This is a genomic window from Streptomyces clavifer (genome assembly GCF_036345975.1).
Classification (GTDB): Bacteria; Actinomycetota; Actinomycetes; order Streptomycetales; family Streptomycetaceae; genus Streptomyces; species Streptomyces clavifer.
In genome coordinates this window covers 115,344-229,277 of the sequence record NZ_CP107794.1, presented here as the reverse complement: position 1 = coordinate 229,277, position 113,934 = coordinate 115,344, and the positions used below count along the sequence as shown (strand labels likewise).

Genomic DNA, 113,934 nt, shown 5'->3' with positions numbered 1-113,934 from the left:
CCCAGTCATGAATGGCCTCGTCCCCGAGATCGCTCAGGTAGTAGATGTGGTCGGCCCCCGACAAGCGATCGAACACCTCCTGCTGCAGATCCGCCCCAAGCTTGGCGGGCACGTCCTCGAACTGGTTGCCCCACCCCCACAGGACGCTCGCGCTCTTGTTCCGACTGACGGTTTCGTAGGCGCCGGGGGTGACCAGCCTCAGCCAATACGGGCCGTGCCTAGATCCCTCCGGCAGAACTCCACCGCCCGCGTAGTCGTCCCGGAACTGTTCATGCCTGATGAGCGCCGCGAGCAGTTCGTGAGCTTCGGCGGGCTCAGCTGGGATCCGCAGATGCTTGATGTTGACCCATTTGTAGCCGTGAGACCTCGGATCCCGGAAGTTGTAGTTCCGGAAATTGATGAAGGCACTGGCCTCATGGGTGAGCTGGTTCTCCATAGCGCCACAGCTTAGGAGCCGGCCAAGGTCACTCCGCGGACCCATCGGACAGGACCTAAACTAGGGCATAAAGTGCAATACACCTAGATCAAATGCCCTCTGAGACCGTGACCCGATTCGGGCGATCGTCGACTACTGCTCGACCTGCATGCGACGGACCAGACGACCCTCGAACTCGTACACATGACGGACCTCCTCTCGAGCAAGAACGGAACCGCCCGGGTCGCGAGCCACCAGTCTGACCGCGACTTCGATCCGGCCGTCGCCCCGTTCCCGAAACTGCACAGGCGTGAGAGACAGTCGAAGCTGAGCCCACTGGCGAATCCAGTAGTCGCGGACCGACGCCCGTCCTTCGAGGTGCCCGCCTTCCCAGCCGTTGGGCCACTGGACATCGGCGGTCATGGCCGCGAGGACCCGATCGATCTCGCGGGCGTTGAACGCCTCGTACAGCTCGCGGAGCTCCCGCGATCGGGCGGACGTCGACGGCCTGTCGTCACTACGGGACACTGAATCATCCTCTCGCCAGAACACGCGTGCTGCGCTGGTGCTGCGGGCTCGACGTCGCCGACCTTCGCGATCGTCAGCGGCCGAGCGGGTCACAGTCCACCAGCCGCTCGGATGCTTGCTCCGGTGACATAGCTGGCCTCGGAGCCGAGCAGCCAGACGATGGCCGGAGCGATCTCGTCGGGCTCTCCGGCTCGGCCCAACGGGATGCGCGCAGCAGCGCGCCCGGCACGGTCCGGATCCCCGGCATCGGCGTGGATCCTCGTGTGCACCGTGCCCGGCGCCACGGCATTGACCCGGATCCCTTGATCGGCGACCTCCTTGGCGAGTCCCACGGTCATCGCTTCGACCCCGGCCTTGGCTGCGGCGTAGTGAACGTAGTCGTGTGCCGAGCCCAGCGTGGCTGCTGCCGAGGAGACATTGACGATTGCCCCACCGTGTCCGCCGCGGGTGGTGGACATTGCCCGGACCGCCTCACGCGCGCACAGCAGCGCGCCGACGAGGTTCACGTCGACGACCCGGCGCAGCACCGCGACCGGGGTGTCCGCCAAGTCTCCAAGATGTGCGGTCAGTCCGGCGTTGTTCACCAGTCCGGTGACGGCGCCCAGGTCCGCGGCAGCGGCGAACAGCTCGGCAACGTCATCCTCGTCGGTCACGTCGCCGGCCACGGCGACGGCTCTCACGCCGTGGTCCTGTGCTACCGCGGCAGCCCTCTTGGCCGAGGCGCGGTCGTCGCGGTAGCCGACGATCAGGTCGTGTCCTGCACGCGCCAGGTGCGCGACGGTGGCTGCGCCGATCCCTCGCGCCCCGCCGGTGACGATCGTAAGCGGACGGACTGCCGGTGGCACGGGTCCCGCGGGTCGGCTTCGTGTGTCACTCATGGTTGTCAGTCCTGTCGTGGCTGGTGTCTGCACTCCAGGTCTCCCAGAGGGCTGCGTAGGAGGTCGCGGTGGTGACGAGGTGGTCGTGGTGGCCGAGCTCGGTGATGCGGCCCCCTTCCATAATGGCGATGCGGTCAGCGTCTCGGGCAGTCTGGAGTCGGTGGGCCACGGCGATGATGGTGCGGCCCTGGAGGGTGGCGGCGAGGGCTTGTTCGGTGCGGCGAGCGGTCGTCGGGTCCAGCAGGGCGGTGGCCTCGTCTAGGACGAGGGTGTGGGGATTGGCGAGCAGGACTCGGGCGAGCGCGACGTGCTGGGCCTGGGCGCCGCCGAGCCGATGGGTGCCGAGGTCGGTGTCGAGCCCGTCGGGAAGGTCGTCGAACCAGTCTGCGCCGAGGACGTCGAGGGCATCGAGGAGCTCGGCGTCGGTGGCGTGAGGTGCCGCGATGGTGAGGTTGTCGCGCAGCGGGTCGGCGAACACGTGGTGCTCCTGGGTCACCAGGACGATGTGCTGGCGAAGCTGCTCGGGTGCGAGGTCGGCGACGTCCGCACCGCCCACGGTGACCCTTCCTGATCGGGGACGGTCGATGCCGGCAATGAGGCGACCCAGGGTGGTCTTGCCTGCTCCCGACGTCCCCACGACGGCGAGATGCTCGCCGGCCCGGACGTCGAGGTCGACACCGTGGAGGACGTCGGCCCCGTCATAGGCGTAGCGGACGTCGGTGACGACGATGTCCTGGTCGGTGGGGACGGCCGTGACGCCCTCGGCGCTGCGTCGTGGCGGTTCCGCTGACGAGGCGAGCCCCTCGGTGCGGGCGAACGAGGCGGCGCTGCTCTGCAAAGTCTCCACCCAGATCAGGATCGTGTCGATCGGGGTGGTGAGCTGGCGCAGGTAGAGGACGACCGCGACGACGGTGCCGAGGCTGAGCTGGTGGTCGAGGTAGAGCAGGCCGCCCACGCCGAACGCGGCGCCGACGGCAAGAGCGGTGGAGGCGTCGATGGTCGGGAAGAACACGCTCCGCAGGCGAAGGGTGCGCAGCTGGGCCGCTGTCGCGGCAGCGATCGCGGACGAGCAGTCGGCGGCCCGCCGCTCCTGCAGGCCCAGCGCTTCTACCGTCCGGGCGCCGGCGGCGGTGCCGGCCAGGACGTCGGCGACCTCGGCATGCGCGGCTGCCTGGGCCAGATAGGCCGACCGGGCGCGGCGCAGGTACCAGCGCAGGACCACGGGGATGGCGACGAGTGCGACCAGTCCGACGGAGCCCAGCACGGGGGAGAGCAGGACGACGGCGACGATGATGATCAGCGCCTGGGCAAGGGCGAACACCATCTCTGGCGCGGCGTCGCGCAGAGCGAACGACACCAGGCCGGCGTCGGTCGTGGCACGTGAGGTCAGGTCGCCGGTGCCGGCCCCTTCGACAGCTCGTGCAGGGATCCGCATGAGCCGGTCGGCCAGCTGCTCGCGCAGTCGGGCGGCGGTCCGTTCGCCGAACCGGTAGCCCAGGCGGCGGGCCTGGTGCCCGATCAGAAGCTGCGCGGCCGCGGCAAGCACCACGAGGAGGCCCAACCGGTCGATGGTCGCGACCCTAGCCCCGGCCTGCACCTCGTTGACGATCTGCCCGAGCAGCCACGGCCCGACCAGACCTGCGCCCGCCGCCGCGCAGTTGGCGAGCAGCGCGGCGATGAATGCTGCGCGGTCGGAGCGGATGAGCCGCCACGCAGCACGGCGGACCTCGCCGGGCTCTGCCACCGGCAACGGCTGCGCGCTCATGCCTGGATCTCGGGGTCGTGGGCGCTGGTGGCCGGTCGTCCGCGGTGGACCAGAGCGGCGTAGGCGGGGTTGGCCAGCAAGTCGGTGTGGGTGCCACTTGCGACCACCCGACCGTCGGCGAGCAGGTGCACTTCGTCGGCTCCTTGCAGCACGAGCGCGGACGTCGAGGTGACCAATGTGGTCTTGCCGCGACGGTGGTGGATGAGGCGGTCGACGATGGTGGCCTCCGTGGCGGCGTCGAGCGCCGAGGTCGGGTCCACCGCGAGCAGGACGGTCGGGTCGGCAATCGTCGCCCGAGCGAGCCGGACGCGTTGGCGTTGACCGCCTGAGAGGTTCCGTCCCCCGGAGTCGATCCTCGACCCGAGGCCCTCGGGCAGGCCCCGCACCACGTCGTCGGCGGTGGCTGTGTGCAGCGCGTCCAGGATCGCAGCCTCACCGAGACCGGTGACGTCGAGGCGACCGGCCACCACCTGGGCCAGTGACCCGGCGAACAGGGCGGCGTCGTTGTCGGCCACCAGTACCTGCTCGTGCAGTTGGGCGGGATCGAGCTCGGAGGTCGGCTGCCCGGCCCAGGTGGCACCTAGGCGGAAGCCGCCGAGCCGGTCGACGAGGGCTACGGCGTCGGAGTGCTGGGCGGTGGCGACCGCAGCGAACGTCCCCGGTGTGATCCGCAGCCCGGAGGCCTCGTCGATCAGGTCTCCACGCCCCGGGGGCACCGCCGTGCCGGTGCTGTCGGGGCGCACGTCAAGGAAGTCTGTCACCCGACGTGCGGCCACGAGAGCCTGGCTGAGGTCGAGCGCGCCCTCGATGAAGGAGGCCACCGGCACCGCCAGCACCGCGGCGTAGCCAGCGACCGCGACCAGTTCGCCCACCGTGATGCTGCCCTCGACCGCGAGCCGGGCGGCCAGCCACACCACCACTGCGGAGAACAGTGTCGGCAGCCCCAGACCGGCTGCCTGAATCACGCTCGTGACGCGGCCGACCCGATAGCCGTGCTGCAGCAGCCGCTGCGACTCGGCGCGGAAACGGTCGGCGTAGACCGCTTTGCCGCCCAAGCCGTTCAGGACGCCCAGCCCCGCGACGATGTCCACGATCCGACCCGTCACTCGGCCCTGCTGCTCGCGATACGGCGTACCGACCGTCCGGAGCCGGCGCGTCGCCGGGCCCACGACCAGGGCCAGGACCGGAACCCCCGCCAGCACGACCACAGCCAGTGCCACCGAGATCCGCAACAGCAGCACCGCGATCACCACGTAGGCGAGCACCGCACCGACTCCCGGCCCGGTCGCGGTGAGACTGCGCCCGATCGTCCACGCGTCCCCACCTCCGATGGCCACGACCTCCCCGGTGAGCGCGCGACGCGCCATCGTGTCTCCCAGACGGATGCCGTGGGCGTTCACCTCTGACACCGTCCGCAGCGCCGCATCCATGCGCACCCGGGTCATGGTGCGATGCCGCCAGATGCTCAGGCCCGCCAGGACGCCCCCGACCAGGAGCAGGACAGCCGTCCACCCCAGCACCACGTTCTGCTGGCTCTCCGCGAGGCTGTCGATCGCACGGGACAGCACGTACGGCGGTAGGGCGAGCCCCACCATCCAGGCGCTGCCGAGCACCGCTCCGAGCGTGACCCGGCCGCGCTGCCGAGACACGAGCCACGCCAAGTACGACCACGGGCCACGGGTGTGGGGGCGCGTCAGCGGCACGGTGCTCCGGCGCATGTGTCGGCGTCCCCATGCCTTGCCCGTCCGGACCACGACGACCAGCATCACGGCGAGAAGTGCGGCGGAGGTCGCCGGGACGAGGTCCAGGGCCAGCGTGTAGCTCATCACGACCCGAGCCGCAGCATCGATGAGGAAGGCCAGTCCGAAGCCCCAGGTCATGCCCCGCATCGCTCGCCGAAAGGTCTCGCTCGTCTCCCACGACCGGTGCCAGTCCTCGGCCGGCGCCGGGGGCATGAAACCGACGGTCGCCGTGAAGACGAGCGGTCGTGCCCGCAGCAGCGACAGCAGGACCCAAACTCCGACGAAGCCGGTCAGATAGCTCTCACGGGCCATCAGGAGCCGCGAGTCGGCAGTCATGAGGCCGATCGCAGTCCCGACGGTGATGAGCCCGAGAGCGAAGAGGCTAACCCCGGGGACGCGCCGCCGGAGGACCAGGCCGGCGCTCAGGCGGAGCATAGGCAGGGCGGCCCCGGCGAGGAGCGCTGTCCAGACGGATGCGCCCAGTGCGCGGAGCACGTAGTAGGACGCAAGCGGGACGACGAGGTCGATGAGGAGGAAGCCGGTGAAGGCGGCCGGACCGCTTCTCGAGGCCCTCATCGTGGCTCCGTGGCCTGCAGTGCACGTCGGACGATGGTGACCACGTGCTCGGCGTGGCCTCGTGCGTCAGCCGTCGGGTCGCAGGCGGCGCGGGCCGCGGCAGCGTCGATCGACGCCCGCATCGTCATGGCCAGCACCCCGGCGTCCACATCCGCGGCCTCACCCGTCGCCCGCCCTCGCTCGATCAGCTCTCGCAAGTGGGCGCTCAAGGGATCCTCGCCTCCCCGGGGGCCGTTCGCAGGTCGCATGTTCGCCGCCACCTCCATGACTGCGCGCACGTGCCTCGGATGGTCGGCGACGAAGGTGAGGGTGCTCCTGATGCAGGTCGCGAGCTCGCCGATCACCGAGTCGCGGTCGCCCGTCGCCTGGCCGATCTGCTCGCCGGCCTCGCGGTAGAGGGAGGTCACCACCTCGCTCAACAAGTCCTCCTTGGTCGGGAAGTGGTAGGTCACCACTCCTTTGCTGACGCATGCGTGGCGAGCGGACGTGCCCGCGAACCCCAGCTCGGACCAGCACGTCACCGCGCAGTCGAGCAGCTGGGCCTTTCGGGCCAGGCCGCCGAGCGACGGGGTGGGCGAAGCTGTCGTACGCACTTACGACCATTAGCGCGATCGCATGAATCCGACATCGCCGTCCTTGCAGGGTCGATGACCTCAGCGCGACGCCGGGGCGTTTCGGATGGCCTGCGCGGTCGCGCTCGGGTCGTAGTCCTGGGGAGCGCCGCCGACGAGGATGATGTCGCCCTGGATGTGCCGGGAGCGGAGGGGTGCGATCTCCCGGTAGGCGGGAGAGTCCCACCAGTCCCTGGCCTCGTTGATCCCGGGAAAGCCGATCACCACGACGTGTCCGGCCCACGTGCCCTCCTTCACCTCCGGTGGCGTGCCGTGCACGAGGAAGCGGCCCCCGAAGGGCTCGAACGTGCCGGCGATCCTCTCCATGTACTCGGCGACGTCCGGGTGCGGCTCGGCGTCGCGCAGATGGGCGATGGCGTAGGCAGTCACAGAAGGTTCCTATCTGGAGAGGGTCGGTTCTCGGGAGCGTCAGTCGAGCGGTCTGAGTTGGCGTGGCCGTGAAGCCGGTGGACAAGGAAGTCAAGGATCTCGTCGCGTGCCGTGGCGGTCGGTTCCCCTTCGCGATCGATGAGGTGAACAGTGACCACGCTGTGGGGATAGGGGACGTGAGCGGCGAAGAACGGCGGTGCGTCACTATTCGCGGCAGTGTCGGGGAGTTCGCGGCTGACGAAGGAGTCACCCAGGGCTTGCGCGTAGGCATCGAAGCGTGCCCTGGTGCAGACCTTGTCACCTTCGAATCGGTAGGCCAGGACCGTGAGACCGTCACGCTCGAGACGTTCCTTCACGGCGGTGAGCTCGGCGTCGCTGATCTCCAGGACACCCGGCTCATCCAACGGCAGGGACGGCTGGCAGGCCACCGGCGCGACGACGGCGCTCTCGAGCATCATGGTGATGGCGAAGTTGCCGGTGAAGCACATCCCGATCGCGCCCACACCTGTTCCCCCGCACTCACGGTGCGCCGAGCAAGCGAGGGCCATCAACCAGGTCGTGATGGGGCTCGACTCGCCACCGCCGAGTGCGCGGAACTCCTTCGCGACGCAGAGACGACGAAACACCTGTGCCCCGCTGTCGGCGTCGCCGAGGGCGCCGTCGGTGCCGAAGAGGGAAGGCAGGTAGACCGTCATGCCACGATCGCGGACCCATCGGGCGAAACGAGCGACGTGTGGGCTGATGCCGGGCATCTCGTGCATCACGATCACGCAGGGACCGTCGCCGCTGACATACACCCGACGCGCCTGACCGAGGAGCGAGATGGACCGGACGGTGAAGTCGGCGAGGTCGTCGTCTTGGGTCACGTCGTGATCCGTCATGAAGATCCCCCCTGCGATGGATCGTCGCGGAGTGCGGCCGATCTGGTGACTACGATGGATCACTATGAAGTCCTTGAGGGAGCGAGACCGGCCACATTTCGGGCGGTTCGAGACATGACCTCGGTCCGCGTACTGGATCTCGAGGGAGCGATGGCCACCTCCGTGGCCATCACGGTTGATGTCCTCGACACCGCGAACCGGTTAGCCCTCCGATCGGGACGGGCCAATCAGTTCGACGTCCAGCCCTGGCTCGCCAACGACTATGGAGACGCAACGGAACCGGTGGACCTCGTGGTCGTCCCTGGCCTCGGGATGAGAAACACCCAAGAGGTTCGCAGCCGACTCGCAGCGCCCGATGCCAGAGCGGGGGCGCACTACTTGAAGGAAGCCGCCGCAGCAGGTAGCGAGATCGCAGCCTCGTGCGCCGGAGTGTTCCTCCTCGCCGAAGCCGGCATCCTCGATCAGCGACGTGCGACTACCACCTGGTGGCTGGCGCCGCTGTTCGCCTGCAGGTACCCCGCAGTACGGTTGACACCTGCTGATCTCGTCGTCACCGACGGCCCGGTGACAACCGCAGGCGCAGCCTTGGCGCACCTGGACCTGATGCTGACGCTCGTAGGGCGTCACGCTGGGGAGGCGCTCGCCCGGGAGTGCGCCAGGTACCTCGCGGTTGACCGTCGTCGGTCGCAGTCTCCCTACGTGATGCCCGAGACGATCGAGGGCGCCGACAGCGATGTCGCAATCGCGCGGTCCTGGGCGCTCCAGCACCTCGGCACAAGCATAGGAGTGAGGGACCTGGCCGCCGCCGCACACCTCAGTCCGCGCACCTTCACCCGCAGAATCAGCGAAGCCACAGGAATGTCACCTGCTCGGTTCCTACGACGCCTGCGTGTCGAGCGAGCTGTCGAGCTTCTGCACAACACTGACCTCGCCGTCACCGGAGTCGCCCATGCAGTCGGGTACAGCGACCCGACGGCACTTCGACGGGCCATGGGCCAAGAACTCGGCATGAGCCCCCGGACAGTCCGCGGACAGCGCACCCGCGCCCACTGAATGACATCCGCGACCGGCGCGCCCCATCGCTTTGCACGAGAGCGTCCGAAGGCCGTCGGCACTCGGCTCGGCCGAAGTCCTTCAGCGGACCAAATGACCGGGGGGTGTCAGTCACCAGAGCAGGAATGTCATCCGCACGATCGGAGACGTCGCCTATGGTCGTCGCCCGAACGAGTCGAGCAGCCGGATCTGTGGTGACGCGTCAGCAGGCAGCGTTCCGCTCGGACCGGCGCCATACGCTCCGAAGGCAAGCATTTCGTCCAGATGCGGCTCGACCGTGTTCAGCACGCCGACAACAGTCTGCGGATCAAGGGTCTCGTCGAGACGCGCGGCACGCAGGAGGTCCCACGCATGCACTACCAGGTCGACGAGACGGAATCGCACGTAGGCGGCGACGGGAACATGTCCGTTCGGGCCCGCGACCTGTCTCTTGGGCGATGTCGCGAAGAAAGCCTGTGCTTGGCGCTGTGCGGACTCACTCACGTCAGCGACTGGGTCATCGCCGACCTGCCTGGCTGCGAGCATGGCGTGGGCCTCGTCGCGCCCAACGCCTGCCAGCAGAAGTGCGGTGAAGCGATTCCCCACCACCACGTGCTCAATCAATTCGCGTACCGAGATTCCCGACGGCGTCGGTTGCTCCGACGAGTCCGCGGGCAATTGGCGCACAACTCGTTCGAACTCTGCCGAAGCTGCCCTGATCAACTCCATGCGCTACAGGCTAGCGGCACGAGCCGCTCGTCCGGGAGGCGACCAACCCGACTTGCCTGGCGGGACCGGAGTGTCCAGGAAAGCAAAAAGGGGGACCAAGATTGTTATGTGACGAACAACCTGGACACCCTGTTGACCTCACTGTACGTGAAGATCGACGACGAACTGGCGACAGGCCGACGGATGGGCAGACCACCGCAGTTGACTGATGCGGAGCTCGTCACGCTCGCGGTCGCTCAGGCTCTGCTGGGCTTCGGTTCCGAGACGCGCTGGCTGCGCTACGCGAACTCGCACATGTCCTCGATGTTTCCGTATCTGGCGCAACCACACGACCGGCGCGCCGATCATGCGGTCGCTGGTCGCATTCGATCACTGAAGTCATCGGACTTGATCGTCTAGGAGCGGAGTCGGCGAAGGTGTCGCGGCCGGGAGCGGTATCCAGGCACTCGCACAGTTCCACGCTTTCCTGGGTGTCGTCCCGAGCCTTGTGCCGTCGTCCTGTCCGCTGTGGCCCCTCACGTCCCGCACGACGCCCCTGGTGGAGAGCTGGCTCCTGTGCGAGAGCTCGGCGCCGTACTTGGACATCGAGCTCTTGACCGGCATGAACCGGCGAGACGCCCGCCCGGTCGTGCGGGCGTCTCGTGTCGGAACGTCTGGCGAACGGCGCCTCCGCCCAGCTGCCTGGTCGTGCCGCCGCCGTCATGCGCGCGGACCGTTGCCGTCAGCTCGACGGCATGCTTCGCGCGACTCACGGGCCCGCCGTGCGGCAGTGGGGATACGGTCAGCCTCGTACCCGGTGCGTAACCGGCCTCGTGCCGCCTCGCGGCAGGTGGGGTGCCGGCCGCCGGTCACTTGGCGAGGAAGGCGAGGAGGGCGTCGGTGACTTCCTGGGCGTGGGTCCACAGCAGGCCGTGGGGGGCGCCGTCGATGACGACGTAGTCGGCCTGCGGGAGTGCCTGGTGGAAGCGTTCTCCGGTGGCCTCGATAGGCAGGATGCGGTCAGCGGTACCGTGCAGGATCAGTGTCGGCACGTCGATCTTGGGCAGGTCGGCACGGAAGTCGGTGGACCAGGTGGCCACGCAGGCCAGGGAGGCGTACGAGGAGGCGCCGGCGGCGACGTTCCAGCTGTTGCGGACGGCTTCCTCGCTGATGCGGGTGCCGAGGTTCTCGTCGAGGTTGTAGAAGTTCTTGTAGAACTCGGTGAAGTAGGCGTAGCGGTCGGCGGTGACGGCACCTTCGATGTCCTTGAAGATCGTGCCGTCGACGCCGCCGGGGTTGTCGTCGGTCTTCAGGAGGAAGGGTTCGAGGGAGGCGAGGAAGGCGGCCTTGGCGATCCGGTCGGAACCGTAGGTGCCCAGGTAACGGCCGACCTCGCCGGTGCCCATGGAGAAGCCCACCAGAACGGCGTCGCTGAGGTCGAGGGTCTCCAGGACCACGTTCAGGTCGGCGGCGAAGGTGTCGTAGTCGTAGCCGGTGGTGGGCTGGCTGGAGCGGCCGAAACCGCGCCGGTCGTACGTGATCACGCGGTAGCCGGCCGACAGGAGTGCGGCGGACTGCTTCTCCCAGGAGTGGCCGTCGAGCGGGTAGCCGTGGATCAGCACGACCGGCTGCCCCGTGCCGTGGTCCTCGTAGTACAGGTCGATGCTGGTGGAGTTTTCGTGGTCGACGGTGATGAACGCCATGGTGGTTATTGCCCTTCGGTGTGAATGCGTCTGAGGGTGAAGTGCCCGGTCGGGCACGGCTGTGCGGTGGGGTGCGCGCTGAGCGGCAGGGCGGGGCCGTCGGTCATCGGACCGTGCGGGCCGCCTGCTCGACGATGCGGGTGACGGCTTCGGGGCGGGATACGGATACGGCGTGTGACGCGTCGATGGTCGTGGTGCGGGCCTTGGCGCGGGCCGACATGAAGCGCTGGGCGGCCACGGGGATGTTGCGGTCCTCCGTGGTGACCAGCGACCAGGAGGGGATCGTCTTCCATGCGGCCTCGGTGGACTTTTCCTCCAGAGCAGCAGCGGCGACCGGACGCTGGCCGGCAGCCATGAGCGCGGCCTTGTCCGTCGGCACGTCCGCGGCGAACTGGTTGCGGAACTTCTCGGGCTTGATGTACACGTCCGCACCTTGACCGCCGTCGGGCAGGGAGTAGTTGACGGACTCGACGGCCTCGCCGAGGGTGCTGCCAGGGAACTTGTTCGTCAGTCCGATCGAGCTCTCGCCCGCGGTGGGCAGGAAAGCCGCGATGTAGACCAGAGCCTTCACCTTGTCCTCGAGGCCCGCGGCAGCCTGGCTGATGACGGTGCCGCCGTAGGAGTGGCCGACCAGGACCACCGGCCCGTCGATGTGGTCGAGGACGCTGCGCAGGTAGGCGGCATCGGTCGCCGGACCCCGCAAAGGGTTGGCGGCGGTCACAACCGGATAGCCGGCGCGCTGAAGCCGGGCGACGACACCGTCCCAGCTCGCCGCGTCGGCGAACGCTCCGTGTTCCAGCACGATCGTCGGACGTGGCGCGTGGTGGGGCGTCGCGCCGGCTGTACCGGGCAGGGTGACGGCGGCGACGGACAGGCCTACGGCCGTGGTGACACCGAGCAGCACGGATCGGCGGCTCGGACGGGCCAGGTGAGTGATGCGCATGCGTGAAAATCCTCTTGGTTGGTTGATGGTCTCGACGGACCGTGCGGACGAAGCAACCGGTGCGTCCGAGGAACAGGGCCCCGGGTCGCCTCGCCTGTGGCTGAGTTCGCGTACGTCCGACCGCGTTATGCGATCAGCACGGATCGGCCTGCTGGTGGCCGTCATCGGCAGCGGTACGGAGAGTGCGGCTGCGGGTCAGCGGCTCGAGTGGCCCTGAGGCATTGCCCTCGCCCGGTCGCCGGGAGTGGAGCGTCCTTCGTCTCATATGACGACCGGACGGCCGGACCGGTTCACCCGGAAATGGGCTGCTCGTTCGCGGTCGTCGCACGCACCCGGGAGGCCCTCGCGGCGATGCGGGCCCTGCTCGACACCGCCCGTTCCGCCCTGTGCCGACAGTTGCGGTACATGCGTCAGCGATCGGCGGGACTCTCGCCACCGATCCGCGGGGCCCGGTGTGGCCGCACACGGAGTCTGCTGCCGAGCCCGGGGGCCGGGCGCACGTCAGCCAGTGGATTCCAGGACTTCGTAGACCTGCTTAATGTAGTCGTGAGTGCGTTCCGAGCCGAGGATCCCGTCGCCCACCCGGTTCATCGTGTACGAGAATGTGACACCCCGGTCGAGGTCCATCACGACGATCGAACCGCCCCGGCCGACCCAGAAGCAGATTCTGCCGGTGGGCATGTGCGGCATCGTCCTCGAGTCGGCGAGTGCGTAGCCGATGCCCCAGCAGACGGGGACGCCCAGGAACAGGTCGACTCCGTCGGCCTGTACATCGAGCACCTTGTCCACCGTCTCCGCGGAGAGAAGTCGGAGGCCGTTGACATGGCCACGCCGTGAGATGATGGAGAGGGCACGGGCCAGACCTCGTGCGTTGCCGTGGCCGTTGACGGCTCCGAGTTCGGCGGAGCGCCACTGCGGGGTGTCCACGTGCTCGTCACGGGCGGGGCTTCCGGCCAATGTTTTAGTGAAGATCCCTTCGGGGTCGAGGCCGGTGGGTATCCCGGAAAGCTGCGACGGTGGCACCAGATCGGCGATGCGAGGCCAGTCGGCCTGACGCGCGCCGATCTGGACATCGGCTTGCGTCGGCTTGGCGATCTCGGTGTCAACAAACTCCGTCAACGTACGGCCACTGACCCGCCGGACAAGCTCTCCCACCAGTTGTCCTTGCGTCTGCACGTGGTAGCCCGAAGCGGTGCCCGGCTCCCACCACGGGGCCTGCGCAGCCAGCCGGGCGCTCGCGGTGGGCCAGTCGTACAGGTCTTCCATGGAGAAGGGCTGCTCCCAGCCGGAAAGTCCCGAGGTGTGGGACAGGACGTGCCGCACCTCGATGTGCTCCTTTCCCCGGGCGGCGAACTCGGGCCAGTAGTGCGCGACCGGGCGGTGCAGGTCCAGTGTCCCCCGGTCGACGAGGACGAGGGCTGCGAGGCTGGTGAGGGTCTTCGTGGTCGACCACACGCTCACCAAGGTGTCCCGGCGCCACGGAACGGTCCGCGCTTGGTCCGCGTGGCCACCCCACAGATCGACTTCCATGACCCCGTCCACATCGACGGCGATCGACGCTCCCAACTCCTCGCCGGCTTCGAGATGCGCTGCCAGCGCCGCTCGCACCGGTTCGAATCGGGCAGTGCTCGTTCCCTCGACGATCATGTTCTTCTCCACTCCGGACGACAACCTTTCGCTCACTCAACGGGCTGAACGTCGGGGCGGTTCACGTATCGCAGCAGGTCATGGCATCTGTTCGCATACCACTCCCGCGAGAGACGGATACGGAACCGTGTGCAGGCCCTCTCACTCCGCCGTACCGCCGCAGGGCTGACGCTTAGGTCGCGAGCCGTCGGACCCGGACGACGCAGATGCCGGTCTGCGGGGGTGGATGCGGACGATGTCGAGGTAGAGGAAGGAGAGAGAGTCGGCGACGCGGGGGAGCATGGCAACGGTGGGTGCGGCGAGTTCACGCCGGGCATTGCTGGCGGTGAGGGGAAGGCGGCCGGGTCAGCTTGGCCGGGGCACCTGGTACTTCTCGACGCCGACGACGGCCTAGACGAGTAGATCCGAAGTTTCGGCCCCTCAAAGGGGCGAGGGTGCCCAAGATCCGTGTGTGACGACAGACCTGAACACCCTCTTGACCGCACTTTATGTGAAGATCGATGACGAGATCGGGGGAACTCGGTGCTTCGGCCGACCGCCGTTGCTCAACGACTCCGAACTCATCTGCCTCGCGGTGGCCCAAGCCTTGCTCGGCTTCCACTCTGAAGCCCGCTGGATGCGCTACGCGCACAAGCACCTTCGCGGCATGTTCCCGTACCTGCCGCAGCGAGCGGGCTACAACAAGCGTCTCCGCGCGGCCCTGCATCTGGTCAGACGGCTGATCCGGGAGCTTGCGATGGACAGCGACTTCTGGTTCGACAACCACTGGATCGCCGACTCCACGCCGGTGCCGTGCGGGATGTCCCGCCCGACGGTGCAGCGCTCGGACCTGGCGGGATGGGCCGGCTACGGCTACTGCGCCTCCCACTCGCGGTTCTTCTGGGGCCTGCGCCTGTACCTGGTCTGCACCCCGACCGGGATGCCAATCACGTGGGCCCTGGCCAACCCGAAGATCGGTGAACGCGAGGTCCTGGCCGCGATGCTGGAGGTCGACGCAGACCTGGTCGCCGAGCGCGAGGGCATCCTGCTGATCTCGGACACGGGCTTCGCGTCCAAGGCCTTCGAAAAGGCCCTGGCCGAGCTTGGAATCGAACTGCTGCAGCCCTCCCGTAAACAGGAGAAGCAACGGTACGGCGAGCCGATGCTCAAGAAGGTCCGCCAGCTTATCGAGTCCGTCAACGACACCCTGAAAGGGCAGCTCGATCTGGAACGGCACAGCGGGCGGACCTTTGAGGGCGTCGCCGTCCGGGTCGCCCAGCGCGTGCTGGCGATGGCGGCCGGGATCTGGCATAACAACAGGATCGGTGCACCGGTTACCCGCTCACTGGTCGCCTACGATCACTGATCGCCACACGGCGGCCCTCCCGCCACTCATCGCGTCGGCATCCCTCCGTGGGGGCTGTTGACCACAATCGGCAGAGACCCTTCAACGAGGTAGGGATGCTCGGGGAAGTAGTCGATGTGGAGGTGGCCACCGCCCTCGCCGGTGGCCACGCTCTGGAGGTTGGCTGCGAGGATTGCCCTGGCTCCGGGATCGCCGCTGATCACCAGTACCCGCCGCGAGGCGTCCAGTTTGATCCGAACCCCGGGGCCGGAAGCCTTCCTGACTTCGACCCCTGCCAAGGTGTCACCGTCCAGCGGTGACGTGGAGCCGATGAATCCGTCGCCCTTGGCCACCGCGCTTGCCAAGCCGGCCAGTTCCTCCGCTGAAGCGGTGAGATCCACTTCGCCGAACACGGGATCGGAAACCAGTCGCACGGCGGCGCTCCTTCAAGGTCGGGGACCCCATGATGCCGTTGGAGGTCATCCGCCCTGCGCTCACCCCCGCAAGCCGACCAGACGCGACCAGGTACATCGGAGCCACTCGTCTAGGACGGGGACACGGTGTTCCTGCCCCCCGCCGCAACCTTCCACCTCGCCCGCTGCCCCAGGGCCGGCACCCGGACGGCGGGGGCGCCCCTGTCCAGGCGGCGCATCACGTAGCTGACGAAGGCTGCCGCCGGATGAGGCCCTGCTAATATCCTGTCCGATATGCGGGAAGCGGACAACGGAGTCCTCGTCACTCCTGGGCCCAGAGCCACCGCGACACGATTCCTGTGGGCGCCCGGTGGGTCGAGGCCCCAATCGATCACCGCGCGAACAGGTCGTCCACGTGCCGGGCCCCGGTCAGGTGTGCACCATGAGTGACGCCGTGAAGTGAGATTCGGCTGGGTACGGTGAGAGCTGTGGGGCAAGGCCTTGACTTCGGACTGCTGGGTCCGCTGGAGGTGCGGCGGGCGGGGACTGTGCTGGACCCGGGCCGACGCAGGCAGCGGCTGCTGCTGATTCGCCTGCTGCTCGCCGACGGCCGGGCGGTCTCGCCGCAGACGCTGTGCGAGGAACTGTGGCCACAGCAGCCGGGGCGGGCGCCGGGCACAGCGCTGGGCTCCCTGCACGCCCACATCAGCAAGATACGCGCGGTCCTGGAACCCCAGCATCTTCGCCGCCAGGGCGCCTTCGAGCTGCTGGTCACCGAACCCCTGGGCTACGCCCTGCGTGTGGCGCCCGAGAACCGTGACACCGTGCGCTTCGAGCGCTCCGTCGCCCAAGCAGTCCGGTTCATGGACCAAGGCAGACCTGATCGCGTCGTGGACGAGGCCCATAAGGCCCTGGACATGTGGCGCGGCGCGGCGTTCGCCGACGCCGCGCACCACCTGTTCGCCGCCCAGGAGACAACACGCCTGGAAGAGCTTCGGCAGACCACTCGCGAAGTCCGTGCCACTGGCCTGCTTCTGCGCGGCCGGATCACCGAAGCCCTGCACGCGGCGCAGGAGATGACCGCACAGCACCCCCTACGGGAAACCGGCTGGGCCCTGCTGCTGCGAGCCCTGTACCTGGCCGGACGACACCCCGAAGCGCTGCAACGCTATACCGACGTGCGCCGGCACCTGGCCGACGAGCTCGGCCTCGAACCGGGTCCGGCGCTGCGCGCCCTACACCAGGGCATCCTCCACCATGACCTGCCGTCCCTGCTCCCGGACGACCGGACGTACGACACGGTGCCCCAGGGCGGCCGCCACCTGAGCAGGACCATCACGACCGAGGCGCCGGACGGAGGCGAGTCGACCTCGCCGGCCGCCGACCGGTCCGACAACGCGGAAGCCGAGTCCGGCGCACGTGGTGCAGCCGTTGCGGACGGCGGGAGAACAGCGTCCCTCACTCTGCCCTCGGCACGTCCGGCGCAACTACCGCGCAGCCTGCCGGTGTTCGCGGGGCGGGCGGCTGAAGGTGCGTGGCTGTCCGCCGTCAGCGGTGCACCGGGCCGCCCCGGGCCCGTCACCGCTCCCGCCGTGGTCATCAGCGGTACACCCGGTGTCGGCAAAACAACCTTCGCCGTGCACCACGCACACCGTGTCGCCACCTCGTTCCCCGACGGGCAGCTCTTCGTCAACCTGCGCGGATTCCACCCGCACGCATCCGCCGTCGACCCCGGTAGCGCCCTGCACGGCTTCCTCACCGCTCTGGGCGTCCCCGCCCCGCGCATCCCCGAAGACACCGCCGACCGCAGCACACTCTTCCGCAGCATCGTCGCCGACAGGAAGATCCTCCTCGTCCTGGACAACGCCCGCGACGAGCAGCAGGTACGCCCTCTGCTTCCCGCAGGAGCGGGCTGCCTCACCCTGATCACCAGCCGCAACCAACTTCCCGGTCTCATCACCACCGACGGTGCCAAGCCCCTACGGCTCGCGCTGCCCTCACCTACCGAGGCGCACGAGGCCCTCGAACGACGTCTGGGAACCGAACGGCTCGCCGCCGAGCCCACCGCCGCAGCCGACATCATCCGTCTGTGCGGACGGCTTCCCCTGGCCATGGCCGTGGTCGCGGCCCGCGCGGAACTCGACCCCTCGCTCCCCCTCCACTCCGTGGTCGAGGACCTCCATCACACCCACGGCGGACTCGAAGCATTCACCGGCTTCGACACCACCACCGACGTGCGCACCGTCTTCTCCTGGTCCTACCAGTCGCTGGATGAGCACGCCGCCCGGCTCTTCCGCCTGCTGGCCCTGCACCCCGGCCCCCACATCACCGCCCCCGCCGCAGCCAGCCTCGCCGGCCTTCCCCTCTCCCGGACGCGCCGTGCACTCGCCGAACTGCTCAGCTCCTGCCTCGTGGAACAACCGCTGCCCGGTCGCTACAGCCTGCACGACCTCCTGCGCGGCTACGCCACCGAGCTCGCTCACACCCACGACACCGGCGAGGGGCGCCATCAGGCCACTCTCCGCGGCCTGGACCACTACATGTTCACCGCCTGCGAGGCGAACCGGTTCCTCAAGCAGGACATATCGCACGACCTCGAACTCGGTGCACCCCACTCGGGTGTCAGGCCGGAAGAACTCACCACCGCCACGCAGGCGACCCGATGGTTCACCGCCGAACAGGCCGTACTGACCGGAATGCTCCACACCGCCGTCAGCCAGAATCTCGACGATCACATCAGCGGGCTCGCCTGGTCGCTCAAGGAGCACCTCAACCGTCAGGAGTTCTGGCCCGAGGCCATCACCGCGCTGACGCCCGCCCTCGAAGTCGCCCGGCGTCGCAACGACTCCCTCGAAGAGGGCCGTTGCCTACGGCACCTGGGTGGCATCCACGGCTACCTCGGCTATCAGGAGCAAGCTCTGCATCAGCTTCGCCACGCGACAGCGATCTTCGAAAAGCTCGACGACATCGGTGAACTGGCACGAGCCCACTACGTCACGGCCTGTGCGCTGTTCCTGTTCGGGCGGACGGCGGAAGCTGTGGCAGCCTCCGAGCGGGGGCTGGAACTCTCCAGGGAGACAGGCGAAGAGTTGTGGCTGGCCGAGTGCCTCCTCGAGCTCGCCTGGTTCCACTCCAACCTGGGGAACCTCGAGAAGAGCCTTCTGTACAGCGAGGAGGGCATCGCCTTGTTCCACCGCCTCGACGCCCCCTGGCAGCTCGCCCAGGCGTGGGACATCCTGGGCCACAACCTCCGCCTGCTCGGCCGTTATAAGGACTCGGCAGCGACATACCGGCGGGCGTCGAAGGCGTTCGAGGAACTGGGAGACCACAGGAACGCCATCGGCACGCTGATGCGGCTCGGCGACACCCGGCTCTCCATGGGCGACCGGGAAGGCGCACGGGCGGACTGGGTCGACGCCCTCGAAGACGCCGAGGCGCGGAAGATGACACACAGCGCTCAGCAGGTCCGGGACCGGCTCACCGCCCTCGACATGGACGCGGACCCCACGCCCACCGTGCCGGAGAGAGCGGTCGGGAAGCACAAGCTCCCCGTTCCGCGGGGTAAGGGTCCTGCGGTCTGAGCCCTGGCACTGATCACAGACACTCCTCATCCGTTTCATCACGGGGGCATTCGCCGGGACGACAGCGGGTTCGGGCACTTTCGGAAGGCGTGGCGGGGCATCCGGCGCGGATCTGAGCGCCGTGATCACCGGGCGGGTGCCCCTCTGCTGTGAACGACCGCGACAGAGAACCGGTTCACCCGCGCGTGGGGAGACGCAGAGGGTGCCCGGGATCACCGAGAAGCACCTCGATGTCGCCGCTGACAGCGGTGAACACGGCGTGCGGCCGGGGGAGGTCGTTTCCTCCAGGCGATCCTGCTGACGACCGGTCGGTGCGTGCATGAACCGACCCTGCTGTGCACTCGTCCTCATCCGAGGAGAAGCCGTGCCGTCCGCCGTCCGGCCGTCGGCAACCGAGCAGCGCCTCCACCGTCTCGGCAAGGTGTGCGCTCGGGGCACAGGCCAGTCCTGGACCGCGGTGCCTTCACCCCAGTGGGCACCGAACGGAGTCCGGACATCCTGGGGCGGGAAGCCGCCGACGTCGTCCTGAGGCCCGTTCTCGGCGCCGCCAGCCTCTTCCGCGCCAGACGGCCGTACGCCCGCCCCCCTGCCCCGACCCCTGTTTCCTCGGACGAATGAGAGCGACGACGATGCCCCAGACGGACAGCCCCGACCCGACCGGCATCCCGGAGGGTAGCGGGACGGGATCCGCGCCCATGCCGTTGCCGGTCCGGAAGCCGTCGAAAAATCTGGCGAAGATGCCGGGCGGGCCCCGGACACCGGACGAGGCGCAACGCGCCGACGTCGCCCGGGCGCTGCGTGCCACACGCCGTGCGGCGTCCGGCACGCCGGTCCCCGCAGCTCACCCCTCCGGTGCCGGTGGCACACCTTCGCCACACAGCCACCCGCCCGAGGAGAATGCGACATCGACGTCCCGCCTTCCCCGCACACCGGTCCTCGTCGGGGCGATCGCCGGCGCTTCACTGCTTATCGGCGCGCTCCTGCTGGCCGGTCTCGGTGGCGACCCGGAAAGCCCCACCTCGTCCCCTCTCGCCGGCCGCACCCCGCGGGCCGGAAGTGCTCATTCCGGGTACGCCCCCTCCTACGAGGGCGCAAAGACCGGCACGGAGCCCGCGGAGGAGAGACGGAAGGCGGACAGCGAGGGGGAGGCTCCGCGGGAGGGGACGGATGAGGGCCGGGAGAAGGAGAAGGCCGCGAGCACCAGCGGGGCTGCCGCACCCGAGGACGTCGGCGAGGCCGTGTCCGGTCATGCGGGAACCGCCTCAGGAACCGATGCGCAGACATCCGGCGACTCGGTCGCCCCTGACCGCGAGGACGGGACGGTGACCGGGCAGACGCTGACCGGCCGGCAGTCGGGCAAGTGCCTCTCCGGAGGGATCGCGGGGACCCCGTTGACCATCCGGGCCTGTGAGGGGTCCGCCGATCAGCGGTGGGAGTTCCGCTCGGACGGGACGGTCCGTTCGCTGGGGCTGTGCATGGATCTCGTCGACGCCTCGAAGGGCAACGGCACCGTCGTCCGGGTGGCCTCCTGCACCGGCGCAGCCGCTCAGCAGTTCCATCTGAACGCGACCGACGACTTGGTGTCCCGCTTCGCCACCAAGTGCGTGGATGTCTACGACAGCCGGTCCGCCGACGGAACCCGAGCCATCCTGTGGCCTTGCACCGGTGCCGCGAACCAGACCTGGACCCGCTCATGACCCGCGGACGACCCAAGCGGTCTTCGCCCGGCACCAGGTGCGCGGGGCGAGGGTCGCCTCGCAGGAACTATCCGCGGGCCGCGTGCGGATGCCACGCCGGGCAGGCCCGGCTCGCGGGCGGTACGCCGGGTGGTCAGCCGCAGGACTGGTCAGGCTCGGTTCTCCGCCTGGAACATCCAGCTCTGCTTCTCCAGATCGGCCGTAAGTCCGATGAGGAGGTCCTCGGTGACGACGTCCACCGGGCCGATCTCGGCGAGGCGCTTACGCAGTCTCCCGGTCACCGCCGAGAGCGCGTGCGCCAGGGCCTCGACGGCGTCGCTGTCCTTGATCCATCCTGACGGAAAGGCGGTCACTCCACTGGTCCCCGCTATGGTCGCGGCCCGTCCGTCCGGGCTGATGCCCAAGGCGGCCGCACGCTCGGCCACCGTGTCGGCGTGGTTTCTAGCGATGATGGCGGCCTCGTCGAGCTGGACGTGAACCGAGCGGAAGCGCGGGCCGTACAGGTTCCAGTGAGCCTGCTTGGCCACCAGGGACAGGTCGAGAAGGTCGGTCAAAGTCGCCTGCAGCGCCGCACCCGCGGTCTCGCGGTCGCGCTTCGGCAGAGAGTTCTTGATGACCGGCATGGGAGTGCGGTCCTTTCGTGAGTGGCACCGGCGTCCTGAGCCAGGACGTCGGCGACTGCCGTTCGCAGAAACGTGCCGCAGCGCGCTTCTGTGGGACGTGATGAGCCCGAGGCTAGGAACGGCGTGAGCCCTCTGTGGGTTCAGTCGTCCGACACGTGACTCCGAATCGAGCATGAGGGGTTCTGCCGGTATCGGCTCGAGCCCATACGTCCATGCCTTCGTGATCGCAGCCAACTGCGTCCCGGCTCAGCCCTCGCCCCGTCACGAATCCCGACCACCCCTACCAAGTAGAGTTCCTCATGCAGTCGATACCGACAACCCGAGCCGCGGGCCCGTCCCGGCTGAGCGAAGAACGCCGATGCATCATCTTCACGGCGGTCCGGGAAGTGCTCAAGGACGTGGGCTTCGCAGCACTGACGATGGACATGGTCAGCGCGAAGGCGCGCACCAGCAAAGCTGGTCTCTACCGCCGGTGGCAGCACAAGACGCAGCTGGTGGCAGCGGCCCTCGAGCAGAGCGAACGTATCCGCATCGACACCGTCGACACCGGCACCCTCGCGGGAGACCAGGAAGAGGTCGCCGTGAAGGCGGGAGAAGACGGGGGCCACCGCCCGTCTACTCTCCTCGATAACGCACGCGATACGCGGCGACAGACACCTCGCGGAAGCACTGCACAGAAACGTCGTCGATGGGCACCTAGTGACCTGAGTCAGAGATTCGCTGGCAGTAGCTGGCGACCTTGTCGAGGATTTCGTCGGCGGTCTTGGTCCAGATGAAGGGCCGTGGGTGGTCGTTCCAGTCCGCGACCCAGGCCCGGATGTCGCGTTCCAGTGCTTGGACGGAACGATGGACGCCGCGTTTGAGCTTCTTCTGCGTGAGCTCGGCGAACCATCGTTCCACCAAGTTCAGCCAGGACGAGCTGGTGGGTGTGAAGTGCAGGTGGAATCGAGGGTGGGACAGCAGCCACTTCTTGACCGCCGGTGTCTTGTGGGTCGCGTAGTTGTCGAGGATCAGGTGCACCTCGAGGCCGGCTGGCACTTCCTTGTCGACCTTGGCCAGGAACTTCTTGAACTCAGCTGCCCGATGGCGCCGGTGCAATGAGCCGATGACTTTGCCGGTCGCCACCTCCAGAGCCGCGAACAGGGTGGTGGTGCCGGCACGGATGTAGTCGTGGCTTCGGCGTTCCGGGACGCCCGGCATCATCGGGAGCACGGGCTGGGACCGGTCCAGGGCCTGGATCTGCGACTTCTCGTCCACGCAGAGGACCAGCGCTCTTTCCGGTGGATCCAGGTAGAGGCCCACCACGTCGCGGACCTTGTCGATGAAGAACGGGTCCGTGGACAGCTTGAAGGTCTCAGACCGGTGCGGCGCGAGTGCGAACGCCCGCCAGATTCGGGAGATCGCCGACTGCGACATGCTCGTGGCGGCAGCCATCGATCTGGTCGACCAATGGGTGGCGTTCTTCGGCCTCTCCTCGAGTGTCTTGACGATGACCCGCTCGACGTCGGCGTCACTGATCTTCCTCGGGGCGCCGGGCCGCGGTTCGTCGGACAGGCCGTCGAGGCCACGTTCGATGAACCGCCGCCGCCAGGTGCGGACCGTGTCCGCGGCAACATTCAACCGGCGGGACACCTCCAGGATCGAATGCCCCTCGGCGCACTCCAGCACGATCCGCGAACGCTGAGCCAGAGCCTGGGCCGTCGAACGACGACGCACCCAACCCTCCAGCACAGCCCGCTGGGCATCAGTCACCGACAACGGCGGAATCTTCGGACCGGGACGACTCATGAACAACCAACGACGAACCTGCGACTCAGGTCACTAGAAGCACTGGGTCTGCTGCTGCGCCGCGCGGTGGAGAGGGGGAAAGTCTCCACGGGCTGTCCTGACATCGCCTACTTCCCGCAGTTGGTGCTCGGCGCGATGTCGTCACAGGAGGCAGTGACGGCAGCAGATCCCGACACGGCCCACCTACGCGCTTACTTCAGGTCCGTCGTGCTTCCAGCCTGGACTACAGGCCCCGATGACGACCGTGCGACCGGGGCCGCGCCATGGTCACACCCCCACGATTCCCTGCTTCTCCAGCGCCTTGCGCAACGCCCGCACGGCGTAGAAGGCGCGGCTTTTGACGGTGCCGGCCGGTATGCCGAGGTGCTCGGCCGCTTGGGCAACGCTGCATTCCAGGTAATACATGAGGCAGATGACGGATCGCTGCTGCTCGTTCAGCTCCGCCAAGGCCCGCGACACCGCATGGGAGTCGATCGCGGATGCCGTGCTGTCGCTCGAGACGTCCAGTTCCTCGACGGCCATGTGCTCCAACGGCCTCACACGGCGCGCCCGGTGATGGTCGATGACGAGATTCCTCGCCACGGTGAACAACCACGGGCGAATGCTCTCGTGGCGGGTGCCCAGGAACCGGGCGTGTTTCCAAGCGCGGGCCGCGGTCTCCTGGAAGATGTCCTCCCCCTTGTGCCAGTCACCATCCAGCAGGCGCGCGGCGTACCGGACGAGCAGAGAACCGTACTGGTCGTAGATGTCTCTGACGAAGGCCTCGCAGTCGACATCGGATGCGAGGTTCCGGTCATGCGACCAAGTCGGAGCGGAGGCAGTGGTCCGCAGTTCCATGATCTCGTTCATGCGTGGCGCTCGATCCTGTACGAGTGTTCCGGGGCGTGCTCAGCCGCCTACGCGACCGAACGGCTCACACACTCGTCTGAGGCCCTTGGCGAGACCTTGTCGAGTTCTTGCCGTTCCGTAAGGGCCGGAGTGCTGCGCCGCCCCCGGAAGGAGTGAGATAACTACTCGGGGTGGCCTTGCGCTGTGTCGGCACTGCGGGAATACCGTGGCCTGCGACAGCGGCTGAGAAGCCACGCTGCTCGGTAGGACGGTCCCGCCGAGAGTGTGTTGGATTTACCCGGATGCGGCCGCCCCCACGATGCGGGAGCACGACACCCGGCGTTCGCTGTGGCCGACGTTCCTGCCTGCCTGGATCGAGCGTGTGAACGGCTGAGGATGATCGCGACCGCCCCGAAGTAGAACGCTCAGTTGGTGAACGGGAGCGCCCTTTTCCACGTTGCGCTGATTGGACGTGCCTGCGTCCCTGCGATGCCGCCGTGCGCTGCGGCCCTCGGCGGCACCACACCACTATGGAAGGAACAACTCACCAGTGAAGCGATTCATCACACGCCTGGCGGTGGTCGCGGCTGCCGGGGCTATGGCCGTCGTGCTGCCTGCCTCGTCGGCGTCCGCCATCAACCGCACCGACTGCAATGGACTGGGTCTCCTGTCGCTTCACAACGCAGGCGGCTCCCTCTGCTTCGCCAACGCGGGCGTGCAGAGTGTGGCGATCTACGGCGTGGACCAGATCTGGACCGGAGACAACAAGGTCACCTTGGAGTACGTGCCCAGGCTGGGCGCGCCGGCGACCAGCGCGACCGTGGACAAGTGGCATTTCGGCAACGTCCCCGGCGAGCCTATCCACAAGATCACGAAGATCAGGATCTGGTAGTCCCCGCCAGCAGGAACGAGGTGGCTGCGGGTCCTCGTCAGCGATGACGTCGCCGCGATGGGTCCATTGAGCCTTTCCGGCATCGTCTCTCCAGGGCGGGCGCCGTGGCGGCGATGTCCATCCTTCGGCTCGGGCCGCGGCGGCTCCGGTAGAGAATCCGGTAGGGCTTCAGGCGGGCGACGCCTCGTTCGACAGTAGCGCGGGCCCGGGCGAGTGCCCGGTTCAACGTCCGTTCGGTCGGTGGCAGTTCGCCCCGGCGACGATCGGGGCGTCCGGGCGCTCGCGGATTCGGATGATGCGGTGGGTGCGCGCGACGATCAGTTCTGAGCGCGGCCCGGCAAGGCCTGCGAGATCCGCAGAAGGACGGCCTTGGGGATCGGTGACGATCCGCGCGTCCACGCCGTGGCGCCGGTGTCTGTGGGCGCAATCGGCGCGTCCGTCGCCCAGGCGGTCGCACTCTCTGAGGATGCCGTCCGCAGCACGTAGTCCTGGTCGTGCTCGCGCAGTGTTTGAGCAGGCCTGGCGTCCGATCGGCGGGGAGCCTCACTCCGGGCTTCGGCATGTCCGTGGGCGGTGCCCACGGACATGCCGAAGCCGGCGGCGCTCTGCGGGAGATCTGGGTGGTGGGGGCGAACCGGTGGCGCAACCCGGAGGACGACCTGCCCGCCGACTTCGAGGACAACCGGGACGTGCACTACGCCGCGCTGGGCCAGCCGCAGGACGCCAGGGAGTTCATCGCCGCCCTGCAAGGCAAGCTCCGCACTTCGCTGGACCGCTTCGACCGCGCGTTGGTGGAGGGCACGACGGGCGGGGTGGCGATCGTCAAGGAGCACGGCGAGCCGTGGATCAGGGTCTCCCCTCGGGCGAAGCAGGAGGAGCCGGAGAGCCTGGTGGCGGTCAAGGGCGAGATCGAGCGGCGCTGGGGCACCATCGACCTGCTGGACATCCTGAAGTACGCCGAGTTCGACACCGACTTCATCGCCGAGTTCACCTCGGTGGCCACCAGAGAGAACCTGTCGAAGGACGTGCTGCGGCGCCGCCTGCTGCTGGTGCTGTTCGGGCTGGGCACGAACATGGGCATCAAGCGGGTCGCGGTGACCGGCAAGCACGGCGAGAACGAAGCGACCCTGCGGCGGGTGCGGCACCTGTTCGTCAACCGCGCCAACATGCGTGCCGCCCTACGCAAGCTGGTGAACGCCACCTTCGCCGCCCGGGACGAGATGTGGTGGGGCACCGGCACCGCGTGCGCCTCCGACAGCCGCAAGTTCGGCGCCTGGTCCTCCAACCTGATGACCGAGTGGCACCAGCGCTACCGCGGCCCCGGCGTGATGATCTACTGGCACGTCGAGCGGAAGTCGGTGTGTATCTACTCCCAGCTCAAGTCGTGTTCGGCCTCCGAGGTCGCCTCGATGATCGAGGGCGTGCTGCGGCACTGCACCGACATGGAGGTGGACCGGCAGTACACCGACACCCACGGCGCGTCCATCGTCGGCTTCGCCTTCGCCCACATGCTCGACTTCAAGCTGATGCCGAGGCTGAAAAACATCGGCTCCGCGAAGCTGTACCGGCCGGCGGCCGGTCAGGACGAGAAGTGGCCGAACCTCGCGCCGGTGCTGTCCACCAAGACGATCAACTGGGATCTGATCACCCAGCAGTACAACCAGATCGTGAAGTACACCACCGCCCTGCGGCTGGGCACCGCCGAGGCCGAGCAGGTCCTGCGCCGGTTCACCCGGGGTGGTCCCAAACACCCCACGTACCAGGCCATCGAAGAACTCGGGCGGGCGGTACGGACCTCGTTCGTGTGCGACTACCTCGCCGACGTCGAGATGCGCCAGGAGATCCACGAAGGGCTCCAGGTCGTGGAGAACTGGAACTCCGCGAACAAGGACCTCTTCTACGGCAAGGACGGCGACCTGGCTGGCGCGGACAAGGAGTCCCAGGAGGTCAGCATGCTCGCGCTGCACCTGCTCCAGTCCGCGTTGGTGCACGTCAACACGCTGCTGATGCAGGAGGTCCTGGCCGATCCGAAGTGGGCGGACAGGCTCACCGACGCGGACCGCCGGGCGCTGTCGCCGCTGTTCTGGACCCACGTGAATCCGTACGGACGGTTCGAGCTGGACATGAACAGCCGCCTCGATCTGGACTTGTCCATCCGCGCGACGGTACCCGGCCCACGCACCCAGCAGGGAGAGGCTGCCGCAGCCCCGGCGTGACAGCCGGGCTCCGGGCCCACCCGGAGCCCGGGTGAAGACGATGTTGCCCGGGACGATGAAGCGACCTGGGCAACGTGCGTGGCGGCACCGTGCCGATGGCCATGACCCCAGGCACACGAGGATGGGGCCGGGCTCTCCTCGCTGACACATCAACTCCATGTGCCGCTACTGGTGCAACTTCGCGACCCGGGGGTCACGGAGGACGCCGACGACGACGCGTAGGCGCGGTTCTTTGTTTCCGCGGCTACCGGGGGTGCGCGCCCCTTGCCAGGTAGAGAAGAGGGCGTTGGTAGGTGTCGACGGACGGGTTCAGGCAGCTGCGCGCCGTATGTGCAGATGACCATCGAGAGGGTACGAGGGAGGAGCCGACGGCAGGATCCTGTCGAATTGGTAGGCGTTCTTCTCGGCGACGCGGCAGGATGCCAGGTTGTCGACCTGATGGAGGAGTTCGAGGCGCTCCAGACCATCTGCTTGGAAAGCATCGAAGGACCAGGCGGTGAGAGTATTCAGGGCTCGTGGGGCCACGCCTCGCCCGCGAGCCCGTGCTGCGGTCCAGTAACCGACCTCGGCGGAAGGCTTGCCGGATGCGACTTCCTTGATTACCACGTTGCCCACCAACTGCGGCGGCGCCGCGTCAAGGGCTGTTTCATGGACTGCGAAGGCGAACCGGTCGCCTGCCGCCCAACCCTGCTCCTGAGCCCGCACCCATCTCAGTCCATCGTCCTCGCTCTCCATACAAGAGTTCGTCCAACGCCGCAGCTCGGGGTCCCGGTATACCTCAACCAGCGCGGCAACGTCTTCCGCGCACCAGGGGCGAAGAACGAGAGCGGGAGCGGTCGGCGTCGCGGCAGCCTTGAGTATGACGGGAGCGTTCATTGCCGGATCATATGCAGCAGGGCTTTGATCTGAGATCGGCAATAGCTGGTCCATGCCGCCCCGCGGCCGCCCCATCATCCCTGCATCCGGGCCTGCAGGGCGTGGACGGACCAGTCGAGCACCGGCCGCAGGCTCTCCGGACCCGGCCAGCCATTGATCACCGCGAGCAGAGAGAAGTACCGCTCTCTGCGCGGATCGTTCACGCGTTCCAGCCGGGCCAGGAGCTGCCACGGGGACTCTGCATCGTCGCGGCAGTCGAGAAGATGTGCGCAGCGGGTCATGAGGACCGCGACGATCGGATCGGCCTGAAGTGAGGCTGGTTCGATGCCCGCTGCCACGGCCGGGGCGATCTGGTCACGGACGATCGCAGCCAAGTTGCTGTGCAGCATGGGTGGACCACCCTGGATGTACCCGGCCGTCTGCTCCTGGGCCATCTGCCGCACGAGGGCGCGAAAGTCTGGGTCCTGGGACAGCTCGGCCAGTTCCACCCACGCCTGGACCTGCTCCGTATCGGGGTTGTCCGGCAGTTCCGGAGTCATCGAGCGCATGATTCCCGTAAACATGGAGCCGGTACCCACACCACCGAACGCGGCGTCGAGGAAGTCACCGACCAGCTGTTGGCGTTCGACTTCAGAGAGCTTGGCCAGTTCGTGCATCAGATGTGTCTCCTCAGGGGTAGCCCCGCGCTTCGCCACGGCGGTCAGCACTGCACGCCGCAGCCGCAGGATTCGGATCTGCACGTCCAACGCGTCGGCATGTGCCGCGGCAACCTCCGACAGCGCGAGTTCCCGGTCCATGACCTTCCGGATGGACGCAAGGTCCACTCCCAGGTCGCGCAGGGTTCGCACAAGATCGAGGCGTGCGACGGCACCGTTGTCGTAAAGGCGATAGCCGGCCGGGCTGCGGTCAGCAGGCGGTATGAGTCCGCAGTCGGAGTAGAACCGGATGGTCTTCACCGTGGTACCAGTCCGCCGGGCCAGCTCGCCGATCGAGTAGAGCGTGTGGCCGTTCATGTCCCCACCCTCCGGTCTCCCCCTGCTGGAGACTCAAGCTCGTGAGCTCGCGACGGTCAGATTCTCACAAACGACCCTTTGCCCGAGCAAGATCAAAAAGGGCCGGACGAAGGCCATCAAGAAGCGGATCGACTCTCAGAACCCGTTCGCACGCAAAGGTGTCAGGAGGAGGGTTCTGAGACTTGCGTTGTGCGAAAATCCGGGTGCATGACGGCCCTTCAAGAACCCTCCGCCGGACCTGAGTCCGAAGCCGATCTCGTCGAGCGCCATCCGTGCCCGAAGTGGAAGGCCGCCCCCGGCTCACCGTGCCGCTCGCGCAGCGGGGCAGTCACGAGCGCCTACCACACCGGCCACTTCACCAAGGTGCCGAAGCTGGCGAAGGAGCTGCGGGTGCCGACCCCGGCCAACCGAGGGCCGGGGCAGCCCTGGCGGCCCGGCAAGTCGGTACCCGCAGCCGTCGATCCCAGTCTGCCGAGCGCGGACATCCGCATCGGTTATGCCCGTTGCTCGCACCTCAGCCAGGAGCTCGACTCGCAGCTGGACGCGCTCGCCAAACACGGCATCAGCAGGGACAAGATTTTCAGCGAGAAGATCAGCACCCGGATCAAGGTCCGCCCGCAGTTCGAGGAGGCGCTGAGGACCGCCCGGGAGGTCAAGGCGCATGCCCCGCACTGCCGGGTCATCTTCACCGTGTTCGAGATGAAAAGGCTCGGAGGGGACGCGGCAGAGCTCACCTCCCTCGCAGACCATCTGACCGAGCACGGCCTGGTGCTGGAGATGCTTGCCGGGCCGCTGCCCGGCATCTACGACCCCACCGGCCCCGGCAAGCTGCTGTTCGGCTTCTTCGCCGCAATGGCAGAGACAGAGCGGGAGAACATCCGCGAATCGACGCTGGAAGGGCTGGAGACCGCGGCCCGCAAGGGCAAGTACGGCGGCCGGCCCCCGGTCATCACCGACGACATGCTGCACACCGTGCTGCGGCGCAAGGCGCTCGGCGAGTCCGTCGAGCAGATCCAGCCCGACCTGATCATCCCCACCGGCAAGCGCAAGGGACAGAACCCCTCGGCCGCGAGCATCTACCGGGCGCTCGCCGAGCACGACAAGACCCAGGCGTACCCGGAGGCAGTCGAGACGGCACACGCCGACTTCGCCGCCCTTCAGCAGCGTGACCGCAGCCCCGTGTAGTCACTCAGCGCTACATGTCCGTTCGCCGTAGCTATACGAGAACAGGGCCGTGACCCTCGTCGAACCCGGCGCCGTCGCCACCGAACTGCCCACCCACATCACCCACGCAAAGACCAGGGCCATGGCCGAACAGATCTGGGCCGAGACCGCCATCAAGGCCAAAGACGTCGCCGAACTCATCGCCTTCGCGCTCTCGCGCCCCACAACGTCTCCCTCAGCGAGATCGTCATCCGGCCCACCGAACAGGCCATGAGAGCCCTCACCGGGCCACGCGCCCCGCCCGGTGACGCACCTGCACTACAGGCACCCCTGCGCGGCGGGAAGAGCGAAGCCGTTCAGACATCGCCCCAGCCCCACGCATAGGGGGCGCCTGGGCGTGAAGCCCTGGTCACAGCCGACCACCTCGCCGCGACCCGCGGACGCGGACAATGCACCACGCCAGCGTCCTGGACTCCGTACGGACCCCACCAGACCGGCGGCACCGCACCACACGGCGGCAGCCAATTCACCAATTTTACTCAAGACATTCGGAGGCAGTAGATGCAGGAGCAGCGTTCCGAGCGGCCGACTCCTGAGCAGTGGGAGGACGTGGTGAGCATGCTGATGGAGGTTCAGGCCACCCTGGTCGCTTCTATCGACTGCGGCGTCGTGGAGGATCACGATCACCACGTCCTGGGGCTGCCGTCAGGGCTTGCGGGAGCGACGCCGGGTGGTGCCCGGATCGAGGCTGCTCTTCACGCGGTGGTGGCCGTTCGGCATCTGGTGCAGCAGGCAGTACGCGGAACCGAGCTTCCCGGTAGGCCGGTCCTGGAGCGTGCGCAGCGGCACTTTGCCATCTCGGGCGGGTATGTCGCCGCCACCGGGGAGGCGGAGCTGCACCAGCGCATCGACCGTCACCGATAGGTCCAGGGATCGAAGGGCAGATCAGGAACGCGGGTCGTCATCACGGCCCCAGTAGGTGGGATCCTTGGTGCCCGGTTACATGCAGTTGGCGGTACGGGGTCTGTCTCTGGCCGGGTCTGTAGCGCCCCCAATCGTGGGAGCAGGCCGTTCCCACCGGCTGGCTTGTCTGCGCGCGGAAGCGGGCCGCCCGGATCTCGGGCAGGCAGGGCGGAAGCCGGCCTGTCAGGACAGCGTGGTCGGTCTGCGGGGCGGTGGTACCGCGCGCAGGAGTTCCCACAGGGGGCGGGGTCCTGCGGCCCAGGTGGCCAGGGTGTGGCGGTCGACGAGGTGCAGGCGTTGGGACTGGGCGAAGTCGGTGGCGGGTTTGGTGAAGCGGCCGTTGGTGACCAGGACGATGACGTCGCCCTTGTGGACGGGGCGGCCGGTGCCGTTGAGGACGTGCAGGTCGGGGGTGCCGACGGCGGCTCCGGCGAGGCCGGCGCGGCGGTGTTTGCACTGGATGACCCAGCGGCGGCCGAAGGGGTCGGTGGCTTTCACGTCCGCGCCGTTGTCGCCGGCGCCGCCGACCTGGACTGCGTCTTGGCAGCCGTCGCGGAGCATCAGGTCGCGTATCGCGTCCTCGAACTGGCGGTGGTGCAGCCGGTCCAGAAGCTCCAGCGGATACCGCAGCCCCGGCACCTGGGATTGCCACTGCCCCTGCTGTGCACGGAGCCGGAACCAGAAGAAGGCACCGGCCCCGGCCGCCAGCAAGGTGACGGGCAGGACCCAGGGGTGGGCGGCGAGCCAGTCCAGCAGCACAGAGACCAGCCACACGATGACGAAGACGCCGACCAGGACCTCGCCGCCGGTATAGGCCTGCTTACGCTTGCGCGACCGGGGCCGGCCGCCCCGCCGGGCCGGACGGCGGGCGGTCATCGGCTCCCCCGGTCCCACGGGATCGGGTACGACACCGTCGACCGCGGAACCGGCCGCGAGGGCGCCTTCCGCGTCTCGGGAAACCTGATCGGATAGGACACCGTGGGCTGAGGCCCCGGCCGGGCCGGCGCCTTGCCCGTCTCGGAGAACTTCCCCGGATACCCAGTGCTCGGCCCCGGGCGAGGTGACTTGCCCTGACCGCCGTCAGCCGAACTCGACGGATTACCCAGAACGATCACCACCAGCCCCACGATGACGACGACGGACATCTCCCGGCGCCCGCCCGCGGCCCACCGGGAATGGGCCTTCACCCTCGTCCCGTTCCTGCGCACGTACTCCCGCACCCACGGCACAACCAGCCCCCTCCCCCACACGCCACGCCCCCTTGCGCAACCGATCCATCAAACCAGCCACCACTGACAACACGTCACCGAAAGATCACTTCCAGTCACGGCTTGATCCGGACGCAAAACCCATGCCCTCCGACGGCGACACCCGTACGCGCGCATGAAAGAGCCCCGGCTGGTCGGGGGAGGCCAGCCGGGGCCGTAGAAGGGGGTGTGGGTATGGAGGGTGGTCGCCTCTCGGCGGAGGGCTCCACGGGGCTTCAGCCGAACGATCTTCCCCATGGGCTATAGGTGAGGCCCGGGGACACAGTCCCCTCCATACCCACACCCCCAACTGAACGCACCACCATCCAGGGACGTTCCAGCCCTCTTCACCGACGAACGGTGAGCCCGACCACGCTGTGCCGCAGCGGCTGCTCCAGGCCGGTGGCGGTTGCGCGTTCGATCCAGCTACCGGACGCCATCCCACCGTGGCACCGGCGCATCTCCCATCCAGGCCCCGTGCACCAAAGTACCAGGCCCCACCTTCCGTGGTCAGTACCCGACAAGCTCACCAGCACAGGCTCACCCCCACCTCGCGAAAGGCGCCCGCCCCGCTCCCACTGGTGAAGCGGCCGCGGTCCGTGTGAGACCTCTCGCACGGACCGGCGTGCCCTCGCTTCAGTAATTCGAACAGACGTACTATTCGGGTGTGGCTAAGTACGACTTCCCCCAAGACCTGCGCGACGCGCAGCTCGCCCTGCACCAGACCCGCGCAGCGTACGAGCAGTACGCCCGGACCCTGCCGTGGTCGGCCGTGCCGATGCCCGGCTGGGAAGGGGACAAGCAGCTGCACAGCGGATACCGGTCCGCGAAGCCCGACAGTCCCGGCTACACCGACGAGCAGCATCGGGAGGTGGCCCGGTTGCGGGCCGAGCTCCTCGAGCTGAGCACCGTGGTCGCGACGCATCCGTTCTGGGCGACGCTGGAGCGGGAGACGGTGGTGCGGGGGCGGATGATCCTCCAGCACAGCCACGACGCGCCGGCCGTCGTCGAGGCGGCCTGACTCCGGTGTCGGATCCCGGTGGGACATCCCGGCTCGAGAAATGGCGGGCCACGCGGGCGAGCAGCGCACGCATGGCCTCCTCGGCGGCGGACGGGTCCGCGTCGCGCACGGCGCGCAGGACGGGAAACAACCAACGACGAACCTGCGACTCAGGTCACTAGAAGGGTTCAGCCGCCCGCAGGAGGTACTGCGGCAGGTAAGGGGACTCCACGCGGATAGCCCAGCCGCGGCGGCGGGCGTGGCAGGCCAGCGCGAGGACGTCGAGGTTGACGGAGACCTCAGGATCGTCGGAGCGGTCGGCAACCTCGTAGTACGCGCGGTGGGCTTCGAGCGCGTCGGCCAAGGCCAGGTTGAAGCTCTCCTCGTCGCCCTCCACCAGCTGCGAGAGCAGCACGGCCGGCGGCATCGCGAAGCCCCAGTCCTTGGCCTTCTCGGCCTCTTGAAGCGCCCGCTGCGCGGCCGCCTCGGGATCAGTGCCCTTCAGGTAGGCGTGGAGAGCCTCGCGGTACGCCGTGAACGCGGAGCCGTCCGGGCGCGCGAAAGTGGGGCCGGTGAGGACCAGAGGGGCGAGGTCCTCGCATGCGCCGGTGATCAGGGCGAAGGTGGTGGCCGTCTGCCAGCGCCCGGCACCGGCATCCTCGCCGCGCTTGGCCCGATAGCGCAGCGTGCGGCCGTCGACGTTCACCTCGACCTCGGTGCCCGGCTCCGCCAGGGCGATACGGAACAGGGCCGCCCCCGCGCGAGAGGCCAGCCGAAGGGTGGCGAGCTGGGCATCCTCGGCGTCGCCGGGATTCCCCGCCCGCCACTGGAAGAGGCGCTCCTGATCGTCCATCACGCTACCGAGGGGCCAGACGGCGAGGGGCTCCCCGTCGGCGGGGGCGAACGCCTCCCGCCAGCGCTCCTCGTACATGGCCACGATCCGCGGGATGCCCTCGCGCTCACAGGCGGGCCGCTCCACCACCAACGGGCCGGCGGCGAGCGCGGCGACCGCGTCCGGCCGCCGGTTGCGGCCGAGCCCTCCGACCCGAGGGCCCCGGGTCTCGAAGCCGGTGACCAGCGCGTGCGGGAGGTAGTCGGTGTGAACGGCCGGTGCCCAGCCCAGCGTCCGGTACGCGATCGCGGCCAGGGCGAGGGGCACGAGCGGGAGCAGGCTGCTCGGGGAGGCCGCCTGCCCGTGCAGGGCGCTGTGCCGGACCAAGACCTCGGCCAGCGCGGCGTCGAAGCCCTCCCTGTCCCCGGCGGCCAGCGCCCGCAGCGTCTGCAGCGCCAGGCCGTCCGGCCGGTCCAGGAGGGGCTCGCCCGTCTCCGTCGCACGGGTACGGACCCGGTCCAGAGCCGCATCCAAGGCAGCCAGCTTGGCCTGCGCACTCGGCGGGTACTCCCCGTCGCCGGCGTCGTCCAGGGCCACGGCAGTCAATCCCGTGGCGAGTTCGCCGACAGGCGTGCCCTTCTCCTTCTCGGCGAACTTCTGCCGGGCGAAGGTGAACTCCTCGCCGTGCCACTTGGCCTTGTCTCTGAGGACCGACAGGCAGAGCGCGTCGATCCACTCCTTGGACGTCACGCTTTCCTCGGGTGCGTCATCACCCGGGTCGTAGCTCATGCCGAAGTTCACATACTCCAGGAAGACGTTGAAGCTACAGTGCGGGTGGTAAGCCGCGTACGCGATGGCGCCGGCCGCGGCCTCGGAGGCGTCCTTGAGGGCGGCCCTGGCCTCCGAGGTGTCGAGACCGGGCGTCTCGACGGACAGGGCGCCCAGGTAGTCGAGGAACTCGTCGGCGATCGACTGCCACTCGTAGGTGGCCATCCGGCCGCCCCGCGACATGGACCGCACCTGGCCCACGATTCGGTTGGTGAAGTCCTCGCGCGCTGCCGACACGGCCGCCTCGCCCACCTGGTGACGTTCTATTCGCACTGCCTGGCTCCTTGATCGATCTCTGCCACAGCCTAGGTGCGGGATCTGACAGGCCGGTCACTGCCATTCACTGGGTTTCATCCCGGACGAGCCGCGCCGCAGGCTCCTGGCAGGTCTGTCAACGCCGGGCAGTTGCCGCGGCCGGCCCGAGCCGACGGTGCCGCACCGGGATCCTGCGAGCCCTGGCGTGGCCGGACCCACTGCCCGCCGCCTCGGCCCAGGACAGGAGCCTCGACCACCACCCCTTGCCCGACTCCCGCGCTGCTCGTCGTCCTGAGCGGCGCTGCGGGCGGCGAGAGGAGCACGAAAGGCGTAGAAGTGGAAGCGTGCACCTCTCACCGCCGATCGAGCCGATGCTGGCCCGCCCCATCACAGCCTTACCGTCGCCCGGGGCGAAGCCCGTGCCGTTCGAGCCCAAGGCCGACGGGTTCCGTGTCCTGGTGTTCACCGGGCCGCAGCCGTACCTCCAGTCCAGGAGGGGTGCCGATCTGCGTGGGGCCTTTCCCGAGCTCGTCCGGTCTGCGGCCGAGCTCGGTGTCGAGGCGGTTCTCGATGCCGAGTTGGTGGTGTGGGGCGCGCAGGGGCTCGACTTTCCCGCGCTGCAGGAGCGGGCCGGCCCAGCGCCGGGGAGCCACCGCGCAGCGCGCGGCGCGGAAGCTGCCGGCCCATCCGATCGTCTTCGACGTGCTTGAGATGTCCGGTGATGTCTTGCTCGACGAGCCCTTGCGCCGTCGCAGGGCTGCGCTGGAGGACCTCTTCACCGCACGGCGGCTGGCAGCCCTGTGGGCGCTGTGCCCGCAGACTTCCGACCCGGCGACCGCCGCCGGCTGGCTGGACCCGGTGTGGGGGCGGCTGGAATCGAGGATGTGGTGATCAAGGATCCTCGCTCGCGCTACCGGCGCGGAGAGCGCGGGTGGCTGAAACTGCGGACCCGCATGACGACGGAGGGGATCACCGGTGCGGTCACCGGAACCGTTCACTCGCCGACCAGCCTCCTGCTCGGCCGGTTCGACCCTGCGGGCCAGCTGAAGCTGATCGCCCGTTCCACGCCGCTGTCCCGGCCTGCGGCGGCCGAGCTGGGCCCCGTCCTTCGTCCCGCTGGTCAGGAACCACCCACGCCCGTGACCAGTCGAGAGCACCGGTAAGCTGAAACGCCTGGTCAAGCTGGACATCCTCACCGAAGCTGGCGCTGGTAGCTTCACTACGAAGCAGGTGGCCGACCGAGCAATACGCCCGGCATCCCTGGCTTCAGTTGGCGAGTGAGCAGATGAGTTGGCGACGGCTGCGATCGCTCAGGCATACATGTCTGGTGTGCCGCGAACTGCATACGCTGGCAGGCGGGCTTCCTACAGGTAGGCCGGGGACAGCGAGAGCCCGAACCGCTGCTCAATGACGCCGAGGGTACGCCGGTAGGCATCCGTGTAGTGCTCAGTTTCGGGGGCGATGAGCGTTTTCCCGTCGGGCTGCAGCACGTGCCCGCTAATGAGGTCGGGAAGCAGCAGGTCAGGCTCCCGGCCCCAGCGCCATACTTCCTCGCGCAGCCCGAAGCCACATACTTCCACGCCGTCCCGAGCATAGAAAACTGTGGCCGGCGGATGCTCTTGCATCGGCACGTAGTGGACAGCTTCGATGCCCTTTTGAGAGATCTCTGCCAAACGGTCCCCGCCGGTAGAGTCCCCGTACTCCAGAGCGAACGCCCAGCCCTCCTGCTCTCCGACGCGTACGACCCCGTCACCGTCCTCGCCTGGTCGGTACCACTCACCGAGGACCCACGCTTCGGCGTCAGTGATCGGCTCGGTCGCGGCGTCCCGATCGCCTCCCATGCGTACCGCCAGTTCCTGCGCGGATATCCCGCGTGCGAACACCACGCTGGACATCCAGTGCTCCAGATCGACCAGCCACCGAATCCCGTCGCGCACACTGCGCCCCTCCCATAAGCAAGTGATCGTCGGGTGCACCCTACGCAGCGGCACCGACAAGGCGACCCGGCCGTGCAGCGCCAAGTGATCACGCCGTCAGCCAGGAAGCACTGGAACGGACATCAACTTACGAACTGCCCTCTCAAGTTGGTGACCACCAACACGCCCTGGAGCCCACCTGATACGAGGCTACTGAGCTCAGGCCGGCTCCAACCCGGATATCGAAATCGAGACCGCCGATCTCGACCTTGAGTCCCACATCACCTCGGTACTCGGCGATGGCTCCGACCCCTGTGACCACGGGATGAGATGCCAGGAGGTGAGCGATAAGGTCCCGAACTCCAGAGCAGCTGGGCCCGCTGCCGACTCGACGTGAGAGGTTCCACCTCGAGGTGACCGGCCCTCCGGGTGTTCGAGACCACGTGGCCTCGATCGGCAACGCACTGTTCGAACGATACGACTGACCGCGCACCAGCGGAGACCTCCACGTTTCTCGAAACGGACAAAACAGGGTTTCGAAACCAGTCCCGCTCAATAGCGCTGGCTTATCCGTTCCGTCAGACACCCGGTCACGACGTCGACGGGTCCCCGGGCTTGGCTCGCTGCGGAAGGACTGTCTCGCGCCGGACCAGCATCGCCACGCACTCGGCGATCTTCCGGGTGCGCGTCTCGGCCCGCTTGACGGCATTGACCCGGCTGATGAGGGCGAAGCGGTTGCTCTTGGTGAGCACCTCGAACATCGCCTGCGCCGCCGGGTCGGCGGCGATCGCGGCTCGTAGGTCGGCCGGCACCTCCGCTTCCGATGACGGCGCATAGGCGGCCGTCCACCGCCCGTCGGCCTTCGCAGCGTCCACAGCGGCCCGGCCGGCGGGCAGCATCAGGCCGGCCGCCTCCAACCGGGCCACGTTGGCAACGTTGCGCTGGGACCAGACGCTGCGGGGCCGGCGCGGGGTGAACCGCCGCCAGGAACTTCCCTCGTCGCGCTTGTGGGCCTGCCCGTCGATCCAGCCGAAGCACAGTGCCTCGTCGACCGCCTGCTGCCAGGTCAACGTGGTAACGAAGCCGCCCTTCCTGGTCAGGACAAGCCACACACCAGGAGAGGCGGTGTGGTTGTCCAGCAGCCACGCGCGCAGCGCCGCGCCGTCAGCAACGATCAACTCATCCAGCTCGGGTCCGGTCACCACCGCAGGTTAGTGCCGCAACCTGGTGTTGCGATCTGTCGGGACTCGTTGAGCCCGCAGCGTCGGTGCCGGCTTGACTCGCCCCCACCGAGGCCACCGTGGTGAACGGCTGCCTGCACATCGCCCCCAGCTCCCACGAAGTCGACTACCTATCGTGTGAACTGGAGGCCGAGCACAGACAGCGACGCGTCGCGCGGACCAAGCCGTCCTGGCCGAGGACGGGTTCAGGAACCGGTCAGGGGGCGGGGGTGTACGTGACGACGGTGTCCTCACAGGGGCCTTCTGCGAACACCTTCAGCGCCTCGTACTCGGCGACGTCCGCGGTCAGCTGCCAGCGCAGCTTCGTCGCCACCCACTCCCGCGTATACCGGCACTGCGCGTCCGGGGACGGCGGCAGCCACTCGGCCGGATCCTGATCCGATTTCTGACGGTTCGTACGGGCGGTCACCGCGACGAGCGACGCCGCCGCACCCTGGTCGTTCGCGTACGCCTCACGGCGGGCCGGTGTCCATGCGGAGGCACCGGAATCCCAGGCCTCGGCGAGAGGGACCATGTGGTCGATGTCCAGGGCACCGGGATCGGTGACCTCCTGACCGTCGTAGTACGACAGCCACGTACCCCCGGACAGCTTGCAGCCGGCCCCGACAGACGGCGCGACGATCGCTTCGGCGAGCAGCACCTCGTTGCGGGTGTTGCAGCCGTCTGTGAGGTCGCCGGAGTTCCAGTGGCGGAAGGCGGTGCGGACGTAGCCGGTACGGTCCTCGGTATCGACTTGGACCAGGCCGATGGCGTCGGCGAGCGTAGTCACTTCCGCAGCCCGCAGCCCTGGGGCGGTGTGTGCGGCCTGGGCCGGGACGGGAGCGAGGAGGGGAACGAGAGCGAGGGAGAGCGCGCCGAAACCGCGCAGAAGGTTCTTGATCATCACTCCGGCGTTCTACCGGTCGCTCCACATCCCGCGCGTAGGCCACACCCCTTGGTCACCCGCACGGACCAGGGCATTCACCGCAGGAACGTTTCGAGGCCCTTGCTCGCCGGCCGTCGGGCCGACCCGTGGCCAGTGATCGGGCAGCACATTGGCGGTCAGGTGGCGGAGACTTGCTGCCGGGCCGCTGCGATGAGTTCCGCGCGGGCTGCCGCCTCACCGGCCGTGGCCGGGTTCGCCACTCGGCGTGGACGTCGCTCACAGCGGCGCATACGTCGTGGACCTGCGCTTCGAGATGCGAGGAGAGCGCACCGTGTCCACCTGCGGGGTCAGCGGGGCCGGTAACCACGAGTGGTCCGTACAGGCCGTAGGTGACGTCCCGGCCCCGCCAGGCCCTGGCCAGCGCCCACGCGACGGCGTTGAACTGCAAGTCCTGGGCCGCGGCACCCATGCCGTGGATGTGGAGGACGGCCTGCCGGTGATACACGCCCGTGTCCGTAGGGCCGCCCACAAGGTAGGCGAGTTCCCGCTTCTGAGCGGCGTGGGTGTCCGACAGCTGTACAGCCTCGACTTCCCCCTGCTCCCAGATCCGCAATGCCCTGGTACTCATGCCCTCCCCGCTACGTCAGCTCTCCCTACGATCACGTCACGGTAGTAACGCGGCAACTGCATGCTCAACAACTATTTCCGGTCATGCCTCTTCTGCTTGGCTGGTGCCGGTGCTATGTGATCACGCGAGTACCCGGACCACTCCCCGAGACCGGGATCCCGCAGCGGCCCCGCCTTCCCGCTTCGGCATAGGGAGGGGCCTGCCGCCCCCTCCCTGCCTCCCCACGGGAGGGTCGCCGGACGCCCACCCCTTGTCAGATTCCGGCGGCCCGCATGTCGGCGAACGAGCCGACCTCCGCCTTCCATGCCCGCTGATGCAGTACAGAAGGTTTCAAGGTTGTGGATCGCGCTCTTGGCGGCCAGCAGCAACCCACTTGGTTGCAGCGGTGGGATGCCCGGCACCCTCTTCTCGTGGCTTTGTGTGCGGGCCCACCCTTCGCCCTCTTCTGTATGTCCTTGAGCCGGGCCAACCCGTATCGGGACCATCCCCGCGGGCGCGGGGAGCAGGCCGGTCTGCCGCAGTGGAAGGCGCAGAAGCTGGGACCATCCCCGCGGGCGCGGGGAGCAGGCTCGCGCCGACAGGTCGGCGTCGATCATCGCGGGACCATCCCCGCGGGCGCGGGGAGCAGCATCCGTCCTGCACCCACTTGTTGACGGTCCAGGGACCATCCCCGCGGGCGCGGGGAGCAGTCATGGCCACCATCCCGCTCGCCATCGTGGCCGGGACCATCCCCGCGGGCGCGGAGAGCAGCCCTCCAGACGAGTTGGAGGGGGGCCCGCTCTGAGACCATCCCCGCGGGCGCGGGGAGCAGGACACCGAACAGGTCTACGTCGTCGGCTCCCTGGGACCATCCCCGCGGGCGCGGGGAGCAGGTGGTGCCGCCGGACGGTGCGGCCTTCAGCTGGGGACCATCCCCGCGGGCGCGGGGAGCAGGAGCTGCGCTTGCAGGGCGTTGATCTTCTTGAGGGACCATCCCCGCGGGCGCGGGGAGCAGGCGCGGGTGGGGGTGATGAGGTCGGGGTGCTCGGGACCATCCCCGCGGGCGCGGGGAGCAGGGAGTCATGCGCCCCGGCCGGGACTTGTGGGGGGGACCATCCCCGCGGGCGCGGGGAGCAGGACAAGCTCTTCGAGGGCGAGGAGGTGTCGGAGGGACCATCCCCGCGGGCGCGGGGAGCAGCCGGTCACGCAGATCGGCACGGCGAGCGTGTCGGGACCATCCCCGCGGGCGCGGGGAGCAGGCTCCACTGTGCTTGACTCTGTTAGGCAAACAGGGACCATCCCCGCGGGCGCGGGGAGCAGATCCAGCGCCGCGAGATCGCCATCGAGGACGAGGGACCATCCCCGCGGGCGCGGGGAGCAGCGGTGGCCGGCCGTACTCCGGTGGCTCACCGGAGGACCATCCCCGCGGGCGCGGGGAGCAGCCGGTGCGGTGGACGATGTCCTGCTGGCTGAGGGGACCATCCCCGCGGGCGCGGGAAGCAGCGCAACGCGTCGCGCGGACCCTCGCAACGCACGGGACCATCCCCGCGGGCGCGGGAAGGAGGAGCTCACCGGCGGCGACGGTCTCACCGCACGGGGACCATCCCCGCGGGCGCGGGAAGCAGCCCACGCACAGGACGCACGGCGGCAACGGCCGGGGACCATCCCCGCGGGCGCGGGAAGCAGCCAGGGCGCATGGGCCTCATGTCCTACGCGTCGGGACCATCCCCGCGGGCGCGGGAAGCAGTTCGCACTGAGCAGCGCGAGCAGCTCCGTGCGGGGACCATCCCCGCGGGCGCGGGAAGCAGACGTTGTACGGGTGGCCCTTCGGGCAGCACTCGGGACCATCCCCGCGGGCGCGGGAAGCAGGCCCCGACCGCACCGGTCGGGGCCCTCGTCCCGGGACCATCCCCGCGGGCGCGGGAAGCAGTGCAGCGTGACGACCGACATGGACGTGATCGCGGGACCATCCCCGCGGGCGCGGGAAGCAGTCATCGGCAAGGACGGCCGCGTGTACCTCGTCGGGACCATCCCCGCGGGCGCGGGAAGCAGACTCAGTGACCTGCACGTCTATCCGTCCCTATGCCGATTCTCGAGCACTTTCACCGATTCGGTCATGCCGGGCATATTGGACCTCATCTCTTGCCGAATCGCCGACGCTTGGCTGCCGAACTCCAGCCCGGCTTTCCACTATTGCTCGGTGTGCTGGGGCTGACACTGGGACGCCGGATGAGAGTGAGGCCTTCGTGGTCGGTGGGGTGCCACGCATGGTCGTGCGTGCGGAAGGTGAAGCCTTGTTCGTTGTTGGTGGTGTGGGCGAGGAGTGCCCGCCCTTGGCCGGCGTACTGCTGGACCTCGGCCCACAGAGCGTCGCGAATCCGGGCTGAGGGGTTACCGATGAACACGCCTGCGGAGATTTCCAGGAGCCATCGTGTGAGGAACCCCCGGAGGCCGGCTGGGCAGTTGGTGAGGACGATCACGGTCACCAGAGGGCCGCTTCTTGCTCGTCCATTCCGTAATTCACCCCGGATGCGACCAACAGCCCTCGGTCGCTCTGGAGCGTCACCCGGTCCGGCGGCTCGGATGCTTCGCTGCCGGGCTCCGGTGCGTTGGGCAGGAGCAGACCCTTGATGTCGTTGACACAGCGCTCGAGAAGTCTCGTCTCGTTGATCTTGTCCCGGAGGGCCCTGCGGGTGCGTGAGCCGACGTCTTCTTCTGCTTCGGCTGCCACATCGAAGGCGAGCGGGATACCGATGTCAGTTTTGTAGAGATCGGCGATGTCCAGGACGAAGGAGAGTTCGTGGCCGGAGTGGACGAAGCCCAGTCCTGGGCTGCAGCCGAGGGAGGCGACGACGGCGTGCGCGACGCCGTACATGCATTGTGCGGCGGCGGTGATGCCCTGGTTGACGGGGTCACCGCTGGCGAAGTCTCCGGGGGTGTAGTTGCGTCCGTTCCACGGGACCCCGGTGCGGGCTGCCTGTGCGCGGTAACACTCCTTGACCCGGGTGCCTTCTCTGCCGAGGAGTTCGTGGCGGGTGAGGCGGGCGGGATCTTCGTCGGGGAACCGGATCCGGTACATGGCGCGGGCGACGGCGATGCGGCTGCGGACGTTGGCCCACTGGGTGGCCTGCGCTTCGACGAGTGCTGCGGAGCGGCTGAGGGCTCGGCCGCCGGCGTAGTAGCGGACGCCGTGTTCTCCGACCCAGGCGACGCAGGCCCCGGTTTCTCCGAGGACGCTCATCGCCTGGTGGGTGATGCGGGTGCCGGGGCCGAGGAGAAGGGTGCCGATGGTGGCGGAGGGGATGTGAGTGGTGCCGTCGGCGTCTTCGGCGGTGATGGCGTTGGCATCCCGGTGGATGGTGCAGCGCTCGAGGTAGATGAAGGAGAGGCGTTCTGCGGTGCGGGTGAGGTGGCGGGGGGTGAGGGCTGGGCGTTGACCGACGGTGCTCATGGCGTCAGCCCGGTGGGGACGGGAGCGAGGGTCATGAGTCCGCAGCCGTATGCCTTGGCCCGGCCGATTCCTTCGGTGAGGGTGCGGCGCAGTGCGTGGGGGTCGGTGACCGTGAGGTGGCCGTCGTAGGTGACGGTGACGACTTTCACTTGGTGGCGGGGTGTACGGGTGTTGCGGTTCTTGGCGAAGGAGAGGGTGCGTTCGTCACGGACGGTCAAGGTGTAGCGGTCACCGTGGTGGGGGTGCTGCTGGTGGGTGGTACCCGCGGGAAGGAGCCGCTGGTCGTGCGGCTTTTCGTTGATGTGGAAGCCGGCGCGCTCTTGGCGTTCGGGTTTCAGGAGCCAGCCCAGCTGGTGCGTGGGCGTGATGTGCGCGGTGGGTTTAGTGGGTTCGCCGTCTTTGCGGCGGATGTGGTGGACGGGGTTGGCGGTGAGGCGGAACGCCCAGGTGTCACCCGCGGTGAGGCTGTCGAGGAAGGGCGTGTAGGGGCGGGTGTGCCAGCCAGGGGTTTCGGGGTCGAGGGCGGCGGCGGGCCAGCCGGCTTGCTCGACGAGATGGGTCAGGTCGGGGAGGTCGGGGCTGACGATGTAGAGGAGCACTTCGGCACGTGCGTTGCTGTCGAGGCGCCACAGCACGCGGGGGCCTGAGGGGGTGTCGGTGGTGGGCAGGAGGTGAGGAAAAGAGGCCATGACCGCGGCGTGCAGGGCCTGGGGGGAGGCGAGCAGTCGGCGGGCGCCGGGGCGGGCAGTGTTCATGCGGAATCGGGTCAGGTGCATCAGGGGTTGTCCTCCAGCGAACCGAACGGGTCGTGGTGCGGTACGGGCTGCCGTTGGGCCGGCGGGCGGATCGCGGCGCGGGGGTTGGGGACGTCCACCGTTTCGCTGATGACGGTGCGCAGGGCGTGGCGGCGGTGTTCGGCGGCGAAGCTGAGGGGATGGTCGCGCAGGGTTTCGCCGTAGCCGTCGCCGGGGGCGGTGTCGCGAAGGACGACGAGGGGGACGGTGGGGGTGTTGCTGCGGTGGAGCTTCTGGTACCAGGGGGCAGCGTGCCAGGGCTCGTCGCTCAGGGCCCTGGTGAGGCTGATGTCGTGGACGGCCAGCTCGACGGGCCGGGCCGGCGGGCACGAGCGGCGGCCGAGGAAGGTGGGGTAGACGGGGGTGCGCAGGGCGTTGTGCAGGGTGGTCAGGAGGGTGTGGTCGCCTTCGAGGGCGGCGGTGAAGACCGCATCGGCCAGGTAGAAGCGTTCGGAGAGCGGCATCGATTTGCCGGTGACGCGGTGGTGGGCGGTCTGGAAGTCGCGGATCCGGGTGCCGGGCTGGTCGATGCGGACGCCGAAGCGCAGTGCCGCCAGTTCGGCGAGGCGGCTGTCGTCGCCGCGCTGGATGCCCTGGGCTGCGGCGAGGATGCCGAGGACGCCGCTCTTCGTCGGTGCGGCTTCGGTGGTGCGGCGGGTGAAGCGGGCGGAGGCCCCCCAGGACTGCAGGGGGCCGGCCAGCAGCAGGGTCAGGACGCTCATGCGGGCTTGTCCAGGTGTTCGGCGACGGCCTGGCCGACCCGGGAGACAAGGGAAGTCAGGTTGGTGGCCTCCTCGCCGATCCCGGAGAGCTTTTCCGTGTTCGGGCCAACGCGGAGGACCCAGGTCAGGGTCGATTCCTCGTCTCCATAAGCGCGTTCGATGTCGGGGATGTACTCGGCCAGCCGGGCGGACGCTTCCTTGACGTGACCGCTCTGGTGATCTGCGCGTACCGGTTCCTCGAACGCGGCGACGAAGCTGACCGGGCGGGTGGTGCGGAGTTTCACGATGACCGCGTCCGGCAGGGTGTGGTGACCGAACGTGTTGATCTTCCCGGTGGGCAGGGATGCGACGAAGCCGTGCACGAACGCCTCCACAGCCCGGCGCACCGGGGTGGTCAGCGGTTCGTCCTCGCGCAGTCCTTGGCCGAGGTTGTCGGCGAGCTGGTGGACGCCGAGCGCCGCGTAGCGGTAGAGGGTCGCGGAGTTGAAGTCGATCGTCCCGATCATTCCGGCGCCGGGCTCCGCGTCCGTGTTGTGGTCGTCGACAGCTGTGTAGTAGTCGGATTCGTTCTCGACACGGTGGACGCTGATCGCGTGGGCGACCTGGACGGCCGCGTCCACGTTGATGTCGGCGGAGTCGGCGACCATCCGCCCGAACAGGGCGATGTCGACGGAGTGCCGGGTGTCGGCGATCTCCTTCGCCCGCGCCTTGTTCGCCTTGTTGTCCTTGAAGTAGCCCTTGATGTCCTGGCCGCCTTCGATGGCGAGTGCGGCCAAATTGTCGAGCTGGCGGGCGCTGAGGAACATCAGGTACTTCGACTGCGGGGCTGGCTGCTCCTCGCCGTCCTTGGCGGCATCCGCGCTGCGCTTGGGTACTTCGATCTTCGATCCGGTGGCGTTCTCGATCACGACGGCCACGCGCTGCAGGGCATCGGGCCGCTCGAGAGCGGGGTCCAGGGCGGTGATGCGGTCTGCGAGGACCTCGGCGACCTTCTTCGTCCGTACGCCGAGCTCGCTGGGCTCCAGGAGGTGCTCGTCACTGAAGTAGGCGCGCGTGGCACGCTTCCACGCCTGGCTGGACACCCGGGCGCGGGGTACCCCGCCGTACACGGCGGACTTGGGGGCGCCGGTGTCGTCGCGGTTGAGGTTGCTGGGCGGCACGGTCTGCAGGGCGTGCACGTCAATGTAGATGCGGGTCACGGGGCGTCCTTGTCAGCAGTGTTGTCGTGTTCCGGGGAAACAGTGGGCGACGGGACACCCGCTTGAGGGGTGTGCTGCGCGCCGCGGTGGGCGTGGAAGGAACGGCCCCAGGCGCGACGGACCGTGTCGCGTCCGCCGGGGGCCTGCCACTGGTAGAGCTGCTCCGCGAGGAGCGCGTAGTCCAGGGGGATGTCCTGCCCGCGCAGCAGCAGGACGAGGTCGCGCAGGCGTTGCGCGAGCTGGGGGAGGTCGGGTGCGGTGCCGGCCCGGACGAGGCGTTTGCGGACGGGTTCGGCGATCTCGCCGGGCGGCATCAGCCGGCGTACTGCCGCTCCGAGTCCGTGGTGGGCGGGGTGGGTGCCGCTCTGGTGCATGCCGTGGCCTCGGGACTGCTGGTGCAGGGCCCACAGGGTCAGGGCGGTGTGTACGGCGTCCTCGGCGCGGGTGAGCTGTTCCTCGGTGAAGGGGCGGCCGCCGTCCTGGGGCCGGTCGTGAAGGGGACCGATGTCGATCAGGCCCCATAGGTCGGGGACTTGGGAGGTGTCCTTGCCCGCGCCGCGGCGCAGGCGGGCCAGGGCGGCGACGGCGTGTGGCCGGTCGCTGAGCAGGTCCCGCTGCAGCGGGCGGATGAGGCTGTCGGTGGTTTCCCGCACACGTTGCGGGGCGGTCAGCGGGAGCACGGTGGTCATGCGGTCACCTTCGGGAGAAGGGCGGAGGCATCGGCCGGGTCGGGCAGTGGACTGTCGTCTTGCGGAGTGCCGAGGGCATTGGCCAGGCGGGCCCGGAACCATGTGTCGGCGAGGCCGGAGTTCAGCCACTGGGTGCCCTGCTTCCCGGGCACGGTCCGCCCTGCCCACGCCGCGTCCCCAGCCCCGGCGAGGAGCTGACGGCCGAGCTGTCCGACGGTGCGGTGGACGTCGCGTTTCCACGCCTCACGCGCCAGGTAGGGGTCTGGGGCCCCGGCGAGGCCGGCGAGCCACGCACGGTAGGGGCCGTCCAGGGACCCGAATCCGCGGTCCCGTGCGGTGCTGCGTGGGCCGTCGGACTCGGCGCCGGCCGCGCGGGCCAGATCAGTGGCCAGGTCACCGAGCGCCATGACAGCCTTCTCGGCGTCGCCGACCGCGTCGATGGCCTGCATCGCGTATGCACGGTCGCGGTTGTGGAGCAGCACCACCCCCATGGAGAGGCTGTCATCCATAATCTCGTCGATAACGGACTGCTGTGTCCCGTACACCGGGCCGATCACCCGGGCACGGATCAGGAAGGTGCGCTCCAGCTCGCCCTCCGTGGCCAGCCGGGACACCCATTCCAGGATTCCGGGCCGCAGGTACGTTGCGGCCTGCGCCCCCTGACCGGACTCGGTGCGTTCCGCGATCAGTGAGGCGAGCCCCCGCCAGGCGGCACGCGCGGGGTCGTGCTCGCGGGGCAGGTACACCAGGGGTTCGCCGCGCTTCTTCTCCTGCGCCAGGCTACGGCGCCAGGCGGTCATGGGCTCGCGGGTGTGCATGTTGTGGGCACCCAGCGGATCGCCGTAGCCGAGGACGACACCGTGGACGCCGTCCTTGTCGAAGTGCAGCCGGAGCCGCCGCGTCTGCCACGTGTACAGATCGCGCAGCCCGGTCGGCTGCCGGTACTCCGAGACACCTGGTCCGTCGGGGGCGCGCCGCCATGCGGGACGGTCTCCGGCCTCGAAGCGGAGCCCGTTCGTGTCCGCGGCCACCAGGTTCAGCAGCAGCGTCTCGCGGAGTGTGTCGCCCTCGGCGAACACGCCGCCCAGGGTTCCGGCCCAGCCCACCCCGAGCGGGTAGACCTTGCCGCCCTTGACCCGGGTATCTCCCTCGGCGCCGCTCTTGATGCCCGAGGTGTCGAAGGCGTGCGCGTGCACGACCCACCGGGCTGCCTCGGCGAAGGAGAGATGGCTGACCCCCGGCATCCGTGAGGTGAAGAACGGATCCCCGTTCGGAACATCCGCGACGATCCGGTTGAGGGAAGCCACCTCGCCCTTGCCGGTGCGCAGATCGGCGACCTGGAAGAACGGGGTCCGGGCATCCAGCAGGTCCAACCGCTCCCGGTGCTCGTTCAGGTAGGCGTCGACCGGGGCGAAGCAGTCTTCCTCGGCCCACAGATCCGCCCAGTGCTCGATGTCCCTTGGGCCGTCCAGGGCGTCGTGTGCCACCGCGAGAAGCAGCCTCAGCAAGGCGAACTCCTGGGTGGGCAGATCCCCCACCAGCCGCCGCACCCGCCCGGCCTCCGCGAACACCGTGCGCAGCGACATCTCTTCCTGCACACCGTCGCAGCCAAGGACCCCGATCCAGGGACGGTCGGCCAGATCGAACGATAACGAACCGCCGCTGTCTGCCGGTTGTTCCGGCGGTGTCTCAGACACGGGTCACCTCAAGTCCATCACTTTCGCTGTAGTGGAGGGCAAAGCCTGCCAAACGGGTCTGACAGTCGGCATCGAGAACGAGGATCAACTGCCCCGCCAGCCAGTGACTGTCCTTCGACTGCCAGGCCGGCACGAAGAGCTTCTCGAGCTCATCGAGCGCCTGATCCATGACCTTCGGAGCGGAGAACTGAATGGGGAGACGCAGACCGCTGCTTGCCGCGGCCCGTGCAGCCGCAGGCGAGGGACACCGGTCCAGGGGAAGGTCCAGACCCCCACGTGCTCTCCCCCTGCCGTCCTTCGCCAGCCACGGCAGGGTGACGAGCCGGCCGTCGCCAAGCCTCTGCACCACCAGGACTTCCAGCGTCTCCTGGCTGTCACGGACCTGAGCACGGCCGGCCCGAGTATCGTCCGCGTCCCCCGCACCACCCGACACCCAGCCGATCAGCGGCCGCCCGTCCCGCCCCGCCGGATCGATCCGGAAACGTCCGGCCTGCTCCGCCTGGTCCGCACGGTGCTTCTCGTGCCGCACCAGAGCGAGGCCCCACGCTTCCTCCCACCCGGCGGGCACAGCCGTCTGCTGCCCGTAAGCCGCCTGCACCAGAACACTGATGTCCTGCGGCAGACGCACGTGCTGCCCGCCCTCCAGGTGCGGGCGCAGCACGGCGAGCGACCGGAGCAGGCTGTACTGCCCGTACACGGCAACAGACCCACGCACCGCAACAGGCACCGTCGCGGCCCAGTCCACCCCCGTCACCAGACACCGCGCCTCTCGCATCCCCGCCGGCCGGTCCGCCTGGCCCTCACCGCGCTGATGACGGTGAAGCCGGCCCATGCGCTGCAACAGGAGGTCGACCGGACACAAATCACTGACCATGAGATCGAAGTCCACATCCAGGGACTGCTCGGCAACCTGACTGGCCACCACGATGTGCGGCCCGGCCGGCCGTACGGCAGCCGACTTCTCCGGCGGCCCGAACCTGGCCAGAAGATCCGCGTCCTTCATGGCACGGTCCACATCGACGAACCTCGAGTGCGCCACCGTCACACAGTCCTGACCGAAGCGCTCACGGAGAGCCTTCGCAGTGTCCAGGACCCGCTGGACCGTGTTACGGATCACCAGCACACAACCGCCGCCCCCAAGCTCCGCACCGAGACGGTCCACCAGCACGTCCAGCCCGTCCTCCAGCACCTCCAGGAGCACTCGGCCGCCCCGCCCCGACATTGCAGAATGCTCAACGACCGGCGCCTCACCCGGCGCCACACACGTCACCAGCGGATATCCGCCGGCTTCCTCCACCTCCGCGAAACCCTCCGCACCCGGCCCGGCCCCCGCATAGGCCTCCGCCAGCTCACGGCGCCGTCCCGCCGGCAACGTCGCCGACAGCACCACCACCGGAACCCCGTAAGCCCCCAGCCACTCCAGCACCCGGTCCAGGTAGGCACCCATGTACGTGTCGTAGGCGTGCGCCTCATCGATCACGACGACCTTGCCCGCCACCGCAAGGTGACGCAACGCCAGGTGACGGCTCTTCAGCCCGGCGAACAACAGCTGGTCCACCGTCCCCACGACGAACGACGACAACATCGCCTTCTTCCGCCCACGCAACCACGCATGCGCCACCAGCACCGCCGGAGCCACCCGCCCAGGATCCGCAGGACGCCATGAGGGAACGTCCTCGTCGACATCCACCGCCGTGACCGGCTGCCGACTCTCACGCATCAGCTCGGCGAAGTCATCGTTCAGAGCAGCCTTCGAATGCGCCAGCAACACCGACATCCGGGCCCCGCCCTCAGACGGCAGCCGATCCAGCCAGTCCAGCAACCGAGGGAACATCGCGTTCCCCGTAGCCATCGTCGGCAAAGCGAAGAACACACCGCCAGCCCCCGAACGCGCCGCGAAGATCTCCGCGGCCGCCAACGCCGCCTCGGTCTTCCCCTCCCCCATCGGCGCCTCGACCACCATCAGCCCCACCACCGGCACCGCATGCGCCAGCCGCACCACAGCCTCCTGCACCGGCCGCACCACAGCCCCATCGGGAAGATCGAACCGAGAAGCGAACAACTCCCCCGCGTCCACCGGCGGCATGTACGACTGCCACCACGGCGGCAGACTCAGCCCGCGCCACGCAGCAGCCACCCGCTCCTCACCGGAACGCGGTACCTCCTGCGGAAAGTACGGAAACAGCTCCGGGTTACTCGCGATCCAGTCCGCGACAATCACAACCGCACTCAGCAACACCTGCACCGGCTGCGGCAGCCTCACCGACCGCCACGCACCCAGCCGTTCCCGGACACCGAACACGTCGGCACATCCATCAAGCAACTCCTCCTGGACCCGGCGCCACACCTCCTGGGCCGGACCAGGCGTACGCAGAAGATGCGGCCGGTCATACAGCGCCTTGATCTGCCCGTGCTCCGGCGGCACACCGTGATGGCCACCCACCACGACCGCGAACTGACCTGACTGCCTCCCGGCCCAGCCGTGCCGCTCCTCCAGCCATTCCTGGAGCAGCAGCTGACCCGCGAGGCCGTGCGGCGCGAGCTTCCGGTCCGGCCCGAACTGCGTCTGGGTCCGCATCTGGAGACCCACATCCCGCATCCGGTCGGCCAGCTGGTCAACCTGACACGCGAACGCCGGCGTCGCCTTGCCGACGTCATGCACGCCGGCCAGCCACACCACCAGACGCCGCCCGTCCACCCAACCCTCAGGCAACGAACCCGCGATCACATCCCGGATCTGTCCCGGCAGCCATTCATCCCACAACAGCCCCGCCACAGCGGCAGTGTCCTCCAGGTGCCGCCACAACGGCAGCCACCCCTCGGCATCCCGGTCATGCTTCGCCCACACCCGCCGGACAGCGCCTTCAAGCCGTCCCCCGAGGCCAGAGCCGACCCCACCCTCATCAGCCATGTCAGATAAATACAGGCAAACACCTGAACAACACGCCCGGTTGAGAAAATCAGCAGCTATGCGACCAAGATCGGCATGTCCGCACGAAAGTAGCCGTAGAATGCGCCGACCATGCCCCTCATTACGAACCCGCGAGCGCCCAGGAAAGAACACTGTGGGCGATATGCGCGTTTCAATGAAAGTGCTCAAGAAACACACCGTCCCGCTGTAAAGCACCAGGTCGGGCAGACTGCTCCCCGCACCCGCGGGGATGGCCCCCGGCCCGACATGGCGCTGGACGTGCTCCGCGACTGCTCCCCGCACCCGCGGGGATGGCCCCACCAACCAGGGGGACCAGCCCATGAACCAACACTGCTCCCCGCACCCGCGGGGATGGCCCCGGCCAAGTTCTGCCCCATGCTGGCGAACCCTGCTGCTCCCCGCACCCGCGGGGATGGCCCCTGCGGAGCGGCTCGAGCGGGAGCGGCTCGACCCTGCTCCCCGCACCCGCGGGGATGGCCCCTGGAAGGGCGTCACGTTGCCGTGCCTGCCTTCCTGCTCCCCGCACCCGCGGGGATGGCCCCGCTGACCGGCTCCCAGCTCGAGCCGGAGGACGCTGCTCCCCGCACCCGCGGGGATGGCCCGCAGGCCGACGCCTGATGGGCAAGCCGCTGCCGCTGCTCCCCGCACCCGCGGGGATGGCCCCGAATCTTCTCGGCGGGCACACCCCGCTCGACGCTGCTCCCCGCACCCGCGGGATGGCCCCAACGCCAGGAACAGGCCGCCGGGCTTCATGGTCTGCTCCCCGCACCCGCGGGGATGGCCCCGACATGGCGAAGGCCCTGCGCGGACTGGCCGCCTGCTCCCCGCACCCGCGGGGATGGCCCCTGTCGCTCTGGCCGGGCTCGGAGTTTCCCGTCCTGCTCCCCGCACCCGCGGGGATGGCCCCATCACCAATGTGGACACCGGAGGTGCCTCGGACCGCTCCCTGCACCCGCGGGGATGGTCCCTGCCAGGAACCGCTAGGAACACCTTTCGGACTCTGCTCCCCGCACCCGCGGGGATGGTCCCGGGGCGAAGGCCTTCGTGGGCAAGGCCTGACACTGCTCCCCGCACCCGCGGGGACGGTCCCCACACCGCCGTGACCGGCGCCGGCGCGACCGGCTGCTCTCCGCACCCGCATGGATGGTCCCCGGCCGGTCACACGGACCGTGGGAACCTGCGGGTTTAACCAGGTATTTCGAAGTGGCGTCCAAATCACCTCACCTCCACGGATTCCTCCATCGCGAGATGGATCTTCAGACGGGGCGGCGGCTCAGCATCTCGACGAAACGGGCTCCGACGCAAGGAATGTTGCAGAAGTCGAAAATGCATGAGCGGAATTCACCAATATCCTTCAGATTCTCATACTCAACACGGAGGGCATGGCAGACCTGCTTAGCTCTGCCCCAGGATGAAGCTCCCCGCGCACGCGGGGATGGTCCCACGGAGGGCATCGCAAGTACCTGCTCCCTGCGCACGCAGGGGTACTCCACAACCAGAACCGTTCCAGCATCGCTGGCATGCCTGCACGACGGTCCGCATACGGGCATGATGCTGCGTAGCTCAGTCGCTGAGATGAACGGAATCGGGACTTCATGACGAGTGCGCCGGACTACAGCCAAGGAATCGACGTCGAACGCGCTCTGAAGTTCGCCGTGCAACATATTCGCGGAGACCGCGTTCAGATCGTCGAGGGGATCATCGAGACCGTGTCACCGACCTGGGACCACGAGCGTGCCGCCAAACTCGTGCGCCGGCAGATCGAGGATCGGGTTGACGAACTCGGGTGCGTCGAAGGCTCAGGGAATCTGGATCTACCCGGGTCGTCAAACTGGTATGTTCCTGACATTGCGGTCGTCCCTGAGGCCCTCGCGAAGGGTGGTGGCGCCCTGCGGCCGGATCAAACGCTACTGATCGTCGAAGTGACTTCAGAGTCAAATGCTGAAACGGATCGAGAGGTAAAGCGCGGCAGGTACGCAGAGTACGGTGCCCCTCTCTACCTCCTCGTCGACCGCATCGAAGGCAGCCTGACCTTGTTCTCAGAACCCGGACGGCTTGGCTACACACGGGTCGACGGACCGCACCCCTTCGGAACATCCGTGCACCTCCCCGCACCATTCGCCGTAGACCTCAATACGGAGGGTTTCTAAGCGATTTAGACGACCGCCAGCCGCCAGGGCAGCGTTGGGTAGCTCAGTCCGGTTGACAACACCAATAGTTGGCCGCCTGACGGCAGCGCCACCACCGCCGGTCCCATTGCTTGCCCTGGGCGAGGTCGATCTGCTGTCGGCACCCACGGGGGTGGCCCCCGGTGTACGGCCCTGGGCGAGGAGGCCTACCCATGAACGGTCAGACGGATCAGCGGACGGTACTGCTCGCGCTCCAGCCAGATTCTCGCGGGCCTCGCCGGTGGCCAGGCGGACCGCACCTGTGACAAGCGGATCCGCGAACTGGTACGGCCCGACGTGCTCGGAAGCACGAAGGGGGGACTATCCCCGCGGGTGCGGGGAGCAGATCGCCCGTGCGACGCCGAGCCGGCTGCGGATGGGACCATCCCCGCGGGTGCGGGGAGCAGGTGGATCCCGTGGTGGCGGTGTACGTCTAGAAGGGACCATCCCCGCGGGTGCGGGGAGCAGATGTTCGACTCTGGGAAGGATGCTGGGAGGGGGGACCATCCCCGCGGGTGCGGGGAGCAGCAGCCTGACCCGCCGACCCCGGAGCGGCGCGCGGGACCATCCCCGCGGGTGCAGGGAGCAGTCGCGCCCACTCGCGCTGATCTCCCTGGTGGACGGACCATCCCCGCGGGTGCAGGGAGCAGTGCTCGTCCGCCGCCATCCAGGCCCGGACCTTGGGACCATCCCCGCGGGTGCAGGGAGCAGACTCCGTGACCTGCAGGTTTACCCGTCCCTACGTCGATTCTCAAGCACTTTCACCGATTCAGACATAGGGAATAAATTGGCCGTCACCTCTTCCCGAATCGCCTGCTCACTCAGGAACTCACCCCAGCCTGACGGACGTCGGCTCAGTCGCTGACCGCGAGCCGGATGTTACCGATCCGCCCGATCCGGACGACGGCGCTCCCGGTCGGCAGATCAACGATCAGCCGGTCGCCTTCCACGCGCCGCGACACCCCGTGGTGCTCGAAGTACCCCGCGACGGCCTGTCGCGGCGAACGCCCGATGAGTGAGACCCCGGCCATGAGCACACGCAGCAGGTCGACCGGATCGAGCTGGGCCTGCGCGGCCGGGAAGATGTCCATTTCTCTGCATGATGACGCCACTCAGCGGGCTCTCAGGCCGTGAGGTCCAGGACCCGGACCGGTTCGCCGGCCCATCGGCCCGGTGCGGTGGTTGCGACAATCGCCCCGTCGGGGCGATCCGGGGTCGGCTGCGCCGCGTAGCGGCTGTGGGCTGCTGCCCAGGTTTCCTGCCGTGCCACGGCCAGCGCTGCGGCCAGGTCCAGGTCCAGGACCGTGATCCCTGGCAGGGATACCAGGTGCTCCGCCGTACCAGGCCGTGCACGGTCGGCCTCAACGAGCGCGCACGCCGGAACGTAGAGGAACCAGCCCGGCTCCGCGTGAGCGCGATGGATGAGCCGGGAGGCCAGGACGTTGCCTGCGCCGGCCGCGGCCATCGCCGTGTCGTCCAGGACGATGTGCATGGCGTCACTCACCGGCCGGTCACCTGCGCCAGACGACGGTCCAGTTCAAGGTCCAGGTCATCCTGTTCCGAAGGAGTCGGGGCGTACCCGCTCCACTCCTTCAACGCCGCCCGAGCCTGCTCCGCACGCTCGGCGCGCTCCGCCGGAGTCAGCAGCGTCTCCGCCAGCCGTGCCAGATAGGCACGCAGCGACAGACCCTCCGCAGCCGCGATCGCGGCGAGCCGGTCCTTGGCCTCTTCAGGGATACGGACATTGGCATCAGACATCATCGTGCTCCTTCCCATCCCCCAAGGGTACGGGTACGGGTACGTACCCGTACCCCTACCAGCTGGTGCGAGGAGAATCTCCCCGCGCGCGGAGCATCTTCACGGCCCGGGTCCGGTCGGGCCGGCGGCGGTCGGCGCAGGTCGTGCGGTGCCGTTCGGGTCAGTGTGCCGGAGCGCCGTAGTTGTCACTGAGCGCGGCGGCCGTGCTGGGTGAATCCGCGGGATGAAGGACAATGGTTGTCATTATCTGCTCGGGCTGCTTGTCACCTGCGGTAGATGATCGATCTTCTCGTCACCTGCTGTTTTGTTGAAGATCAGCTATCGGCGGCGTCCGACGGCTGGCTCGATGGCGTGCGTGGTCGACCCGGCGGACGACTCGGCTGGCGGTGGCCTGCGCCCGCTGCGGGACCCGGACGCGGGTGGGTCTTGACGCCGAGGATGCCGAGGGGCAGGACAGCGCCGGGGAGCGCAAGGGCGGGAGTCAGGGAGGCAGCAGCGGTCCGAAGGTCTGCGCGGCGAGCTTCTCCACGTCCTGCTGACGGACGGTCCGGCCGGGAACTGAGGGATGAGCCTTCACTCAGGTGCGGGCGGTGGCGTCGCTAGTGAAGAAGTTCAGTGCATCGCAGCAGGTGGTCGCGGGGCCTCCGCCGGGACGCTGTCCGACGAACACCACGGCGCCCGCCCGCTCCCAGCCCATCAGTCGCCGCCAGCGGATGGGGGACCATCCCCGCAGACGCGGGGACCAGACCAACCCTGGGGTGTCGCGAGGCGCGGTCACGGGGCCATCCCCGCGGGTGCGGGGAGCAACTGGGAGGCCACCAGGGAGAAGCTGCAGCGCCGGGACCATCCCCGCAGGTGCGGGGAGCAGGTTGAATGCGGTCACGCCACACTCGCGATCTTCGGACCATCCCCGCAGGTGCGGGGAGCAGTTCAGGACCCGGGCGAGGTCACGTTCGAAAGCGGGACCATCCCCGCGGGTGCGGGGAGCAGCTCGTCGTGGGCGCGTTCGATCGGTGTGCTTCGGTTGGCGAGGTCCAATGTGTGGCTGGTGCCGTTGAGGCGGAAGGCGAGCTCGTTGCCGACCGCGCGCATCCGCAGCCCGGTGCGCTGGTAGTCAGCGCAGGCCATCTCAATGCCGATGGCGGTCGCCACATCGACTGGCGCGGCCGTGGAGAACGCCGGGCGAAGCCGGGTGTCGATCGTGGTGCCGACGGTGCCGGCCTCGGTTCCGACGCCGGGCAGTGGGGCCAGAACGTGATCGGCGCGGTACTGGGCGCGGTAGCTGTCGCGCAAGGGCTTGGGGCCGGCGGACAGCTCGCGGTCCAGGAACAGGCGCAGTGGGGAGCGCGGGTTGTCGACGGCGTTCTTCAGGCTCATGCAGGGCCGGCCTTCCATGACGGAGAAGTGATGGTCATGGCGGGGACGGTAGGAAGCAGGACTGACAACGTGTCGCCCATAGGGAGTAGCCAGCAGTATCCGCAGCCCGATGGTTCACCGGATCGGGTGAATCGGGCCCGTGACCGTCGTCGTCCTTTCCTGACTTCCTCCTCCTTAACGGCGCCGGGCCTCGCTGTCCGTTCGTTCGAGCGGGCAAGCCCGCAGCACACCGCGCCGCGCTCGCCACGCGGGCGGACGCTCGCCCCCCAGAGCCTGCTAAGTCCGCCTCCCAGCTCCCATCTGAACACGTCCACCAGGGGGAAGCCGGCGGGGCGGCCACCCCACGGTCAGATCAGATGCGACTCAATTCCAAACTGGTTAATCAGGCCTGAAGCAAGGGACTGCGCAGCAGCACGCAGTTCTGCAATGCCTGCGAGGGGGGCGAGTTCGTACGGTGTCTGGCGCACCGCGACGGGGCATCGGCCGCCCTTGGGAACGCGGAAGAACCCACGCTGCTCCTCCAGGACAGCCATGAAGCCGGGGAACCTGCGCCCAGGCAGGTCTCTGTGAGAGTCGCTGTCACAGACGATGGCGGCCACGAGATCAGACGAGGAGCTCAGATGCCGAGTGCGTGCCGACTCGTGGGCCAGGGCGACGGCGTCACAGATTCCGTTCTGTGCAACGCTCACCTCGACGGGGACATGCAAGGCGACAGGCACCTTGTTCCTGTACGCCTGGCTTGAGACATCGACCGCGTATACGACGGTGCCATCGTGGTGGAGCTCCACCATGGCAAGGCGCCCAAGGTGCGGCCCTCTTGCGACGGTAAGGAAGTTTCCGTCGACCCAACGCCGCAGGCCGACGCGAGTACTGCCCGTCAACGCTTCACGCATGGGGCTGGTTCCTCCGAAGTCGCCCCGGATCTTGGCCACCGTGGACAGGGCTTCGTTCATAGCGAAGGCGGCCTCGTGACTCTGGGGGGCGGGAACCAGCAGCGGAGCTGGGCGAGAGGGGCGGGAGACCACGATCAGCCATGCTGCGGTGCCGTCGCCTTCCCCGAGAACTACCTCACTCGTCTCGGCCACGTGCCGATCCAGTGCCTTGCCAGCATCTTCCTGGCGTGCGAACCGGTCTCGGTAGGCGCGCTCTATTTCGTGCTCCGACAACCAGGTGGTGTGATCCGTGAAGCGGGCAGGAACGGCGAATGCCTGCTGCGCTTTATCGCGGGACGATGTTCCCAGTACAAAGTGCGGGGCCATGCCGCTTGCCGGGACATCGACAACGAGGACTGACTTCGCCTTCTCAGGGGACTCCAGGGGGTAAATGTCTACCCCTCCGACGAACGGCTGGGTGTGGGCACGAAGCCACTTGTACAGGTGCTCCGTAGGTACGTCCTCGGGGTTCACCCCGACGATGGCTCGGTCGTTGCGGACGCCGTGGACGAGGAGGCCGCCGCGGGCGTTGGCCATGGCGGCGACATCCTTGGCGAACTCCGACCAGAGGCCCTCCTCAGGCTTCTTCGGCAGGTCACGCTTCCAGTCGAGATCGTCCCGCTCTCCATCGATCTCTTTCGCTGCCCGTGCGATCATCTCGAAGGTCAAAGAGCCTGGCGGGAGGCTGAGTTCTTGGTGGATACGGGTCCATGAGCTGGCCATTACCCCAGCATATGAATGCTGATCGGCCCACCGCTCCTATTTTCGCTTCCCTACGGTGTGAAGGCGTGGCAGGGCTCATCGTCACCACCTCTGCCGCACGACGAAGGACGTACTGGATCTCCCGGCAGGGCGGTCTGGAACTACCCACGCCGAAGTACACCAACTGAGCCCACCGAGGTCTGCCGATCTCAGCAGGCCGCGGGCTCACAGGTTGAGTGCCTCGTCATGAACGGTGTGCAGGCGCTGGCGCAGCGTGGGATCGGTGATCAGGGCCAGTGCGCGGGTGTGGTCCTCGGCCGTGGCGGCGAGTAGACCACGCTGCTGTTCCAGGTAGGCGGCCAGGAAGTCGTGGGTGGGGCCGTCGGTGTCCGGAAGGACGCGGGTGGTGTAGATCATGGTGAGGGGGAAGGCCCAGCAGGCGTGGAGGAAGCCGAACGCCGGGCGCCTCGTCTTCCTCCACGGGGAGTAGAACGTCGTCTCTTCGCTGATATTGCGGGCAGTGGCGGTCAGGGCGTCATTGAACCAGTTGTGCCCGGCCTCATGAATGAGGTCCCGGCCCAGTACGGCGGGCTCGCCGACGTGGTCGCAGAAGACGGTGCCCGGAAGCCTGGTGACGGACCAGCTGATGAGGGTGTCACCGAGGTTCTTGCGCCGCAGCAGGCAGGCGACGACGGCGTGGTCGGCCAGGAGACCGGCGAACCCGGCCCGGGCGCCCATGTCGTACGCGGCGGAAGCCAGTTCGCGTTCCTCTCCCGGGGCGGCTGCGGTGTCGGGCCCCAGGAGGTAATACGGGGTCTCGGAGAGCGGGGAGCGGAGCATGTCCTCTAGGCCCGGGGAGACCACGATGCGCGGCCCCACGACGGTGGGCGTGCTCAGCGCCGATGCCTTGGCGTCGGGGTGGGCGCGGTACCAGTCAAAGGTGGCAGTGTCGCCGGCGCGCGCGGCAATTTCGGCGCCTTCGAGGGCGTGGTGGGCCAGGCAGTAGACGGTGGCCGTACTCCGCGCGGGGGCGCTGCCGGACTGAAGGGCGGTGTGGATCCGGCTGACCCGGTCCCGGTACAGGTCCCGGACCGGGGCGAGGACGAAGTCGAGGGCGGGCACAAGCACGAGAGGTCCTTCCGACGGGGCTGGGCCTGGGGCCAGACCCGTCAGGTCCGGCCCCAGGCGGTGCTCACCGGCAGTTCACCGCCGGCGCGGTGGTGGCGCTCAGGCGTCGGTGCCCGTGGCGGGCTCGGCCGCCTCGGTGGTCGTCCAGCCCTCGGCGGAGACGCTGGAGGTGTGGGCGGTGGCGCGGACGGTCTCGTCTTCGCCGCGCAGCTCGCCGACGGCGTCGAGGAACTTGTTGATCCGGGTCTCGTCCATGGTGCTCGTCCTTTCCGAACGCGGATGGTGGGCCGTGCACGTACGGGGCTGGGGGATGCGGGGGCGATCGCGCGGTAGGCACCGGCTTCTCCGTCCTCACGGGGTGGTGTCGGTGACCGCGCGGTGGGGCGCGGTGGTCGGTGTGGCCGCGTGCCGCAGGCCGTCGCGCAGCTCACTCATCTCGGGCCGGTCCTTCGGCTCGGGGGCGAGGGCTGCGGACAGCAGCAGACGCAGTGCGGCAGGGGCGGTCTCCAGGTGGGAGTGGCCGTGGCGGGGGATGTCGGCGCAGAGGTAGCGGTAGGTGAGGGCCGCGAGGCTGAAGGCGTCGGCGGCTGGGGTGGCCGTGCTGTAGGTGGTGGCGTACTCGGGGGGCCAGTGGACTTCGGGGCTGCGGGCGGCGGGCCCGCGGGGGACGTCGAGGCGGCGGGCGGCGCCGAGGTCGGTGATCAGGCCGCGGTCTTCATGGAGGAGGACGTTCTCCTGGTAGACGTCGCGGTGCACGAGGCCGCGCTCGTGCAGGGTGACCAGGCCGTCGGCGACGTCGGCCAGCACGCGCAGCCCGGCAGCCTGGCTGCCGCCGGTGTGGGTCAGTAGGGGGCGGAAGCTGCCGCCGGTGCAGTGGGGCATCGTGTACCAGTCGAACCGGTCGGTGCTGCCCTCTTCGAGCAGCGGCACGATGTGCGCGGCGCCGGTGGCGGTGCGCGCGACGGCGATCTCGTGCCGGAAGTCCTCGCGGGTCAGGGCGCGTTCGGCTGCGGTCATCTCCGCGTACCAGTAGAAGCCGTAGGCGGCCGGCCGGGTGGTCTCGTCGAGTTCGGCCAGGACGTGGTTGGATCCGAACCCGGCCTTGAGGACCACCGGAGCGGCGCCGTCGCGGTGAGCGAGGACCAGGGTGCTGGCGCGGGTGAAGGCGAGCAAGTCATCGATGTGCCATCCGGTGTCGCGAAGCTCGTCGACGACCCAGGCGGCGGGGTGCATCGGGTGCAGGCGCATGGCGGGGACGCTCCTCATAGTCGCGCTGCGGGCCGGTCGGCTTCGCGCAGCCGTGCTAGGCACGCCGCGGCGAGCAGGTCGAGGTCGGTCTCAGTGGTGCACGGGTGGCGCAGTACGGGCAGGCCGGTGATGGCCTTCCAGGTGGTGGCTGCCTGTTCGTAGAGGTCGGCGAGGCGGACGGCGGTCGCCGGTTCCTCCGCGAACCGGCGGGCCGTCGGCCGGCGTGCCAGCCTGGCCTGGCACAGGTCGGGCCCGGTGGTCACCAGGACGGTGAGGTCCGCCCGGGCGGCGGGCACCTCGGCCAGCGGGCGCACGTAGTGGTCGACGGGCCGGTGGTGCAGCAGGGCGAGGAGGCAGGCGGTCGACAGGGTGAGCCGGTCGGCGACCAGCGGGCCCTTGGCCAGCGCGGCGGTGAGGTTGTGCCGGGCGTGGAGTTCGAGATCGTCGTGGGCGGCGGCCAGGGCGTGGTCGCTGGTGGCGGCCGGGTGGCCGGCCCGCAGGCCGATCAGGGTTCGGGTGGCTTTCAGGGAGAGCCAGGAGAACTGGCCGATGTGGCCCAGGGGGATGTGATGGGCGTGGGCGTCGGCGAGGAGCCGGTCGCGCAGCGTGCTCTTGCCCGCGCCGGCGATGCCTTCCAGGGCCAGCAGCATCGGCTTGCCCCTCAGTCCTTCTCGGCGATGAGCCAGCTGATGAACTTCGCGACCCTGCCGCTGGTCACCGGCTCGGTGCCGTGAGTGAGTTGCGATCCGTATAGCAGGGCGGTGCCGGGCGCGGGGGTGACGTTCCACCGGGTGCGGGGCATCGCGGTGAACCAGTCGGCGGAGTGGTCGGCGCCGTCGTGGGCGAGCCACATGCCGTCCGCGTAGCCGCTGTGCGGATCGTGTTCCAGGCGGGTGTTCCACAAGCGGTTGCTGGAGGAGCTTTCGACGTAGAAGGCGCCGCCGGTCTCTGCCTGGCTGATGACCACGCTGATCCCGGCGATCTGTCGCGGCCAGGCGAGCGGGTCGGGGGCGATGCCGTCGAGGTGGCTGGTGATGTGCTGGTCGGGGCCGTACTCGACGTAGGTCCAGGGCCGGCAGGTGGTGATGGAGGGCATGACGCGGGACAGCGCCGGGCGGGCCCGGTCGAAGGCGGCTTGGAGCAGGTCCTCGGCCTCGGTGGGGATCGTCGGTATTTCCACCCGTCCGGCCGGCTCGTACACGGCCATCGCCTGCTGCGGGGAGTGGCCGGGGATCTCGTGGATGGAGTGGGTGCGCTGCTCGCCGAAGCGAACCTGTTCGTCGGAGGTGAGGACGGTGCGCATCACGGTGGCGAGCTGGTCGCGCTCCCCCGGTGCGAGGAAGCCTTCGATACTGCCGGTGCTGACGGTCTCGGCGATGTGGATCACGTGGTGCCCCTCCTTGATTCGAGCACGCGGCGGACGTCGGCGAGGCCGGTGCAGTGGTTGAGCCAGCTGGCCACGGGGTTGCGGGTGGTGGCGGCCGGGTCCGCCCACAGGGCCAGCAGCTCCCCTGTGAGCGGCAATGTGTCCGCACTGGGCAGTTCGTGCGGTGCCGGGGCGGGGAAGTTGTCGAGCGCCGGGCAGATGGCGTTGTGCTGGGCGGCGAAGACCTGGGCGATGCGGTCCGCGGCGGCGTTCCGGCAGTCCGTCACGAGCTGTGCGGGCGGTTCGCCGTGTCGGTAGGCGTGGTGTTCGGTCGTCGCCCAGCCGCCGGCGACCGCCGCGGCGGCAGCGGTGACGCGGCAGGTGGCGCAGCAGTTCCCGGAGGCGCTCGGGCACGGCCGGTGGTGGTCGGGAAGTGCGGTTGCGACCTCGATGAGGGCGTTCCAGGCCAAGTCAGTGAGGACTTCGGCGGCCGAGCGCCGGCCGGGGGCCGTGTGGTGGTTGCAGCAGAGCGGGCCGGGCTGGGGCGGTAAGTCGGTGCGCTGCTCGGGGGCGATGTGCAGGGCATGGAAGTACACGATGCGCCCGAGTAACTGGTGGATCGTCAACGCGTCCGGGATGGCGGTCACGTCGGTGCCTCGTGGTGGGCCGCGGCCGCGGCGGGCCGGGATGCGGGGCAGGCGCATCCGTCGGCGGTGGGCCGCTCGTCGGTGAGCGCGCGGGCCAGGGCGTGCGTGGCGGTGTCGAGGGCTGCGAAGTAGGCCGGCCAGTCGTGCCCGGGGGTGGGCAGGAGGACCAGGTCGAGGACCGGGACGGTGCGCCTGCTGGCCTCGCACTGGAGTTCCGCGCGCCCGACGGTCACCTGCACCGCGGGGGGTAGCGCGGGGGCGGCCGCGGTGGCCGTGCGGCACAGCGCTGCGGCAACGTCGGCGTACTGGGTGCGGTCGCGCGGGAGGATGCCGACGCGCCGCTCGGCGGGCGCCAGGTCGAGGCCGGTGTAGGGGTGGCCCTGGCAGCTGTCATAGGTGATCAGGCCCCACGTGTCGGTGACGGCGTCGACCAGGGGGCGGATGCCGGGTTCGATCGCCGCGTGCCACCGGGGGTGGGCGGGGTCGAGGTCGTCGGCCTCGTGGATGCCGGGCCGGCCGACGGTGTTGATGTTGCCGTGCGCGCTGGTGTGCAGCCGCACCGCAGGGCGGGGCACATCGGCGCTGTTCCAGTGGGCGAGGAAGGAGTCGAGGTCGCGCATGCTGTTCGGCGTGCGGGGGCGCCAGCGGGTGTTGGTGCACCAGGCGCCTGCCGGGTGGGCGGGCTGCGCGAGGAGGGCGGCGATGCCGTCGATCATCCGCATCCGGTAGTCGCAGTAGGCGTCCTGGTCCCCGGCCTTGTCGTAGCGCCAGCGGGTGGCGATGCACCCTCCGCCGCAGGACGAGCGGTAGTCGCAGGTGGTGCACCGGTCCATCAGGCTCTTGCCCTGGTTCAGCAGGGGAAGGTGCCGTTGCGCGGCGATGATCCCCGCCTGGTCGCCGGTCTGGTCGAGGCGGGTCAGTTGGGCCTGCGGCCAGGGCAGTTCGTCGCAGCTTCCGAGCCGGCCGTCCGGGTAGAGCGTGAAGACGTGGTCGCACTTGAGGTCGGAGAAGTGACAGAAGCCGGATCCCAGGCCGCGCAGGCGCCGGATGGTGGAGACCGCCGGCTCCAGTTTCAGGCGGGTGAAGTGCCCGGCCTGGATCCAGTGGGTGGTGGCGGCGAGCACGAACTCGGCGTACGCCGGCGGGCTGATCGCCCAGGCGGGCCCGCCCGCTGCGTTGACGGCCGCCTGCTGGAGCTGCCGACTCGCCGTAACGCGGCGGCCGGATGCGGCGGTGGGGCGCCGGACGGCGGTGTCGAAGCACGGCACAAAGCTGATCGCATCGACGGCTCCGAAGCCGGCCAGGTGGTCCAGGACGGTTTCGGCCCGGCCGAGGATCGCGGGGGTGACCGCCGCGATCACCCCGACCCGGCGGCCGCGCTCGGCCAGGAGGCGTAGGGCCGCGGCGACGCGGGGGTAGACGGGCTTGCCGTCGTAGCCGACCCGCCACGCGTTGCCCTTCGCGTCCCCGTCCAGGGAGATCCCGATCTGCAGGCCGGGGTACTCCGCGTCGAAGAGGTCCAGCCACTTTTCGTCCAGCAGCACGCCGTTGGTCTGCATCGAGACCCGGACCACGCTCGGCTGGGCGGCTAGCTCGCGCAGGATCTCGGCGACGTGCTCGCGGCCCGCCGTCAGCGGTTCGCCGCCGTGGAGTTCCAGGGCGAGCGGTCGCCCCGCGAAGAGCTCGGCGAGCCGGCCTACCTGGCCTGCGTCGATCCGGGCGCCTCCCGGGGCCTCCTTGCGTTTCTCGTAGCAGTAGAGGCAGTCGATGTCGCAGGTCTCACCGCGCAACTTCAGAATCACCGATACGGCGCTGGTGGTGTCCTCGGCGTCCAGGCCGCGGTACAGCTGCTCGATCTGACTCGGTTCGTGCTGTGCGGTGGTGCGGTTCATCGGCTGCCTCCGGGGGCTGGGGTGGGGCCGTGATCCGTGCGGACCTCAGTTGTAGAGGTGTCCGAGCAGGGCGCCCTGGCCGGACTGGAGAACGTGGGCGGCCTCCAGCGGGATCCAGAAGCACTCGAACCGTGTCGGTTCGCCGACCCCGTCGTGGTCCTCCTGGCTGGCCCACCGCTCCGGCGTGGGCTCGGTCAGCTCGAGGTGGAAGACGTGTCGGCGCTGGAGCTCGAACCGGTAAGGGCTCATGTCGTACTCGGCGAGGCCGAGCTTCCGCACGACCTTGAAGTCCTTGAGTCCGGTCTCCTCCCTCGCCTCCCGCAGCGCCGCCGCCTCCGGCGTCTCCCCCGCGCGGATGCTTCCCGCCGGGACCTGGATGCCGACCTCCTCGTAGCTGTAGTCGGTGTGGCGGAAGACCAGCAGCTTCCCTTCACGGACGATGTAGCACAGCACCTTGTCCTTGGTGACCTTCTCGGGCACGGGACCACCCCTCATTGGTTCGTCGGATGCGGACGCGCTCATGGCGTCCGCTCTCTCGGTTCACGGCCGCGTGGATCGGAGCAGCAGAGCCGAAACCGGTGAAATGGCCCTGAAGCCTGGATCCTGAATCTGCGACAGGGACAACGTGGCGTGATCAGGCTGACACCGTCCGCTGTCTGCGTTCCGATAGTGACGGCCAATTACCCGTTCGGCAAGTAGTCCTGGAGGAAAGTCTTTCCTCCAGGAGATTTGGCATATTCACGAACTGGCCTGGGCGCTACTCTGGCCTCGAAATAGAGGAGGGGGTGGGCGTGCCGGTCGAACCGACGCCTCGGCGCCGGCGTCTGGGTGCAGAACTCAGGCGCATCCGCGAGGCCCTGGGCTGGACTCAGGAGGAGGCGGCGAGCCGTCTCGGATACCGGTCGTTCTCCACGGTCAGTAAGATCGAGAAGGGGGTGCAGGGCCTCAAGATCCAGCAGTTGCCGCACTTCTTCGAGGTGTACGAGATCACCGACCCCGGCCTGCGCGAAGGACTGCGCGACCTGGTGCGCCGGGCGGGGGAACCCGACTGGTGGCAGCGGTACGAAGGCGTCGTCGACGACCCGCTCGGCGACTACCTCTCCCTGGTGGAGAGCGCCAGCAGCCTGTTCGTCTTCAACCCCGCAGCCATCCACGGCCTGCTGCAAACCCCGGAGTACTCCCGGGCCGTGACCGAGGGCAGCCGGGCCTGGAAGACACCGCAGGACATCGACGGCTTCGTGTCCATGCGCCAGGAGCACCAGACGAACATGCTGGAGCGCGACCCGGCACTGAAGATCTGGGCGGTCCTCCCCGAAGGTCTCCTGCGCCAGGAAGTCGGCGGCCGGCCCGTCATGCGCGCCCAGATCAACCACCTGATCCACCTCGCCCGCACGGTCCCCAGCATCACCATCCAGGTCCTGCCGCAACAGGCCGGCGCCCACGCCGGGATGGACGGACCGTTCATGCTCATGTCCTTCCCCAACGGCCGGGACCTGGTCTGCATCGAGTCCATGCGAGCCTCCCTCCACCTCAACGAGCCGGAGGCGGTGGAGGCGTACCGCACCACGAGTGACCTGCTTAAATCTGACGCCCTCTCCCAGAAGGCGTCGCTGCCTCTTCTCACCACCATCGCCAAGGATCTTGAATGAACAAGAACGAACTCGACTCCGCCTGGGTCGAGTCCCAGTTGCGTGACGCCCAGTGGCAGACCAGCAGCGAAAGCAGCGGCGGGACCAACTGCGTCCAGGTCGCCTTCCTCGATCAAGGCGTCGTGGCGCTGCGCGACTCGAAGAACCCCGACAAGGCGCCGCACCTGTTCACGGACTCCGAGTACGACGCCTTCGTTGGTGGCATCGTCCGCGGGGAGCTCCGCCGCGGCTGAACCCGTACTCCCTGAGCGTCGGCCGGCCCCAGTCCACAGGGCCGGCCATCTCCATGAGAAGAGTGCGATGTCCCGGCAGCTGTCGGCGGGATCGCGCCGCGTGCTCGTCCTCGTCCGCTTCGTTCCGACGGGCAGACAGCTCAGGAAGCAGCGAGCGTCGTGACGGGCCTGGAGGCCGAACGCGAACCCCTGCGCCCCGGCATTCTTGCCGTCACCAGCGCCTCGCCCTCCAGGGCCTGTTCCCCAGTCTGTGCCCCCTTGCTGCGGCGCAGCACCGCCTGGGCATACAGGCACTCCAGCTCACTGGCCTGAGTGCGCAGGCTGTCGGGTGTCGAGCCCGGGTAGTCCTGGAGGATCTTCCACCCGCTGTACCAGTTGGCGCTGTCGACGCTCGCGGGAAGGACCAGGGCGGCGGCTTCGAAGGCGGCAAGTTCGGCGAAGCCGCCCTGTCTCTCCTTTGAGAGGGAGGCCAGCCAGATTTTCAGTGCCGCAGCTTTGCGGGGGCGATCGCTGAATCGCGCGCTGAGCTTGCGGAGGCGTTTGGCGTGTTGGTGCAGGAGGAACGTGCCGAGCTGCGTAGCCAGAGCGCGGGCACGGGCGACCTCGCCAGGCGTGAAGTATCGGCCCAGTTCGGTGAGTTCCCGATCGCGGAGGTCTTCAGAGGGCTTGGTGTGCACGACCCGTATTGTGCTCCGCCTGACTCCCGACCGCGGGCAGCGCCACACCCCTGCACGGGCGCAGCTGGCGGTGCCTTCCAGCGGTACCGACGGGCGGCCGTCGGCTTCGGTGAGGACGCCGCGGCCGTGACAGCTTCTGGTCTATCCGGGTGAGCAAACCGCGCGGCCTTGGCATTCGGGTGTGCGGCGCCTCTACCGTGCGGCCATGGACTCCACCCCGATGCCCGAGCCGCTGCGGCGGGCGATCCACCAGCTTGTCTCCGAAGCCGTGCAGAACTGCCAGGAGGTGCTGCGGTACACCGAGCCCGACCAGGCGCACACCTGGAAGCGGATGACCCTGTACCGGTCCACGGATGCAGCGGACACCATGAACATGCTGGCCATGCTGATCGCTGCGTACAGCCAGCGCACCGGCACGTCGAAGAACGCGCTGGAGGCGTATCTCCAGCTCTTCCAGCAGCGCGACCGAGCCGCGGGGCCGAGCGACGGCGAGTGGGCACATCTGGCGGGTCTGCTGGGCGAGGAGGCGCCCGCCAGCGCGGGCGAGGCGAGGAGCTGGCCAAGCATGCAATTCCACGACGGGCGGACACACGCCGAATACGCGCAGCAGCCGGAGGACGACCCGCAGAAGCTGTTCACCGAGGCGTGTCTGCACGGGCTGAAGGCGCGGCTGTGTGAGGACGTCGACTCGCTGGACAGCTACCTGCCGCCGCAGATGGCCGCGATGGCCCGCAAGGTGGCCGAAGCTCTCGAAGTGCCGGAACTGGCGACGACGTAACGCCGGGACCGCGCGGTCGTTGGACAGCGCGAACCCGTACCGGGCCCCGGGGATGTCATGGCTGACCCCCCAGGGCCCGTGGTGTGTCCGGCTCCGGGTCAGCTCTTCCCGGCCGCCGTGGCGGCGAGCCAGTCGGCTGCTTCGGCGTCGGTCATCAGTAGGACCTGTGTCGGGTGGGCGGTGCCCTCCTTGACGACGTGGGCGCGGCCCGGGTGCGCGCTGCTCTTCGGGGCGGGCCGGCTACCGGGGCCAGGCGCCGCAGGTGTCGGCCGTGACCCGCGCCAGGATCACGGTGGCGAACAGCTCGTGGGCCGCCGCTCCGGGGACGCTGGCCTGGGAGTGTGCCGCGCACCGTCGGCCGGCGAGTGCCGCGCTCTCCGCGAGAAGCGGGGCACCTGGTGTGGCACTCCCGTCGCCCATACGGGCGGAACCCGCCACACCGGAGAAACTCCAAGGGCAGTCACTCGTCGCTACGGGCATGGAACCGATCGACGCACAGCACATCAGCGAACCCGGCCTCGTCGGTCCTCGACATCGGGCCTTGACCCCTGATGTTGAACACACGAGACACTGGATCCTGCGGATCTGAGAACGGACATCTCGTGGTCATGAAGAATTACCCGCCGCAGTTCAAGGCGGACGCGGTCGCGCTGTACGAGTCGCGGCCCGATGCGACGATCAGGTCGGTCGCCGCCGATCTGGGGATCAATCCGGAGACCCTGCGGAACTGGGTGAGGGCGGCCGGAGCGAGTCGTCCCCGGGGGCGCCGGACGCAGGAACCGGCTCAGCCGCCGGCACCGCTGGAGGCGGAGAACGCAGCTCTGCGGAAGAAGGTCCGCGAGCTCGAGGAGGAACGCGAGATCCTGCGGAACGCCGCCAAGTATTTCGCCGGGGAGACGCGCTGGTGAACCGCTTCCAGTGCGTCGCCGACCTCCAGCGCCGCTACGGCGTGAAGCGGCTGTGCACCATCCTCGGCGTCAGCCGCTCAAGCTTCTACTACTGGAGCCGGACAGCTGCGGACCGGGCCGCCCGGCAGGCAGCCGACGCGAGGCTGGCCGCCCGGATACGGGCGGTGCACCAGGAATCGGACGGCACTTACGGAGCCCCCCGGATCGCCGCCGAGCTCCGCGAGACGAGTGGTGAGGCGGTCAATCACAAACGCGTCGCAAGGCTCATGCGGGCGTCCGGGATCGAAGGGGTCCGGTTGCGGCGCCGGCACCGCACCACCGTCCCCGACCCAGCAGCGGCCAAGGCTCCGGACCTGATCGGCCGCGACTTCAGCGCCGAGAGGCCCAACACGAAGTACGTCGGCGACATCACCTACCTGCCCATCGACGGCGGGAACTTCTGCTATCTGGCGACCGTCATCGACCTTGCTTCGCGGCGACTGGCCGGCTGGGCGATCGCCGGCCACATGCGCGCGGATCTCGTGACCGACGCCCTGGCCGCGGCGATCCGCACCCGCGGCAGCCTCGCCGGATCGATCATGCACACCGACCACGGAGCCCAGTACACAAGCAGGGCATTCGCCGAAGCCTGCAGGTCAGCAGGGGTCCGGCAAAGCATGAGCGCGGTCGGGTCAAGCGCAGACAACGCACTCGCCGAGTCCTTCAACGCGACCTTCAAACGCGAGACGCTGCAAGGACGAAAGAGCTGGAGCAACGAACGCGAGGCCCGACTCGACGCCTTCAGATGGCTGAATCGCTACAACACCCGACGCCGACACTCCCGCCTCGGACAACGATCACCGATCGCCTTCGAGAACGCCTTTCACCTCACACCAACTACATTGGCACAAGCCGCATAACCCGTGTTCAGGATTCGGGGTCAAGGCCCATCACCGCGCCCGCCGAGGCAACCGCCCGCCAAGCAATGGCCGACCTCGAGCAGCACTGGGCTACGTCAGGCATCGGCCCCGTACGACGTACCCCAGGGACACTCGGCGTTACCGCCCGCGTCTACGCCAACATCTGCTGCCCCGTTCCCCCGGCATAATCGTCTTCTTCTTCAGAGGCCTTTGGCCGGTCCATGGCCGGGTGTGGACCGGCCAAGCGCCGGCTTCCACACCCGGGCGTGCTGCTACGCGGCCGGGGTGTACTGGACGGTGGTGTCCTCGCAGGGGCCTTCGGCGAACACCTTCAGCGCGTCCACTTCCGCGGTGTTGGCGGTGAGCTGCCAGCGGAGCTTGGTGGCCACCCACTCCCCCACGTACCGCCGGTGGGCGTCCGGGGCCGGGGGCATCCACTGGGCCGGGTCCTGATCAGCTTTCTGGCGGTTCTTACGGGCCGTCACCGCAACCAGCGAGGCCGCCGCGCCCTGATCGTTCGCGTACGCCTCACACGGCGTGCGGCGGTCCAGGCGGAGGCCCCGGAGTCCCACGGTTCGGCGAGGGGCACCACATCACCCGTTCCTTTGCCGTACATCTTTATGGACTCGTCGGCTGGTGCGCCTCTTGCCCGGCACGTTCCTCGGCCAGCTTCTTCAGCGCCCGGGCCCGCGCAGCGTCACTGGACCTCGCAGAGCCCTTGGCCGTCGACCTGGCTCGTAACCGGCTGACCTCGCTCAACCCGTCTCCGAAACGTGCTTCCGGCTCCCTCACCCGCTCCCGGATCTGACGCTGCGCCGCGACGCTGACCTGTGGATCCGCCGACTTCGCCGACGCCCAGGTGGCTCGATGTGCAGCGAGCGCCGCTCGATACCCGGCCGGAGGCTCGGATGCCGTGGCCGCGACCGGCCGACCTGGAGCCGCTTCGGTGGAGACCGGCTCGGCGGAAGTCTTGAATGCCGTCGCCGCGTGGGGGGACCGGGGCCCGGTGAGAACCGCGGGTCGCAGCACCTCCAGCTTGCGGACAGTGTCCGAGCCGATCACCTCGTTGATCTTGGCCACGATGTCGCGCTGGTAAAGGGTCAACTGGGTGGCGTAGGCGGGGATCGCGGGCAGCAGCTGGAGAGTACGTGTCGCTTCGTCATAGCCCACGGCCGCCGCCTTGCCGATCAGATGCGGGGCGATGGTGGGCCACTGATCGAGCACACTGCCGCCGGCCGCAGCCAGTTCCCACCCACGCTCGGTCACCATGCGGCTGATCGCGTCGCCGAAGGACAACGGATCCCGCCCAGCGCCGCCTCGAGGACGACGGGGTGCAGCAGCACCAGTGCAGCGCTTGGGCTGTGGTGCGGCTTTGGCTGCGGCGCGGGCAGCCCGGTAAGCGGCGCGCGCCAGGTCGACACCAGATGACGCTGTCTCGGTCATACCAGAACTCCCACCGTTGAGGTGCCGAGGAAAGCGGCGATGTCCGCGGCCGCATCGTGGTCGCCGAGGTCGTCCAGGCCCAGCTCGGCCTGCATCGCGGAGTACGTAGCCAGGCCCGCGGCGAGGCCGTCCATCACACTGCGGACCAGGTCCGGGCGGGGAGCGACGAACGCATGTGCCACGTCATCAGCCCAGGTCTCAGGTGTGCCCAGCACTGCCGCGGTGTGCTCCGCGGCAGCCTGCTTGGCCAGCTGGACGCGGATGTACTCAGCCGGACGGGCCGGGCGCCAGGTCAGCATCCATGAGTGGAGCTCCGCCGCAATCGTGTCGGCGTCCAGACCAGCGTCCAGCAGCGGACGCAGCACGTATTCGAGGCGTCGCAGCCGAACACCTTGAGTCCACTGGACACGGGCCCGCACCTGTCGGGTGATCCAGATACCGCGCTGCACCTGACGAGCCGTCCGTCGAGGCCCCTGGCCCTTGCTGCTGCTCTTTTCGGGGACGGGGGATGCGGTGGGGCTGCTCGCGCGCTGGCGCGAGGTGTCTTTATTACCACTCTCAACATCAGCTTCAGGTGATTGGTGGTACCGATCAGGAGAATGGGGCTCACGCACCCCTGTACTGGCGTTATCCACAGGCCGGTTATCCACAGGGATGCCGTGCTGCGGACCACGTGCGGCCGACGCCGCGACGGCACGCTCCCTGCCGGCCTCGGTCACCCCGCACACCCGGCCCTCGTAACCCGTCCCCGTCAGCCGGTGACCCATCGCCTCGTCGAACACGGCCGGAATGACCGCCCCGTAGATCGTCGCCGTCGCCATGTACGGCTTCCCCGGCAGAGCGATGTTCCGCTTCGACCCGTGGACCAGCCACACCAGTGCGCCCAGCTCGCGCAGCACCTTCACGTGCCGCTTCACCGTCGCCTCCGACGTATCAGTCCGCCGGGCCGCGCCCGCCAGGTCGTAGACGACGATCCCGCGCCGGTAGTCCATCCGGGCCGCGAGATCCCGAGCGACCACGAGCGTCGTCGGACCGGCACCGTCATGCAGCCCAGCAGCCACCAGCCACACCACCGCACGCAGCCACGCCCGCGGCTCAGCACGCCGCGACCGCGTCCAGACGATGTCCTGCTCCCTGCCCACCACACGGACTTGCCGCACCTCCGGCAGACCCCGCCGGGGCGTCTTCGGCTGCGCCGCGTTCCACTGCCCGGGAACCCCTTCCCGCAGCTCGTCGACCGAGTCGTCGACGTCCTCACGCAGCGGGTCGTCCAACACGGCGGCCGACGCCTCGCCCGCGCTCACAGGGCACCACCGCTATACCGGGTGACTGACCGGTATGCGGTCGAATACCTCTGCAGCGCGAATGGTGCAAAGCGTGACGAATCGAATGGCGATCCCGTCACACGGGACGATCCGGATGGCCAAACCCACTCGAAACGGGCAGGGGTCCGCTTTCCATAAACAGGGAGATCAGGCACTATGGCGGGGACACCAACTTCATATCGGAAGCTCAGACCATGACCAGCCCCCTTGTGGGACCGGCCATGATCACGTGGACCCCCGAGCCCGACGGCCTGCCAAAGCCACCGGAACCCGGGGTGAAACCGACACCGAACTTCACAGGCCCCCTGCCACGGGAAGCCCTAGAAGCTCTGTTGTTGACCCAGACCTGCGGCTCCCTGCCATAGGAGCCCCAAGGAACTGGGGTGGAGCGACCCCCGCTGCCAGGCGGGAGTGGAGTTGCTATGAGGAAAGACCCAGCTCAGTGAGCTGGAGCCCAGAACCGGTGCCAACCGGGGACTGGGCGGCCGACCTGAGGTCGGCGCAATGGGCCGCGCGAGGCCGAAGTGGATTCCCGTCCACCTCATAAGCGCGCGCGGCCGATGACCTAGGTCATCCCGACCCCCTCGATACCGAAGGTGGAGTCGGCCTGCCCGGAAACGGCCAAAGCCGCGAGGTCACCCTTCATCGGACGACCCCTCGATGGCAGCGTCCGGATACTTCGCGGCGAGCTTCCGAAGAAAATGCGCGTACGCGAGTCGATTTCCTCGATGCGGCTGCGTGGTCCCGGCCTCCCAGCGTGCGATGGCAAGACGCTTGACACCGATGGCCTCAGCCACTTCGGACTGCGTCAGGCCAGCGGCGAGCCGGAGCTGCTGGCGGACCTTGAGCGCGGGGAGGGTGTCCTCCTCCACCAGGGCGTCAATTCGCCTCAGCGGATCAGACATCGGGACCTCCACCGTAGGCAATGATTCCCGAAAAGATACATGATCCGGACGATCTTTGGTAGCGAGAACGAGTGTGTTGCCGTGCGAGATACCTATCGGCCCCATCCGGCTCCCCTTCCTCCGCTGATGACGGTCCCGCTCATGACGTGAGAACGCGCAGGTGGAACCCGTTGGCGCCCTCGAATCGGAACAGATCTCGAGCGGCAGTTCCAGCGCGATCCGACATACAGTCCGGCTGCTCCCGTGTGACGGGACGGAGATTCGTGACCCGACCCGCCACGCGGGAAGCAGAAGCCCGCGACGCGCGGAGGTCAGCTGTCGCACAGACACTTCCACGCCCCCTTGTAGGTTGGGCATTCGCGCTCCATGCGCTCTTGCACCCGTGACGGGTCCTCAGGAAACCAATCAGCCACTCCTGCAGCGTGACGTCGTGATAGCGCACATTGTGTTTCGGCTGACGTGGGCCGGAGCGTTCTGCTTCCTCCACTGGCGCAGGAGGTCCTGCTCGCTGACCTCCTGGTGGTCGGGGAGCCGAACCATCAGAGCGCGTACCGCGTCGGACTGCGACCAGTCGCGTGCCGTGCGCTCTTCGACCATCCGGCGCGCCCAGTCGGGACGCTCATCCATCGCCGTTCCCCTTCCCCATACGGTCCAGCGGTGCAGCCTGCGCCCCGACAAGGTGATGCCCGCGGAGCGGAAGCCGGCCCTTCTGCGGCCGAGCATGGCACGCACCCTTGATCGCGCGGAGGTGACAAGTGGCGGTGCCATTCCGAATGGCACCGGCCGATGTCACTTTCCGCAGTCGCAGTACCCAAGCACGGTCATTGAGCGCCGGGAGTTGCGAATGGGAGGCAGGGTCAATGCGGGCCACCATCCGTGGAAGGACGTGCACGGCGAAGCTCCGCCAGTACGTGCGCCGGGTCTCCGTCGTACACGATGTGCGGTTCGTCGGCGGTGGGCGCCTCGAAGCGGTTTGCATGTCGAATTAGGTCGTCCTCGCTGAAAGAGATGCTGTTCGCGTCGACCAGCGACTTCGCGTTGCGCTTTCGGATCCTTTCCCAGCGCACCTCATGAGGCGCAGGCAGGTAGATCAGCACAGGCTCGCCGCCAGCCTCCATAACGGTTGCCGCCCACAAGGCACGCTCTTCCCGTGTCCAGAACCCGTGGTCGACTACGACCTCGTGTCCGGCCGCCAGGAGCTGCTGTACCTCCAAGGCGATGTCCTTGAGAACGGGCGCCTCCCGGACAAGAAACTCGCCGCGGGGGAAGTCGCGACCGTAGTGCCCGTAGCGGCGGAACATCTCCTCATCAGGGCAGAGACGTCGGAAGCCGGTCTCCTCAAAGGCGCGGGCGAGGGTCGTTTTGCCAGCACCCTGCAGGCCGGTCATGAGGATCGCGCGAGGCGCAGGTCCCGGCCGGCCGGACAAGGCTGCGGAGATGCGGCTGATCTCGAATCGTCCTTCCAGGGTGAGGGTGTCGGTGCGTTCAGCTCGAAGGAGCTCACCAATGCGCCCTTCGAGGCAGCTGACGAGGGTGTCGTCCAAGAGGACGGCGTCGTCGGCGTTCACCGAAACACCTCCGTCGTGGTGCGCCGCGTGCGGCCAGGAGCACCCAGGTCTACTCCGTACTCGAGGACTTGGCCGCCGACGTCCATGAACTTGGCGGTCAGCACCAGGATCGCCGCCACGGTTTCGGCGTCCAGCTTCAGGAGCTCCAGGTCTTCCTTCGTGGCGATGCGAGCGGTCTCTTCATCCACGCGCTGCTCGACCTGCCGCCCCGTGGCCTCCGCAATGAGGTCCAGCGACAGCCCGCCCTTAAGGCGCTCGCTGCGCGCGAGCTCGGGCAGCACCTGGGCGAACTCCGCCGGGATCCAGGATGTTGAGTGGGAGACGATCCCGTGAGCATCCCGGTAGACGCGGCTGCGACGAATCACGTCCTCACCCGGCTCGATGCTGAGCGCATCAGCGACGTCCTCAGGGGCCGGCACCATGCCAGCGGTGTGGCCGGAGGACTTCTCCCCCACGCCCCACGACGACTTCGTCCTGCTGCTCCGATCGTGGCGCTCCGATCCGGATGCGAGCGACACTGGACTCGCCATGACCTCGGTGCCGACGCCCGGGATGCCGTTGACCAGCTTCTCGTCTCTCAGCAGTTTCATAGCGCGGTCGGCCGTTGCGGTGCTGACCTGCCACTGATCTGCCAGGGCTCGAATGCTGGGCAGCAGGTCGCCCGGCGCGAGCTCACCGGAGCTGATGAGGTCGCGGTAGTGACCCGCGATGCGCGCGTATGGCGGTCGATTGTCGGCCCGCGGTTGCCCTGGCATGTCGCCTCGCCTCCTTCTCTTCCGTCTAGATGCCTCACTATACCGCTTGACACCTGAGGGTACCTGAGGCAACCTGATGTATGTAGGCCTCGGTGATCCTCTGGGAGCACCGAGTGAGTACCACCCGTACGACCGTAGGAAGTCGTCCGCCTCACAAGAGGGGGCCGGGGTTGATGGCACCAACAAATCCCCCGGGTTCTCGACTCTCCACTGCACGTCGCAGCGCTATGCGCTGTCCGTCCGCCAGGACGCCGGGGTCACCCGTGCGGCCTGACGGGCGGAGAGAGCACCGCGACGCAGCCCTTCCCCTTCGCACATGAGGAGATCCCGCATGTCCATCCATGCCGCGGTGCCCACCGCAAAGGAACGCCTCCGACGGACCCGCACGAAGCGGGTCAGCGCCCTCCCCGCCCTCAAGCTCTCCGAGCTCCCGCTCCATCACATCGACCTCCGCAACCCGCTCAAGGCCGTACTCGTCTGCCAGGACTGCGAGACCTGGGTGCCGATCACCGGCATGCAGAGCAAGGTCCAGAAGCTGGTCCCGCACCACACCGGCAAGGCCCACGTCGCCGCCGCACTCCACTGCCGGAGCAGCAACCGCCGAATCGAGTTCGACATGACGATCCCCGAATGGCGCCGGGCCCTGACCGACGCCGTGAAGGAATCCTCCAGTCGTACGGCTACCACAGTGCTGCCCAAAGCGTTCAGCCCGCGGACCGACCGGGCCCTGCGAGCTCGTGCCGAACGCACGCCAGCCGGGCGCCTGGCCGACTGGAACACGGTGCTGCCCCGCATGGCCGACACCGACAAGAACCGACGGGTGGTGCCCGCTGGTGACGTCCCGGCGGAGGGACCCGAGGTCCCGCTGGAAAAGCTCCGCCCCCAGCGCTCCGCGCGCTAAAGCACCTGCCCGAACGACCGCAGCCCTGGCCATCCCGACCGATCGGGATGGCCAGGGCCGCGGCTGCTCGTACAGCAGCCCGGGGCCAACCGGCCCTGAACACGACGAACCCCCCGGGGCGCAACCCGGGGGGCCGTCTTCGCAGCTCACCCTCTGTAGAAGGGCAACCCACGCATGCACAGGATGACATCCACTCAGGCCCGGCATACACGCCGGGCCGTACTCCAGGCCGCCGTCGACGGTTACGCACGCTGCCGCGGCGCGGACATCGACGTGGACCTTTTCTTCCGCGGCGACGGTGAGCAGCACACCACCTGGCAGGCCCGGCGGACCGAGGCGCTGTGTTTCTGTGCGGGCTGCCCGGTGCGGGCTGCGTGCGAGGAGCTCGCGCTGCGGGACGGCGAGGGCCGGGCGGACCGTGACGACATGGTGCGTGGTGGCCGGACCGGTGCCGGACTTGCCGCCGCCCGCACCGCCCAGGCCGTACGCCTGTCGGCCGCGGTCGATGCCGACCGGGACACCGAGGGTCGTCTCCTCGACCGGCTCACCGTTGAGTTGTCCGTGGCGGCCACGGCCGACACGGACAGGACCGTCCACGGCCGTCGGGTCCCGCCCGCACAGGTCCTGGAGCAGCAGAACACTCGGGTCCGTGCCCTTGCGTCGCAGATCGCGCAGATCCGCACCGCCCGCCGGGCGCGCGCCGGCTGGGGGGTGGCGGCATGAGCACCACCACCCTCATCCCCCGGGCCGAACGGGCGGCGGACGTCGGTCATGAGATCGGCCGGCAGGACGACCGCGCCGGAGACGACGGCCGCGGATACGTGCGCGACGAGACCGACCGGTTCCACCAGTACGTCCACGGCCTGGTCGTCGACGGCGACACCCGCGCCCGCACGGCCGGCCGTCAGGCACGGCGCACCCTCGCCGAGATGGCCCCCGGCTACAAGCGCCAGCCCGTTCTGCTCCTCACCCGCCCGCTCGTTTTCGGATCGGAGACCTCCCGATGATCACGATCACCGCCTCGCTCACCGACGCGGAGCGCGAGGAGCTCTCCAGGAAGAACGCGGAGCAGAACAAGAGGTCGAAGGACAACCGCCGATGACGCTGCCAATGCGGCCGACGCCGCACGAGCGTGACGGCCGAACCGAGACGCCCCCGGCACCGGCGCAGCCACACTCCACCACGCCCGCCATCAGGGAGTCCTGATCAGGCACATACTGACCGCCCGCGCCGCACAGCACCTCGCGGCGCGGGCGGTCACTGTATGCGGCCTGACCCACCCGCTCACCCACATCCTGCTCGCAACTGCCGCCACAGCGGCCGCGCAGGCGTGGGACGCCGGGCATCGCGTTACCGACCTCCACCCCCGCACGAACTGATCGGAAACCAGCCGGTGGCTGACAGCCTCCACACCCGCTACATGGCCGCATCCGACACCTGGCGCGCCCACCGCAAGGGCTGCGAGCCCTGCCAGACCAAGCAGCCCTGCGAGACCGGCGCCCCGCTCCTCGAGCGGTTCGTCCGACTGCAGGACGCCTACCTCACCCACCTCCGCAACCGCCCCTGAGGAGCACTCATGGCACCCCACTCCCCGCACGCCGCTGGTACGACCGGGCGTCTTCCGGACGCATTGTGCGCGCACACCCCGCAGTGCCCGACCGCCGACAGCCCGGACCGTGAGGCCGCGCAGGTCGTGGCCGCTCACCCGGAACAGGGCTGGAGTCTGCTGTGCAACGCCCTGGTGATCTTCGAGGACACCGGCGAGCTGCTGCCCGACAACCAGGTCGTCGCCCCGCACCGGCCGCTCGCCGCGGCCTGACGGCTGCCTGATCCGCCCGACCCGACCGCCGAACACCGGCGGTCGGGTCGGGCGGTGACGGGGAGCCGGACAGCCCGGACCAGACCACGAGATCGAGGCCCACATGCCCAAGACAACATCGCCCGACCTTTCCACCGAGACCACTGCTGCGGTGTTCACCGCCGAGACGCTGCGCACCGCGGCCGGCCTCACTGCCGACGCCTACCGGCCGGTGTGGACCGGCCCGTCCGGCGAGGAATCCACCGGCGAGGCCGTCGCCCGACACCTGGACGCCACCATCGCTCTCCTCCACCAGGACGGCTGGGCCCGGACCACGAACTACCGCACCACGCACAGCGAGGACCTGCCCGCCGACGACGACAAGATGACGGTCAAGGACATGCTCCGGGCCCTCATGCGGCTGATCCGGGACGAGACCGACGCCCCGGCCTCACCGCTCTCGCTGCACACCGCGCTGAACCGCGTCGGCCAGGGAGACCACGGCGACACGGACACCGCGTGGATCGCGGGGACCGTGCTGGACGTCGTGATCCGTGCCCACACCGGATCCGATTCCGCCCGCTCCGCGCCGTGGTCGGAACGGCAGCACCGCACCCACGCGGACATCACCGCCCTGCTCACCGTCGGCGCCGAGTTCGCCCGCGCCTACGGGCCCGGCCAAGAAACGGCTGCCGCCTGACTCACAGGGAGCGCAACGGCCGTCCGGGGCCTCGGCATTCGAGCTGCCGGGGCCCCGGAGGGCCTGGTCACGACCTTACCCACCGCCGTAGATCCACGGTGACCTCTTGTACGGAGGCGCCCGGAAGAGAGAGGACACCCCGTGGCCACCAAGCCCGCCACCCGCCGCAGGCGCCAGCCCGCGGCTACCACAAAGCCCCGAAGCACCGGGCGCGCCAAGGCACCGGCGACGCCGGCTTCCGCCGCCCCCGAGGAGACGGTGCCGCTGGTGTTCCCGGAGGCCGACCCGGTCCTGGCCGACGCCGCCGACCGCGCCGCCGACCTCCGGGACCTGGCCGCCGACGACGTCACGCGGATCCTCGCCGACGGCGAGGTGCTTGCCACCGAGCTGCTGGACGGCGCCCGCACCGAGGCGGCCTCGATCACCGAGGCCGCCAACGCGGAGCAGTCCCGCCTCCTGGCCGCTGCCGCGACGGACGCCGACCGGGTCCGCACGGAGGCCGCCACCACCGCGGCCGCCGGCGCCGACCAGGTCCGCGCAGCCACCGAAGCCACGGTGGAGCAGCTGCTCGCCGACGCGCGCCGCGACGCCGACACCGTCACGACGACAGCAACCGGTGAGGTCGACCAGGTCCTCGCCGACGCCAACGCGGCTGCCGAGCAGCTGCTGGCCGACGCCCGCCGCCAGGCGCAGGAGGTCGCCACCACGGCGGCTGCGCAGGCGGAGCAGGTCCGCGCCGAGGCCGCGCAGACCGCCGCGAGGGCCCTCGCCGACGCGGAGGGCGTGCGCGCCGAGCTGCTTGCGGCTGCGAAGTCCACCGCGGTGGAGACCCGCACCCGCGCCACCACCGACGCCGAACAGCTCCTGGAGCAGGCTCGGCGCGAGGCCGACCAGCTGCGCGAGAGCGCGGGCGCCCAGGCCGCGCAGGTGAAGGCCGGGGCTGAGAAGGCGGCAGCCGAGCTGCGTGAGGACGCCACCCGCGAGCGGGAGGCGTCCCGTGCGGATGCGGCGCGTACGCGGACGCTGGCTAAGGAGGACATCGGCCGGCTGCGGGCTACGGCGGCCGAGGACGTCGAGCGCCTGACCCGCACCGCCCGCGAGGAAGCCGATCGGATCCTGGCCGCCGCCCACGCCCGGCAGGAGGCGCAGCTCAAGGAAGCCGAGCAGGCCCTCTCTCAGGCCCGGCTGAGGAAGGCGGATGCGGACCTCACGCTGAAGGCCGCCGACGACATGGTGGCTGAGGCTGCCGCGCGGATGAAGCGCGCCACCGACCGCACGGAGCAGGCCATGGAGCGTAAGCGCCTCAAGCTCCAGGCCGCCACGGAGCGCGGGGAGGCGAAGGAAGCCCGTCGGGCGAAGTCCCGTGAGGGGCGGGCCACGGCCCGGGCGGGCAAGCCGGCCGTGGCCGACCGTGCCAAGGCCTTCGTGAAGGTGAACGCGGAGCGGTTGATGGTGATCGGTCCGATCACCGCGCCGATGGCCGTGGCGTGGACGGGGCAGGCCGGGTTCGCCGAGGACATCCTCGGCTGGGTCGTCCCCTTCACGATTTTGTTCGCCGCCGCGTGGGAGCTGTCGACGGCCTTCGTGGGCTGGATGTACCACCAGGCCCGCCAGGGCGGCGACGCCGGAACCCTCTACCGCGTCAGCACATGGATCTTCGCCCTGGGCGCCGCGGTCATGAACTTCTGGCACGCCTCCGGGCAGCCGGTGCCGGGCAGCCGGGTCTGGGACGCGAAGGAGGAGATCTGGACGGAGCAGATCACCTACTGGCACTTCACCCCGAAGGCCGTCGCGTTCGCCGCGATGAGCATCGTGGGCATGGTGCTGTGGGAGCTGTACGCCTCGCTGATCCACCGCCGCAAGCTCCGTGAGGACGGCAGGGTCGCCAAGGCCCGCCCGTCGATCGGCGCGGTCCGCTGGCTGCGCTACCCGGTCCACTCCTTCACCGCATGGTCGCTCGCGATCACGGACCCGCGGCTGACCACGCTGGACCGGGCCTGGACCGCAGCGGGCGCGGAGCTCGCGGACCGCAAGGCGGACCGGACCGGTCTGGCCCGGCACCGAGTCGTCGTTCCCCGCCTCGCGGCCGACGACCACGGACCGGCAGCCATTCCCACCGTCCTCACCCTGACCCGCCTGGACCGGTCGGGACCGCTGGACAGCCTGGTTCCGGTCCGCCCGGTCCAGCACGGCGGGTACGCGGTCCGGTCCGGTCCGGGCGACCGGAACGCGGTCCACGGTCCGGTCCGGACCGCAGGGGCCACGGACCGGACCGGCGGACCGGCGCTCGCTCTGGAGTCCGGTCCGGCCGGAACGCAGGGTGCTGACCTGCTGACCGGTTCCGGTCCGGACCGCAGTCCCCGGTCCGCGCCCGCCACTGGGAACGCTCCGGGTGCACGCGGGGTGACGGTCCGGACCGCGACCTCTACTCCCGGTCCGCAGGAGTCGGTCCGGACCGGACCGGACACCCTGCGGGTCCCGACCGGTACATCCGGTCCGGACCGCGAGGAGGCAGGTGGTCCGGACCGCACGGTCATCACGCTCACGGACCAGGAGCGGACCGCGCTGGACCGGCTCCGGACCGCGAACGAGCCGCTGAACCGGACCAACATCGCCAAGGCGGTCCGGACCGAGGGCGGCACCATCGCCACGGACCGCGCCGGACAGATCGCGGTCGCCCTCAAGCAGCACACGGTCCGCTGACCGGACCGGGCGGACCGGGCGGACCGGACCGGACCGGACCGGACCGCCCGCGCAACGCACCTGCCGCTCATGGTCGCCCCGGTCCGCGCTCACGCTGCCGAGCGTGAGCGCGGACCGGTGACGGCCACGGCCGGCAGGCCGCTCGCCCGCACCGCATCCACTCCGGATGTGGTGCGGGCGAGGCTCACCGACTACCACCACAACCCCGTGCAACAGCCTCGGGGACCACGGATCCGCCCCTCCCCCGCCCCGAGACCTGGAGGTCTTCTCGCATGAACAGCAACGACCCTCGGCCTGCCCCGCTGCGCGATGTCGCGCAGAGCCCGGAGGCAACCGCCCGCTACCTCGCCGACATCCAGCGCGTCCTGCTGGACATCGGCGCGAACCTGGAGATCCTGGCGCGCGAGACCCGGGTCCACTGCCGTGGTACCAGCGTCGAGGGCGACCGCTGGTACCACGCCCAGCTGCGCGCCCGGCCTGTGGAGAAGGCCCTCAAGGACGTCCTCAAGAGCCTCAATTCCCTGACCGAAGGGCTGGAGAAGAGCGCCTATAAGCGCCGCGCCCATGACGAGACGGTGGTGAATACGGCACGGACCCGGAAGGAAAAGGAGTTGGAAGCGGCCCGGAAGAAGCACCCGCAGCCGATCCAGGCCGCACCGAATTCCGGCGAGGGTGGTGACACCGGGCAGAATTCGGGTTACGGTGGTCCCGCGTCGATTTACGACCTCGGAAAGAAGTCCGCATGAAAACGGCCGGTCGCCCGCTCACCAAGGCGGAGCGCAAGAAATACAACCGGGCGCAGCACGAGCGGAAAATCCGGGAAGACCTCATCGGTAAGCATGGAAATGACCTCGGCACTTTCCTTTTCTGGCTCCGGGTCATGAGCATCCAGGGCACTCAGAAGTTCCGGGAGGGCGACTCCTCGTTCATCCGGGATGTTGCCCTCGCGCTGGAGAACGTCTACCGACGCCACAACGGATAGCCGCACACACACCACACACGAAGGGCCGTCTCCGTCGCGGGGCGGCCCTTCGTTGTGGCCCAACGCGTGCCGCGCGTGACGCGTGCCGCGCGTGGCGTGCGCGCGTGTACGCGAGGCAGTCCCACCCTGTCAAGCCCTCTTGGAGGAGCCGTGTCCGACGACCGCGAGAGCAACGTGGTCCATCTCCCACCGCGGGGAGGTGCCTCCGGGAGCATCCCGGAGGCACCTGATATCGGTGGCTTTTTCTTCACCGACCCCCCCGAGGAACCGCCGGAATCCCCCGCAGAAGTCACCATGGAATTGCCGGTAATTCCGCGCCCTATGGACCCTGAGGCGGCTTTGGCTTCCGAAGGGATTCCTGCCGTACCCGGTGCGGACGATGAATCCGGATCTGATTCCGGTGAATATGTTCAGCGGCGGTCTCTCGCCGAAAGGCTCGGCGACTGGCTTGAATACCGGATCGCCCTGGGGCGTTCCCGTATGGAGAGTGAGGCCCCGTACGCGGAAGCGGAAATTGCCCGCAAGGTCGAGCTCCTGAATGCGAAAACGTCCCGGGAAGTCGCACTCTTGGAGCAGCAGAACAAACTGCGTGAGGCCCAGACGAAGGCACGGGCCGACCGGGCGGGGGCCCGAAGTGGGACCGGCAGCGGCAGTGGCGGCGGGAAGCCGTCGTCCGGCCTCGGGTCGGACAAGGGCCGCGGCAAGACGGCCCCCGGCCCGGGCGGGTCCGGCCGTGGGCCGGGCAGCGGTTCCCGGGGCAGGGACAGCGGTAGTAAGTCCGGGGCCACCAACCCCTCCAAGAACCCCGGGAAGGGGCCTGATCGCTCCGCTGGCGGCCGCCATGGGGCGGGCGGGGGAAAGGAGTCGGGGGCCGGTCCGAAGGGCCGCCAGAACACCTCTGGCAGCTCTGGCGGCCCGGGGAAAGGCGGATCGAGGAAGGAGGGCGGCGGTAAGGAGCGGAAGCACAGCTCCGGTCCCTCGTCCGAGCGCCCGAACCGCCGTCAGGAAAAGGCCGCCGCACGCCAGCAGCGGCACAGCGCCGCTCATGCCGCCGGCCTGGAAGACCGGTCCAAGGACCGGGACCAGGCTCGCGCCCGCCAGCAGAAGGAATGGAAGGACCGCCGGGCGGAGAAGGCGGAGCGGGACGCGGCGAGGAAGGCGAAGAAGACGGAGCGGGGCGCGGCGAGGAAGGCGAAGCGGGACGCCGCGGCGTCGGCTGACGGCCCGGGCCGCACCACATTGGGCGGGGCCGTTTCGGAGGAGGCCCAGCGGCGTTGGGACAAGCGCCGCGCCGACGCGAAGAACGACAAGGCCGGTGCGGAGAAGGTGAGCCTGACCAAGGACAAGGGCACCGCCGGCAAGGGAAGAAAGGACACCGAGGAAGGACCTGACGGCGCGTCCAACGCGGAGACATCCACCCCGCCGACCGACGAGCCGGGCAAGGAGTCCAAGGCCGGTGACAAGCCGTCTGACGGCGCGGAGAAGAAGAACCGCCGGTTCCGGCGACGCACCCGCGGGTCGGACCGGGCCGGACGGCGGGGCCGCACGGGGCGCACCGGGTGCGCGGGTCGTGCCGGGCGCGCGGGTCGTGCCGGGCGGCGCGGACCAGGTCGGCCGTCGGACAGCCCGTTCGGACCGCCGCCCACCCCGACGGTGGAGTGGCCCGACCACTCCGCCCGCCCGCCGAAGTCCACCGACAAGGCCGAGGACGACATCGTCGACGCGGACATCGTCCCCGACGCCCCCGCAGCGATGACGACCGGCGTCAAGGGCCTGCCGCCCGCACCGGATCCGCACAGTGCACGGCCCGGCACCAGCCGACCCACCAGCACAGAAGGGAGCAGCGTGAGCAGCGCATCGGTCAGTAAGCCGTCCGGGCAGGACAACTTGGCTGCCCAGCACCGCGCCAACACCACGTTCGACGAGTACCTGGTGGATATTGCGAACATCGCAGTGGCCGCCGCTGCGGACCGGGAGCACGCCGAGGACCTCGCCCAGGCACTGGGCAAGGTCGCCGATGCCTTGCGGGACATGGCCGCCGACCTTGTCGGCGACCACAACATCGACACCCAGGTCACCAACCTTGTCTCCGACCTCGCGGACGCGGCCGGGCGCATGAAGCTCCAGGCCGAAAGGGCCGCGCAGACCTGCGAGGTCGCCGCCGAGGCGGCACAGCTCGCCGCGATCGGAGTCGCACGCGTCTACGGCGAGGACATGCGGGCCAAGGAAGAAGGCGGAGCCGCCCACGCCTCCTCCGCCGCCCATCACTAGAAGAAAGGCCTGTTCATGAGCAGCGACCTCGTTCCCCGCCCGGCCGCCGCGGCGGCGCCGGCCGACGGCGACAACCGGTACAAGAGCGTCCAGGCGAAGCTGAAGAAGCTCGCCGGGGCGATGGACGGCGCCGTGGACGAGCTGAGCGCCCTGCAACGCGGGATGCGCGCCAATGCCGACCGGGCCGAAGCCCTGGCCGGTCACATCGCTCACGCCGAGCTCGACACGAAGTTCGTGGAGCTGACGAGCACGGTGTCCGTCGCCCTGGGCGGCGCCGCCATCGAAGTCCGCAAGCTCACCGAGACGGCCCGGAACGTCGCCGGGACCGCCCATGATGCCCAGCGCACCCACTCCCAGCTCTACGGGCCCCTGGACGACGTCCGCTCCAGCCGCCGCGAACGCACCCCCAAGCCGGGCTTCTTCGCCCGCTGACCCACAGCTGTGTTCACACCCACCCGGAAGGGCGGCCCCGCACATGCGGAGCCGCCCTTTTGGGTGCCCTGCCGTCCCGTCCCGAAGGAGCCAGTCCGGTGTCCGTCCCGCGCAGCGTCGCCCTCGAACGATTCGCCTACACCCTGGCCGCGCCCGTTCTGGCTGCGGCCCCGAACATCTCCCCCGATGGCACGGTCAACGCGAGCGTCCTTCTGGCCGGAGCGGCCGGAGTGGGCGGCATGGTGCTCGCCCTCAAGTCCGATGAGGGCACCGGCCGCAAGCTGGTCCGCCTCTCCCCGCTCGTAGTCGGGGCGGCGATCGACGCCGCGGCGATGTACACCACCAGCTGGGGCTGGGACGCCGTCCTTGCCGCCGCGTGGGCTGCGGCAGGCTGGTGCGTGCTGCCGCTCTCCCGCAGCGCGCGCCGCCACCACCGACCCGCCCTCGCCCCCGCCCCGCAGCCGGCCCGCCCCACACCCGCCGCTGTGCCGGCCGTCGTAGACGACGGTGCGGACGCGTTCACGCGGGATGTGCGGCTGCTGTGGGAGCGGGCGGGAGCACCTGGCCGCACGATCGTTGTGCATGCCGACCGGCACCCCGGTACCCGGCACGACCTGACGATGCTGCTGCGGGCCGCCGAAGCGGGCCGTCCCATCACCGGACTGACCGAGGCCGCCGTCGCGGCCGCGTTCGGGGTCGACGACGCGCAGGATGTCGTGCGTTTCGCACCGGTGGTGCAGCAGCCCGGCCGGCAGGGCGGGCCCGGCTGGCTGGAGGTCCGACTGACCCCGGACGAGGCGGTCCGCCGCCGCAAGGCCCCCACCGAGCACGAGTGGTGGGCCGACCGGATCGGCAGTGACAACGGCCCCATCCCCGGATCGGTGTTCGCCAAGCAGGTCCGTGACAAGCAGCGCAGGGTCACCCACTACATCGCCCAGGTCCCCGACGAGCTGGGCGAGCCCCGCGTCAACCTGCACGCACTGGCAGCAGCGCTGAAGACCAAGTACGACGAGGGCCGCCTGTTCGTGACCGTCGACGGCAACCAGGTCCTGGTCTCCCTGTGGGACAGCTCGCCGCTCGCCCAGGTCTTCCCCGCCACGAGGGAGCTCCTCACCCCGGACAAGGACGGCCGGTGGGTGACCGGCTACCTCGGCAACGGCCAGCCCGCCCGCAACCGGGTCTACACCGACCGGGGCGCCGCCCACGGCCTGTTCGTCGCCCCGTCCGGCGGCGGCAAGACCCAGCTGATGGCCCTGCACATCGCGGCTGATGCCCTGTTCGGGGCCGTGGTCATGCTGGCCACCGAGGCGCCGGACGAGAAGACCGCCGCGCTGGGCGAGCACACCGCCCGCTACGGCGTCGGCGCGCTCTACATGATCCGGCTCCTGCGGGTCATGGTCGCGCTGTTGGAGATCCGCGGCGAGATGGCGTGGGAGGACGGGAAGGTCCACGAGTGGGACCCGACCCGGCCCGGCTGCCCCTACCGGATGCTGTCCGCCTACCTGGATGAGTTCCTCTCGGCCGCCCGCAACGGCGACTACGGCACCGAGATCATGGACCTCGCGGAGCTGGTGTCGGTCAAGGGCCGCAAATACGGGGTCGGCCTCAAGGTGGCCGGGCAGTCCGTCTACGTGCAGGACGGGTTCACACAGCTGCTGTGCGAGAACCTGCGCGAGAACTGCATCCCGGTGGTGCTGAAGGTCGCACCGAGGAAGGTCACCGAGATGTTCAAGGCGCTCGGTATCCCGTCCGAGCACATCCCCGACCCCCTCCCCCGCAGCTTCTCCGCCGCAGAGGAGGGCCGGATCGAGCGGGTGATGCGCGGCGAGCCCGAGCCGCCCGCCGACTCCAACACCGGCGGCGCCGGATGGATCATCGAAGGCAAGCAGCCCGACGTCCTGCGCACCCTGTTCATGAACTTCAAGACAGGGATCGACGACTGCTTCCCGGACGTCATCGAGACTCTCACCGACCACGAGATTCAGGAGCTCGAAGCACGGGATCTGTGGTTCGACTGGACCGAGCCGCCCCGCCCCGGAGAGTTCGGCCCCGAGCCCGACGACGAGGACGATGACGGGGGCTACACGCCCAAGGCGAAGGGGAAGCGCGACGGGGGCTCGAAGAGCGCCCGAGGCCGGGACACGGTCGCTTCCACCCGTCAGGCCCTGGAAGCAATCAAGAAGCTCACCAACGCCTAACACCCTCTCCCCGCTGCATGATGCCGAAGGGCGCCGCCGGACACCATCCCGGCGGCGCCCTTCGGCGTACACCGCCTGGAGCCCCGATGCCCCACACCACACCCACCCCAGCCATAGACCACCCCACCCCGAACACCCAGACCGCCGCATCCCCCACGCCGCCGGCGGAACTGACCCTCGAAGAACGCCTCACGCTCGTCAACACCCTGATGACCGTGCGCCTGGACGAAGCGGCCGTCGCCTACGAGGTCAACACCGCACACATCGAGACCGAGCCCGTCGACCTGGCCAACGTTCCCACCGTCCCCTTGACCCCGATACTCCAGCCGCCACCGCAGTGGTCCCCGACACCGGTCGCCGCCGTTCTGCAGCGGGCGCACCAACGGCTGCTCACCGGCGGCTGGTGTTCTGGCGCCTTGGTCGACGAGGACGGGGCCCACTGCATGCTCGGAGCCATCCGCATCGAGGCCCATGGCAACAAGGGCCTGGAAGCCGACGCCGCCGCCGTACTCCTGGACACCATCCGCCGCCGGTTCGGCGACGTCGAGTCCGTGCCGGCCTTCAACGACTCCCACGGCGGCGGCCGCATCCCCATGCGAATGCTCGACCACGCCACAGGCGTCGCCGCGAACCGCGGCCTCTAACACCTTCTCCGGGTCCCCTGCCTCGCGTCCGATCCCCGCACGCCCCGGGGACGGACGCGGGCCAGGCCGCCCGGCCGGAACACCCACCCGCCCACCGATCTCCAACGAAGGAGCTGCAACGCCCATGCGCAACGACACCAACGGTCAGCACCGCCCGAACGGCACCCTCGACCGGCCCGAACTGCCCCCCGTAGAAGACCAGGACCGATCGCGCCTGGCATGGCTGCGCACCACGTGGCAGGGCGCCTGGGAGGAGGGCGGCTTCCTCTACCAGAGGTGGGACGAGCTGTTCCGGGCCCGGCACGCCGGGTGGCACGAGATCGCCTCATGGATCAAGGCAGCAGGCCTGCTGGTCGGAGTCTGCGTTGTCGTCATCCTGGCCGACACGGCCGGCGGCATCATCGACGCCGCATTCAAGAGGCTCGCCGCCGCCCTGTCCTTGGACACTGTCGACGGAACCAGCCTGTGGGGCACGGTCGACCACCCGGTCCGGGACTTCCTCAGCCAGCAGGCAGCCCACCTGTCCGTCGCCCCGGCCGCCCTCTACGCCTTCTGGCAGCTCACCGGGGTACTCGGGCTGATCGGCGGGTTCCTCGGCAACGCCGGAGCACGCATCGCCTGGGCATTGTTCGGCTGCGGCAGCCTCGCGATGGTCTGGTCCGCATCCCCTCCGGGAGGCCGTGCCGCCGCCACCGGACTGGCCGCCCTCATGTGGGCGCTGGCCAGCATCCTCGCCCTGCGCGGACTATGCCTGCGGCCCATCGTGCACAACCACCCACCGCAGTTCCCCACCCAGTTCAGCCCCGCGCTCCACATCCACGCCACCCTCCCCGCACCGTCTGCCGCGGAGGTCCCGGACACGCACCCGCTCCACAAGCGCTGACCCGTCGCCCTGCCTGACTCTCGCCCGCCCCACACGGGCGAGAGCCGGACAGGCCGCCCGGCCACCCGCCACCCGCCACGCCCCACCCGCCATCGACCTGTTGGCTCATCCCCCGCCCGCGCCGCCGCACCGGCAGGCCGCGCCCGCAGCGTCCCGGCCCCCGCTACCCGCAGCGTCCCGCTCGTCTCCCCGGTACATGGAGCCGGTGATGCCGTACCCCGGTGAGGGGCGCCGCGGCGAACTCAAGAGGGTGCCGCGCAGCTCCGCGACGCTCGAGGAGTTCGACCGGCGCGTTTGTCCCGAGGGGCTGGTTCACCCGTAGACAGCTGCGCGAGTGGGGCCTGAGCCCCGGCGGGCACGGCCCGGTCGCGGTCCTACGCTGCAGATACGCAGAGGGAGGCCCATCGTGCGGACTGCTCGATGTGCATGAATGAGAAGGACTCGTGCGGCAAGATCACTTCACTTCGATCTTGCCGCAACCATCGTCTCGAATTGGTCACCCAATAGGAGTAAGGGGGCGTGCGCCCCGCGTGAATCAGAGAGTGCGCAAAGATTGGGCGTGTTGTGCTGCCCGTGTTACCAAGCCGCAGCCGAGCGACCACCGGCTCTGGGGTCGGCGAAGCCCCTTCAGCGGGTGGCGTCCGTACCTCTTCTTCCAGGCCGCGGTGGCATCCTGCTTGTCAGGTTGCGCCAGTACCAGCACTCCGTCCGGCGTGGAGAGCTCCGAGCCGGGGACAGCGGCACCGGTCCACCCGGGATAGCTGGCTCTCCTCATTCGGGTGGTCATCTCCCGAAAAAACGGTTCGGCACAAATCTTGCCCGTCAAGATCGCCCGTATGACTATCCGTTGCTGGGCCGCTGCCGCGGCCGCCATCTTTTCCGTCACAGTCCTGACAGGGTCCGCCCAAGCCGCACCCACCGCCGCCCCCGTCCCCTCCGGGCCCGTTGTCATCACCAACGACGCCCACACCAACTACCTGGTCCCTGACGACACGGTCGGCAACGCCGGTACCTTCCTTCAGGTCTACTACCGGCAAGACCATCCCTTCCCGCGCACATTCCAGTTCGAGCAGGTGAACGGGCGTCCAGGAATCTTCCACTGGAAGAGCGCCCGAACCGGGAACTGCGCCGATGCCAGGGCCGGAGAACCGGGAGGCTCGGTGTACCTGGCTGCGTGCACGACGAACAAGTCCCAATGGTGGATGCTCAGGTCCACCGACGAGAGCCCTGCACGGTGGGTTCTGTCGCCCTTCCTGAACGAGGACGTTGCTGTCACCGGCTTGTTCGGGGACGACAACTACGCACCGCTGCGTGAACTGCCCAACCCCAACTCTCCGACTGCTTCGCAGATGTGGCACTTCACCCGGCAGTGATTGCGTTGTCCTTCGGTGCTGCCTTCAGCGCAGGGCTCCGTCCCGCCCCACGGCAGGGCCCTGCGCGGGAAGCTGGTGGCGGAGCGGCACGGTGAGCGGCTGCCGGATGTGGGCCGCCGGCGGCCCGTGGGAATGGGTCCTGACCTCGAGGTTTCGTGACGGTCCACCGGCAGAGTCGGTGGACCGATTTCGTGCCGAGGCTGCACAGGCCAAGGGCCCGATTGTCGTCCCGAGGTGGCAAGCCCTGGCGCCAGCCGAGGCGGTCCCCTTCGCCACGTAGCTGAGTCGCAGAAGCGACGAGGCCGCAGTTGCGGCAGGCACACCACGGGCCCGCAAGTTCGGTGAGGCGTTTTCTCCGGAAGCTCCGCTGAAGCACGAACCGGATCACGGACGTCGCGAAGACGGGCCATCGTCCTTCACCACGCCTCGACGTGAGGCCGGAAAGACCTCACTGCCAGAGCGCCGCCTCTGGTGGGTAGGTACGACCCGATAGGCTCTCCCATCCGGCGATTGCCCCTTGGTTTCCAGCCGGCACGACGCTGAACAAGTCCCGTCGTGCTGGTCGGGAGCACTCTCCGTTTTTGTGATCAGGTATCAGGCACCCACCTCACGAATGCACGAGGCACTGAGCGCAGATGAACGACCAGGAGTGGAAAATAGCCCCGGACTCGTTACCGGAAGCAGGCAGTGCTACTCAGTTCAAGTCCACAATGCACCTGTCGGCTCGCCAGATCACGAGTTCGAAGTATCCGTTCCGAGAGTGGGAACACGGACCGCTCTCGCACCTCACGGGTCTCGCCATACCGCGCCCGGCGGCCGACCACGGATTCAGATTCTCGGCGACCGGGCACCTCTTCGACGGCCTGCTGTCCGCGAAGGTGTACTGCGACTCCTTGACCGGGGTCTCCGGGAACGACAGGGACCAGGACCCGGTCGTCGCCCATCTGGTGACCTCGGGCCGGATCACCTACGCGAGGAAGAACGAGCACAGCTCCGCCACATCGGGCCAGATCCTCATCCGTGACACGGGTCCCTCCTGGAGCTTCTGCTGCGAACCGGCCACCCGCGTGCGCGCCGTGACCATCCCTCGGAGCGCAGTACTGCCACGCATCGGGTCACTCACGTCACTCAATCGGGCATACATCGCGGACGTGACGGCCCCGGAGGTCAGATTCCTCGCCAACTTCCTGGCAGCGGTCGACAGAAGCAGTAGGTATCTGAACCGTTCGGCCACCGCGCAGGAGATCGCACTGGACACCTGCGCGACCCTGTTGTCAGGAATTCTTCGCAGCCGCTCAGAACAGGGTGCTGAAATTCCGGGTATGGCCAGGGTGAGAGCGGCGAAGAATGTCATCGAGACACATATAGATCGGCACGACCTGACGCCCGCCATGGTCGCCCGGCTGGTCGGGATACCCCTGCGTACGTTGCACCGGTCTTTCTCTGAATCGGATGAATCCATCATGGCTTTCATCCGAGGAGAGCGTCTACGACGGGCCCATGCCGAACTGAGGGAACGGGGCAGTGCGGTCACGGTTTCAGAGGTTGCCGCACGCTGGCAATTCTCGGACGCGAGCCACTTTATCAAGCACTTTAAATCAGCCTACGGGACCACTCCCGCCGCCTATGTCAAGAGCAGGCGGGACAGCTCTTAGACCATGTAGGACACGGTTTTAGGCGCTCGCGTTCTATGGGGAGGCGCCACCGTTCTATGCCACGACTGCGGAGTCGGAGAGGATTCCGGCGGACCTGACCATCACGGTCTCGCCTCCACCGCCCGCCCGCTGAACAGCGGTACATCAACTGGACCAAGGAACTTCACATGAGACCACGCACCGTCAGGACATCGTTACGAGCTGTGGCAGCTTCCGCCTGCGTCGTCATGGCGGTAATCGCCACGACGACCGATGCCTCGGCCGCGAAGTTCGAGCGGCAGGGGGACGGCACCACCACCACATGCAGGGCATTCAAGCTCTGTATCTACGAGGACACGTCGTTCGCGTCCACGATGTACGGCTACGACGTCGACACGTACGCGCCGTCACTCAACCTCGGAGGCGGCTTCAGCGACCCGATGAACGACCAGACGTCGTCGATCATCAACAACTCCAGCCAGTCGTACTGCTTCTACGAGAACAGCTACTACACGGGCCGCAAGCACATCGTCGGGTTCGGGAGGCTTTTCCCTAATCTCAAGGAGATAGGGATGAACGACATCATCACCTCCTGGCATCCGGGCCAGTGTGTTTAGCCCGCACAGCTGGCAGAAGGATGAGCCGCCGGCCGCCCACCCCCGGTTTCGTTTCCACAGGAAGGCGTCCGACATGTCTGCACTTCACAAGGTAATGACTCGAATGGTGGCAGTGACCGCATCCGCGGTCGCGGTGACGGCAGCACTTCCCGCGCCGGCGTCCGCGGATGTCATAGCTGTCTTTCGAACCGGGGACGGCACTCTCACCACGTGCAGCGACGCAACCCTGTGCGTGTACGAACACACTTCGTTCCAGGGGGAGATGTTCGGAATCCGCGGCAACGGAGACATCCCCAAATTCTACGCACCGTCGCAGAGGGAGAACCCGAACGACAAGGCGTCCTCCGTCGTCAGCAATTCGTCGCTCTCGTACTGCTTCTTCGACGGCACCAACTACACCGGCGCGAAGTTCCTTGTCGGCTTCAACAAGCTCTACCCGAACCTCAACTCCGCGGGCTTCGGGGACAAGGTCTCATCGTGGAAGGTCGGTGCCTGCTGAATCCCGTCCCGCACATGGGGCCCGCGCCCGGTGCCTGCCGCAGAAGTCGCGAACAACCTGGTGGTGGAGTAGTGAAGCGTTGTCGTCCCTCTAGTCCGCGGAAGATGAAGTCCGCTCCCCCGACGACTCGAGTGATGGTGTCTCTGGGACTGGCCGCCACCGCACTGGTCGGTTGCGGTTCTCCGGATACGGGCGATCCGCCCCGCCCGCCCGGCGCGGCAAAGGTGGATTCCACCCAACGGATGGTGCGTCTCCTCGAAGCCGCCCTCCCGTCGGGAACGGTTTCCGAGCAGCGCGGGCAGGGAACCGAGAAGAGTCCCGCCTCGCCTCCTTCCGCGGCCCTGTCCTTCGAGAAGGACGGGCGAAGATCAGAAGTCGACGTGACCCTGTACCGATGGGCCGCCCCCATCCCGCAATTCACACTCCGGTGCCCCGACACGGCCTACTCGCCCTACAGCCAATGCACCGAGAGCAAGTTGTCCGGCGGAGCGGTCCTCGTGCTCGACCAGTCACCCGAAAACAACTCCGATCCGTCCGGAGCCGTGGTGTTCACCGCGCGACTGACGTACAAGGACGGCAAGCAGGTCGTGGTCCGGCAGTCCGGTGTCCGGCCCGCCGGTGCAGCCGCTTCGGTTGGCGCCCCAAGCCCCCTGACCCGCAAACACCTCTCCACCATCGCGGCATCAGACGGGTGGAAAGCGGTGCTCTCGAGGATGCCGGAGCCGCCGGCCGAGCCCCGGACCAGCGCAGACGCGATGACGGGCACACAGATGGCCGCGACAATCGCGTCGTTGGCACCTTCGAACCTGCACGTGTCCGAGCAGGGCAGTTCAGACGGGTTTGGGCACGCGGTGGTGAATGACGGCCACGGCAAATCCCTGGTGGGCGTGAACGTCCAACAGTGGGATCGTGACGACCCCCGCATGCGGGAGGTATTCGGAACAGCGGAGACGCTGGCTGACGGAACCCGTGTCAGGGTTGACAAGAGTCCTTCCCCTTACGGTGGGAGTGGCGCCGTAGTATGGACCGTCGACACCTTCCATACGGACGGGTTCCGTGTGGTCGTCCAAGCACTCAACGCCAGGGCCTTCAAGCTGCCCGCGAGTCGCGACAAGCCGGCACTCGGAATCCCGCAGCTGAGGGACATGGCCCTCTCCGGGGCGTGGCGCCGCACCGACGGGTGAGCGGCCCGGGCCGTGAGGGGCGATCACTGAGCGTTTTCAGCGTTGCCTCTCCAGGGTGAAACGGCTACACCGTGGAGGAGGCACTCGCCCTCCCCGCGAAGTGGGAAGCTGACGCAGCGGAGGGCACCCAGCAAGCCCAGATCGAGCACCATGCCGCCGAGACAGAGCTGCGCGCCGAGCTCCGCGAACAGCCCGCCCGCATCGACGCCGCTGCCCAGGACGCCGAGTACTACGCCCGACTCTCCCCCCGCGGCGCTCCGAGCGCCGCGTAGCCCGCATGCTGCTCGACGCCACCCCGGCCGACGAGGGCGTCCAAATCGAAGCCGTTCCCCTGGCCACCATCCAGGACAAGCTGTCGAGCGGCCGGACCACCGCGACCGAGCTGCGCATGGCCGCGCTCGGCCTCATCCAGGGCGGCTACTGCCCCTGACACACAAACTGGACAACGCAGGGCGGCCCCCACACCGGGTTGCCGCCCTCCGCCACCTCCAGATCCACCGTCAGCCCCACCGCCACCACCACCGCCGCCGCCCGCCGGCTCTACCTTGAGGCTCCCTGCGGATCCGCCCTCCGACCGCGCCTGTCCCGGGACCGACGGCTGCGCCACCACCGGCCGATCCGGCGCCGGCTCAACGTCTTCAACGCACGCTGGAGGTCCGCGATGTGCTCACCTTGCGCCGCCAACTGCTCCGCCGGTGCAGCGCTTCGGCCTGGGTCAGGAGCCGACCGTGCTCGGCCTCGACCACGGCGAGGGCGTGCTTGGGCTCTTGGCTGTGTCACATTCCGGGGAGGAGGTGCACTGGACTGAGTCCGACCCGCCCGGCTCCAGCCCCGTGCCGCCGCACCTTGCCGGCACCAGAGCGGTGTGCCGGTCTCCGTCGGGCGTGGCGGTTCGTGGCTGTCCCGTGGGGCAGCTGAATGGGGTGGTGCCTCCGTCCGAAGAAGACCTGGGACACTTGAGGGCTCGCAAGGCGTCGATTTTATGGAGGCTGCTGTGGCGGTTGATCGGTTCGGGCTGGCTTATGTGCTGGCCGCGGCGGAGACTACCGCGCCCGTGGACTCCGTCGACGTTGTCGCACGTAATCTGCGGGACCGGTTCGGAGCGCGATAGGCGCCGTTCATGTCTGCTCTAGGGCCGCCACGCCGTTCTCGAAGGCGCTGACGGCCGCCGGCAGCTTGCCGTAGAGAGCGGGCCGGACAACTTCCAGCATCGCGTAGTTGATCGCCAGTGCAGCGCTGGCGGCGTCAGTGTCGGTGAGGGATAGGGTGCGGCCCGCGAGAGGGCCGCCCAGGGGGTCTTCGCTCAGGCTTGAGGGCCCCGCGAGTGGCGAGCGCACCTACCGCAACCCATCCCGTGCCGTCCAGAAGGTCGGGCAGAGGTTGAGCAGTTCTCCACGACCGTAGCCGAAATGCGGTCAGCGCTGAGAGTGATGACCGTCGGACTCGATTTCCACCGGTACTTCCGTTTAAAGCGCTCCGCCACGACGGCCGCAGGTACACCAACCAGCGCAGCGAGTTCCACGACCGTGGCGGCACAAGCCTCCCACCGGCCCCGTGGGCAAGCCCGGGCTGTGGCTGAAAGGCGGGCGCGAAAACTGCGACGGGCTCTGGCGACGGTGCCGCTGCCGCGGGCGGCCGGCTGGTCTGGCCGCCGACCTGACCTGCTGGCTTCGCCCAGCACGCACACGTCGCCTCAGCGGATCCTGTGCCACCACCTAAGGCCGGGCAAGGACCAGCACGTTTCCGTACCCGGCTGGCCCTATTCGGTGATCTGCGCGATCCACGCCGCTACGGAACCGCCGCGCCGACTACCAGCCGGCAGCAAGGGTGACTCCGGCTGGCCATGGCGATCCTGCAGATGCCACCAGGCCGACTGGCGCGCTTCCTGTTGCCTCGTCGAAGGTGACCGTACCGCCGTGGAACATGGCGCCGGTGAACTTCATCGTGCTGGTGAAGAGCGCCGCGCGGGTGAAGGCGACCGTGCCGCCAGAAAACACTGTCAGGATGAAGTCGACCGTGCCGTTGGAGAATATAGCTTCGGTGTAGTCGACCGTGCTGCCCGAGAACGTGGCTTGGGTGTAGTCGATCTTGCTACCTGAGAACGTGGCGTCGGTGTAGTTGACCGTACCGGCGGAAAATGTGGCCTCGGTGAAGTCAACGGTGCCAGCGGAGAACGCAAATCGAGTGAAGGTGACCGTGCTGCCTGAGAACTTGGCCCGGTTGAAGTCGAGTGTGCCGGCGGACAGCACGGTCTCGGTGAAGTCGATCGTGCTGCCGGAGAACACGGCGGAAATGAAGTCGACTGTGCCGCCTGAGATCGTGGAGGAGGAGAAGCCGACTGTGCCGCCGAGGAACTTCGTCCTACTGAAGGGGACCTGCCCGCCGGAGACCGTCGCGGAAGAGAAGTCGATCACGCCGCCGGAGACCGTCGCGGAAGAGAAGTCGATCACGCCGCCGGAGACCGTCGCGGAGGGAAAGCCGATCTCCCCGCCTGAGACCGTCGTTCCGGTGAAGTAGACCTCCCCACCTGAGAAGGTTGCTCCGGTGAAGTAGACCTCCCCACCTGAGAAGGAGGTTCCGGTGAAGTAGACCTCCCCGCCTGAGAACTCGGCGCTCCTGAAGTTGATTTCGCCGCCGGAGAAGGTGGCCTCGATGAAGAAGACCTGTCCGCCAGAAAACGTGGCGTCGTCGAAGGTGAGTACTCCGCTCGAGAAAGTTGCACCAGTGAAGGTGACTGCTCCGCCGGAGAACGTGGCCTTTGACAGATCGCCGCCATCGAACACTGCATTGGAGAAGTCGAAGTCGTACCTCTGCCAACTGTGTGGGTGCTCCTGCGGCAGTCGGAGGTGGTCTCGTATGAGCCGTAGGACGGTGTGGCGGGCCTCGCGTAGGGCGAGATAGCTGTGCCTGGCCCCCGCGTCTCCTGTCGGGAGGTCAGCCTCAGCGGTGTAGGGGAGGCGGAGGAAGGCGCACAGGACGTCGATGCAGGTTTGGCGAAGCTGACGGGTGGGGGCGTCGTCGGCCAGGCCCGCGAGGGCGTGTACTCCGCCGAGGCGGACTGTGGGTGATTCGTCGCCGAGCTGGGATACGGCGTTCGTGAAGCGTTCGTTGTGCAGGCGGGTTGTGTCGCGCAGGGCGGCATCCTCGTCGACACGTTGACGGCGGTACGCGACGACCAACGCAACCAGGGCGCCGGCCCCGGCGACTACGCCGAATGACAACTTCACCAGGTCGAAGAGCGTCTTGGAATCGATTTTCTGTTGCTTCTTCAGTCCCCGGGCTCCGAGGAGGTCCCAGCCGGTGTAGAAGACGAATCCGGCGACTAGAAGAGCGCTGGCGAAGGCGAGCAACAGGACTATGCCGACGTTCCAGAGGCGAAGGCCACGCCGCTCAGCCTGAAGGGCGGGAATCTGAGGACTCATATCCGACAGGACTGATCATTCACCGGGCTGGTTGCAGCCAGTCCCGGACTCGTTGATCGAAGGCCATAGGGCACACGCGGCCCGCTGTCGGCAACGAGTCATCGGCGTAGGCCTTCAGGCCGCGGGCGTCTGCGAAGCGTTGGCGGTCGTCTCCGATCTCGGCCAGCATCCGGGCGCCGAGCTAGATGCCGGGGCCGGGGAAGCTGAGGATGATCTCAGCGTCCGGGTGGTGAGGGAACGCTTCATCCGCCGCTGCTTCGTGGCCGTTGGCTGCCTTGGAAGCGGCTTCCTACGAGCCCAGCCCTGACACCTACATGACGCACACGGCCCCGGTGCCCCACCGGCCAGCCGTCTGACCGAACTCGGAGCGATCACCATGACCGAAACCGGTACGCGCGTCAGCCCTGTAGTGACCACCCCCGAGACCATTCCCTCAGGTTGCTTTTGGTTCCTCGACCCCGACGGCACCCTCCGCCTTGCGCCGGAGGGCTCGCAAGCGGGACCTCCGTACTGGTCGTGTTTGAGGTCAATCCTGACTGGCGTCTTCGACTACAGCCTGACCGTCGACTACGACCGGCTGACCATGCTCCTGGAACACCACTGCGAACACCGCCAGGCCCGGATCCTGCCCGCTCTCATACGGCGCCGGGCCCCCTTCCCAAGCCTCCTCGCGCCAGCATCGCGACGGAGACCTTCAGAAGGGCACCGTTCAACTTGGGCCTCGTCGGTTGGATGGTCTCCGGAAGCGCCAACGCCTCACACTGGCGGACGAGCTGCCGGAGGATCGTATCTGCGGGAGCAGATGAGGCTCCCGGCGGCAGCGGCCGCAGACGAAGGCGGCCGACGGGTTGCGGGTTGCGGGTTGCGGGTTGCGGGTTGCGGGTTGCGGGTTGCGGCAGCAGGCGCCTGGTGACCACGGATTGGCCCAGCCGGTCCGCCGTCGACTGGCCCAGGTCGAAGGGTCGTTGACGGCCTACGGTGAACGGGCCGGCCCGTCGTGGGGACTCACAACAGCTGCCGCCGTTGCCATGGAGCAACCCGGTGCCACGGAGCGTCGGCCCGCCCCGTCGTCGCGTGCCCGAGGAGAGACATGTCGTTCCGGCTGATCCCCACTCCCGGCCCGGCGCGCGGTCTCGCTGTCTCCCAACTGGTCAACTCGTTCGGCGACGGCGCATATTACGTCTGCTCCGCGCTGTACTTCTCTCAGATCGTTGGGTTGTCGGCCGACCGGATCGGGATGGGCCTCACGCTTGCGTGGGCAGTGGGTGCGGTAACCGGCGTGCCGCTCGGCCAGTTCGCGGACCGCCGCGGCCCGAAGGGGACCGCGGTGCTGCTGGCTCTGGCCACCGCGGCGTCGGTCGGCGCGTTCCTGCTCGTGGACTCGTTCTGCGCCTTCGCCCTGACCGCGTGCGTCTACGCCACCGCGCAGTCCGGGCTGGCGGCGGCCCGTCAGGCTCTCCTCGCCGGACTGGTACGGCCACGGGACCGGACGGATGTCCTCGCCCACCTGCAGTCGGCGGTCAACGCTGGGCTGGCACTGGGTGCGGCCGCCGGCGGCCTCGCCCTCCACGTGGGCACGGCCGTGTCCTACCGGTCGGCACTGGCATTGGACGCCGTGGCGTTCGTCCTCTGTGCGCTTCTGCTGGCGGCGCTCCCCGGGCCAGCGGGCCAGGGCGGCGGCTTTGCCGACGGCGCGCGGAGGCTCGTGGTGCTGCGGGACCGTCCGTACGCGCTGGTGGCGTTCCTCAACATGGTGCTGCTGCTGCGGATGCCGCTGATCAGTCTGGCGATCCCGCTGTGGATCGCCGACCGTACCGCCGCGCCTGCCTGGGCGGTGTCCGCGCTCCTCTTGCTCAACACGGCGGTGGTAATGCTGTTCCAGGTCCGTACGGCCGCCGGAGTGCGGGATCTTGACAGCGCGGTCCGTGCGGTACGCGGCGGAGGCGTGCTGATGCTCGCGTCCTGCGGGGTGTTCGCGTGCACGGCGTCCGACGCTCCGGTGGGAATGCTGCTCGGGTTGCTCGGGGCGGCCGCCGGGCTCCAGGTGTGGGGAGAGATGCGGCAGTCGGCGGGTGCCTGGCAGATCAGCTTCGATCTGGCCCCGCCCGGCCGATACGGCCAGTACCAGGGGTTCTTCGGCGCGGGCGTGCCGGTGGCCCGGATGCTCGGCCCGCTGCTGCTGACCTCCCTGATCGTCACCTGGGGCGTGCCGGGCTGGTTGCTGCTCGGCGGGCTGTTTCTGGCGGCGGGGCTCGCCATGGGGCCTGCCGTCCGGTGGGCCGGGCCACGGGCGGCGGCGCCGGAGGCGTCTCCCACCGTGCCCGGCAGGATCTGAATCGATCCGGCGGCGCAACGGCCCGCCCCGGAGCCCCAGGGCCAACGTCACCGCTGACCATGCACGAGGTCGTAATGGGTGTCCCGTGACTGCTGCATGAGTGTGGTGGCGGTGTCAGTGGGCGAGGGCACACTGGCTGCATGATCACCCCTTCGTCTGTCGCAGACGATGCCTCCGGCCCCTCCCGTGACTGGGTGGAGTCGATGGGCGGTCCTCTGATTGTCGTCCCCGTCTCCGCCCTGGCCTCCTGGGGCGGGTGCACCGAGGGTGGTCTTATGGCGGCAGACGCCACTGCCCCGGACGACTACGACCGGGCCTGCGCGGTGAACGATCTGGCCGGTGTGATCCCCGTCGACGAGAACGGTGCGCTGGCACTGGTGCTGGCGGACGAGCCGGCGACCAGCTGCTATCTGCCCCAGCACCGAGCGTTTCTGCGGTGGCTCGCCGCCGACTCCGAGGCCGGGCTGAGAGCCGCAGCAAACACCGTCCTCGCGGACCCGGCCGCGGTGTGGGAGGAGTGCGGCACCTGGGCCTCGGACGGTCCGGCGGTGCTCATGGACTCCGCCGAAGCAGGTTCCGACCTGGGCGTCGAGTACCCCAACGGTGGGATCCCCGCTGAGGCTCCGGTCTCACTGCCAGCCGGCCGCTGGAGGGTCCGCGCCACGCAGACCGAGGTGGACGAGAAAAACTGGGTCGGCTTGGTCCAGCTCCTGCCCGCCGAATCCTGAACGGGCCGCACTTCGGTCGGGTGTGCTCAGCCGCGGCGCGCAAGGTTGTGCAGATGAGCGATGCCGAGCATCGCGTGGTGCACGCCATCGCCCTTGGGCGGCAGTCGCGCAGGATCTTCCAGGTCTTCATCCGGGCGAAGGCGTGCTCGACCCGAGCGCGGACCTTACGGCGCGAGGTGTTGTGTTCTTCTTTCCAGGTGGGCAGTTCGCTCCGCCAGGGTCGCGGCGGTGCGGGATGACGAGGCCGGTACCTCGATAGCCGCCGTCGGCGATCACTACGGCGTTCCCGACTGCGGCCTTCGCCCCGGATAGCTCCCATGACTTGCAGTCGTTGCGGTTGCCCGGCAACGGTCGGCATCGACGACCACCTGGTGATTCGTCGAGTACCGGTAGTTCTTCGACCGCTCAGCCACCGTGTGGTCGCGGGTAGGGACCGGAGTGCCGTCCACCATGAGCACGGCGTCCTTGCGAAAGCGCTTCCGGGGCCGGAACGCGAGAAGAGGCCCGACCTGCCTGATGATGCGGCCTGCTGCGGACTTCGAGACACCGAACAGCGGAGCAAGCTGGCGCAGCGTCAGGTTAGTACGCCAGTACGCAGCCACCAGAAGCACTCGATCCTCCAGAGGAATCCCCCATGGCCGACCCCGCCGAGTGATGTCGGCGCCTTCACGCCGCATTGCACGGACCACCCGGTTGAACTGGCGCGGAGCCACGCCGGTGAACGGGGCTATCCAGACACCTCACGGCGCTAAGTGGTCGACGCTCGAAGTCCTTCGGGGGTTGACCGGAGATCTGGCCGTGTGGTGTTCGCAGGCTGGCAGGGAACGGACATACGCCCGGCGTTTGTGCGTACGGCTGTCAATGAGGTGAGGCTCATCTACAACAGCTGGGAGATCCAGGCTTGGTCCTGGTCGGTGACGTTGAAGGTGACCAGTTTCTGCTCGGGATTGTCGGCGAGTTGGAGCACGCCGTGCTCCAACTCGATCTCCCTGAGGGCAGGATGACGCAGCCGCTTGGTGCCGGAGCTCAGCGGTACGACCCTGTGCTGTGACTCCCTTACCTCGCGGCTCGCCGCGTGCAAACACTCGAGCAGCGTGCTGAAGCCGGGGTCGCCCGGCTGCCGTGCCGCAGCGGTGCGGAACCGGCCGAGCAGTGCGGATACTTCGCCGGGCCAGTCGGCCATCACCTGACGGGCACCGGGGTCGGTGAGCATCCACCAGAGCAGGTTGCGGGCTTCCGGTGGCCGGGCAGTCGGTCCACAGCGCGCGGGCGGCCCGGTTGGAGGCCGGCACGTCCCAGCACCGGCCGGTGCCATGTGCGCCGGGGCACGGGGGCGGTGGCGCTCTTCCATAGGGCGAACCCCGCGTGACTCGCGCCGCCAGCGTCTGTCTTGGGTCGTCAAGGGCGGACCGGTGGTGCACTCATCGCTGCCGTCAGGAACGTGATAGCCCATCGCCGGGCCGCCTCGCCCGCTACCGGGGACGCGCAGCCAGGGGAGGGCTGCTGGTGGACCTGGAGGCGGTCGACGGCCGTCACGGCAAAGATCCCCCGCATCCGGAACGACAGCTCGTCCGGGGAAAGGCCGGGCAGTACGCGCGCGAAGGTTGCGAAGTAGCGCTCACGGACCGAGTCCTCGGCTGGGCCGGTCCAGCTGCGTGCCTCCTCGGCCGGGTCGCTGAGGATCGTCACGATCAGCCGGGACGTCCGGGCGCCGTCCTCGTCGCCGGTCGGCATCTCGTCGAACAGCGGCCCCGCGAACGCCTCCACCAGTTCGCTGACCGGTGGGTCGGGGGTCCGGGCGAGGAGTTTGTCGAGCCCGGCGCTCTGGGCGGCGGTGACGGGCTCGGTCACGCGGCGGACGACTGCCGCCATCAGCTCCGCCTTCGAGCCGAAGTGGTAGCCGACGGCGGCCAGGTTCGCTCCGGCGAGTTTGGTGATCGCGCGGATGGAGGTGCCGCGGTATCCGTGCTCGGCGAAGAGGTGCTCGGCCGCGTCGAGGATCTGGGTGCGGGTGTCTGGGGTTGCCACATAGGGGACGATACATATGTTCAATGAAACGAACGTATGATTCAAACGAACGTATGATTGAGGATTCGCTATGAAGCTACTTGTGTATGGCGCCGGGGTTCTCGGCAGCCTGTTCGCCGCCCGCATGCATGAGGCCGGCCACGACGTCTCGCTCCTCGCTCGGGGCGAACGGCTGACCGCCCTGCGCCGGCGGGGAGTGCAGCTCGCCGAGGAGGGCGGCCCGGTCAGGCGGGTGCCGGTACGGGTGATAGAGCACCCGGACGGCGGCTACGACCTGATCACCGTCCTCGTGCGCACCCACCAGGTGGATGCGGTGCTGGAATCACTCGTCGGTGTCCAAGGTGACGTGCTGTTCCTTCACAACTGGGCCGCCGGCCCGGAGCCGCTGGGCGCGGTGATCGGCCACGAGCGGGTGCTGCTCGGCTTCCCCGCGGCCGCCGGCACCATGGACGGCGACGTGGTCCGCTACCGCAAGACCAACTTCATGACCCGCCGGGTGGCGATGCCGATCGGCGAACCCGACGGCCGCACCACCCCGAGAATCGAACGGATCGTGGAGACGTTCCGCACCGCCGGGATTACCGCCAAGGCCGAGCCGCACATGGATGCCTGGCTCAAGACACACGCCGCCTTCGAAGTCCCGCTCGGGCAGGCGGTACGCGCGGCGGGTGGTCCGGCAACGCTGGCCGACGACCCGGACGCGGTCCGCGGCATGCTTCACCGCATGCGAGAAAATCTCGCCGCGATGAAGACGCCGCCGGTGCCCCGCGCGTTCACCGCGTTGCAGATGCTGCCGCAAGGACTCCTCGCGGCCGTGCTCCGGCGCTTCCTGAAAAGCCCGACGGCTGCGCACAGCGGACTCAACGCCCCCTCGTCTGCCACGACGGCCGAACTCGAGCGGCTGGCCGAACAGCTCCGTGCCCCGGCGGGATCCCGCTAAGCCACCGAGGACGGCGAAAACCTCACCACGCACGCCACCGCCAGTCTCACAGTCCTCGAACCTCCGCCAGCTCCACGGACGGCAACCGCTGACCTCATGACCGTTTCAGCAGCAATGGAGCATCCGGCCTCCGGAGTTGGCCTGGCTTTCCCCTCTTGCGGCCACATCCTTCAAATAGCGCGCCACTACAGGGCGAACGTTGGTTGATGCGCCGCGAAGGCTTCCCGCAGGCGGTGCAGGAAGCAGGCGCTGCCGCTCCCGTTACCGCCTCCGAGAGATGGGCCGCTCTCCTTCCATGCCCGTGTGCTCCGCCGCGCCCGTGGAGCTGACCGCTTCCGAGCGCCACCGGCTCAAGAAGATGGCCTACGGCCACAAGACTCCGCACCAGGCACGCCAGCTCCTGGCGGCGCGAGGCCGCGCCAACGCCCGGATCGTTGCCGAAACCCGCCTGCACGTGGACACCGTGCGCCGCTGGCGCGGCCGGTTCGCGGCCGGCAGGGTGCCTGCCCTGGCCGACCTCAAGCGGTCGGGGCGGCCACCGACGTTCACCGCTCTGCAGATCGCCGAAGTCAAGTCCCTGGCCTGTCAGTTGCCCACCGAATCCGGAATCCCGCTCTCACGCTGGTCATGCCCCGAGCTCGCGCGCGAGGCCGTCACCCGGGCCAGCACCGAGAAGATCTCCGCCTCCACGGTGCGCCGCTGGCTCAAGGACGACGCACTCAAGCCCTGGCAGCACCGCTCCTGGATCTTCATCCGTGACCTGAACTTCCGCGCCACCGCTCAGCGAATCCTGGACTTGTATGGCCGTGTCTTCGAGGGCGCTCCGCTCGGAGATGACGAGTACGTCATCTCCGCGGATGAGAAGACTTCTATCCAGGCCCGCTGCCGCTGTCACCCCACCCTGGCGCCGGGCCAGACCCGCGCGATGCGTGTCTACCACACCTACGGGCGCGGAGGAGCCCTGGCCTACCTGGCCGCCTACGACATCCACCGGGCCGAAGTCTTCGGCCGCTGCGAACAGACCACCGGCATCGTGCCGTTCATGAAACTGGTCGAGCAGGTCATGACCATCGAGCCCTACGCCAGCGCAAAACGCGTGTACTGGATCGTCGACAACGGCTCCTCGCATCGCGGCAAGTCAGCCATCGACCGCATGGCCAGCAGGTTCCCGAACGCCGTCATGGTCCATACACCCGTCCACGCCTCCTGGCTAAACCAGATAGAGATCTTCTTCTCCATCGTGCAACGCAAGGTCGTCTCACCCAACGACTTCACGAACCTCGACGAGGTCCGGGACCGGCTCCGAGCATTCGAAGACCGCTATAACGCCACGGCACAGCCGTTCCAGTGGAAGTTCACCACCACCGACCTGGACGATCTACTGGCCAGACTCGACCGGCACACACTCACCGACCGACAGGAAAGATCCTCCACCGCACTCGCAGCATGATCAACCCCCGAAGGACTTCGCGTGCTGACCACTAAGCCGTCAAGTCGGGACAGCGGGTACGAGCTCACTGTTCGATTTCGAGGGCCCTGCTGGTGTCATCAGAGAGCGTCCTTGGTGTGGCCTCGGGCGAAGTCCCATGGAGCGGGTGCATTGGTGGCCTCGTATTCGTCTGCGATGCCGAAGACGCTCCCGCATCCTGGGCATTCCGCCTGGCCGAACAGGTGCGTCAGCCCCCAGGCGAGCCGTTGCTGGCCATCCCGTACGGCCGTCTCGTGCAACATCTCCCCGGTGCCGGTCAGCTGGTCCGGGATAGCCGGCCGGAGCGGGACCTGGTGGACATCCCCCAGATTCCAGTCGCGGATCGAGGAGTAGCAGCCGTAGTCGCCGATTGCGATCGTCACCGGTGCGTCGCAGGGCGGACAAGCGACAGTGACGAAGGAATCGGTGAAGTCGTCCAGGGTCTCGAACCACAAGGGCTGGCCGTCGAACGCGAGCATGGTCCGCAACCGGCTCAGATAGTTTTTCCCGGTCAGGCCAGACCGCAGCCGGGTGGCGGCCATGGCGCGAAGGTCGGCCAAGGTCGCCGCACGGCGTGCGACTTCTTCGTCGGCGCCGTGTGGTTGAAGGAGGCCACCTGCTATGGCTCCGGCCAGATCGAGCGCCCAGTCCCCGGCGCCCTCGGTCTTCGCGATGTCCGCCAGCTGAGGCAGTGCGGCGATGCTCGCCGGGGTGATCGTCCCCTGGTGGCACAAGCGCCCCCAAAGCCCGTCGATGGCCTCCTGGTCACGACCGATGGCTCGGTCCAGCATCCCGGGTATCGCGTGTGCCGGGCCGTAGGCGTCGTGGAGTGTGGACCAGTCGATCATCCGGTGATTCAAGCATGCTGCGGAGCGACCTCCGGGAGGCGGTGAGTCGTGACCGGGATCACCTACGCCACCGCCAGTGCTGGGGCCTGCGTCGTCGGGAACGCGGTGCGTTCATCGAACAGATGACGGTTCTTGAGGCAGTGGTGGAGCTGGCCCAGCATCCGGTTGAACAGATTGCGCTGGCCTGCGGCGTGCCAGTCTCCGTGGTCGTCACGTCGCCGCCGGTAGTGGGCTTTGGCACCTGGCGAGGCAGTGATCGCTGAGAACGCCCAGAGGTAGCCGGCGTGGTTGAGCCGGTCGTTCTTCACCCATCGTCTGGTGATGCTGGACTTCTTGCCGGAGGCCCGGGTGACGGGTGAGGCGCCGGCGTAGGCCTCCAGGCCGCGGGCGTCCGCGAAGCGGGTGCGGTCGTCTCCGATTTCGGCCAGCACCCGGGCGGCAAGCTGGATGCCGAGGCCGGGGAAGCTGAGGATAATTTCGGAGTCCGGGTGCTGCGGGAACGCCTCCTCGACGGCTTGGGCGAGGTCGGCGGCGCGGACACCTGGTGGCAGGCTCTGTATGCCGCTGTCAACGCCCACTCTGACCGGCACACCATCCTCGTCGACACACAGCGTCGCGCCGGCCGCTGAACGCCCCAATACGGCATCGCCGCCCTGGCCCAGCACGCGCCCAGGACAGCCCCACCGAAGACTTCACCCCAGCGCTCGCAGCAGGGGGCCGAAGCCGAACTCACCACACATCTGCGCCCACTCACCACCGGCCGTTACCGACCTGTGATCCCGCAGGCGTTCCGATGGTGAGTGAACCGGTGAGTGCCCCCCGGTTCAGTGAGACGTCCCCGCATCCCGGTAGCAGCCCAGTTCATCACCCGACACCGAAAGCAGGCACCCATGACCTCTCTCCCGAAGCGTCCTCTCACCGGCCAGCTCACCGAGGCCGCCCTCGACACCGGAAGCCTCGCGACGAGTCTCACGGTCGGGGTCGCCACCGCCTACGCGGCGTGGGACACCCTGACCTCGTTCGGCGACCTGCGGATCATCGCCGCCGGCGCCGTCTGCGTCATCACCGCCGCAACCGCCGAGAGCCTGCTCGGCATCGTGCTCCGCCCGGTGCGCCGCTCCCTGTGGGACTCCACCCGCCCGGTCCTCGCGGCCAAGGCCCTCCCGCCGGTCGCCGCGACGGCGGACGAGTGCCACACGCAGATCGCCGCCGCTGCCGCGGTCGATGCCGCGCACCGGGCCGCGAACATGTCACACATCGTCGACCACGGCCAGCTCCTGAACCACCCGGACCGGTGGCACGGCTACGAGGACGGCGACGCGACGTTTTACCTGGCCCCCGGCGTGATCCTGCACTTCTCCTACCGCCAGGACCCCTACTCGCGTGCCGAATTCACCCTGCTGACCAGCGACGGGGACGAGCAGCTGGAGATCCGCGCCATCAGCGACGTCCACCGCCACCTCACCAGCCGGCCCACACCCGAAGCCACCGAGCCCGAAGCCACCGCCCCAAAGGCCACCGAGCCGAAGGCCGTCGCACACGGCGCAACGGGCGCCGCCGAGCCCATGACCGAACGTCCCGCGTTCTGAACGAGGACTTGACCTGACGTGCCTGTGTGCCGCCCCGGCCCGCGACTGGCCGGGGCGGTGCACAGGACCGGACAGCCCGGCCCCCACCCAGCAGGAAGAGAGACCCGCCATGGACAACCAGGCCATGCAGGAAGCACTCCGCGCAGCTGCCGAGGCTGAGCGCCAGGCAGCCGAACGCCTCACCCACGCGATCGCCGACGCCGCCCGCCGAGACGGCGGAGCCTGACCCTCCCCACCAGTCTTCCCGAAGGAGTACGGGCATGACCTCCCAACAGCACGACACGCATTTCCCCGACCGGGCCGTCATCGTCCTCATCGGCACGGCCGGGCTCCGGCAAGTCCACGCTCGCCTCCACCTGGCACCCCACCCAGGTCCTGTCCCTCGACCACTGCGGCGTGAGTGGGGCGAAGGCGCATGCTGGTGCTTCCTGTGAAGGCGGCTGGAGGACGACGGAGCGGTGCCCCGCGTCTCCGGCCTGGCAGTGCCCCGCTGCCGACCATCTGATGGCCGGCAGCGGGAGGACTTGAGGGTGAGTGGCTACGGGAGAGCGACGCGGCGCGGCATCAGGTGTCGAACCGCACCCCGCCGAGCCACGTGACCTTTTCGGGGTCGTGGTGGTCGAAGATGTGGCTGCGTGCTGTGTCCAGGCCGGTGATGCGTGCCATGTCGTCGTCGGTGAGCTGGAAGTCGAAGACGTCGAGGTTTTCTGCCATGCGTTCGGGCCGTACCGACTTCGGGATCGTGACGATCTCGCGCTGGATGAGCCAGCGCAGGGCGATTTGGGCGACGGACTTGTCGTGGGCGCGGGCGATGTCGACGAGCACGGGGTTGTCGAAGAAGCCCTGGCCGCCTTCGGCGAGCGGTCCCCAGGACTCGTGCTGGACGCCGTGTTCGCGCATCAGCTTGTGGTCGTCGGTGCGCTGGAAGAAGACGTGGGTCTCGATCTGGTTGACCGCGGGGACGATCTCGTTGTGGGTGATGAGGTCGGCGAGCCGGTCGGGGTAGAAGTTGCTGACCCCGATCGCCCGGGTGCGGCCGGCCCGGTTGAGTTCCTCCATGGCCCGCCAGGCGCCGTAGTAGTCACCGAAGGGCTGGTGGAGCAGGTAGAGGTCGAGGTGGTCGAGACCGAGTCGGTCGAGGGAGCGGTCGAAGGCGTGCTTGGCGCTGTCCTGGCCGTAGTCCTGGATCCACAGCTTGGTGGTGATGAACAGTTCGTCGCGGGGGATGCCGCTGGCGGCGACGGCCCGGCCCACGGCCCGTTCGTTCTCGTACGCCGCGGCAGTGTCGAGGAGGCGGTAGCCGGCCTCGAGTGCGGCCTCGACCGCCTGCTGGGTCTGGTCATCGGGAATCTGGAAGACGCCGAAACCGAGAAGCGGCATGCGTACGCCGTTGTTGAGGGTGATCTGGGGGATCTGCACGGTCATCGGTAGTGCTTTCTGTTGCTGGTCGGTTGAGGGCTGGGACGGTGCGGGTCAGCGGTGCTTGATGCCGGTCTGGGCGGCGGGGGCGAGGGTGGGTCCGGTGACGGGAGCGTCGCCGAGCGCCCGGTCGACGGCGGCAAGCAGGTCAGCGGAGAGCTCCACGCCCGAGGCGGCGGCGTTGCTGTGCACCTGTTCGGGGCGGGAGGCGCCGGTGATGGCGGAGGCGACCTCGCTGCGGCGCAGGACCCAGGCGAGCGCCAGGGTGGGCATGCTCAGCCCGGCCTGTTCTGCGATCGGTACGACGCGCTGGACCGCTTCGAGGGTGGCGTCGCTGTAGACGAGGTCCTTCGAGACCCCCATGTCGGCGGAGGCGAAGCGGCTGCCCTCGGGAACGGGCTGACCGGGCCTGTACTTGCCGGTCAGGACGCCCTGGGCGAGCGGGGACCACACGATCTGGGAGATGCCGTTAGCCGCGCACAGGCCGAAGACCTCGGCCTCGGGGGCCTGCCACAGCATGGAGTACTGCGGCTGGGAGGAGACGAACAGATCGGGCCCGGCGATGTCGATGCCGGCCTGGATCTGCTCGGGGGTCCACTCGCTGAAGCCGAGGTAGCGGGCCTTGCCCTGCTCGACGACCTTCTGGAACGCCTCGATGGTGTCCTCGATCGGCACGGCAGGGTCGAAGCGGTGCGCCTGGTACAGGTCGACGTAGTCGGTCTGCAGGCGGGTGAGGGAGGCGTCGATCTGCTTGGCGATCTGCGCCGGGGACAATCCCTGGTCGGCCGGGTCGTCGGACATCGGGCCCCACACTTTGGTGGCCAGGATGTAGGAGTCGCGCGGGTGGGCGGAGAGGATCTCGCCCCAGGCCGACTCTGCGGCGCCTTGTCCGTAGACGTTGGCGGTGTCGAAGAAGTTGATGCCCGCGTCGAACGCCGCCTCGGTGCAGGCGCGGGTCTTGTCGGCCTCGATACCGCCGGAGTAGGTGAGCCAGGACCCGAGCGAGATCTCCGAAACCTGCAGGTCCGAGCTGCCGAGTGTGCGGTAGCGCATGGTCGCTCCTTGCGTCAGTGTCAGTTGGTCGTTTCGCGGTGTTATACAGCCAGTCAGCGGCGGACCGCTGCCAGCCGCAGGGCGGGGTGAAGGATGCTGCTGTAGGCCGGGTTGTTGGCCGTGCCGGGCATGACAACCTCGTCGATGCGGTCCAGAACCGCCGGGTCCAGCCTCACGTGGGCGGCGGCCAATGGCGACTCCACGTGGACCAGATCGCGCGGGCCGATGGTGACCCAGGGTGGTTGACCGGCAGGCGGCCGGTACGGCGACGGTGCGTCGTGGTGGTCTGCAACAGTCTTGTACGGCTTGCTCGGATCGAGGTGTCGGATGCCGGACGGAGAGGTCCGGCATCCCTGTCAGCTTCGGGATGCCGCCGCCTTGCGGTGAGAGGCGGCCAGCAGGCCGAGGGGCAGCAGAGCCGTGAGGGCGAAGGCGAAGCCGACCAGCGACGGGCCCTGCAGGCCCAGGCGGGAGGTCATGGCGATGCCGCCGATCCAGGAGCCCGTGGCGATGCCGATCTGGAACGCGGACGTGGCCAGGGCCATGGGCAGGGACCGGCCGGCTCCGGCGATGTGGACGACCTCGCCGACCACGATGGGGTTGCAGGCGAAGCCGGCTGCGCCGAGCAGCACGACCAGGACGACGGCCAGGACGCTATCGGTCGCCCACAGGGTGATGGCGCCCAGGATCACGGCCGTGACTGCGGTGGCCGGGATCAGCGTGGTGTAGGGGCGGCGGTCGCCGAGGCGTCCACCGACCGTGGTGCCAGCCAGCGCGCCGACGCCGAAACCGAGCATCGCCAGCGGCACCACGGCTGTCGCGAGCCCGGCCCGGTCGGTCAGCAGCGGGGCGACGTAGCTGTAGGCGCCCATGATGCCGGCCTGGATGAGCGCGGTGGCCAGGTAGACCAGCCACAGGCGCGGATGCTTGAGCGCGGCCGTCTCGGCGCGCAAGGAGCTGTCAGCAGGTGTGGTGTCGGCGGGCACCCGGCGGGCCACCACCACGGCTGCGGCCACGGCGAAAGCGGCGAGCATCCAGAAGGGGGCCTGCCAGCCGCCCAGCTGGCCGGCTGCCGTACCGAGCGGGACGCCCACGATGTTGGCGAGGGTGATGCCGCCGACCATGACGCCGGTTGCGCGGGTGCTGGCGGCCGGTCCCGCAGCCGCGGTCGCCACGACCGCGCCCACGGCCCAGAAGGTTCCGTTGCCCAGCGCTGCAAGGACCCGGCCGACGAGCGCGAGCCCCATGTCGGAGCTGAGCGCGCTGACGACGTGACCGCCGGCAAAAACCAGCAGCGCGGCGACCAGGGTCAAGCGACGCGGCAGGCGCTGGGTCGCTATGGACATCACCGGCGCGCCGATCATCATGCCGACGGCAAAGGCGGTGATCAGCATTCCGGCGCTGGAGACGGTGACGCCGAGGGTGTTGGAGATCTGGGGAAGCAGGCCGGAGACGACGAACTCGCTGGTGCCCATGATGAAGGCGATGCCACCCAGCAACCACACCACCGGCGGCAGCCTGACCTTTCCGGTGGCCACGACGGTGCCGCCGTCGTGCTCAGGCGATGCGCCAGCCGGGCGGGGGCGGACTTGCTGGTTGGTGGAGGAAGGGGACGCGGTGGAGGTCACCGAAGGTCCTTTCGATCAGACGGCGCGTTCCACGGGCGCTGGAAGGCGACCGGAGGGTGGCGGACGTGCCGTGGGGACGTACGGGCGGGGGTTTTCGCACCCCGCCGAGATCTACGGAACCAGCTGCGGTCTGCGGCAAACAGTCACGCTCGTGAGGGGTAATGGCAGGGACCCCCTCCGGGCCGGGGCCCACTTGCGGGCGCACGGCAGAGCGCAGACAGGAGACCGTCGCCGCAGCAGGCGGCGACGGTCACAAGTGCGGAGGCGAGCTCGGACGCTCAGCGGGCGGGATGGGCCGGGGTCAGCGCTCGGACTCGGCCTGTTTGGCGGCCGTTTCCTGCTGTTGGGTGGCGGCCCAGCTGGCCAGGAGCTGCAGGGCGTCGGCGGCCGGTGTTCCGGGATCGGCGCTGTAGACGGTAAGGGACAGGCAGTCGTCGCCGGGCAGGTCCAAGGTCTCGTGGACCAGTTCCATCTCGCCCACCGCCGGGTGCAGGAACCGCTTCGTGCCCTCGGTGAAGACGTGCACGTCATGTGCGCCCCACAGGGTGCGGAAGGCGTCACTGCGGGTGGAGAGCTCACCGATCAGGTTGGACAGCTCGCGGTCGTAGGGGTTCTTGGCGGCCTTGACCCGCAGCACCCCTACGCCTTCGCGGGCGACGCGTTCCCAGTCGGGGTAGAGGCGGGTGGCCCGTGGGTCGAGGAAGACGAACCGGCAGGTGTTGACCGGCTCGGTCTCGAACAGCTCGCAGTGCAGGGCCCGGGCGAGCGGATTGGCGGCCAGGATGTCCATGCGGTTGTTGCGCACGTACGCGGGCTGGTCGTGCAGGCCCTCGATGATGCGCAGCACACTGGGCCGCACGGTCGCCTTCTTCGGACGGCGCCGGGCTCGGGCCCCACCGGTACCGGCTGCCCGCGCCAGGGCCTGCAGGTGATCCCGCTCGGTCTCGTCAAGGCGCAGAGCCTGGGCAAGGGCGTCCAGGACGCTGTCGGAGACACCGCCGAGGTTGCCGCGCTCCAGACGCGTGTAGTACTCGACGCTCACTCCGGCAAGCATCGCGACCTCGCCCCGCCGAAGCCCGGGCACCCGCCGCTGCCCGTACACCGGCAGGCCCGCCTGCTCCGGGGTGATCTTGGCGCGGCGCGATTTCAGGAATGCGCTGACTTCGTCCCGGTTGTCCATACGGCCAGCGTAGGCAGGCACCACCGAAGGTGGGGGACCCTGTTGTTACCCCTCATGCCAGAGACTCCCCCGCCCCTTCTCGTCGAGTTCTGATGGATTGACCGGACTTGCCGGCCTCAGGCCGCCACCGGCCTGACGCACGAAGGGACAGGGAAGCATCGTGGAGAGGGAAGCGCGGGCTGCACGCCTGCCCGGGCCCGAGGCCGGCAGGGCCGTTGTCGTCGGCGGCTCCCTGGCCGGGCTGATGACCGGGCTCGCACTGTCCCGCTCCGGGATCGAGGTCACCCTGCTGGAGCGGGTGGGTTCCTTCCCCCGCAGCGGGGCCTCGCTGGGCGGGGTGGACGAGCGCCTGCTGACGCGGCTCACCGGCGGCGCCTGTCCGCCGCCGGGCTCGGTGCCGCTGCGCTCGGTGACCTCAGGAATCCAGCCCTGGGACCTTCTCCATCAGCGGCTGCGGGCCGCCGCCGAAGCCGACGAGCGCATCACCGTGCACCACCGCACCCGCGTGATCCGCGTCGGCCAGGACGCCGACGCCGCCCAGCCGGAGCGGGCCCGCGATCCCGGGCTGCAGGGCGAGTGCCCGCGGCCCGGGGTCCGCGCCGGCCGAGTCTTCAGCGCAACGTCAGCAAGCCGTTCTGTTCGACCAC

General features: G+C 68.8%; 106 protein-coding genes, 7 pseudogenes and 2 CRISPR repeat arrays (2 of these 115 running past the window's edge). Of the genes and pseudogenes, 47 read left to right on the top strand and 66 right to left on the bottom strand.

The genetic code is table 11. The annotated features are described in order from the left end of the window. From OG927_RS34705 to OG927_RS34670, 8 genes are all read right to left on the bottom strand, one after another. Positions 1–436, bottom strand: partial view of a hypothetical protein gene (locus OG927_RS34705; protein WP_330321517.1) — the 5' portion only. 86 nt of this gene lie to the left of the window's left edge; only the first 436 of its 522 coding nucleotides appear in the window; its start codon is at positions 434–436; its stop codon lies beyond the left edge, outside the window. Positions 437–568: 132 nt separating this feature from the next. Next, on the bottom strand, positions 569–943 hold the full coding sequence (locus OG927_RS34700) for a nuclear transport factor 2 family protein (protein WP_330321516.1): 375 nt from the start codon (positions 941–943) through the stop codon (positions 569–571). An 89-nt stretch (positions 944–1,032) separates the two neighbouring features. Further along, positions 1,033–1,821, bottom strand: coding sequence for an SDR family oxidoreductase (locus tag OG927_RS34695; protein ID WP_408058141.1), 789 nt, complete (start codon positions 1,819–1,821; stop codon positions 1,033–1,035). Then, the gene (locus OG927_RS34690; protein WP_330321514.1) at positions 1,814–3,586 is read right to left on the bottom strand and encodes an ABC transporter ATP-binding protein; all 1,773 of its coding nucleotides are present in this window, start codon (positions 3,584–3,586) and stop codon (positions 1,814–1,816) included. The genes OG927_RS34695 and OG927_RS34690 overlap by 8 nt, the downstream gene beginning before the upstream one ends. Beyond that, the gene (locus OG927_RS34685; protein WP_330321513.1) at positions 3,583–5,904 is read right to left on the bottom strand and encodes an ABC transporter ATP-binding protein; all 2,322 of its coding nucleotides are present in this window, start codon (positions 5,902–5,904) and stop codon (positions 3,583–3,585) included. Before OG927_RS34685 ends, OG927_RS34690 begins: the two co-directional genes overlap by 4 nt. Continuing rightward, complete coding sequence (locus OG927_RS34680) at positions 5,901–6,497, bottom strand: TetR/AcrR family transcriptional regulator (RefSeq protein ID WP_330321512.1); 597 nt, start codon at positions 6,495–6,497, stop codon at positions 5,901–5,903. Before OG927_RS34680 ends, OG927_RS34685 begins: the two co-directional genes overlap by 4 nt. A gap of 60 nt (positions 6,498–6,557) precedes the next feature. Continuing rightward, the gene (locus OG927_RS34675) at positions 6,558–6,905 is read right to left on the bottom strand and encodes a DUF1330 domain-containing protein (RefSeq protein WP_330321511.1); all 348 of its coding nucleotides are present in this window, start codon (positions 6,903–6,905) and stop codon (positions 6,558–6,560) included. After that, positions 6,902–7,786: a dienelactone hydrolase family protein gene (locus tag OG927_RS34670; RefSeq protein WP_330321510.1), complete on the bottom strand. Its 885-nt coding sequence runs from the start codon at positions 7,784–7,786 to the stop codon at positions 6,902–6,904. Before OG927_RS34670 ends, OG927_RS34675 begins: the two co-directional genes overlap by 4 nt. Positions 7,787–7,936: 150 nt before the next feature. On the opposite strand from OG927_RS34670, the gene OG927_RS34665 reads away from it, so the two are divergent. Next, positions 7,937–8,839 carry a GlxA family transcriptional regulator gene (locus tag OG927_RS34665; protein ID WP_330321509.1) on the top strand — a complete coding sequence of 301 codons (903 nt, stop codon included), beginning with the start codon at positions 7,937–7,939 and terminating at the stop codon, positions 8,837–8,839. Positions 8,840–8,992: 153 nt separating this feature from the next. Here OG927_RS34665 and OG927_RS34660 read toward each other — a convergent pair whose 3' ends face one another. Next, positions 8,993–9,547 carry a TIGR03086 family metal-binding protein gene (locus tag OG927_RS34660; RefSeq protein ID WP_330321508.1) on the bottom strand — a complete coding sequence of 185 codons (555 nt, stop codon included), beginning with the start codon at positions 9,545–9,547 and terminating at the stop codon, positions 8,993–8,995. 108 nt (positions 9,548–9,655) lie between these two features. On the opposite strand from OG927_RS34660, the pseudogene OG927_RS34655 reads away from it, so the two are divergent. Continuing rightward, positions 9,656–9,871, top strand: a pseudogene (locus tag OG927_RS34655) (IS982 family transposase); the annotation flags it as partial. Positions 9,872–10,395: 524 nt separating this feature from the next. Here OG927_RS34655 and OG927_RS34650 read toward each other — a convergent pair. The 3 genes from OG927_RS34650 to OG927_RS34640 all read right to left on the bottom strand — a co-directional run bounded on the left by OG927_RS34650 (position 10,396) and on the right by OG927_RS34640 (position 13,819). Continuing rightward, a complete protein-coding gene (locus tag OG927_RS34650; RefSeq protein ID WP_330321507.1) occupies positions 10,396–11,229 on the bottom strand; it encodes an alpha/beta fold hydrolase in 834 nt (277 codons plus the stop codon). 103 nt (positions 11,230–11,332) lie between these two features. Beyond that, entirely contained in the window at positions 11,333–12,172 is an 840-nt protein-coding gene (locus OG927_RS34645) for an alpha/beta fold hydrolase (protein WP_330321506.1), read from the bottom strand. A gap of 501 nt (positions 12,173–12,673) precedes the next feature. Then, on the bottom strand, positions 12,674–13,819 hold the full coding sequence (locus tag OG927_RS34640) for a serine hydrolase domain-containing protein (protein WP_330321505.1): 1,146 nt from the start codon (positions 13,817–13,819) through the stop codon (positions 12,674–12,676). Between the two features lie 451 nt (positions 13,820–14,270). On the opposite strand from OG927_RS34640, the gene OG927_RS34630 reads away from it, so the two are divergent. Next, the gene (locus OG927_RS34630; RefSeq protein WP_330321504.1) at positions 14,271–15,164 is read left to right on the top strand and encodes an IS982 family transposase; all 894 of its coding nucleotides are present in this window, start codon (positions 14,271–14,273) and stop codon (positions 15,162–15,164) included. Positions 15,165–15,190: 26 nt separating this feature from the next. On the opposite strand, the gene OG927_RS34625 is transcribed toward OG927_RS34630, so the two are convergent. Then, on the bottom strand, positions 15,191–15,577 hold the full coding sequence (locus OG927_RS34625; RefSeq protein WP_330321503.1) for an Imm32 family immunity protein: 387 nt from the start codon (positions 15,575–15,577) through the stop codon (positions 15,191–15,193). A gap of 467 nt (positions 15,578–16,044) precedes the next feature. Between OG927_RS34625 and OG927_RS34620 the strand changes: the two genes are divergently transcribed. Together OG927_RS34620 and OG927_RS34615 are read left to right on the top strand one after the other, a co-directional pair. Continuing rightward, positions 16,045–19,137, top strand: coding sequence for an AfsR/SARP family transcriptional regulator (locus OG927_RS34620; RefSeq protein WP_330321502.1), 3,093 nt, complete (start codon positions 16,045–16,047; stop codon positions 19,135–19,137). Positions 19,138–19,751: 614 nt separating this feature from the next. Next, positions 19,752–20,834, top strand: a complete 1,083-nt coding sequence (locus OG927_RS34615; protein ID WP_330321501.1) for an RICIN domain-containing protein — start codon at positions 19,752–19,754, stop codon at positions 20,832–20,834. A gap of 149 nt (positions 20,835–20,983) precedes the next feature. On the opposite strand, the gene OG927_RS34610 is transcribed toward OG927_RS34615, so the two are convergent. Further along, a complete protein-coding gene (locus tag OG927_RS34610; protein ID WP_330321500.1) occupies positions 20,984–21,457 on the bottom strand; it encodes a Dps family protein in 474 nt (157 codons plus the stop codon). Between the two features lie 299 nt (positions 21,458–21,756). Between OG927_RS34610 and OG927_RS36125 the strand changes: the two genes are divergently transcribed. Beyond that, on the top strand, positions 21,757–22,233 hold the full coding sequence (locus OG927_RS36125) for a TetR/AcrR family transcriptional regulator (RefSeq protein ID WP_408058140.1): 477 nt from the start codon (positions 21,757–21,759) through the stop codon (positions 22,231–22,233). On the opposite strand, the gene OG927_RS34605 is transcribed toward OG927_RS36125, so the two are convergent. Both OG927_RS34605 and OG927_RS34600 read right to left on the bottom strand, forming a co-directional pair. After that, on the bottom strand, positions 22,154–23,245 hold the full coding sequence (locus OG927_RS34605; RefSeq protein WP_330321499.1) for an IS630 family transposase: 1,092 nt from the start codon (positions 23,243–23,245) through the stop codon (positions 22,154–22,156). The genes OG927_RS36125 and OG927_RS34605 overlap by 80 nt on opposite strands. Before the next feature lie 267 nt (positions 23,246–23,512). Beyond that, the gene (locus OG927_RS34600) at positions 23,513–24,094 is read right to left on the bottom strand and encodes a sigma-70 family RNA polymerase sigma factor (RefSeq protein WP_330321498.1); all 582 of its coding nucleotides are present in this window, start codon (positions 24,092–24,094) and stop codon (positions 23,513–23,515) included. A gap of 529 nt (positions 24,095–24,623) precedes the next feature. Between OG927_RS34600 and OG927_RS34595 the strand changes: the two genes are divergently transcribed. Then, positions 24,624–24,965, top strand: a complete 342-nt coding sequence (locus tag OG927_RS34595) for a beta/gamma crystallin domain-containing protein (protein ID WP_330321497.1) — start codon at positions 24,624–24,626, stop codon at positions 24,963–24,965. A 37-nt stretch (positions 24,966–25,002) separates the two neighbouring features. On the opposite strand, the gene OG927_RS34590 is transcribed toward OG927_RS34595, so the two are convergent. Then, positions 25,003–25,527: a transposase family protein gene (locus OG927_RS34590; RefSeq protein WP_330321496.1), complete on the bottom strand. Its 525-nt coding sequence runs from the start codon at positions 25,525–25,527 to the stop codon at positions 25,003–25,005. A 4-nt stretch (positions 25,528–25,531) separates the two neighbouring features. Here OG927_RS34590 and OG927_RS34585 point away from each other — a divergent pair, with 4 nt between their 5' ends. Continuing rightward, positions 25,532–27,181: a transposase gene (locus tag OG927_RS34585; protein ID WP_456293805.1), complete on the top strand. Its 1,650-nt coding sequence runs from the start codon at positions 25,532–25,534 to the stop codon at positions 27,179–27,181. A gap of 309 nt (positions 27,182–27,490) precedes the next feature. Here the strand turns inward: OG927_RS34585 and OG927_RS34580 are convergent, their stop codons facing one another. Together OG927_RS34580 and OG927_RS34575 are read right to left on the bottom strand one after the other, a co-directional pair. After that, entirely contained in the window at positions 27,491–28,057 is a 567-nt protein-coding gene (locus tag OG927_RS34580) for a GNAT family N-acetyltransferase (protein ID WP_330321494.1), read from the bottom strand. Between the two features lie 74 nt (positions 28,058–28,131). Further along, on the bottom strand, positions 28,132–29,070 hold the full coding sequence (locus tag OG927_RS34575) for a helix-turn-helix domain-containing protein (protein WP_330321493.1): 939 nt from the start codon (positions 29,068–29,070) through the stop codon (positions 28,132–28,134). A gap of 207 nt (positions 29,071–29,277) precedes the next feature. On the opposite strand from OG927_RS34575, the gene OG927_RS34570 reads away from it, so the two are divergent. From OG927_RS34570 to OG927_RS34560, 3 genes are all read left to right on the top strand, one after another. Next, positions 29,278–30,255 (top strand): recombinase family protein, encoded by a 978-nt coding sequence (locus OG927_RS34570; protein WP_330321492.1) that lies wholly within the window; start codon positions 29,278–29,280, stop codon positions 30,253–30,255. Between the two features lie 49 nt (positions 30,256–30,304). Further along, complete coding sequence (locus OG927_RS34565; protein ID WP_330321491.1) at positions 30,305–30,508, top strand: hypothetical protein; 204 nt, start codon at positions 30,305–30,307, stop codon at positions 30,506–30,508. Positions 30,509–30,795: 287 nt separating this feature from the next. After that, entirely contained in the window at positions 30,796–31,158 is a 363-nt protein-coding gene (locus OG927_RS34560; protein ID WP_330321490.1) for a hypothetical protein, read from the top strand. Between the two features lie 222 nt (positions 31,159–31,380). Here the strand turns inward: OG927_RS34560 and OG927_RS34555 are convergent, their stop codons facing one another. Beyond that, the gene (locus OG927_RS34555) at positions 31,381–32,073 is read right to left on the bottom strand and encodes a restriction endonuclease (RefSeq protein ID WP_330321489.1); all 693 of its coding nucleotides are present in this window, start codon (positions 32,071–32,073) and stop codon (positions 31,381–31,383) included. 1,038 nt (positions 32,074–33,111) lie between these two features. Between OG927_RS34555 and OG927_RS34550 the strand changes: the two genes are divergently transcribed. Next, positions 33,112–33,465, top strand: coding sequence for a hypothetical protein (locus tag OG927_RS34550; protein ID WP_330321488.1), 354 nt, complete (start codon positions 33,112–33,114; stop codon positions 33,463–33,465). Between the two features lie 157 nt (positions 33,466–33,622). On the opposite strand, the gene OG927_RS34545 is transcribed toward OG927_RS34550, so the two are convergent. Continuing rightward, on the bottom strand, positions 33,623–35,377 hold the full coding sequence (locus OG927_RS34545; RefSeq protein ID WP_408058139.1) for an immunity 49 family protein: 1,755 nt from the start codon (positions 35,375–35,377) through the stop codon (positions 33,623–33,625). A 326-nt stretch (positions 35,378–35,703) separates the two neighbouring features. Between OG927_RS34545 and OG927_RS34540 the strand changes: the two genes are divergently transcribed. Together OG927_RS34540 and OG927_RS34535 are read left to right on the top strand one after the other, a co-directional pair. Next, positions 35,704–36,069, top strand: coding sequence for an ATP-dependent DNA ligase (locus OG927_RS34540; RefSeq protein ID WP_330321487.1), 366 nt, complete (start codon positions 35,704–35,706; stop codon positions 36,067–36,069). Between the two features lies 1 nt (position 36,070). After that, positions 36,071–36,250 (top strand): DNA ligase-like domain-containing protein, encoded by a 180-nt coding sequence (locus OG927_RS34535; protein ID WP_330321486.1) that lies wholly within the window; start codon positions 36,071–36,073, stop codon positions 36,248–36,250. A 473-nt stretch (positions 36,251–36,723) separates the two neighbouring features. Here OG927_RS34535 and OG927_RS34530 read toward each other — a convergent pair whose 3' ends face one another. From OG927_RS34530 to cas3, 11 genes are all read right to left on the bottom strand, one after another. Continuing rightward, complete coding sequence (locus OG927_RS34530) at positions 36,724–37,296, bottom strand: DUF6461 domain-containing protein (protein ID WP_330321485.1); 573 nt, start codon at positions 37,294–37,296, stop codon at positions 36,724–36,726. Between the two features lie 569 nt (positions 37,297–37,865). Next, positions 37,866–38,480, bottom strand: a complete 615-nt coding sequence (locus OG927_RS34525) for a YdeI/OmpD-associated family protein (RefSeq protein ID WP_408058138.1) — start codon at positions 38,478–38,480, stop codon at positions 37,866–37,868. 232 nt (positions 38,481–38,712) lie between these two features. After that, positions 38,713–39,399, bottom strand: coding sequence for an HNH endonuclease family protein (locus OG927_RS34520; protein ID WP_330321483.1), 687 nt, complete (start codon positions 39,397–39,399; stop codon positions 38,713–38,715). Between the two features lie 1,087 nt (positions 39,400–40,486). Then, a CRISPR array of direct repeats spans positions 40,487–42,040; the repeat unit is 29 nt; unit sequence GGGACCATCCCCGCGGGCGCGGGGAGCAG. Positions 42,041–42,123: 83 nt separating this feature from the next. Further along, positions 42,124–42,474, bottom strand: a complete 351-nt coding sequence (cas2e, locus tag OG927_RS34515; RefSeq protein ID WP_330321482.1) for a type I-E CRISPR-associated endoribonuclease Cas2e — start codon at positions 42,472–42,474, stop codon at positions 42,124–42,126. Then, on the bottom strand, positions 42,471–43,439 hold the full coding sequence (gene cas1e / locus OG927_RS34510) for a type I-E CRISPR-associated endonuclease Cas1e (RefSeq protein WP_330321481.1): 969 nt from the start codon (positions 43,437–43,439) through the stop codon (positions 42,471–42,473). The genes cas2e and cas1e overlap by 4 nt, the downstream gene beginning before the upstream one ends. Next, positions 43,436–44,215, bottom strand: a complete 780-nt coding sequence (gene cas6e, locus OG927_RS34505; RefSeq protein WP_330321480.1) for a type I-E CRISPR-associated protein Cas6/Cse3/CasE — start codon at positions 44,213–44,215, stop codon at positions 43,436–43,438. The genes cas1e and cas6e overlap by 4 nt, the downstream gene beginning before the upstream one ends. Next, entirely contained in the window at positions 44,215–44,955 is a 741-nt protein-coding gene (gene cas5e / locus OG927_RS34500) for a type I-E CRISPR-associated protein Cas5/CasD (protein ID WP_330321479.1), read from the bottom strand. The genes cas6e and cas5e overlap by 1 nt, the downstream gene beginning before the upstream one ends. Next, entirely contained in the window at positions 44,952–46,154 is a 1,203-nt protein-coding gene (gene cas7e, locus OG927_RS34495; protein ID WP_330321478.1) for a type I-E CRISPR-associated protein Cas7/Cse4/CasC, read from the bottom strand. The genes cas5e and cas7e overlap by 4 nt, the downstream gene beginning before the upstream one ends. Then, entirely contained in the window at positions 46,151–46,843 is a 693-nt protein-coding gene (casB, locus tag OG927_RS34490) for a type I-E CRISPR-associated protein Cse2/CasB (RefSeq protein ID WP_330321477.1), read from the bottom strand. The genes cas7e and casB overlap by 4 nt, the downstream gene beginning before the upstream one ends. Continuing rightward, positions 46,840–48,540 (bottom strand): type I-E CRISPR-associated protein Cse1/CasA, encoded by a 1,701-nt coding sequence (gene casA / locus OG927_RS34485; RefSeq protein WP_330321476.1) that lies wholly within the window; start codon positions 48,538–48,540, stop codon positions 46,840–46,842. The genes casB and casA overlap by 4 nt, the downstream gene beginning before the upstream one ends. Continuing rightward, positions 48,533–51,451 carry a CRISPR-associated helicase Cas3' gene (gene cas3 / locus OG927_RS34480; protein ID WP_330321475.1) on the bottom strand — a complete coding sequence of 973 codons (2,919 nt, stop codon included), beginning with the start codon at positions 51,449–51,451 and terminating at the stop codon, positions 48,533–48,535. Before cas3 ends, casA begins: the two co-directional genes overlap by 8 nt. 1,616 nt (positions 51,452–53,067) lie before the next feature. Between cas3 and OG927_RS34475 the strand changes: the two genes are divergently transcribed. Next, positions 53,068–53,622 carry a Uma2 family endonuclease gene (locus OG927_RS34475; RefSeq protein WP_330321474.1) on the top strand — a complete coding sequence of 185 codons (555 nt, stop codon included), beginning with the start codon at positions 53,068–53,070 and terminating at the stop codon, positions 53,620–53,622. 335 nt (positions 53,623–53,957) lie between these two features. Then, positions 53,958–54,351: direct repeats of the CRISPR family, unit length 29 nt; unit sequence GGGACCATCCCCGCGGGTGCGGGGAGCAG. Between the two features lie 143 nt (positions 54,352–54,494). On the opposite strand, the gene OG927_RS34470 is transcribed toward OG927_RS34475, so the two are convergent. The 13 genes from OG927_RS34470 to OG927_RS34410 form a co-directional block, all read right to left on the bottom strand. Further along, a complete protein-coding gene (locus tag OG927_RS34470; RefSeq protein ID WP_330321473.1) occupies positions 54,495–54,731 on the bottom strand; it encodes a hypothetical protein in 237 nt (78 codons plus the stop codon). Positions 54,732–54,763: 32 nt separating this feature from the next. Beyond that, complete coding sequence (locus OG927_RS34465; RefSeq protein WP_408058145.1) at positions 54,764–55,132, bottom strand: PIN domain-containing protein; 369 nt, start codon at positions 55,130–55,132, stop codon at positions 54,764–54,766. An 8-nt stretch (positions 55,133–55,140) separates the two neighbouring features. Continuing rightward, a complete protein-coding gene (locus OG927_RS34460; RefSeq protein WP_330321471.1) occupies positions 55,141–55,398 on the bottom strand; it encodes a hypothetical protein in 258 nt (85 codons plus the stop codon). Positions 55,399–56,328: 930 nt separating this feature from the next. After that, complete coding sequence (locus OG927_RS34455; RefSeq protein WP_330321470.1) at positions 56,329–56,775, bottom strand: hypothetical protein; 447 nt, start codon at positions 56,773–56,775, stop codon at positions 56,329–56,331. A gap of 347 nt (positions 56,776–57,122) precedes the next feature. Further along, complete coding sequence (locus tag OG927_RS34450) at positions 57,123–58,430, bottom strand: AlbA family DNA-binding domain-containing protein (protein WP_330321469.1); 1,308 nt, start codon at positions 58,428–58,430, stop codon at positions 57,123–57,125. A gap of 204 nt (positions 58,431–58,634) precedes the next feature. Continuing rightward, the gene (locus tag OG927_RS34445) at positions 58,635–59,537 is read right to left on the bottom strand and encodes an aKG-HExxH-type peptide beta-hydroxylase (protein ID WP_330321468.1); all 903 of its coding nucleotides are present in this window, start codon (positions 59,535–59,537) and stop codon (positions 58,635–58,637) included. 99 nt (positions 59,538–59,636) lie between these two features. Then, positions 59,637–59,792: a hypothetical protein gene (locus OG927_RS34440; protein WP_330321467.1), complete on the bottom strand. Its 156-nt coding sequence runs from the start codon at positions 59,790–59,792 to the stop codon at positions 59,637–59,639. 96 nt (positions 59,793–59,888) lie between these two features. Beyond that, positions 59,889–60,785, bottom strand: a complete 897-nt coding sequence (locus tag OG927_RS34435) for a protein kinase domain-containing protein (protein ID WP_330321466.1) — start codon at positions 60,783–60,785, stop codon at positions 59,889–59,891. Between the two features lie 14 nt (positions 60,786–60,799). Further along, positions 60,800–61,435, bottom strand: a complete 636-nt coding sequence (locus OG927_RS34430) for a hypothetical protein (RefSeq protein WP_330321465.1) — start codon at positions 61,433–61,435, stop codon at positions 60,800–60,802. Positions 61,436–61,446: 11 nt separating this feature from the next. Continuing rightward, positions 61,447–62,172 (bottom strand): hypothetical protein, encoded by a 726-nt coding sequence (locus OG927_RS34425; protein ID WP_330321464.1) that lies wholly within the window; start codon positions 62,170–62,172, stop codon positions 61,447–61,449. Further along, entirely contained in the window at positions 62,169–62,798 is a 630-nt protein-coding gene (locus OG927_RS34420) for a hypothetical protein (RefSeq protein WP_330321463.1), read from the bottom strand. The genes OG927_RS34425 and OG927_RS34420 overlap by 4 nt, the downstream gene beginning before the upstream one ends. Beyond that, positions 62,795–64,690, bottom strand: coding sequence for a radical SAM/SPASM domain-containing protein (locus OG927_RS34415; RefSeq protein WP_330321462.1), 1,896 nt, complete (start codon positions 64,688–64,690; stop codon positions 62,795–62,797). The genes OG927_RS34420 and OG927_RS34415 overlap by 4 nt, the downstream gene beginning before the upstream one ends. 45 nt (positions 64,691–64,735) lie before the next feature. Continuing rightward, positions 64,736–65,170, bottom strand: a complete 435-nt coding sequence (locus OG927_RS34410) for an NUDIX hydrolase (RefSeq protein WP_330321461.1) — start codon at positions 65,168–65,170, stop codon at positions 64,736–64,738. A 311-nt stretch (positions 65,171–65,481) separates the two neighbouring features. On the opposite strand from OG927_RS34410, the gene OG927_RS34405 reads away from it, so the two are divergent. Together OG927_RS34405 and OG927_RS34400 are read left to right on the top strand one after the other, a co-directional pair. Continuing rightward, positions 65,482–66,339 carry a helix-turn-helix domain-containing protein gene (locus OG927_RS34405; RefSeq protein ID WP_330321460.1) on the top strand — a complete coding sequence of 286 codons (858 nt, stop codon included), beginning with the start codon at positions 65,482–65,484 and terminating at the stop codon, positions 66,337–66,339. After that, positions 66,336–66,572, top strand: coding sequence for a DUF397 domain-containing protein (locus tag OG927_RS34400; protein WP_030592971.1), 237 nt, complete (start codon positions 66,336–66,338; stop codon positions 66,570–66,572). The genes OG927_RS34405 and OG927_RS34400 overlap by 4 nt, the downstream gene beginning before the upstream one ends. 140 nt (positions 66,573–66,712) lie before the next feature. On the opposite strand, the gene OG927_RS34395 is transcribed toward OG927_RS34400, so the two are convergent. Continuing rightward, positions 66,713–67,249: a hypothetical protein gene (locus OG927_RS34395; protein WP_330321459.1), complete on the bottom strand. Its 537-nt coding sequence runs from the start codon at positions 67,247–67,249 to the stop codon at positions 66,713–66,715. Positions 67,250–67,454: 205 nt separating this feature from the next. On the opposite strand from OG927_RS34395, the gene OG927_RS34390 reads away from it, so the two are divergent. Then, positions 67,455–68,027, top strand: coding sequence for a hypothetical protein (locus tag OG927_RS34390; protein WP_330321458.1), 573 nt, complete (start codon positions 67,455–67,457; stop codon positions 68,025–68,027). Between the two features lie 240 nt (positions 68,028–68,267). Here OG927_RS34390 and OG927_RS34385 read toward each other — a convergent pair whose 3' ends face one another. Next, positions 68,268–68,447, bottom strand: a complete 180-nt coding sequence (locus OG927_RS34385) for a hypothetical protein (RefSeq protein WP_330321457.1) — start codon at positions 68,445–68,447, stop codon at positions 68,268–68,270. A gap of 182 nt (positions 68,448–68,629) precedes the next feature. Between OG927_RS34385 and OG927_RS34380 the strand changes: the two genes are divergently transcribed. Further along, a protein-coding gene (locus tag OG927_RS34380; protein WP_330321388.1) for an IS3 family transposase occupies positions 68,630–69,834 on the top strand; the annotation gives its coding sequence in 2 pieces (ribosomal slippage) (positions 68,630–68,921 and positions 68,921–69,834; 1,206 coding nt in all). Between the two features lie 272 nt (positions 69,835–70,106). Here the strand turns inward: OG927_RS34380 and OG927_RS34370 are convergent. The 6 genes and pseudogenes from OG927_RS34370 to OG927_RS34345 form a co-directional block, all read right to left on the bottom strand. Next, a pseudogene (locus tag OG927_RS34370) lies at positions 70,107–70,426 on the bottom strand (HNH endonuclease); the annotation flags it as partial. Positions 70,427–70,452: 26 nt separating this feature from the next. After that, the gene (locus tag OG927_RS34365) at positions 70,453–71,130 is read right to left on the bottom strand and encodes a DciA family protein (RefSeq protein ID WP_330321455.1); all 678 of its coding nucleotides are present in this window, start codon (positions 71,128–71,130) and stop codon (positions 70,453–70,455) included. A 143-nt stretch (positions 71,131–71,273) separates the two neighbouring features. Then, positions 71,274–72,551: a cell wall protein gene (locus OG927_RS34360; protein WP_330321454.1), complete on the bottom strand. Its 1,278-nt coding sequence runs from the start codon at positions 72,549–72,551 to the stop codon at positions 71,274–71,276. Positions 72,552–73,237: 686 nt separating this feature from the next. Then, positions 73,238–73,507 carry a helix-turn-helix transcriptional regulator gene (locus tag OG927_RS34355; RefSeq protein WP_330321453.1) on the bottom strand — a complete coding sequence of 90 codons (270 nt, stop codon included), beginning with the start codon at positions 73,505–73,507 and terminating at the stop codon, positions 73,238–73,240. An 857-nt stretch (positions 73,508–74,364) separates the two neighbouring features. Beyond that, positions 74,365–75,075: an AAA family ATPase gene (locus tag OG927_RS34350; RefSeq protein ID WP_330321452.1), complete on the bottom strand. Its 711-nt coding sequence runs from the start codon at positions 75,073–75,075 to the stop codon at positions 74,365–74,367. After that, complete coding sequence (locus OG927_RS34345; RefSeq protein ID WP_330321451.1) at positions 75,072–75,830, bottom strand: GntR family transcriptional regulator; 759 nt, start codon at positions 75,828–75,830, stop codon at positions 75,072–75,074. Before OG927_RS34345 ends, OG927_RS34350 begins: the two co-directional genes overlap by 4 nt. Before the next feature lie 331 nt (positions 75,831–76,161). Here OG927_RS34345 and OG927_RS34340 point away from each other — a divergent pair, with 331 nt between their 5' ends. From OG927_RS34340 to OG927_RS34235, 22 genes and pseudogenes are all read left to right on the top strand, one after another. Then, positions 76,162–76,731, top strand: coding sequence for a hypothetical protein (locus OG927_RS34340; RefSeq protein ID WP_330321450.1), 570 nt, complete (start codon positions 76,162–76,164; stop codon positions 76,729–76,731). Between the two features lie 183 nt (positions 76,732–76,914). Then, the gene (locus tag OG927_RS34335; RefSeq protein ID WP_330321449.1) at positions 76,915–77,454 is read left to right on the top strand and encodes a WhiB family transcriptional regulator; all 540 of its coding nucleotides are present in this window, start codon (positions 76,915–76,917) and stop codon (positions 77,452–77,454) included. After that, positions 77,451–77,738 (top strand): hypothetical protein, encoded by a 288-nt coding sequence (locus OG927_RS34330; protein ID WP_330321448.1) that lies wholly within the window; start codon positions 77,451–77,453, stop codon positions 77,736–77,738. The genes OG927_RS34335 and OG927_RS34330 overlap by 4 nt, the downstream gene beginning before the upstream one ends. A 386-nt stretch (positions 77,739–78,124) precedes the next feature. Beyond that, positions 78,125–78,298, top strand: a complete 174-nt coding sequence (locus OG927_RS34325; RefSeq protein ID WP_209471520.1) for a hypothetical protein — start codon at positions 78,125–78,127, stop codon at positions 78,296–78,298. 63 nt (positions 78,299–78,361) lie between these two features. After that, entirely contained in the window at positions 78,362–78,550 is a 189-nt protein-coding gene (locus tag OG927_RS34320) for a DUF5999 family protein (RefSeq protein ID WP_330321616.1), read from the top strand. A gap of 103 nt (positions 78,551–78,653) precedes the next feature. Continuing rightward, positions 78,654–79,229, top strand: a complete 576-nt coding sequence (locus OG927_RS34315; protein ID WP_330321447.1) for a DUF6197 family protein — start codon at positions 78,654–78,656, stop codon at positions 79,227–79,229. Between the two features lie 141 nt (positions 79,230–79,370). Next, positions 79,371–81,932, top strand: a complete 2,562-nt coding sequence (locus OG927_RS34310) for a hypothetical protein (protein ID WP_330321446.1) — start codon at positions 79,371–79,373, stop codon at positions 81,930–81,932. A 272-nt stretch (positions 81,933–82,204) separates the two neighbouring features. Further along, positions 82,205–82,678, top strand: coding sequence for a hypothetical protein (locus tag OG927_RS34305; protein ID WP_330321445.1), 474 nt, complete (start codon positions 82,205–82,207; stop codon positions 82,676–82,678). Next, positions 82,675–82,914 carry a hypothetical protein gene (locus OG927_RS34300; protein WP_124283600.1) on the top strand — a complete coding sequence of 80 codons (240 nt, stop codon included), beginning with the start codon at positions 82,675–82,677 and terminating at the stop codon, positions 82,912–82,914. The genes OG927_RS34305 and OG927_RS34300 overlap by 4 nt, the downstream gene beginning before the upstream one ends. Before the next feature lie 567 nt (positions 82,915–83,481). After that, complete coding sequence (locus OG927_RS34295) at positions 83,482–85,185, top strand: ATP/GTP-binding protein (protein ID WP_330321444.1); 1,704 nt, start codon at positions 83,482–83,484, stop codon at positions 85,183–85,185. Positions 85,186–85,200: 15 nt separating this feature from the next. Then, complete coding sequence (locus tag OG927_RS34290) at positions 85,201–85,617, top strand: conjugal transfer protein TraB (protein ID WP_124283603.1); 417 nt, start codon at positions 85,201–85,203, stop codon at positions 85,615–85,617. A gap of 98 nt (positions 85,618–85,715) precedes the next feature. After that, entirely contained in the window at positions 85,716–87,815 is a 2,100-nt protein-coding gene (locus tag OG927_RS34285; protein WP_330321443.1) for a chromosome segregation protein ParM, read from the top strand. Positions 87,816–87,901: 86 nt separating this feature from the next. Then, positions 87,902–88,459 (top strand): DUF6197 family protein, encoded by a 558-nt coding sequence (locus OG927_RS34280; RefSeq protein ID WP_124283605.1) that lies wholly within the window; start codon positions 87,902–87,904, stop codon positions 88,457–88,459. Positions 88,460–88,583: 124 nt separating this feature from the next. Then, on the top strand, positions 88,584–89,342 hold the full coding sequence (locus tag OG927_RS34275) for a hypothetical protein (protein WP_124283606.1): 759 nt from the start codon (positions 88,584–88,586) through the stop codon (positions 89,340–89,342). Positions 89,343–90,178: 836 nt separating this feature from the next. Next, positions 90,179–90,715: an RICIN domain-containing protein gene (locus OG927_RS34270; protein ID WP_056792794.1), complete on the top strand. Its 537-nt coding sequence runs from the start codon at positions 90,179–90,181 to the stop codon at positions 90,713–90,715. Positions 90,716–91,350: 635 nt separating this feature from the next. Next, positions 91,351–92,370, top strand: a complete 1,020-nt coding sequence (locus OG927_RS34265) for a helix-turn-helix transcriptional regulator (protein WP_124283607.1) — start codon at positions 91,351–91,353, stop codon at positions 92,368–92,370. A 167-nt stretch (positions 92,371–92,537) separates the two neighbouring features. After that, a complete protein-coding gene (locus OG927_RS34260) occupies positions 92,538–92,966 on the top strand; it encodes a peptidase inhibitor family I36 protein (protein WP_124283608.1) in 429 nt (142 codons plus the stop codon). A gap of 73 nt (positions 92,967–93,039) precedes the next feature. Further along, positions 93,040–93,465, top strand: a complete 426-nt coding sequence (locus OG927_RS34255) for a peptidase inhibitor family I36 protein (protein ID WP_330321442.1) — start codon at positions 93,040–93,042, stop codon at positions 93,463–93,465. A gap of 134 nt (positions 93,466–93,599) precedes the next feature. Next, a complete protein-coding gene (locus OG927_RS34250) occupies positions 93,600–94,649 on the top strand; it encodes a hypothetical protein (RefSeq protein ID WP_124283609.1) in 1,050 nt (349 codons plus the stop codon). Positions 94,650–94,720: 71 nt separating this feature from the next. Beyond that, positions 94,721–94,921 (top strand): hypothetical protein, encoded by a 201-nt coding sequence (locus tag OG927_RS34245; RefSeq protein ID WP_124283610.1) that lies wholly within the window; start codon positions 94,721–94,723, stop codon positions 94,919–94,921. Positions 94,922–94,926: 5 nt separating this feature from the next. Further along, the gene (locus tag OG927_RS34240) at positions 94,927–95,079 is read left to right on the top strand and encodes a hypothetical protein (protein WP_164494271.1); all 153 of its coding nucleotides are present in this window, start codon (positions 94,927–94,929) and stop codon (positions 95,077–95,079) included. 1,132 nt (positions 95,080–96,211) lie between these two features. Continuing rightward, positions 96,212–96,430: pseudogene (locus OG927_RS34235) on the top strand (transposase); the annotation flags it as partial. A gap of 27 nt (positions 96,431–96,457) precedes the next feature. On the opposite strand, the gene OG927_RS34230 reads toward OG927_RS34235, so the two are convergent. Continuing rightward, the gene (locus OG927_RS34230; protein WP_124283611.1) at positions 96,458–98,071 is read right to left on the bottom strand and encodes a pentapeptide repeat-containing protein; all 1,614 of its coding nucleotides are present in this window, start codon (positions 98,069–98,071) and stop codon (positions 96,458–96,460) included. A 103-nt stretch (positions 98,072–98,174) separates the two neighbouring features. Next, positions 98,175–98,357, bottom strand: a pseudogene (locus tag OG927_RS34225) (transposase); the annotation flags it as partial. A gap of 804 nt (positions 98,358–99,161) precedes the next feature. Between OG927_RS34225 and OG927_RS34220 the strand changes: the two are divergent. Beyond that, positions 99,162–100,406 (top strand): MFS transporter, encoded by a 1,245-nt coding sequence (locus OG927_RS34220; RefSeq protein ID WP_124283612.1) that lies wholly within the window; start codon positions 99,162–99,164, stop codon positions 100,404–100,406. 140 nt (positions 100,407–100,546) lie between these two features. Beyond that, positions 100,547–101,134 carry an Imm21 family immunity protein gene (locus OG927_RS34215; protein ID WP_124283613.1) on the top strand — a complete coding sequence of 196 codons (588 nt, stop codon included), beginning with the start codon at positions 100,547–100,549 and terminating at the stop codon, positions 101,132–101,134. Positions 101,135–101,160: 26 nt separating this feature from the next. Here the strand turns inward: OG927_RS34215 and OG927_RS34210 are convergent. The 3 genes and pseudogenes from OG927_RS34210 to OG927_RS34200 all read right to left on the bottom strand — a co-directional run bounded on the left by OG927_RS34210 (position 101,161) and on the right by OG927_RS34200 (position 103,162). Then, a pseudogene (locus tag OG927_RS34210) lies at positions 101,161–101,865 on the bottom strand (transposase). Between the two features lie 146 nt (positions 101,866–102,011). Next, positions 102,012–102,347 carry an MmyB family transcriptional regulator gene (locus OG927_RS34205; RefSeq protein ID WP_124283614.1) on the bottom strand — a complete coding sequence of 112 codons (336 nt, stop codon included), beginning with the start codon at positions 102,345–102,347 and terminating at the stop codon, positions 102,012–102,014. Positions 102,348–102,532: 185 nt separating this feature from the next. Then, positions 102,533–103,162, bottom strand: a complete 630-nt coding sequence (locus OG927_RS34200; protein WP_124283615.1) for a TetR/AcrR family transcriptional regulator — start codon at positions 103,160–103,162, stop codon at positions 102,533–102,535. A gap of 70 nt (positions 103,163–103,232) precedes the next feature. Between OG927_RS34200 and OG927_RS34195 the strand changes: the two genes are divergently transcribed. Continuing rightward, the gene (locus tag OG927_RS34195; RefSeq protein ID WP_124283616.1) at positions 103,233–104,102 is read left to right on the top strand and encodes a ketopantoate reductase family protein; all 870 of its coding nucleotides are present in this window, start codon (positions 103,233–103,235) and stop codon (positions 104,100–104,102) included. Between the two features lie 295 nt (positions 104,103–104,397). Then, positions 104,398–105,552 (top strand): IS630 family transposase, encoded by a 1,155-nt coding sequence (locus OG927_RS34190; protein ID WP_241192074.1) that lies wholly within the window; start codon positions 104,398–104,400, stop codon positions 105,550–105,552. A 98-nt stretch (positions 105,553–105,650) separates the two neighbouring features. Here the strand turns inward: OG927_RS34190 and OG927_RS34185 are convergent, their stop codons facing one another. Then, positions 105,651–106,418 (bottom strand): hypothetical protein, encoded by a 768-nt coding sequence (locus tag OG927_RS34185; protein WP_124283617.1) that lies wholly within the window; start codon positions 106,416–106,418, stop codon positions 105,651–105,653. Positions 106,419–106,480: 62 nt separating this feature from the next. Further along, positions 106,481–106,951 (bottom strand): annotated as a pseudogene (locus OG927_RS34180) (transposase); the annotation flags it as partial. Between the two features lie 357 nt (positions 106,952–107,308). On the opposite strand from OG927_RS34180, the gene OG927_RS34175 reads away from it, so the two are divergent. Next, positions 107,309–108,007, top strand: a complete 699-nt coding sequence (locus OG927_RS34175) for a hypothetical protein (protein WP_124283618.1) — start codon at positions 107,309–107,311, stop codon at positions 108,005–108,007. A 564-nt stretch (positions 108,008–108,571) separates the two neighbouring features. On the opposite strand, the gene OG927_RS34170 is transcribed toward OG927_RS34175, so the two are convergent. From OG927_RS34170 to OG927_RS34150, 5 genes are all read right to left on the bottom strand, one after another. Next, positions 108,572–109,432: an aldo/keto reductase gene (locus tag OG927_RS34170; RefSeq protein ID WP_330321441.1), complete on the bottom strand. Its 861-nt coding sequence runs from the start codon at positions 109,430–109,432 to the stop codon at positions 108,572–108,574. 48 nt (positions 109,433–109,480) lie between these two features. Then, complete coding sequence (locus tag OG927_RS34165; RefSeq protein WP_330321440.1) at positions 109,481–110,479, bottom strand: aldo/keto reductase family protein; 999 nt, start codon at positions 110,477–110,479, stop codon at positions 109,481–109,483. Between the two features lie 53 nt (positions 110,480–110,532). Continuing rightward, the gene (locus OG927_RS34160) at positions 110,533–110,670 is read right to left on the bottom strand and encodes a hypothetical protein (protein WP_164494275.1); all 138 of its coding nucleotides are present in this window, start codon (positions 110,668–110,670) and stop codon (positions 110,533–110,535) included. A gap of 165 nt (positions 110,671–110,835) precedes the next feature. Beyond that, positions 110,836–112,107 carry an MFS transporter gene (locus OG927_RS34155; RefSeq protein ID WP_330321439.1) on the bottom strand — a complete coding sequence of 424 codons (1,272 nt, stop codon included), beginning with the start codon at positions 112,105–112,107 and terminating at the stop codon, positions 110,836–110,838. A 301-nt stretch (positions 112,108–112,408) separates the two neighbouring features. Beyond that, entirely contained in the window at positions 112,409–113,287 is an 879-nt protein-coding gene (locus OG927_RS34150) for a helix-turn-helix transcriptional regulator (protein ID WP_124283620.1), read from the bottom strand. A 160-nt stretch (positions 113,288–113,447) separates the two neighbouring features. Between OG927_RS34150 and OG927_RS36120 the strand changes: the two are divergent. Next, a pseudogene (locus OG927_RS36120) lies at positions 113,448–113,585 on the top strand (FAD-dependent monooxygenase); the annotation flags it as partial. A gap of 313 nt (positions 113,586–113,898) precedes the next feature. On the opposite strand, the gene OG927_RS34145 reads toward OG927_RS36120, so the two are convergent. Continuing rightward, positions 113,899–113,934: the 3' end of a RecQ family ATP-dependent DNA helicase gene (locus OG927_RS34145; RefSeq protein ID WP_330321438.1), read on the bottom strand. The gene runs 1,674 nt beyond the window's last position; only the last 36 of its 1,710 coding nucleotides appear in the window; the start codon falls outside the window, past its right edge; its stop codon occupies positions 113,899–113,901.

Bases quoted from the DNA above. Each gene is read 5' to 3' on its own strand.
- OG927_RS34695 (WP_408058141.1), bottom strand. From the start codon at position 1,821: ATGAGTGACACACGAAGCCGACCCGCGGGACCCGTGCCACCGGCAGTC.
- OG927_RS34690 (WP_330321514.1), bottom strand. From the start codon at position 3,586: ATGAGCGCGCAGCCGTTGCCGGTGGCAGAGCCCGGCGAGGTCCGCCGT.
- OG927_RS34685 (WP_330321513.1), bottom strand. From the start codon at position 5,904: ATGAGGGCCTCGAGAAGCGGTCCGGCCGCCTTCACCGGCTTCCTCCTC.
- OG927_RS34670 (WP_330321510.1), bottom strand. From the start codon at position 7,786: ATGACGGATCACGACGTGACCCAAGACGACGACCTCGCCGACTTCACC.
- OG927_RS34665 (WP_330321509.1), top strand. From the start codon at position 7,937: ATGGCCACCTCCGTGGCCATCACGGTTGATGTCCTCGACACCGCGAAC.
- OG927_RS34660 (WP_330321508.1), bottom strand. From the start codon at position 9,547: ATGGAGTTGATCAGGGCAGCTTCGGCAGAGTTCGAACGAGTTGTGCGC.
- OG927_RS34650 (WP_330321507.1), bottom strand. From the start codon at position 11,229: ATGGCGTTCATCACCGTCGACCACGAAAACTCCACCAGCATCGACCTG.
- OG927_RS34645 (WP_330321506.1), bottom strand. From the start codon at position 12,172: ATGCGCATCACTCACCTGGCCCGTCCGAGCCGCCGATCCGTGCTGCTC.
- OG927_RS34640 (WP_330321505.1), bottom strand. From the start codon at position 13,819: ATGATCGTCGAGGGAACGAGCACTGCCCGATTCGAACCGGTGCGAGCG.
- OG927_RS34615 (WP_330321501.1), top strand. From the start codon at position 19,752: ATGAGAGCGACGACGATGCCCCAGACGGACAGCCCCGACCCGACCGGC.
- OG927_RS34610 (WP_330321500.1), bottom strand. From the start codon at position 21,457: ATGCCGGTCATCAAGAACTCTCTGCCGAAGCGCGACCGCGAGACCGCG.
- OG927_RS36125 (WP_408058140.1), top strand. From the start codon at position 21,757: ATGCAGTCGATACCGACAACCCGAGCCGCGGGCCCGTCCCGGCTGAGC.
- OG927_RS34605 (WP_330321499.1), bottom strand. From the start codon at position 23,245: ATGAGTCGTCCCGGTCCGAAGATTCCGCCGTTGTCGGTGACTGATGCC.
- OG927_RS34600 (WP_330321498.1), bottom strand. From the start codon at position 24,094: ATGAACGAGATCATGGAACTGCGGACCACTGCCTCCGCTCCGACTTGG.
- OG927_RS34590 (WP_330321496.1), bottom strand. From the start codon at position 25,527: ATGCCGAAGCCCGGAGTGAGGCTCCCCGCCGATCGGACGCCAGGCCTG.
- OG927_RS34580 (WP_330321494.1), bottom strand. From the start codon at position 28,057: ATGAACGCTCCCGTCATACTCAAGGCTGCCGCGACGCCGACCGCTCCC.
- OG927_RS34575 (WP_330321493.1), bottom strand. From the start codon at position 29,070: ATGAACGGCCACACGCTCTACTCGATCGGCGAGCTGGCCCGGCGGACT.
- OG927_RS34570 (WP_330321492.1), top strand. From the start codon at position 29,278: ATGACGGCCCTTCAAGAACCCTCCGCCGGACCTGAGTCCGAAGCCGAT.
- OG927_RS34560 (WP_330321490.1), top strand. From the start codon at position 30,796: ATGCAGGAGCAGCGTTCCGAGCGGCCGACTCCTGAGCAGTGGGAGGAC.
- OG927_RS34555 (WP_330321489.1), bottom strand. From the start codon at position 32,073: ATGACCGCCCGCCGTCCGGCCCGGCGGGGCGGCCGGCCCCGGTCGCGC.
- OG927_RS34535 (WP_330321486.1), top strand. From the start codon at position 36,071: ATGTCCGGTGATGTCTTGCTCGACGAGCCCTTGCGCCGTCGCAGGGCT.
- OG927_RS34520 (WP_330321483.1), bottom strand. From the start codon at position 39,399: ATGATCAAGAACCTTCTGCGCGGTTTCGGCGCGCTCTCCCTCGCTCTC.
- cas1e (WP_330321481.1), bottom strand. From the start codon at position 43,439: ATGAGCACCGTCGGTCAACGCCCAGCCCTCACCCCCCGCCACCTCACC.
- cas6e (WP_330321480.1), bottom strand. From the start codon at position 44,215: ATGCACCTGACCCGATTCCGCATGAACACTGCCCGCCCCGGCGCCCGC.
- cas5e (WP_330321479.1), bottom strand. From the start codon at position 44,955: ATGAGCGTCCTGACCCTGCTGCTGGCCGGCCCCCTGCAGTCCTGGGGG.
- casB (WP_330321477.1), bottom strand. From the start codon at position 46,843: ATGACCACCGTGCTCCCGCTGACCGCCCCGCAACGTGTGCGGGAAACC.
- cas3 (WP_330321475.1), bottom strand. From the start codon at position 51,451: ATGGCTGATGAGGGTGGGGTCGGCTCTGGCCTCGGGGGACGGCTTGAA.
- OG927_RS34475 (WP_330321474.1), top strand. From the start codon at position 53,068: ATGACGAGTGCGCCGGACTACAGCCAAGGAATCGACGTCGAACGCGCT.
- OG927_RS34470 (WP_330321473.1), bottom strand. From the start codon at position 54,731: ATGGACATCTTCCCGGCCGCGCAGGCCCAGCTCGATCCGGTCGACCTG.
- OG927_RS34465 (WP_408058145.1), bottom strand. From the start codon at position 55,132: ATGCACATCGTCCTGGACGACACGGCGATGGCCGCGGCCGGCGCAGGC.
- OG927_RS34460 (WP_330321471.1), bottom strand. From the start codon at position 55,398: ATGTCTGATGCCAATGTCCGTATCCCTGAAGAGGCCAAGGACCGGCTC.
- OG927_RS34455 (WP_330321470.1), bottom strand. From the start codon at position 56,775: ATGAGCCTGAAGAACGCCGTCGACAACCCGCGCTCCCCACTGCGCCTG.
- OG927_RS34450 (WP_330321469.1), bottom strand. From the start codon at position 58,430: ATGGCCAGCTCATGGACCCGTATCCACCAAGAACTCAGCCTCCCGCCA.
- OG927_RS34440 (WP_330321467.1), bottom strand. From the start codon at position 59,792: ATGGACGAGACCCGGATCAACAAGTTCCTCGACGCCGTCGGCGAGCTG.
- OG927_RS34435 (WP_330321466.1), bottom strand. From the start codon at position 60,785: ATGCGCCTGCACCCGATGCACCCCGCCGCCTGGGTCGTCGACGAGCTT.
- OG927_RS34430 (WP_330321465.1), bottom strand. From the start codon at position 61,435: ATGCTGCTGGCCCTGGAAGGCATCGCCGGCGCGGGCAAGAGCACGCTG.
- OG927_RS34415 (WP_330321462.1), bottom strand. From the start codon at position 64,690: ATGAACCGCACCACCGCACAGCACGAACCGAGTCAGATCGAGCAGCTG.
- OG927_RS34400 (WP_030592971.1), top strand. From the start codon at position 66,336: ATGAACAAGAACGAACTCGACTCCGCCTGGGTCGAGTCCCAGTTGCGT.
- OG927_RS34390 (WP_330321458.1), top strand. From the start codon at position 67,455: ATGGACTCCACCCCGATGCCCGAGCCGCTGCGGCGGGCGATCCACCAG.
- OG927_RS34385 (WP_330321457.1), bottom strand. From the start codon at position 68,447: ATGGGCGACGGGAGTGCCACACCAGGTGCCCCGCTTCTCGCGGAGAGC.
- OG927_RS34355 (WP_330321453.1), bottom strand. From the start codon at position 73,507: ATGTCTGATCCGCTGAGGCGAATTGACGCCCTGGTGGAGGAGGACACC.
- OG927_RS34345 (WP_330321451.1), bottom strand. From the start codon at position 75,830: ATGCCAGGGCAACCGCGGGCCGACAATCGACCGCCATACGCGCGCATC.
- OG927_RS34340 (WP_330321450.1), top strand. From the start codon at position 76,162: ATGTCCATCCATGCCGCGGTGCCCACCGCAAAGGAACGCCTCCGACGG.
- OG927_RS34335 (WP_330321449.1), top strand. From the start codon at position 76,915: ATGACATCCACTCAGGCCCGGCATACACGCCGGGCCGTACTCCAGGCC.
- OG927_RS34330 (WP_330321448.1), top strand. From the start codon at position 77,451: ATGAGCACCACCACCCTCATCCCCCGGGCCGAACGGGCGGCGGACGTC.
- OG927_RS34315 (WP_330321447.1), top strand. From the start codon at position 78,654: ATGCCCAAGACAACATCGCCCGACCTTTCCACCGAGACCACTGCTGCG.
- OG927_RS34305 (WP_330321445.1), top strand. From the start codon at position 82,205: ATGAACAGCAACGACCCTCGGCCTGCCCCGCTGCGCGATGTCGCGCAG.
- OG927_RS34300 (WP_124283600.1), top strand. From the start codon at position 82,675: ATGAAAACGGCCGGTCGCCCGCTCACCAAGGCGGAGCGCAAGAAATAC.
- OG927_RS34290 (WP_124283603.1), top strand. From the start codon at position 85,201: ATGAGCAGCGACCTCGTTCCCCGCCCGGCCGCCGCGGCGGCGCCGGCC.
- OG927_RS34280 (WP_124283605.1), top strand. From the start codon at position 87,902: ATGCCCCACACCACACCCACCCCAGCCATAGACCACCCCACCCCGAAC.
- OG927_RS34275 (WP_124283606.1), top strand. From the start codon at position 88,584: ATGCGCAACGACACCAACGGTCAGCACCGCCCGAACGGCACCCTCGAC.
- OG927_RS34270 (WP_056792794.1), top strand. From the start codon at position 90,179: ATGACTATCCGTTGCTGGGCCGCTGCCGCGGCCGCCATCTTTTCCGTC.
- OG927_RS34265 (WP_124283607.1), top strand. From the start codon at position 91,351: ATGAACGACCAGGAGTGGAAAATAGCCCCGGACTCGTTACCGGAAGCA.
- OG927_RS34260 (WP_124283608.1), top strand. From the start codon at position 92,538: ATGAGACCACGCACCGTCAGGACATCGTTACGAGCTGTGGCAGCTTCC.
- OG927_RS34255 (WP_330321442.1), top strand. From the start codon at position 93,040: ATGTCTGCACTTCACAAGGTAATGACTCGAATGGTGGCAGTGACCGCA.
- OG927_RS34250 (WP_124283609.1), top strand. From the start codon at position 93,600: ATGGTGTCTCTGGGACTGGCCGCCACCGCACTGGTCGGTTGCGGTTCT.
- OG927_RS34240 (WP_164494271.1), top strand. From the start codon at position 94,927: ATGCTGCTCGACGCCACCCCGGCCGACGAGGGCGTCCAAATCGAAGCC.
- OG927_RS34230 (WP_124283611.1), bottom strand. From the start codon at position 98,071: ATGAGTCCTCAGATTCCCGCCCTTCAGGCTGAGCGGCGTGGCCTTCGC.
- OG927_RS34220 (WP_124283612.1), top strand. From the start codon at position 99,162: ATGTCGTTCCGGCTGATCCCCACTCCCGGCCCGGCGCGCGGTCTCGCT.
- OG927_RS34215 (WP_124283613.1), top strand. From the start codon at position 100,547: ATGATCACCCCTTCGTCTGTCGCAGACGATGCCTCCGGCCCCTCCCGT.
- OG927_RS34205 (WP_124283614.1), bottom strand. From the start codon at position 102,347: ATGCTCACCGACCCCGGTGCCCGTCAGGTGATGGCCGACTGGCCCGGC.
- OG927_RS34195 (WP_124283616.1), top strand. From the start codon at position 103,233: ATGAAGCTACTTGTGTATGGCGCCGGGGTTCTCGGCAGCCTGTTCGCC.
- OG927_RS34190 (WP_241192074.1), top strand. From the start codon at position 104,398: ATGCCCGTGTGCTCCGCCGCGCCCGTGGAGCTGACCGCTTCCGAGCGC.
- OG927_RS34185 (WP_124283617.1), bottom strand. From the start codon at position 106,418: ATGATCGACTGGTCCACACTCCACGACGCCTACGGCCCGGCACACGCG.
- OG927_RS34175 (WP_124283618.1), top strand. From the start codon at position 107,309: ATGACCTCTCTCCCGAAGCGTCCTCTCACCGGCCAGCTCACCGAGGCC.
- OG927_RS34170 (WP_330321441.1), bottom strand. From the start codon at position 109,432: ATGACCGTGCAGATCCCCCAGATCACCCTCAACAACGGCGTACGCATG.
- OG927_RS34165 (WP_330321440.1), bottom strand. From the start codon at position 110,479: ATGCGCTACCGCACACTCGGCAGCTCGGACCTGCAGGTTTCGGAGATC.
- OG927_RS34150 (WP_124283620.1), bottom strand. From the start codon at position 113,287: ATGGACAACCGGGACGAAGTCAGCGCATTCCTGAAATCGCGCCGCGCC.